We start from the raw sequence: 112813 nt of genomic DNA on the forward strand, positions 1-112813 counted from the left end.
TGGTCGGCGGCTCGGGCTGCGGCAAATCGACGCTGCTGAACATGATTGCCGGGCTGGAAACGGTGTCCGAAGGACAGATCATGATCGGCGACCGCTGCGTCAATGATGTAGCGCCAAAAGAGCGCGACATCGCCATGGTGTTCCAGTCCTACGCCCTGTATCCGACCATGACGGTGCGCGAGAACATTTCGTTCGGCCTGGGCATCCGCAAGGTACCGAAAGCGGAACAGAAACAGATCGTCGACCGCGTCGCCACCACCCTGCAGATCACCCACCTGCTGGACCGCAAGCCGGCCCTGCTGTCAGGCGGACAACGGCAGCGCGTCGCCATGGGCCGCGCCATCGCACGCGATCCGTCGCTGTTCCTGTTCGACGAACCGCTGTCCAACCTGGACGCCAAGCTGCGGGTGAGCACCCGATCGCAGATCGCGGCGCTGCAAAAGCGGCTCGGGACGACCACGGTATATGTCACCCATGACCAGGTCGAGGCAATGACCATGGGCCATCGGGTAGCGGTGCTCAAGGATGGCAAGTTGCAGCAGATCGCGGCTCCGCGTGAGCTTTACGACGATCCGGTGAATACATTTGTCGCCGGGTTCATCGGGTCGCCCGGGATGAATTTGCTCACCGCACCGGTGCGGGACGGGGCTGCCGAGTTGAACGATTTGCGGATTCCGGTGCCACACAGTGTGTCCGGCGATCAGGTTGTGGTGGGGATTCGCCCGGAATCGTGGGAAGTGACTACGGATCCGGAGAATTCGCTGGCCGTCGAAGTGGAGCTGCTCGAGGAGTTGGGGTCGGAATCATTCCTCTACTCGCACGGCGTGGATGACGAATGGTCCAGCCGCACCGGGAGAATCGTCGCTCGGGTGGATCGACGGTTTCAGGTTGCGCTGGGGGATAGGTTGCGACTTGCACCCAAGCAAGAAGAGGTGTTCTTTTTCGATGCGGTCAGCGAGCTTCGAGTTTGGTAAGGAATAGGAACAAATCGAGAATCTGAATATTGTTATATCACAACAGTATTCGCCTTTCCGGGTCTGTTCTCCGGCGGTAGAATAGAAGCATGAATCCGGGGGGAGAGACCACAATAGTATCGAGTGCACACGCACTCGATACGGCGGTGGAGTCCCTTCTGGACGCCTCCCTCCTGCCGTTGCTCGATGACGAATTCATCGCGGTGATGCGGGACGTCGAGACGAGTATGCGGAAGCTCGAAGCGGTCAAGCACCGCTTCGTCACCGAAACCTGCACCCGCTCTTTGCCCGCCCGCGCCGGATCAGCGTCACCGGTCAAGTTCCTGGAACAAACCCTGCGGTTGAGCCACGCCGATGCCGCCTCCCGGGTGAACGCCGCCAAGCAATTGAGCCCGCAACCCGCCCCCGGTGGGGAGCTGGACCCGGAGTTGGCGTATGTCGCGCAAGCCCAACGCGACGGGGACATTTCGGTTGATCACGTACGCCGGATCGCGCAGATCCTCAAGCGCATCCCCTGCGCCGCCGACCCGGGCCAGAAAGACCTGGCGCAGGACGTGCTGACCACCTACGCGCGCACCGGGAGCCCGGACAAGATCCTCGACCTCGGGGAAACCATCCTGGCGCACATCGATCCGGACGGCACCCTCACTCAGGACAAAGACCGTGAGCGCATGCGCGGGCTCACCCTCGGACGTAAAAGCGCCGATGGCATGTCCCCGTTGATCGGGGAATCACCCCACCGCCGCGGGAGGTGCTGGAGCCGTTGTTCGCGAAGTTCGCCCGCCCCGGCATGTGCAACCCCGACGACCCACACAGCCCGAAAGTCGCCGACCGCACCCTCGATGTGAAGAAACTGCACGCCGCCGCCGAACGCGACACCCGCACGGCCGCGCAACGCAATCATGATGCGCTGCTGGCACTGCGTTTCGAGATCGACCGCACCAAGCTCGGCTCGCACCGGGGGTTGCCTATCGAGGCGATCATCACCCTGCGCCTCGAGGACGTCGAACGCGGCACCGGCCACTACGAGCGGTCGCTCGGGCCGACCACGGAGGTCGCCTACAACGCCCTGCACTTTCGCCTCGGCCCTGCTATGCCCGAGACCGAACGGCTTACCGCGCAGCTCCGCCCGGAGGGCGCCGACATGTTCAGCCTCTGGGAGACGCTGACGCATGCCGACAATCCCCATTCGGGAAGTACCCCTCTAGGGCAGTGGCTGTGCTTGCTCCAGGATTGCATCCACCGTCTGTTCGACGGTGAGATCCGCACTGTCGAGCCACAATCCGATGCGCGGCGTGGTGGTGCGTAGTCCGGTGTCCAGGTCCGTGACGGTGAACGGCCCGTACGCCTTCTTGTCCCGGCCGGCTTCTCGCGCGGCGACCGCGTCGGGGCGCGGGGCCAGGACCACCACATACCTTGGGCGCGTGCGGATCCGGTCGACGAAGTACGGCAGGAAATCGCCCAGCACCACGTCCTGCACGACAGCGGTGAAGCCCTCGGCGGCGTAGGCGTCGGCAGTCTGCGCGGCCAGCCGGTGGCGCAGGCGCAACTGTTCGAGCGCCTGCTCCGGTGGCTCCGGGCGCATGTCCTCGCGGCCGTTCACCACAAAACGGCGGAAGGCGTCACCGCGCACATGCGCTGAGCGGGGCAGTCGCTCCGCCAGCGCCTGTGCGACAGTCGATTTCCCGGCGGCCTGGATGCCGGTGATCAGGTAGACGGCTGCGGTCACCAGATCTTCACGCGCTCTGCGGGATCCAGGTAGAGCTCGTCACCCGGCTTCACGTCGAAGGCCTCGTGGAAGCTGTCGAGGTTGCGGACGACGCCATTGCAGCGGAACTCCGGCGGGGAGTGCGGGTCGACGGCCAGGCGGCGGATGGCCTCCTCCTGGCGGGCCTTGGTGCGCCAGACCTGCGCCCAGCCGAAGAAGACGCGCTGCAAACCGGTGAGACCGTCGAGGGTGGGAGCTTCCTTGTCCTCCAGGGAGATCCGGTACGCCTCCAGGGCAATGGTCAGGCCGCCCAGGTCGCCGATGTTCTCGCCGATGGTGAACTCGCCGTTGACCTTGTGATCATCGGAGAGGTCCTTGGGGGAGAACTGGTTGTACTGATCGATGAGAGCCTTTGTGCGCTTACCGAATTCGCTGCGATCGGATTCGGTCCACCAGTCGATCATATTGCCGTCGCCGTCGTACTTCGAACCCTGATCGTCGAAGCCGTGACCGATCTCGTGGCCGATGACCGCACCGATACCACCGTAATTGGCGGCATCGTCCGCATTCATATCGAAGAACGGGGGCTGCAGAATGGCTGCGGGGAAGACGATTTCGTTCATGCCGGGGTTGTAGTAGGCATTGACCGTCTGCGGGGTCATGAACCATTCGGCGCGATCCACCGGGCCGCCGAGCTTGTCCAGGTCGCGGTCGTTCTCCGCGGCGTAACCCTGGCGGTAGTTGCCCACCAGATCGGCCGGGTCGACAACGATCGCCGAGTAGTCGCGCCACTCGTCCGGGTAGCCGATCTTCGGGGTGAACTTCTCCAGCTTGGTGAGTGCGGCCTGCCGGGTGTCGGCGCCCATCCACTCCAGATCGGAGATATTGCGGCGGTACGCCTCCTGCAGATTCTCCACCAGTTCGACCATGCGGGCCTTCGCGGCCGGCGGGAAGTGGCGCTCCACATACAGTTTGCCGACGGCCTCGCCCAGCAGTTCCTGCACCAGGGACACGCCGCGCTTCCAGCGCTCACGGTTCTCCGGGGCGCCGGTGAGGGTGCGGCCGTAGAAGTCGAAGCTCGCTTCGACCAGATCGTCGGTCAGGTAGGAGGCGCGGGCCTTCACCACCCGCCAGGCCGCCCACGCCTTCCAATCCTCCAGGGACTCCAGCGCCCAGGCCTGCGCGAAGGTGCGCAGGTAGTCCGGCTGGCGCACCACCAATTCGGCGAAGAGTTCACTACCCGAACGGTCGACGCCCTCGGCGAGGGCGGAAGTCCAGGCGGTCCAGTCGAATTCGGGGTGCTCGGCGGCGAGCGCGTCGAAAGTGGTGAGGTTGTAGCTCTTTTCGGCGTCGCGGCGGCGCACCACGTCCCAGTGCCCGGCGGCCAGCTTCTTCTCCAGCTCGAAGACGCGCTGCGCGTCGTAGTCCACACCGGCCAGCTCGAACATGCGGCGGATGTGCGCGACGTACTTGTCGCGGATCTCCGCGTACTCGTCCTTGTGGTAGTACGACTCGTCCGGCAGGCCGATGCCGGACTGGCTGGTGTGCACCAGGTAGCGGTTCGAATCCTTGTCGTCGGTGTCGACGTAGAAGGCGATCGGGCCACCGACGCCGTGGCGCTGCAGACGGCCGATGAGGGCGGCGAATTCGCTAGGATCGCTGACCTGGGCGACTGCGGCCAGCTCGTCCGCGATCGGGGTCAGACCGGCGGCCGCGATGGCGGCCTCGTCCATATAGCTGTTGTACAGGTCGCCGACCTTGCGGCCCTCGCTGCCGGGCGCGGCATCGGAGGCAGCCGCCTCCTGGATGATCTGCTGCACGTCCAGCTCCGCCTGGTCGTAGAGCTTGCGGAACGCACCGTCCACGGCCCTGTCCGACGGTATGTCGTATTTATCCAGCCATTCGCCATTGACGTGCGCGAACAGGTCGTCCTGCACCCGCACGCCCTCGTTACGGAAGGTCAGGTCGATACCGGAGGAGTTGTTCAGCTGCGAAGTCACGATGCTGAGTTTAATTGCCTCCGCTTCGCTCCGGCGGGTTCGCGGCCCTGTCACCCGGTTCTTCCCTCCTCCGCTCCTCCGCTTCGCTCCCCCGCTCCAAGGCACAGGCCTATGGAGCCGCAGTCCAGAACCGGGCGGGCCACGAACTTGGGGCGGGGGGTTACCCGGATTCACGCATTCAGCGCGATCCGGTCGAACTCGCCGTCGCGGACGCCGGCTACGAAGGCGGCCCATTCTCCAGGGGTGTAGACGAGGGAGATTTCACCGTGACGGAGGATGGCGCCGCCGTCGAGGGACGGGTGCGCGGTGAGGGGGGAGGGGTCGGTGGGATGGGACTGCACGGTGGCGAGGAAGGACATCCAGTCGGCGGCGGTGACGGTGATCACGGGCTCGGGTCGGCCGCAATGCGCCGGGTTTCGCCGGAACTTGCTGTCGCGGATGAGCACCGCATCACCATCGAAACGGACCTCTACACACTGATTTCCATTATTGGTTCGGGTAGAGGTGAACCAGTCGGTCGAATCCGGCCGAAACTGCGCGGTATTTAACATGGGCTGCATTTTACCGTCTCGCATGTGTCTCCTACCCTTGCGAATAACTCTTGATCATGTCCAAAGATTCTGCACGACTGAGAGATTGGTCGAGTGCACGCACAAATGCGAAACCCAGATCGCGAATCTGATCCGGATCCTCCACCGGCCCACCGAAAACCGCACTCTCGGCCCAGCCGAAGGTGGGCAGCGATTCCGAAGTGAAATCCAGCAGATGGAAACTGGCGCCGCCGAGCATGGCGCCCCGCGGGGCGGCGAACGGAATCACCCGCACCGTCAGCGAATCCAGGTCGTCGAGCAGCATGGCCAGGTGCTCGAGTTGCCCGCGCAGGACTTTCGGGCCGCCGATCTGCTGCAGCAGGGAGGCCTCGCCGATGACGGCGGTGAGCTCCAGGCGATCGGCGTCGCGCAGCCGCTCCTGCCGTCGCATGCGCACGGCCACAAGCTGTTCCACCTGCACGGGACGGATCATGACATCGGCGCTGATGAGCGCCCGGGTGTACTCCTCGATCTGCAGCAGGCCGGGGACCACGAGACTGTCGTAACTGCGGATGCTGTCGGCACCGAATTCCATACCGTAGTAGCGCTGCAACTCGGGGCCGATGAGCGCGGAAGCCTTTGCCCACCAGCCGCGTTCCTTGCTGGCGGCCAGCAGTTCGAGCAACTCCGCGTGCTCTTCGCCGTCCACCTCGAGCAGTGCCAGCACCGGTTCGATGGTGCTGGCGGTGAGGACCCTGCGGCCCTTTTCCACATGCGACCAATTGGCCGGCGTGAAGCCGACCCGCTTGGCGAAGGTCGCCGAATCGAAGCCGCGCTGCTCACGCAGCTCCCGTAGGCGGAGAACCAGCTCCCACCGAGCGACGGTGGGCGAGACGGGTGCCATGCCTGCTGATGCTACGCCTGAAACACACCGGCGTGTGACTATTGTCATACCGATTGCGGGAGAATAGGGTCGGTAGCAGGAGGTTCGCCATGAGCGCGCTGGACCCGTCCTCGTACACCGCCACCCAGGAGGCGCTGGCCCGTTGCCGGTGCTACCGCAAGGAGCACGGCCTCTACGGGATCGTCGATTCGGCGCTGGGCCGGATCATGCTCGAAATCGGTTCGGTCGGGGCCGTCACCATGCCTGCCGACTTCGGCGCGCAGGTGCGCGACCACCTGCGGGCCCGCCACCGCTGCGGGCCTGTCATCGGGCATCCGCGGTCCGGGCGGTGGACCTTTCTGACCGGGCCGACCGACGACTCCTACCTCGATATAGCCCTGTTCTCGGACCTGTTCCGGGACTGCGCGGCCGTCGCGCTGCCCGGTAGCCACATCGTGCTGCCGTCACCGACGGACGAGCACACCGGCTACCGATCCTGGGTTTGCCCGCCGGACAGCGACTTTCGGCCGGAGCTCGCGGAAGTCGTCGCCGCTACCCGCGAGTGCCGGCCCGTCCAGCACTGAGAACGGGCCTGATTCCAGGACCGAGCCCCGCCGCGATCAGTTCGTGGGAGCCGGAACGGGTGTCAGCGTGACGCTGTACTTGTCCTCGATCTTCTGATTCCAGTCCTGCTGGCACTGATCGATCTTGGACTGGTCGTTCTTCGCATCCCTGACGCAGGTGAGGAAGTCGCTGCCGCCGTTGTCCTTGAAGAAGTTCCAGCCGATCACCCCGACCACAATGGCGATGATGAGGCCGAGTAGGCCGAGGATGACACCGGTGAGGGCCATTCCACCGCCGCCGCTGGAACCATTGCGCGACTTCACCATGGCGATCACGCCGAGAATGAGAGCGAACAAGCCGAACCCGATGCCGCCGAGCACTGTCCACGAGCTGAGCAGCGCGAGAATGCCGAGGATCAGCGCGGTGATCGCCAGGCCCTTGCTCTTCGGGGACTCCTGCCAATACTGCGGGCCACCGGGCGGCGGATAACCGCCGGGCGGCTGGCCGGGGTACTGGCCGTAATTGCCGGGGGGCGGGTTATTGCCCGGAGGCGGGTACTGCGACATGGGCGGGCCCTTTCGTCGGTGCTGCTCCCGGTATCGCCGACAGGAGAACCGGCAAGGCGCGGGGAGGCGGAGCCGTAACGTGCCCGGTTCGCCGGAATTTAGTCTGTCAGGAGATGCTATTGCCCGCCCAGACGCGCGTGCATCTCCCACACCAAAATTTCCGACGGCAGGCTCGCGGTCACCCGCTGACCACCGCTGCGTGCCAGCCGCACCGCGTCACCCTCGTACAGGGTGCCGACACCCTCCACCTCGACCTCACCGCGCGCAATGAATACGTGCAGGTAAGGGGCTTCCGGCAACCGCACCTCCGGCGCCTCGCCAGGACCGGGCATCCGGGCCACGTGCAGCGCCGAATGACTGCTGCCGATACCGATGGCCGTCCGATCGCGATAACGCGGCAGGCCCGAGGCCACCGTCACCAGCGAGCCGCCGGACAGCTCGTCGTCGATCTCCAGCTGCTGATAGCCGGGATCCAGGCCGGGCTCGTCCGGAACCACCCACATCTGAACGAAATGCACCGGCTCGTCATGCTCGGGGCCGGCGCTGAATCGCCACGAATCGTTCTTCTCCGAATGCAGGATGCCCGCACCCGCACTCATCCGCTGCGCCAGACCGGGATAGATCACCCCGTTGTGCCCGAGCGAATCCTGATGCACCAGGCTGCCGCTCAGTACCCAGGTGATGATCTCCATATCGCGATGCGGATGCGTTTCGAATCCTTCACCGGGCAGCACGATGTCTTCGTTGTTCACGAGCAATAAGCCGTGATGGGTGTTGTCGGGATCGTAATGTTCCCCGAACGAGAACGAATGCTTCGAATCCAGCCACGCCACACGCGTTTTCATGCGGTCACCGCCACGATGGACATGGATCTGTGGTGTCGTGAGCGTGGACACCGCCGAACTCCTCTCACCGGCGAGCACCGATCGGAATCCAGAGTAGAGGCACATTCCGTGACCCAACCTGAACTCCCGGTAAATATTCTAACGTGAGAGCAACGCCGCTCTGCACGCCACCGACCAGGCACTTCGCTTATGCGAGATATCGAGCACCCCGCCGACGGGGTTCGATCGGCGACCGTATCATGATGTGCCGCAGCGAAACCGGAGGGAGACCAGGGGGATGCGACCCGACGTACTCGCGGGCATCGAACGCGAACTCCGACAACAGGCCAATGCCGAGGGGATCACCCACTTCGTGGTGGGCGTGGCCGTGTTCCGGAATGGAAAACTACTGGTCGTGCGGCGTGTCGCGGACGATTATCACGGCGGCATGTACGAACTCCCGGGTGGCGGCGTCGAATCCGGGGAGAGCTTCGCTGAATGCGTCGAACGAGAACTCTTCGAGGAGACAGGCCTGCGTATCCAGCGCATCACGGACGTACTCGGCGGATTCGACTACGCCACCCGCACCAAATCCCGAGTACGGAAATACAGCTTCGTAGTCGAGACCGAAGCCGGGGACGTGTTGCTCTCGCCCGGTGAACACGATCAATTCCAGTGGATCGACGCCGACAGTCTGGACAACCTGCCCATGGCGGACGATATGCGCGCCGCCGTTTTCGCGCTCGTCACCACGCACCCCGCCAGGTGAGCGAACCCGAGACTCGACACGCACAAGACAACACACCGGCGGAGACCCCGCGCCCCGCAGCCACACCCGGCCTTGCCGCCACCCCGCGCAAGGGCGTGCGCACCGCGCTGGCGTCCGCACGTGGCGCCCTGCGCGAGAGCCCGGGCGTGCTCCGGCTGAGCGCCGTGCGGCTCAGCGGGCAGTTCGGCGACGGCATGTTCCAGGCGGCGCTGTCCGGCGCGATTCTGTTCAATCCCGAGCGGGAGACGGATCCGCTGGCTATCGCGGGCGGATTCGCGGCGCTGCTGCTGCCGTATTCGATCATCGGGCCGTACGCGGGGGCGCTGCTCGACCGCTGGGATCGGCGCACGGTGCTGCTCATCGCCAATGTGCTGCGCGGAGTGCTCATCGCGCTCGCCGCGATCAGCCTGCTGAGCGGGATGCCGGATACGCCGATCCTGCTGCTCGCGCTGTCCGTGGTCGGGGTGTCGCGATTCGTCGGGGCGGGCGTGTCGGCATCCCTGCCGCGGGTGCTCGCACAGCAGCGGCTCGTGGCCATGAACTCGATCCTCGCGACGGTCGCCTCCGGCTGCGCCATTCTCGGAGCGGGAGTGGCCTTCGGGCTCATCACGGTGATCGGGGCGGGGGACTTCGCGTCCGCGGTGGCGGTCGCACTCAGTGCCTGTGGATCGATCGTCGGGGCGTGTGCCGCGGCCGGATTCCGGCGGCACGCACTCGGGCCCGATCCCGGCGCAGGCAGTGCTGAACCGAGCCGGGAGAGCTCGCTGCGGGCCATTGCGGCGGGTTTGCGATCCGGGGCCACCGCGGCCTGGCGGTCGCGGGAAGTCACCACGGCCATGATCGGCATCGGCGCGCACCGCATGGTGTTCGGCGCCGACACGCTGCTGATGGTGCTGGTGCTCAGGCGCGGCGCGGGGACCGGGCATCACATTGCGAAATTCAGTGCGGCCATCACCGCGACCGGGGCCGGCATGCTGGTCGCAGCTGTGGTTGCGCCGGTGCTCATTCCGCGGCTCGGGCGGGCGCGCACGATCGTGGCGGGGCTGCTCACCGCCATTGTCGTGCAGCTCACGCTGGTCACCCCCATCACCCTCGCGACCGGGACGGATGAGCGGCGGGCCGAACTGCTGCTGCTGGCGGCGGCGTTCCTGCTCGGACTCGCGGGGCAGACCATCAAACTCACCGGCGACGCGGCCATGCAGATCGAGATCGACGATCTGCACCGCGGGCAGGTATTCGCCTTGCAGGACACAATCTTCAATATCACCTATGTGGTGGCATTGGCGGGCACCGCGCTGTGGATTCCGGCGGACGGCCGGTCACCGGCCGTAGTGATCGCCGCGGCCGGGGTGTACTGCTGTGGGATTGCCGCCATAGCGCTAATATCGGCTCGATCACAACCGGCCGACAACCGGTTTCGCTGAGCTCGGGCCATGGCCCGGCGGGTTACGGTGGGGGCCATTCGATCTCGCCCGGCCCGGACGAGGAGACACACACCGCATGGGATTCCGTCCGACCGATGTCCTGATCCTGTCCGGTGCGCTGACCGTGGGTGCGATCCTGCTCCCCGCCGCGCCCGCCGGTGCGACGGAGCCATGGGCGCCGCCGCCCATGAACATCTGCGGGGAAACAGGATTCGACCCACTGGCGCGGGAGTCCAAACCGGATACCGCACAGCCGCAACCCGATCCGACCATTCGCATCCAGGTGCCGGTACCGCAGCTCACCACGGTGCCGGTGCCCGGGCCCAAGCCGGACAAAACCCGGATCGACCCGGTCGCGCTGCCGGAGGATCCGTGCGCCGCGCCCTGCCCGGATATTCGCAGCAGCCCCAAGCCGGCGGAAACCACACCGCCGGAGGGCAATCCGACCGGTGAGCCCGCCACCCCCGGCGGGCCCGACGCCTCCAGCAGCGCACCGCCGACCACTCCGAACGCCGGCGGCGACGGACCGCGCCCGGCGCCACAGATCGAACTGCAGCCGGACACCGAACCCATCCCGATTCCGGTACCGGGTGGCGAACCGCCCGAACCGCAGGCCCCGCCGGCCGTGGATGTGCAGCCGCCCGCCGCCGCACCCGTGGCCGCGGCGGTCACCCCGCGCGATGTGAAATCGGTGCAGCTGGTCAATCAGATCACCGGGCACGGTTCGGTCAACCGCACCGATACCCGCTGGTCGGTGGACGGCACCGACCTCGGCCTGATCTGGGAGAACAAGCCCGGCCAGGTGGCGGTCGTCTTCGGAGACACCTTCGGCAAGGGCTGGAGCCCCATCGGCGCGGGCACCGGCGACCAGGACTGGCGCAGCAACACCATCGCCTACAGCAGCAATCACGATCTCGCAGGCGGGCTGATCCTCGATAATTTCGCCCAGGACAGCCGCTGCCACGCCGCCGAGATCCTGGACAGCCGCAAGATCAAGAACTTCGAGATCACCACCATTCCGACCTCCGGCTTCGCCGTCGGCGACCGGCAGTACATGACCTATATGTCGGTCAATCGGTGGAGCAAGATCCCGGGCATGTGGTGGACCAACAACGGCGGCATCGCCTGGTCCGACGACAATGGCAGCACCTGGACCAAATCCCAATGGGCCCGCTGGGACAACCTGTTCGGGCTCGGGCGCTTCCAGGTCGCGACCATGGTGCCGCACGGCGACTACGTCTACATGTTCGGAACACCCAACGGGCGCATGGGCGTCATCGGCCTCGCCCGCGTGCCCGCGACGCAGGTGCTGAACAAGACCGCCTACCAGTACTGGGTCGACGGGAACTGGGTCGCCGCCGACGGGGCCAACGAATTGCTCGCCACCCCAATTGTTTCCGGCACCGCCAGCGAACTGTCGCTGCGCTACGACCAGGACACCGGGCAGTGGCAGATGGTGTACCTGGACCTGCAGCGGCATCAGATCGTGCTGCGGACCGCCGCGGAACCGCAAGGGACATGGACGGATCCGGTCAAGCTCATCGATATCGACGACTATCCGACGGCGTACGGCGGCTTCATGCATCCGTGGTCGACCGGTAAGGATCTGTACTTCACCATGTCGGCCTGGAACAGCTACAACGTGTACCTCATGCACGCGTCACTGAAGTGATCCGGCGGAAGCGCAGCGCCTGACCGGGCCGGGCCTGTGCCACCGCGTCCACATCGGCGTCGACCACCACGCCGATCACCGGATAGCCGCCGGTGATCGGATGATCGGCCAGGAAAACCACCGGCTGGCCGCTCGGCGGGACCTGGATCGAACCCAGAGCCATACCCTCCGTGGGTAATTCGCCGGAATTGGCGCGTTGTAAGACAGGACCCGTACGGCGGTCCAGGCGGGTGCCCACGCGGTCGGTATCGGAGGATACGGTCCATTCGCCTTCGAACAGTGCGGGCACATTCGCGAACCAGTCGTCACGCGGGCCGGGCAGCACCCGGATCGTCAACCGGCCCGCGCGCGGGGGCACTACCGGAGCCACATCCACGATCGGATGGACACGTGGCGGGATGCCCACGGGCAGTTGATCTCCCGGCCGCAGGGGCTCGGGGCCGATACCCGACAGGGTGTCCCGGCTTCGCGAACCGAGCACGAGTGGGACGTCGATGCCGCCGCGCACTGCCACGTAGCTGCGCAGGCCCGACAATGCCCAGCCCAGCCGAAGCCGCTGCCCCTCTTCGATTTCCAGCACACTCGCCGCACCCATCGGACGGCCGTCCACAGTCGCCGGCGCGGACGCACCGGTCACCGCCACCGTGAGATGGCGTTGCGCGAGCAACTCCAGACCACCGAACAATGCCTCGATTCCGGCTGCGCCCTCCGGATTTCCGACCAGTCGGTTCGCCAACCGCAGGGAGGCGCGATCCGCCGCGCCCGCGATACCGACACCGGAATCGAACCAGCCGGGACGACCCAGATCCTGGATGGTCGCCAGCGGGCCGACCCGCTCGACCCGGATCACGGAAGATCACCACTACCAGCAGGATTCGAGCGCCGGTGTGCACTACGGAGCAGCACGCCGCTACACATGGACACCGGGTCCCGGCGAAACTCGCAGACAGACAGGCCGATCCACATCCTCATCCACGCTCCTCGACGTCCACGAACTGCACTCGGGCGCCGGCACGGACTACCGCGGGCGGATCACGATCTACATCCCACATCGACAGGTCCGTCGTGCCGATGAGCTGCCAGCCGCCGGGACTGCGGCGCGGGTACACCGCCGAATAGCCGCCCGCCAATGCGACCGCACCGCGCGGAATGGCGGTGCGGGACTGGGTGCGGCGGGGGACCGTCAGGCGGCCGTCGGGGGATTCGAGGTAGCCGAAGCCGGGGGCGAATCCCACGAAGGCGCAACGCCATACGATGCCGGTGTGCTCGGCGATCACCTCGGCCGGAGTCAGACCCAGCAGGCGCGCGACATCGGGCAGATCCGCACCGTCGTAGCGGACGGGAATCTCGACAGGTTCATCCCGGAAGCCATCACCACCCACCGCATCGTCCGGACGATCCGCAGCATCCGGCAACCAGCCGGGAAGCCGGCGCGCGCCCGCCGCCACCCGCGCCTCGGATTCCAGGCGTGTCAGCAGCGAATTCAACTGCTGCCGCACCGCTTCCGCAGCGGCGGGAGAGGACAGCGTCACCAGTACGGTCGCCGCGGCGGGCAGCACATCCACCACACCCGCAGGCCGCGCGCGCAGGGCCACCACCAGTTCCGCAATCATGCCGTGCTGTGGCGGAATCACCAGCAGCGCACAATCACCCGCCGAGCGAACCTCACCGGAGAGCGACACGGACTCCGAATCAGTCATGACGGGCCTCTCGCGCGAAGTCCTCCACTGTAATACCGTCTGCGTCCACAGCAGCCCGAATGCGCGGGCCGTCTCCATGACGACGAGCAGTCGCCGTGCATGTAGCAGGCCACCGGTCGGGGTCGGCAGTAGTCATCACATGACCCTCACGCAAGGGCCTGCAAAGGAATGCCGCTTTCGTCACGAGCAGCGCGGATGCGACGGACCGGACTTTTTCCGTCCTCGAGAAGTCGACCCGTGCGTAGCAGGCAACAAGTTGGTTCGGGTCGGCAGTGGTCATGGCCGGCCTCTCATGCGAAGGCCTGCAAGGGAATGCCGTCCTCGTCGAAAGCAGCGCGGATGCGGCGGGCCATTTCTACGGCGGCGGGGGAGTCGCCGTGGACGCAGATGCTGGCGGCGGAGACGGGCACGGTGCTGCCGTCCACGGTGCGGGCCTTGCCGGTGCGGGCAATCGAAAGGGCCTGGGCGACTGCCTCGTCCGCGTGCAGGACGGCGCCGGGGAGGCCGCGGGGGGCGAGCAGGCCGTCGGGGGTGTAGGCGCGGTCGGCGAAACCCTCACCGGAGAAGGGGGTTCCGGCTGCTTGCGCGGCCTGCTCCATTTCGGTGCCTGCCGGGCCCAATAGGGCCAGGCGGGAATCGAATTCGCGCATAGCCGCGACGATCGCGTCCGCCAGGGCACGGTCCACGGCGGCGGCGTGGTAGAGCGCGCCGTGCGGTTTCACATAGCGGACCCGGTCACCGGCGGCGCGGGCGAAAGCGTCGAGACTGCCTATTTGGTAGAGGGTTTCGTCGCGCAGCGCGGCGGCGGGGACGGCGAGGGCGCGGCGGCCGAAACCCGCAAGGTCCCGGTAGCCGACGTGTGCGCCGATGCGGACACCCCCCTCGACGGCGAGCGCACAGGTGCGGCGCATGATCGACGGGTCGCCGGCGTGGAAGCCACACGCGATATTGGCGCTGGTGACCACCTCGAGCATGGCGGCGTCGTCACCCATGCGGTACGCGCCGAAACCCTCGCCCAGATCGCTGTTCAGGTCCACCGTCATGGGTCCGATTGTAGAAGTGACTCGAGTCACTTCGGAGAATCCGGAGATGTCACCACCGGCCAGTACGCTCGAAAAATCATGGCCACCTATTTCGATCCGAAGGCCTGGTCACCTTTGCGGGCGGTGGACCTGGGCATGGACCTGGGGAAACGCCTGTTCGACCAGACCTGGGTCGATCAGTGGGCGAGCTTTACCACCGCCTGGATCGAACCTGTCACCGACTTCGGGGTCGGGACCGTCACCGCGCTCATGCCCGATGTGCTCATGACACTGCTGTCCGAAGGCATTCTCAGCCAGTTCGGCGGGCAGGAGGTGAGCGCCACCTTCCTCGGGCACGATCTGCGGGCCACGCTGCACACGCTCAAGGTGCGGCGGCGCGGCGCGAATTTCCAGACCAAAACCGTTCTCACCGGGCTTTATTGGAATCAGCATCCGGTCGAGGAACTGACCGTCATCGCACACGGGGTGCGGCTGGTGCCGGGGGTGCCGACCAAACTGCGGGCGCAGCAGCTCGACGTCACCGGGGTGATTTCCCTTGCGGCGCTGCTGGAATGGTTGAACAGCTGGCAGCGGGACTGGGAATTGTCGCCCGCGCCTGACGGGCTCATTCTGGCGCGGCATCGGCGCAGGCGGGTACGCGCGCTCGTCGATGCGGATATCACCGACAATGTTCTGACGATCGCCGTGCAGAGCGCGCATTGGCGTGGGATGCGCGCGCCGCGGCGGATGACGATGCTGAAGCCGATTCCGCTGTCGGACTTGCCTAGTAAGGCGCGGATCGTCAGCACGCAGCGGGTGGGGGAGCACGTCTGCTTCGCCGCCGACCTACCCGGATTGACGGGGTCGTTCGACCTGGCACAGATCCGGTCGGCGATTGTCGCCGGGACCACGCTGATCATCTTCTGACCGCATAACGAGGGCCTTCGGCCGAGCCGGGCGTTCAGGACTGCGTCTGCCACCATTCGACCAGCGCCGCCTCGGCGTCCTCACGGGGGAGGGGGCCGCGGTCCAGGCGGAGTTCCTTGAGGAACTTCCAGGCCTTGCCGACGTCGGGGCCGGGCTGGATGCCGAGCAACTCCATGATGGCGTTGCCGTCCAGGTCGGGGCGGACACGGTCGAGATCCTCCTGCTCCTGGAGGACGACGATGCGGGCTTCCAGGTCGTCGTAGGTGGAGCGGAGCAGAGCGGCTCGGCGCTTGTTGCGGGTCGTGCAGTCGGCGCGAACCAGTTTGTGCAGGCGGGGGAGCAGTTCGGCGCCGTCGGTGACGTAGCGGCGCACCGCCGAATCGGTCCACTGGCCCTTGCCGTAACCGTGGAAGCGCAGGTGCAGGTAGACCAGGCGCGCGACATCCTCGGTGAACTGCTTCGGATACTTCAAGGCGCGCATGCGCTTTCGCACCATTTTCGCGCCCACCACCTCGTGGTGGTGGAAGCTCACGCCGCCGCCCGCCTCGTTCTTCTTGGTGGGCGGCTTGCCGATGTCGTGCAGCAGCGCGGCCCAGCGCAGCACCAGGTCCGGATCGCCCTGCTCCTGGTCGATGGCCTGGCGCAGCACGGTCAGCGAATGCTCGTAGACGTCCTTGTGCTGGTGGTGCTCGTCGATCTCCAGCTTCATGGCGGGCAGTTCGGGCAGCACCCGCTCCGCCAGACCGGTCTCGACCATGATGTCGATGCCCTCGGTCGGATGATCGCCGCCGATCAGCTTGTCCAGCTCGGTGTGCACCCGCTCGGCGGTGATGCGGTCGATCTCCGGGGCCATCTCGACAATGGCGTCCCGCACGCGCGGCGCCAGCCGGAAACCCAGCTGCGAGACGAACCGGGCGCCCCGCAGCATGCGCAGCGGATCGTCCTGGAACGAATCCTGCGGCAGCGCAGGCGTATCGAGCACACCCTCGAGCAGATCCGCCATACCGTTCAGCGGATCCACGAACTCCAGCTCACCGAGTTCGCCGATGCGCACGGCCATGGCATTCACCCGGAAATCACGGCGCACCAGATCGGCCTCGAGCGTATCGCCGAAGGTCACCTCCGGATTGCGCGAGACCCGGTCGTAGTTGTCGGCGCGGAACGTGGTGATCTCCAGCTGCTGCCCGGACTTGGACGCACTCACCGTGCCGAACGCCAGCCCGCCGGTATCCCACAGGTGGTCGGCCCAGCCGCGCATCAACTCCTGCACCACGTCGGGCCGGGCATCGGTGGTGAAATCCAGATCGGTCCCCAACCGGCCCAGCACGGCGTCACGCACCGTGCCACCCACCAGATACAGCTCATGACCGTGCTGGGCGAACAACTCACCCAGCGGGGTCAGAACCTCCGACAGCCGTCCCACGGTGATCGCCGCCGAGGCCAGCAATCGGGTACGACGATCCACGCTGCTTGCTTCCTCGGACTTCGGCGAAACCACGAAATCCGAGCTTAGTGGACTAAGCAAGTCCTTATTATCCCGGCGCTGCTGCGAATCCTGCGGCCCGTATCAAAGGTAACGACTGATTTCGTACCGTCGGGGTAACTCACCGGGTACGGGCTAACGCAACCAACTATCTCACCGCCAGCCCGCGACGCTAGGTGCGCGGCACCTGGCAACCGGCAGAAGTCTCGGGGAGGCGGGATATGCTGGCGCGGTGTCTCCGGCCGATCGCGCGAACAGTCGACGCCGCCAGCCCCGGCGCCGTGGTTCGGCCGGTAGTGCGGCGAAACCTCGCATGCGCACGGTTCGGGAGACCTCCGCCGGTGGACTCGTCGTCGACGGGTTGGACGGTCCCAGCGAGAAGCGCTGTGCCGCACTGATCGGTCGCACCGATCGGCGCGGGAGATTGCTGTGGTCGCTACCCAAGGGACACATCGAAGAGGGCGAAACCGCCGAACAGACTGCGATCCGCGAGGTCGCCGAGGAGACCGGCATCAATGGCAGCGTGGTCGCCGAACTGGGCAGCATCGACTACTGGTTCGTCACCGAGGGCCGGCGGGTACACAAGACCGTGCACCACTATCTGATGCGATTTCTCGACGGCGAACTGTCCGATGCCGACGTGGAGGTCACCAAGGTGGCCTGGGTTCCCTTGAGCGAACTCGATTCCCGGCTCGCCTACGCTGACGAACGGAGGCTGGCGGAGGTCGCGAACCGGCTGATCGACCGGATGGAGAACGGCAGACAATGACGCGTGCGGGGTCTGGGCGTCCTGGGCAAGACACCGCGGCGCTGCACCGCTGGATCCTGTCGTTCGTCGCGGTGGTGGTTGCCGTGCTGACGGTATGTCCGTCCGCTGCGACGGCACAGCCGTCCGGCAGCGGCTCCGGTGCGGCGCCGACCGGACCGAAATTCCTGAAACTGTCCCTTGATTCGGTGACGCCGACGGCGATCACCGCCAGTAGCGACCCCTATTTCGTGGTGTCCGGCACCATCACCAATATCGGTGACCGGCCGGTCGACGATGTCAGCGTGCGGATTCAGCGCGCCGCCGCCGTCACCAACCCGAGTGGGTTGCGGTCGACGCTGCGCCTGGACCAGAACAGCTATGACGTCGCGGGCGAATTCCAGGATGTCGCAGACCGTTTGGACACCGGACAGCGAAAGCAGTTCAGCCTCACCGTCGCCCTGCACTCGGCGGCCGAATTACCCAGCGGGATCTCCTCGATCGATATCAGCGCGCCCGGCATCTATCCGCTGCTGCTGAACGTCAACGGCGCACCCAGCTACGGCGGTCAGGCGCGACTCGACGACGCCCGCTTCCTGCTGCCCGTGCTCGGCGTGCCCATCGCCACCCCCGACCCGATGAAACGCACTGTCACACCGACCGTTCCGGCCGTCCCGGACGCGCCGCCGGTCGCCACCACCATGCTGTGGCCGCTGGCCGACCGGCCTCGCCTGGTCGCCGGCGCGACGGGCTCCGTACAGGGCGAAGCCCTGCTCACCGATGACGATCTGGCGTCCTCGCTCGCCAGCGGCGGGCGACTCGACCAATTGCTGTCCGCGCTGGAAACCGCGCTCAAACCCGATGGCGGGCACGACCACAAACTCACCAGCGCACTGTGCCTGGCCATCGATCCGGACCTGCTGCTCACCGTCTCCGATATGACGGACGACTACCGGGTGCTGGCCAGTCCCTCCGATCCGGACGGCACCACCCGGGCCGGCACCGGCGCGCACGCCGCCAAGGCCTGGCTGGACCGGCTGCGCACGCTCGCACCCTCGATGTGCGTGGTGGCGCTGCCGTTCGCGCAGGTCGACCCCACCGCGCTGGCTCAGGTCGGGGACGAGACCCTCTCGGATCGGGCCCTCAACGCACCTGCCGACCTGGTGGATTCGCTGCTGTCGGTGAAATCCGTACGCGGCGTGGCCCTGCCGGATTCCGGAACCCTCGACGCCGACGGCGCGGGCCTGCTCGCACACCACGGCTACACCACCGCCGTGCTCGCCGACAATGCCGTGGCGGCCTCCGACGGGCGCAGCAATATCTCCAGCGCCAAAAGCCCGAGCGGCGCAATCGAATCGGTGAATCCGGACATGGTGCGGCTGTCGGGGATCACCCTGCCCACCGCCGGCGATGTGCCCAACGGCCCCGAACTGCATGCCGCCACCTTCGATATCTGGTCGGCCACCGCACTCGCCGCCATCGGCTCGCATCCGCCGACACCGCCGTTCACCCCGGACCGGGTCCGCTACGACGTCACCAACGACTCCCGCGCCGCCCGGCTGCAGGACGCACTCGGCGCGGTCTCCTGGACGGCGCTGAACCCGCAGGCCGGACGGCCACGGTCCGCGGTGCTCATGCCGCCGCAGCAGTGGGGCGCGAACCGGGACGAGGCCACCGCGCTGCTCGGACAGCTCGACCTGCTCTTCCGCAACAATCTGGCCGCACCGCGCTCGTTCGCCGAACTGCTGGCGCAGCAACCGGATCCGCAGCCGTACGACCTCGACTACCTGCCCGCCGCCGCGGACGAGGCCGTGCCCGACCACTTCGCCGAACCGGTCCGGCAGCAGGCGCACAACATCACCGAGCTCATGGGCGCCCTGGTCGACCAGCCGCAGCAGGAACTCACCCCGCGCACCTTCCTCACCCCGCTGCGTGACGACCTCATCCGGGTGCTGACCACCTCCGACCGGCGCGCCGGCGCCGCCGCGGCCGACACCACCGCACAGCGCCGCCTCGACCAGACCGCGCGCACCATCGACGACCTGTTCCATTCGGTGACCGTGCTGCCACCCGGCGGCGTCTACACCCTCGCCTCCGAACAGAGCCCGCTGCTGCTGGTCGCCCGCAACGATCTGCCGGTCGCCATCCGCATCAAATTCCGCATCGACGCACCCACCGAGACAAATATCAAAGACATCGGCGAACAACAGCTCCCGGCCAAGGGCACCCGGTCCTTCCAGATCCCGACCGAAGTGTCCGACAGCCGAAACCTGGTGATACCCATCGCGCTTACCACACCCGACGGGACCCCGCTCGGCAATGCCGTATCGGTATCCGTGCGGTCCAACGCCTACGGTCGAGTGTTGGCGATAATTACCGCGTGCGCCGGAGCACTGCTGCTCCTGCTGGCAGGTCGCCGGCTCTGGCACCGCTTCCGCGGGCAGTCGGATCCGGCGGACGAAGGCTTCGATCCGGAGAGACGACGCCGGGTGAACAAGTACCTGCGCGCGCGGAAACGCAAGCTGCGAGACGAGAACCAGGAGGCACGGTGAGCGAGTACGGCGGACCGCGCTCGACCGGCCGACCCGACGGCAGTGACGGCCCGCCCGCGCGCCGGGCACCGTCGGCGCCCTGGGAGCGTGGTGCGCCCGCACCGCAGCGCCCGGCACCGCAGGGTCCGCATCCGGCACCGCAGGGTCCGCGTCCGGTACCACAGGGACCGCGCAGTGGCGGCTTTCCGCCGGTGCCACAGGGAAATCCGCCGGGGGCACCCCGTCGTCCGCTACCCGGTCAACCGTCCGGTCCGCTGCCGGTGCGGGGACCGCGCCCGGGCGAATCCGGGCCCATCATGCAGCGGCCACCCGCACCCGGACAGCCGCCGCGACAGCCGCAACCGCCGCGCCCGGCGGGGCCCCCGCGCGGAAACGCCTACGTTCCCGAAGAAGACCGATACCACTGGGGACACGGCAACCCGGCCGATCCCAATCGGGCTCCCGGAATCGGGCCACGGCCCACCCCGCGCGACGGAATGCGCTACCCGGAGTCGAATCCGGTGCCGCGGCACTCGCAACCTGTGCCCCTGCAGTCGCGCGGCGGGCCGACGACGCGGGAACAGCAGCAGGTCGAGAAGGCCGAGAACTCGAACGCCCGATTGGTCCGGGACTCCGGATCCATCGCCATCGCGACCCTGGTCAGCCGCATCACCGGCTTCGGCAAACAGCTGCTGCTGCTGACCGTGCTCGGGCCGGCCATCGCCAGCGCCTTCACCGTCGCCAGCACCATCCCGACCATGATCTCCGAACTGCTGCTCGGCGCGGTCCTCACCGCCATCGTGGTGCCCACCCTGGTGCGCGCCGAGAAAGAGGACCCCGACGGCGGCAGCGCCTTCGTCCGGCGGCTGTTCACCGCCGCAATGACCGTGCTGGGTATCGGCACCACTCTGGCCCTCGTACTCGCACCCGTACTGACCACCCACGTCTTTCTCTCGAACGACGGCAAGGTCAATACCGCGCTCACCACCGCACTGACCTTCCTGCTGCTGCCCGCCGTGTTCTTCTACGGCACCTCGGCGCTGATGATGGCCATCCTGAATACCCACGGTGTGTTCAAACCCGGTGCGTGGGCGCCGGTATTGAACAACCTCGTGGTCCTCACGGTTCTCATCGCCTACCGGCTCACACCCGGTGAGATCAGCCTGAATCCCGTCCGCATGGGCGATACGAAACTGCTGGTCCTCGGCATCGGCGTGACCGTCGGCGTCGCGGTCCAGGTGATCAGCCTGATGCCCGCCATCCGCCGCGAAGGCATCGACCTGCGACCGCTGTGGGGCGTGGACGCCCGGCTCAGGCAGTTCGGCGGCATGGCCGGGGCGATCATGCTGTACGTGCTGATCAGCCAGATCGGCTGGACCTTCGCGACCCGCGTCTCCTCACACGTCGATGTCGCCGGTCCCGCCATCTACCAAAATGCCTGGCTGCTCCTGCAATTGCCGTACGGCGTACTCGGCGTGACGCTGCTGACCGCGATCATGCCGCGGTTGAGCCGCAATGCCGCCGCCGACGACACACCCGCCGTGGTCGACGATCTCGGCACCGCCACCCGGCTCACCATGATCGCGCTCATCCCGGTCGTCACCTTCCTGACCTTCGCCGGACCGCAGATCGGCCGCGCCCTCTACGGCTACGGGCACTTCGGGCCCGGCCAGGCCGGACGCCTCGGCGAGGCCGTCTCCTGGTCCGCGTTCACGCTGATCCCGTACGCGCTGGTACTGATCCACCTGCGCGTGTTCTACGCCCGCGAGCAGGCCTGGACGCCGACCTGGATCATCCTCGGCATCACCAGCGTGAAGATCGCGCTGTCGGCGCTCGCGCCGGTCGTCGTCGACGAACGCCACGTGGTGATCGCGCTCGGTGTCGCCAACGGCCTCGGCTTCGTCTCCGGCGCCGTCATCGGTGGCTGGCTGCTGCACCGCAGCCTCGGCGATCTGCGCATGGCCAATGTCGGGCACACCATCACCCGGGTGGTGGGGGCCTCGCTGGCCGGTGGTGTGGTCATGTGGACCGCCGACAAAGTCATAGGACTGCACCGGCTTTCGGAGTCGTTCGGCGGCATCGGATCACTCGTCCGCGTCGCGCTCACGGCAATCATCATGTTCGGCGTCGCCTTCGGCCTCATGCGGCTGGCCGGGATCCCCGAAATCGTCGCCATCACGGTGGCGATCTCGCGGCGCCTCGGCTTCACCCCGCCCGCGCCGGACATGGATCTCGACGGCGGGCCGATCGACGGCATCCACGCAACAACGCTGCTCCCGAAGCCGGATCTGCGCGCCGCGCCGTACTACTACCGGTTCGACCCATACCTCGACGCGCAGACGATGGTGCTGCCCGTTATCCGACCCGATGCGGTTGACATCACCGGCAAGGGTGAGTTCCCGTACCCTGTTCGGCAGAGAAGCGCAAGCGCCGCATCCGGTGTTCCAGACGACTATGAGAGGCCGGATGAGGGCTCTCGCGCGGCCTCGGACGACGGCGTCTACCAGGCACCGGGTTCGGCCCAGACACATCGGTCTCCGACATACCAGGGCGAAGGAGGAACCAGGGTGAGCGACGACGCGGTGAGCGGCGTCCCGGCCGCCGAATCCGCAGCGGCCGCGGGCGGTGGGCTCTCCACGGATGCGCCCCCGACTCCGGACAAGAAGATCGGAAAGCAGAGCGGCAAAGCCGATTCCGCCGACCGATCTTCCGGACGCGGCGACCGAGGCGAACCGGACGACCTACCGGACGAAGGTGGCGCAGGCCCCGAAACCGGTGTCTACGAGGCGATCTCTCCTCAGATGCCGCCCATGCGGGTGGAGGCGACCAAGCGTATTCAGCGCGGTCCCAAACTGCTGCCCGGCGCCTCCGTCGCGGGCGGCCGCTACCGGTTGCTCGCCGGCCACGGCGGTGCGCGCGGCCTGAAGTTCTGGCAGGCACTGGATGTGAAGCTCGACCGCGAGGTCGCGCTCACCTTCGTCGACGCCGACCAGCAGGCCGCCGAGAATTCCGGACACGATGGGCCGCAGGCGATCCTGTCCCGCACCCTGAGACTCGGGCGCATCAACTCGCCCGGCCTCGCCCGCGTGCTCGACGTGGTCCGCGGCTCCTCCGGCGGCATCGTCGTCGCCGAATGGACGCCCGGCCGCTCGCTCAAGGAGATGGCGGACACCGTGCCGTCCCCGATAGGAGCGGCGCGCGCCATCCGGGCGCTCGCGGCGGCAGCCGAACTCGCACACCGCGGCGGCGGCTCGCTGTCCATCGATCACCCGGATCGGGTGCGCATCAGCGCTTCCGGTGACGCGGTGCTCGCCTTCCCCGGCACCCTCGGTGATTCCGACGCGCAATCGGACGTCCGCGGGCTCGGGGCCATGCTGTACGCGCTCATCACGGCGCACTGGCCGATTCGCGTCGGCGGCGTCACCGGCACCGCGGCGACCATCGGCGGACTGCCGCTGGCCGATTTCGGGCCGGACGGAACTCCGGTGGAGCCCAGGACCATTCGGCCCGAGGTGCCCTTCGAGATCTCCGCGGTCGCGGTGCGCTCGCTGGAATCCAATAAGGGTGTACGCACCGCCGCCACCGTCCAGCACGTGCTGGAGCAGGCGTCGGTCGTCGACCAGAAGACCGACCTCATCCCGGTGCTGCGCCTGGGCCAGCGGCCGCCCTCGGCACCGGACGAGACCCTGGCCGATCCGGAACTGCTCGCCGCCGAGAAGGAACGCTCGCAGCGGATGATGTGGATCCTGGTCGGACTCGGCGTGCTGGCCTCGCTGGTGGTCGGCGTCATCATCTGGTGGCTGCTGAGCGTGTTCGCGCCCGGCAGTTCCGAAGCGCCGCTGAACGAACAGCGCAATATCGGTCTCACCACGTCCAGCCCGATACCCACCTCACCGGGTGCTCCCGCGCCGACCGGCGCTGCGGCGCAGGGTGTTCCGGTACCGGTCACCGGCGCCATGGTGTTCTCGCCCGAGGGCACCCCGGACGGTGTGGGCAGCATCGGGGCCGTGCTGGACAACAACCCCGTCACCGTGTGGCGGACCGACGCGTACTTCCAGCAGTTCCCCGCCCTCAAGAAGGGGGTGGGGATCATGACGACGCTCGGCAGCCCCAGCAAGCTCACCAAGGTGATCATCGATTCGCCGACACCGGGAACCGTGGTCGAGATCCGCACCTCGCCCACGGCCGCGCCGACCCTCGATCAGACCCAGCTCATCGGGTCGGCGACGCTCGGCAACGGGACCACCGAGATCGCGGTGCAGGCCGACCAGCCCGCCCGCTACGTGCTGGTGTGGATCACCGCGCTCGCTCAGAACGGTGGGCAATACCAGACGTCCATCGGTGAAGTGCGCTACGAGGCCGCGCCCTAGTTCCGAGGCCGTGCCGTGACCTCCGGCCTCGGAACCAGCGTGTCCGGTTCGCCCGAAAAAGCCCGCTAGCTGCGCTTTTATTGCCCAAACCATTGCTACCGAATCGTTATCTTCGATATGATCTTGCGTACTCTCTGCAGGTTTCAGGAGTTGCAGGTTCAGGAGTTGCATTGTCAACTGCGAAGCAATACGAGGTAGCGACCGAGCCGACCACTCGGTCCACAGCGACGGCTGTCCGGACCCGGCTGCCAAGAGTCGCCGAGGCCACCGATCGCGCTCTCCTAGCCGCCCACGCCACCGGCGAGCGGCACGCCTTCGCCGAACTATTACGGCGCCATCGCGATCACCTCTGGCAGACCGCCATGCGCGCCTCCTACACGCCCGAGGACGCCGCCGACTCGCTGCAGGACGCCCTGCTCTCCGCCCACCGCGGCGCCGGCGCCTTCCGCGGCGACGCCGAGGTACGCAGCTGGTTGCACCGCATCGTGGTGAACGCCTGCCTCGATCGCATCCGTCGCAACAAACTGCGGCGCACGGTACCGTTATCGGACGAGTCGTTGCTCGAACCCCTTTATGCCCGCGACGATTTCGCGAGCCTGGAGGCCGGACTTGTCATCGACGCAGCATTGTTCACGCTGCCCGCCGAACAGCGCACCGCGCTCGTCGCCGTGGAGCTCGAAGAACTGTCGATCGCGGAAGCCGCAGCGCTGCTCGGAGTTCCGGCCGGAACCATCAAGAGCCGGTGCGCCCGCGGCCGGCGACGACTCGAAGAACATCTGCACTCGATGAACACCTGAATCCGCTGCGAAGCAAGCAGGATAGCGGGAACCGGATTGCACTCCGGTGCGTCAAAAACTAAGACAGGTCTGCGAATTCCCATATCGGGTCCGATCTGGAGGGGCGATGAACGAGGACTACGCAGGAGGACCAGTGGCAGCAGGGACGATTCCCCGGCCGCCGTACTCCTCCGAGCTGCTCGCCGATCTGCACGCCGGGAACGTCCCGGCAGACCTGTCCGCCCAGCTGTGGACGCAGGTCCGCCGCGATCCGGACGCCATGCACTACCTGCGCTCCCTGGACCAGGTGAACACCCGCCTGCGCGACCTCGGCCGCGACGAGCACATCGCACACCCCATGCCCATCGCCATCACCGCACGCCTGGAACTAATGATCGACAATCTCGCCGCCACCGACCTGGACGCCAGCGATCGAGTGGCCACCGTGCACCGCCTCCCGGTGCCCCGCCAATCCACCCATCCCGCACCGCCTTCCACCGCACCCATGCCGGTGCTGAACGGTTCGGCCATCTTCGATACCGGGCGGCTGGACCCCCGCGATCTCGACGACCTCGTCCCCGAGGAGTCCGAGCCGGAGTTCGATCTCACGCCCGGGCCCGCCCCGGCGACCGAGCGGTTCTCCAATCGGCTCCGCTGGCTCACCGCGGCCGCGGCCACCGCAGCCATCACCGCGGGAGCCGTGGTGGCCGTGGATGCCGTACAGACCCGCACCGGGGCGCCCACTGCCGCGCAGCCCACCGCCGATATACCGCTGGCGGCGGACCTTCCTCCCACTGTGGTGCTCGCCGCCATGGGCCACCATGACATCAGCGGGCCACTCGCAAGCGGCACCGCGCTATCGAGCTGCTTGCAGGCCGCCGGCCTCGAGCGCTCGGTACTCGGGTCGCGTAGCGTCGTCTACGGCGGCAAGCAGGCCGTTCTCGTGCTGCTCGCGGGCCCGCACGCGCCGCAGATCACAGCCGCCGTGCTCGACAACGGCTGCGGACCGGGGAACCCGCAGGTACTGGCCAGCGCCGATATCGGCTGACGGCCGGCCGTTGCTCCCATCCACCGGTGTGGATGGGAGCGCCACCGCCTACCCCGGGCCCCCTGGGAACAACAGCGTTTACGCTGTGGTTGACCGACATGCCTGTTTCACAACTGCCTCGGAGGACCCTTTGAGTACCGCTGTTCGCGACCTGATCATCGTCGGTTCCGGACCGGCCGGATACACGGCGGCTGTGTACGCGGCGCGTGCGGAACTCCAGCCGATCCTCTTCGAAGGCACCCAGTTCGGTGGCGCCCTCATGACCACCACCGAGGTCGAGAACTTCCCCGGCTTCCGCGGCGGCATCATGGGCCCGGATCTGATGGAGGAGATGCGCGAGCAGGCCAAGCGATTCGGCGCGGATATCCGCACCGAGGACGTGGACGAGCTCGACCTCTCCGGTCCGATCAAGAAGGTCACCGTCGGCGATGAGGTATTCGAGGCGTACGCCGTGATCCTCGCCATGGGTTCGGCGGCCCGCTACCTGAACATCCCCGGTGAGCAGGAACTGCTCGGCCGCGGTGTCAGCGCCTGCGCCACCTGCGACGGCTTCTTCTTCAAGGGCCAGGACATCGTGGTGGTCGGCGGCGGCGACTCGGCCATGGAGGAGGCCACCTTCCTCACCAAGTTCGCCTCCAGCGTCACCATCATCCACCGCCGCGAGGAATTCCGGGCCTCCCGCATCATGCTGGAGCGCGCCAAGGCCAACGACAAGATCCGTTTCCTGCTGAACACCGAAGTGACTGCGGTGCACGGTGATTCGGCTGTCACCAACCTGAGCATTCGCGACACCCGCACCGGCGAGACCTCGCAGCTGCCGGCCACCGGCCTGTTCGTCGCCATCGGCCACGACCCGCGCAGCGAACTGGTGCGCGGCCAGGTCGAGTTGGACGGCGAGGGCTACGTCCAGGTCGACGGCCAGTCCACCTACACCTCGCTGCCGGGCGTCTTCGCCGCCGGCGACCTCGTCGACCACACCTACCGGCAGGCCATCACCGCGGCCGGGACCGGCTGCCGCTCGGCCATCGACGCCGAACGCTGGCTCGCCGACCAGGGCGACATCACCAGCAACACACTCGATCACGCCGGTCACTCGGTGGAATCGAACACTGCGGTAATCAGTAACTAGAAGGAGTCACCATGTCGGACGCCAAGACCACCGCCACGAAGACCGTCACCGACGCCACCTTCGCCCAGGACGTGCTGGCCAGCGAGAAGCCCGTCCTGGTCGACTTCTGGGCCTCCTGGTGCGGCCCGTGCAAGATGGTCGCCCCGGTGCTCGAAGAGATCGCCGCCACCCACTCCGACAGCCTGACCATCGCCAAGGTCGACGCGGACGCGAATCCGGAGGCCTCGAAGGACTACGGCATTCTGTCGTTGCCTACCATGGTGCTGTTCCAAGGGGGCAAGGAGATCAAGCGGATCGTCGGCGCAAAGGGCAAAGCGGCCCTTCTGCGCGAACTCGAGGGTGTTATCTGACGACGCGCCGTACGATGCCTGCACTCGACAGTTGCCGAAATCTGGTCCGGGTCTGAGAGAATCGACCAGCGCTCCGGTCATGCGAAGGTGTGAACTTTTGCATGAGTGGGTACCCGGGTTGGCGGAAGGAAAGGGCTCTTACGCATGCACCGACTTCGTCACGGCGATACTGGACCAGCCGTAGCTGAGATTCGGAGCACCCTCGCAAGTCTCGGATTCCTGCACTCTCACCCGAATGCCGAGCCCGGCAACGGTAGTGGCGAGTACTGGAAGAACGTAGAAGCCACCTTCGACCACGACCTCGACTCCGCGGTCCGCGCGTTTCAGCAGCATCGCGGCCTGCTCGTCGACGGCGTGGTCGGTCCGGCGACGTACCGGGCCCTCAAGGAAGCCTCCTATCGACTCGGCGCCCGCACGCTCATCTATCAGCTGTCGGCGCCGCTGTACGGCGATGATGTCGCCACCCTGCAGCGCCGCCTGCAGGATCTCGGTTTCTACGTGGGCCGGGTGGACGGGTTCTTCGGACCGCACACCCACGAGGGGCTCACCTCGTTCCAGCGCGAGATCGGCCTGGCCGGCGACGGCATCTGTGGTCCGGACACGCTCCGGTCCCTGGAACTGCTGGGAGCCCGTGTCACCGGCGGTAATCCGCATCGCATCGCCGAGGAAGAAGTGGTGCACCGGGCCGGGCCGCAGCTCACCGGCAAGCGCATCGTCATCGATCCGGGCCTGGGCGGTCCCGACAAGGGCGCACCGGTGCCCAGCGAATTCGGTGACGTGTACGAATCGGAGATCCTCTGGGATCTGGCCAGCCGGCTCGAGGGCCGTATGGCCGCCACCGGTATGGAGACGTTCCTGTCCCGGCCGTGGGGTGCGAATCCCTCCGATGCCGAAAGAGCCGAGACGTCAAATACTTTCGACGCGGATCTGATGATCTCGCTGCGCTGCGCGGGCAACCCGAGCACCTCGGCGAGCGGGGTGGCGAGCTTCCACTTCGGCAATTCGCACGGGTCCACCTCGATGATCGGGCAGGTGCTGGCCGGTTTCATCCAGCGTGAGATCGTGGCGCGGACCTCATTGCAGGACTGCCGGACCCACGCCCGCACCTGGGATCTGCTGCGCCTCACGAAGATGCCGACCGTACAGGTAGATATCGGCTACCTGACAAGCGATTACGACTCGACGGTGCTCACCAATCCGCGCATGCGGGACGTGATCGCCGAAGCCATCCTCATCTCGGTGAAGCGGCTGTACCTGCTCGGCCAGGACGATCAGCCGACCGGTACGTACACCTTCGCCGAACTGCTCGCCGAGGAAATGGCCGCGGCCGAGCGCATCTGAGTCGCCCTTCGAACCGAAAAACCCCGTCCTCCCGAATACCTCGGGACGACGGGGTTTTCTACTGTCCGGACCCGATCAGAGGGTGATCAGGCGGTTCGGCATGGTCATCGCCGCGGTCGCGAGCAGCTGATCCAGCGCGCGCTCCACGTCTTCCTTCCAGAGGTGGTCGCTGTCCAGTTCCAAGCGCAGGCGCGGGAAACGGTGATGCGGGGCAACCACTTTGAAACCGACCTCCTCCAGGAAATCGGCATCGATCATGCAGGTCTCCGGCGTGCACACGGACGCAGGCGACGGCTTGGAGGACGTACGCGGGGAAGCGGGCGCGATCCGCTCCATGAACATCATGGACCCGAGATCCGCCATCGAGGTGGACGACGGATCCGAGCGAATCCCGAAGGACTCGATGGCTCGCACACCACGACGCACCAGATCGCCCACCACGGCCTGAATCAGCTGCTGGGCTACATCATTTGTCTGATACGGAAATTCGGCCCCCAGCGTGGTCAGCAGGACCGCATCCGGGCTCACCGGGGAGGTGGGGAACAGTCCGGCGCGCGGTGACGAGCTCGGCGGCGAATACAGCGCGCAGCCGGCCGGCTGACCGTCGATCAGCGCGATCTGCCCACACGAGCCCCACTCCAGGAGCACGGTGGACAGCCAGGCCTCCTTTTCGAAGACCGGGTCACTGAATTCACGGGAGTCCGCAGCCACCGCCGGATCGAGCTCCCAGAACACGCACCGCCGGGCATGTGCCGGAAGTTTGTCGAGTCCGCCGAGGGTTAGTGCGGTAACGCTGGTCGACACCGCTCTGCTCAGCCTCCAGCTGTCCGATTCATCCACACTCACGCCGCATCAATATCTGCTCGCCAGCAAGAATAAGCGATCAAAGCAACACGCCTCTCCGGGCCTAGAAAACTCCGGCGTCACTGTGACGTTTCAGCCCCAACCCTCGGGTAGGGGCCCCGAACCTCGGAAATTCTGCTCCGAGAGCTCGGGGGTGGGGGTAGGGCCCCGATTTCGCTCTAAGGCTTGGACTGCTCCATCATGCTGACGATCCGCTCCAGATCATCGATGGAACCGAACTCGACCGTGATCTTGCCCTTGCGTTTGCCGAGCGCCACCGTGACGCGAGTGTCGAAGGATTCCGACAGTCGCTCTGCCACATCCTGCAGCCCCGGCATCTGAATCGGTTTGCGCTTGGCCGCCGGGGGAGTGGCCGCGGCATCCGGGTTCCGATTGGCCAGAGTGACAGCCTCTTCGGTGGCCCGGACCGACATACCCTCGGCCACGATCCGTGCGGCCAGCGCTTCCTGTGCTTCGGCTCCGGCCTCCAGCGCGAGCACCGCGCGGGCATGCCCGGCGGAAAGTACGCCGGCCGCCACCCGCCGCTGCACCGGAATCGGAAGTTTCAGCAGGCGAATCATATTCGTCACGACCGGTCGGGAACGGCCGATTCGCGAAGCCAGTTCCTCGTGGGTGACGCCGAACTCCTCCAGCAATTGCTGATAGGCGGCCGCCTCTTCGAGAGGATTCAACTGCACGCGATGGATGTTCTCCAGCAACGCATCCCGCAGCAGCGACTCGTCCGCGGTCTCTCGGACGATGGCCGGGATGGCGGGCAGGCCCGCCTCCTGGCTTGCACGCCAACGCCGCTCGCCCATGATGAGCTGATACTTCGGGGTCGGCAGGCTCTCCACCTGACGCACCACGATCGGCTGCATGAGGCCGAACTCCTTGATGGAGTGCACCAGTTCGGCGAGCGCCTCGTCCTCGAAAACCTGACGCGGCTGCTTCGGATTCGGCACGATCTGGTCGTGCGGAATCTCCCGGTACACCGCACCCGCATCGGCCGCGTCGGCGCCGTCGACCGGATCCGGAACCCGGTGCAGGAAGGCCGAAGCCGGCTGCGGTCCGATCGGGTCCACGCCGATGACGACATTGGCGGCAGCGCTGCCGAGTCCGCCCGGTGTGGCTGCGGGCCCGGTAGGGATCAGCGCGGCCAGACCGCGTCCCAGTCCACCCTTCTTCGCCTGACTCATCGGTCTACTGACCCCTCTCGTTGTTCACCGCAGCCGAAATTGTCATTACACACCCGATCCCGTATCGGGTAGCAATGCGGGCTCCTGACGCGCCGAGCGGGAAGCCATCTCACGTCCCGCGTCCAGGTAACTCATGGCGCCACGTGAACCCGGGTCGTAGTCGAGCACGGTCATGCCGTAACCCGGGGCCTCGGAAACCTTCACACTGCGGGGGATCACGGCCTTCAGCACGGTGTCACCGAAGTGGTTGCGCACCTCCTCCGCCACCTGATCGGCGAGCTTGGTGCGGCCGTCGTACATGGTGAGAACAACGGTGGAGACATGCAATTCAGGGTTGAGATGTGACTGCACCAGACCGATATTGCGCATCAGCTGACCCACGCCCTCCAGCGCGTAGTACTCACACTGAATGGGGATCAGCACCTCCTTCGCCGCGACGAGCGCATTGACGGTGAGCAATCCGAGCGACGGCGGGCAGTCGATCATGACGTAGTCGATGTCGTATCCGGCGAGATTGGCTTCCTGAATGGCCGTCTTCAACCGGCCCTCGCGGGCGACCATCGAGACGAGTTCGATCTCCGCGCCGGCCAGATCAATGGTGGCGGGGATGCACATGAGGCGCTCATTGTGCGGGCTCTGCTGGATGGCGTCCCGCACCGTGCACTCACCGATGAGCAGTTCGTAGCTCGACGGAATACCGGAGTGGTGGGGGATACCCAGCGCGGTGCTGGCATTGCCCTGCGGATCGAGATCGACGACCAGCACCCGCATACCCTGAATCGCCAGTGCGGCGGCCAGATTCACGGTCGTGGTGGTTTTGCCGACGCCGCCCTTCTGGTTGGCGATGGTGATGACCCGCTGCTCCTTGGGGCGCTGCACCTCCGAGTTCTTGCTGGGATGCAAGACCTGGCTGGCGCGCTGCGCTTCGGCGGCAATGGGCGTCTCGGTGGGGGAGATGTTCCCGAACGGGGTGCGGCTGAACTCCTCCGCGTCGAAGGTCCCGGTATCGAGCATGCCGGGCACTCGGGACGTTGTTTCCCGTGAAACATTCGCCGGACCGTTGGACATACAGGCTCCTAACCCCGAGAACTCAAAGACACGTGGCCGAGCGTGGCAGCAGGATCGACAGCAGGCCGACCGCGCCACACTGCGTTGTCACCGAGATGGTGCGAGGTACGAGATCGATACCCATTCGAAGCCGTTCCCGACTGCCGGGCAGTCGATTTGGAGCCGCTGCCGGGCACCGCGGTCTGCGCTCACACTCGACGTTCACTAGCTTGCCAGTACGGGACACAATACGGAAGTTGAACGGCAATGAACTCCATCCGACACGCTGAAACCGCCGGGCAATCAGCAGATTTCGCACTCGGCCGCACCGGGCGGGGCTGGGCGCATGTTTCCCGTGAAACAACACGGCGCAGCCGGGGACGGAAAGCACGAAGCGGGCGAGACGGCGGGGCTGCCGTCTCGCCCGCTTCGACTCGGGGCGGGGGTGCGACTACTGCGCCGAGAGACTGCCGAGCAGACCGCTGAGGGGGTTGCTCCCGGAGAAACCGGTGCCACCTGGAGTAGTGGGCTGGTTCGTCACTGTGACGGCAATTTTGAACGATCTATATTTCAATTATTCCGGGCGCGCGATTTACGGCGTTCGCTCCGGGGGAGACGCTCGGCGCTGATCACCATCGTGGGGGTCTCCAGGACACCGACTCCGCATTCGAGGACCTCGGCATGGCCCGCGCCCGCCTTGGTGAGATCGGCGCGATCGCGTTCCAATTCCTCGATCGCGCTGATGCCCTTGAGCGCCAGCATTCGCCCGTGATCGTGGATCAGCGGCATGGACCAACCGGCCAGCCGCGCCAGGGGAGCGACCGCGCGGGAGGTGACCACATCCGCGCCGCCCGCTTCCTTCTTCACGCCCGCCTGTTCGGCCCGGCCGCGGACGACGGTGATATCGAGTCCGGCGGCTTCGATGAACTCGGCCAGGAAAACGGTGCGGCGAAGCAGCGGCTCCACCAAGGTGATTCGAAGATCCGGGCGGGCGATGGCGAGGGGGATGCCGGGCAGGCCCGCACCGCTGCCGACATCGACCACGGTCGCGCCCTGGGGGATGAGCTCACCGATCACCGCGCAATTGAGGATGTGCCGATCCCACAGCCGGGGCACCTCACGCGGACCGATCAGGCCGCGCTCCACACCCGCGCCCGCGAGGGCGGTGTAGTAGCGGCGGGCCAGCTCCAGCCGGTTCCCGAAGACCACCGTCGCAGCGGCGGGCGGTTCCGGCTCAGTTGGCATTGCTGCCTGATCGGTCATCTCGGTGCCAGGTTCCACGTGAAACATCCTTCCGAACTGATGACGAACAATCGGGCCGTCTTACAAATGACAAGGGTAGGGCCCCCGGTCTGATCGACGCGGGGGCCCTGCCTCAACAGTGTGCGTGTCACGCGGGGAGAACGACGACCCGTCGGCTCGGCTCCACGCCTTCGCTCTCGCTGATGACGCCGTCGACGGCGGCCACCGCGTCGTGCACGATCTTGCGCTCGAACGGAGTCATGGGGGTGAGCGCCTCACGCTCCCCGGACTCCAGCACCCGCTTGGCCGCCTCGGTGCCGAGCGCACTCAGCTCCTCGCGACGGCCGGCCCGCCAGCCCGCGACATCCAGCATGAGACGGCTGCGCACGCCGGTCGACTGCTGCACGGCCAGCCGGGTCAGCTCCTGTAGCGCGTCCAGCACCTCGCCGCGACGGCCCACCAGTTTGTCCAGATCCTTGCCACCGTCGATGCTCACGATGGCGCGATCGCCGTCGACGTCGAGATCGATATCGCCGTCGAAGTCGAGGACATCGAGCAACTGCTCCAGGTAGTCGCCCGCGATCTCACCCTCTTCGATGAGTGCTTCTTCGGCATCCACCACGGTCTCGGTCGATGCCTCCGCCGCTGCCTCATCAACAGATCCAGCCGGTGCCGCCGTCGCAGCAGTCACAGTGGGGTCCCCTCCGTCTGTTTCAACAGTCATTGTTGTTCCTTCATCTGGAGTTGTCGGCGCAGGGCGCCACGAGAAGATCAGCGGCGCCGCTTCTGGTTGGCGCGACCACGGTTGCCGGACCGCTTCTTGGCCTGATTCGAGTTCGGCTTCGACTGATTCGAGTTCGGCTTGGAGCCGTTCTGCGCGGACTGCGGCGCATCGGACTTCGCCATATCGACCCCGTTGGAGTCGACCACGGGCGCGTCCTCGACAGCCGTCTTCTTACGCGTATCGACCGGCCTGGCACCCGGCTTCGGCGCATTCTGCGCGCGACGCTCCAGGGCAATGTTCTTCTTCTCGTCGTCTTCCTTCTCCATACGACCGAAGACGAGATGCTGCTGCGCGTAGGTCCAGATGTTGTTGGAGACCCAGTAGAGCAGGATGGCGATCGGCAGGAACGGACCACCGACGATGACGCCCAGCGGGAACACGTACAGCGCCAGCTTGTTCATCATGGCGGCCTGCGGGTTGGCGGCGGCCGCCTCGCTCTGCCGCTGCACCGAGGCGCGCGCGTTGAAGTGCGTCGCCAGTCCGGCGATGATCATCAGCGGGATGGAGACGGCCGCGATGGCCACCTTGCTGGGCACGCCGCCGTACTGGGCGAACGACTCCAGCACATTCGCCTTCTCGGTCATGAAGCCCGAGAGGGGAGCGCCGAAAAGCCGTGCCGTAAGGAAGGATTGAACGTCGCCCGCGCTGAAGATGTAGTTCGCGGTGTGCGCATTCTGCTCCGGCGTCATGCCGATCTGACCGATACCGGTACCGGTGCGGTTGAACGAGCGCAGCACATGGAACAGGCCGAGGAAGACCGGCACCTGCAGCAGCACGGGCAGGCAGCCCATGAGCGGGTTGAAGCCGTGATCCTTCTGCAGCTTCTGCATCTCGACCGTCATCTGCTGACGGTCGTTCTTGTACTTCTTCTGCAGTTCCTTGATCTGCGGCTGCAGCTCCTGCATCTGCTTCGTGGTGCGGACCTGCTTGACGAACGGCTTGTACAGCACCAACCGCAGCGTGAATACGAGGAACACCACCGACAGCGCCCAGGCGAACCCGCTGTCCTTGCCGAGCACGAACCCGAAGGCTTGGTGCCAGAACCACAGAATGGCCGACACCGGGTAGTAGATGAAATCGAGCACGGCGTTATGTACTCCCGTCGTTCGTATCGCCGGTCACCGCGGACGATGACCCTTCATAGGCTGCTGCCGCGTGCCGGTGTCGTGAAGCACGTTCCGGTACGGGGTCCCACCCACCAGGGTGCCAGGGCGCGCATTTCGCAAGACGCACGGCTGCCAGTCCGAGTCCGACGAACAGACCGCGCGTGCGCAGTGCGGTGACCGCGTACTCGCTACACGTGGGAGTGAAGCGACATGTCGGCATGCGGGTGGGGGAGATGTAGGTCCGATACAGCTCGATGAGGAATATCAGAGCTTTGGCCGGTAAGCGGGCCGCCGCGCGCAGCGCGTTCATGACTCGCTTGATTCACTGGAAGCCACAGAATCGGCCAGGGTGCCGAGTTTGCGCAGCCCACCACGAATCTGCCGTTCGAGCTCGGCGGAGGAGGCGGCCGCGGCGCCCGGCAGGGCGCGCAGCACGATATCCGTGCAGTCGGGCAGTTCCGCCGCGACGCCTGCACAGATATGACGCAGGCGGCGGGCCACCCGGTGGCGAACCACCGCGTTACCCACCGCCTTGCTGACGATCAAGCCGAAACGCGGACCGCCCACCCGTATGGATGGTTGCGGCCCGCTGGACTGATCGTCGTGTAGCAGTACGTGCACAACGAGATCCCGCTTCCCGATCCGCCGGCCCTGGCGCACCGTCCGGGAAAAGTCGGTACGCCGGTGCAGCCGATACGGCTCAGGCAGCACCGATGCGTCCGGCGCAGTGCGGGTGGAGAAGAGAACGGAAGTCGTTCATAGAGCCGTGCATGGGACCCCACGGCGAGCCGTGCTTACGCCGCCACGGCGAGCCGTGAACAAGCCGCCGCATCCGGGGTTCCGAATCAGGCAGTCAGCTTGTCGCGGCCCTTGCCACGACGCGCCGACACGATGGCGCGACCCGCACGGGTACGCATCCGGAGACGGAAGCCGTGGACGCGCGCCCGACGACGGTTGTTCGGCTGGAACGTCCGCTTGCCCTTGGCCACGGTCAACACTCCTCATAGGTGGGGGCGTCGGTTGACGCCCGAAGTTTTTCGGTGAAACGGTGTTGCAACGCGACGAATCAGATCCATCGGTGCAAATACCCTTGTCGGCACGGGCAGCACACAGCCGCCACCGCACCATAGGGTGACTGTAGAAGGGTACTGATCTGCTGGACGAGGGTCAAACTCGGGGGTAGGGACCGGACAACTGATCTCGTAAGGTCCGGGTAACTCCCGGGGTACCCCCAAAATCGGTTCGGCTCCCACCCGGCGGCACGCGTGCCCAGGTGTCAACGGCTCCCCAGCTGTGCGCCAAAGTTCCGGGGAGGCGGAATGGTGTACGGTCCTTGGCAGACGTCACCCGACCTAGCGTGTAGTTGCCAGCTGATTGCTGAAGAACCGCAGGTCTACGTCCGTTTGGGGGGATTCGACGGGATGCGACACGCATCCCCAGGTTGTCCACATCTGTGGATAATTGTGTGGAAACACCCTTGGAGTGGCATATTCGTGTGGCTGACGGTCCTCGTCGTCGCCCGGTTACCTGGGGGAATCGAGCAGTCGCCGCCCGTCTGCTCCAATCGACATTGCTCCGGGGAGGACTACGTTCGTGGACGACGAGCAGAATGTGCTGACAGCTGTCTGGCCCGAGGTGATCGCCGAACTCGCGAGCGGCTCGGCCGACGGCGAGATCCAGCCGGTCAGCAAGGCGCACAAAGCATGGCTCGGCATCATCGAACCGATCACCTTCGCACAGGGATTCGCCCTGCTCTCGGTACCCGGAACCATGGCGCAGGAGGTGGTGGAACGCGATCTGCGCGAGCCCATTCTGCGGTCCCTGGCCCGCCGTGGACTCCAGGTGGAGGGCCTCGGTGTCCGGATCAGGGCACAGCAGAATTCCCCGGTCGACCGGTCGCCGAACGCACCCCGCCATGCCCGCATGACCTCCCGCCCGGAACGCCCGCGCGAGCCCGATCGGGCGCAGCTGGGCTACCAGCCCGCACCCCCCGCGCAGCCGCCGGCCGAGCGTCCACAGCAGCACTACCAGGAGCGGCCCGAGTATTCACAGCCGCGCTACGCACCCGCGCAGGACTACCCCTCGGAGTACACCGAGCGCGATGCTTATCCACCTGTGGAATTCGGACAGCCACAGATGGCCGAACAGTTGCCGGCACCGCAGCCGGAGCCGCAGCAGCCTCCTCGCCGGCGCGAGAACCACCGGCCACCGGCCATGCCGCCCGGGCAGGAATCGCTGTTCTCGCCGGAGCCCACCCCGCAATTCCAGGAACCACAGCCCACTCCGCAGTTCCAGGAGCAGCAGCAGTTCCAGGAACCGCAGCCCGAGCCCATGCCGGCGCAGCCCACCCGCCGGCCGGTGGACGAGGACCGGGATCGGGACGACGAGCCGGTGGTCAATGCTCGCAACTCGTGGCCGACGTATTTCAACAAGTCGCCCGAGCGGGAGGCGCCGCAGCCGTCCTCGGCCAACAGCCTGAACGCCAAGTACACCTTCGAGACCTTCGTCATCGGCGCCTCGAACCGGTTCGCGCATGCGGCCGCGGTCGCCATCGCGGAGGCTCCGGCCCGCGCTTACAACCCGCTGTTCGTTTGGGGCGCTTCAGGTTTGGGCAAAACGCACCTGCTGCACGCGGCCGGTCACTATGCCCAGCGGCTGTTCCCCGGCATGCGGGTGAAGTACGTATCCACCGAGGAATTCACCAACGACTTCATCAACTCGCTGCGCGACGACCGGAAGGTGGCGTTCAAGCGCCGCTACCGGGAGACCGACATCCTGCTGGTGGACGACATCCAGTTCATCGAGGGTAAGGAAGGTATCCAGGAGGAGTTCTTCCACACCTTCAACACCCTGCACAACGCCAACAAGCAAATCGTGGTGTCCTCGGACCGGCCGCCCAAGCAGCTGGCCACCCTGGAGGAGCGGCTGCGCACCCGCTTCGAATGGGGCCTCATCACCGATGTGCAGCCGCCCGAGCTGGAGACGCGGATCGCGATTCTGCGTAAGAAGGCCCGGATGGATCGCCTGGATGTGCCGCACGACGTCATGGAGCTCATCGCCACGCGGGTGGAGCGCAATATCCGCGAGCTGGAGGGTGCGCTCATCCGGGTGACGGCGTTCGCCTCGCTCAACGGGCAGCCGCTGGACCTGTCGCTGGCCGAGGTGGTGCTGCGGGATCTCATGCCCGACGCCGCCACCATGGAGATCACGGCGTCCACGATCATGGCCGTGACCGCGGAGTACTTCAACACCACGCTCGAGGAACTGACCGGTCCCGGTAAGGCCCGGCCGCTGGCGCAGGCCCGGCAGATCGCCATGTACCTGTGCCGCGAACTGACCGACCTATCCCTGCCCAAGATCGGCCAGGCCTTCGGCCGTGACCACACGACGGTCATGTACGCCGACAAGAAGGTGCGCAAGGAGATGACCGAGCGCCGGCGGGTGTACGACCAGGTTCAGGAACTCACAGCCCGAATTAAACAGCGCTCGCGCTGATCCACAACTAACAGACCCCCACGTCTCCTGACGTGGGGGTCTGCTGTTTTCGGGGCTGTGGATTCCTCGAGTAAACGTTGTGGAATCCTCGAGGAAACTCCTAGTTGTCCACCGGTTCGCTCACAGGGCTCTACTAACAGGGGTGCACAACTAGTAGTGCACAGTTCCCACAGGTTGATTCATCCTCGAGGTCTGACCTGCGCGGATGGGAGTTGTGCCCTGTGGATTCCTCGAGGAGTCCCATGGGAGTCCTCGAGGAAACTGGCAGTTGTCCACCGTTTTGCCCCCATGTGCGCAGGTGCCCCGGAAACCGTGGAGCAACTCGAGGATGACTCGAGGATGAATGTGGAAACTGGCAGTGACTCCACAGCCATCGGCTGTTCATCCTCGAGACACCCTCGAGACATCCACACGCCGCCACACCCTCCGAGCTGCAGAAAGGGGGGAAGTCCACAGATTCCACACCGCCTACTACTACTTCATTTCTCTCTAATTAGAATTCTCTTTTAAAACAGGTGTGTGGAAAGTCGGGTGGGGAGCGAACAGATCGCTGGGATCGCTCCCCGGCTTCATGAACAAGCTAGAGACGCCTGGACGACAAGGGCCGAGCCGCGAACCGGGAAGTCCCGAGTCCTGAGCCGCGACGGGCTGTCCTACGAAATCGGACAGTCGGACCCTCCGACCCGGCGCGCGCAGATCGCGGGTACGGTTTGATGTCGGCCCCCTGTGCGAGACTGCATGGGTTCCAGGGGGAAGTAGCCCCTGAAGAATTCAGTTCACTTACTGCTGGGAGAGGACAGACCGGGCGATGGAGCTTGCAAGCATGAAGTTTCGAGTCGCTCGCGAGGACTTCGCCGAATCCGTAGCTTGGGTGGCCCGCAGCCTGCCGTCGCGGCCTCCGGTGCCTGTGCTCGGCGGTGTGCTCCTCGTGGCCGATGAAGATGGTCTTACCGTGTCCGGCTTCGACTACGAGGTCTCCGCGCAGATGCGGGTGGCCGCCGAGGTCGCCGGACCCGGGCAGGTGCTGGTCTCGGGCCGCCTCCTGGCCGATATCACCAAATCACTGCCCAACAAGCCGGTCGATGTTTCGGTGGACGGCACGCGGGTGCTGATCGCCTGTGGCAGTGCGAAGTTCTCGCTGCCGACCATGCCGGTCGAGGATTATCCCCAGCTTCCCGAACTTCCTCCCCAGACCGGTGAGCTCTCCGTGGATCTGTTCTCCGAGGCTGTCGGTCAGGTCGCCGTGGCCGCGGGTCGCGATGACACGCTGCCCATGCTCACCGGCATCCGGGTCGAGATCGAGGGCCCGAAGGTGGTGCTCGCCGCGACCGACCGTTTCCGGCTGGCCGTACGTGAGCTGGAGTGGAATCCGGGTCGTGCGGATGTGGAGACCGCGGTACTGGTCCCGGCTCGCACCCTGTCCGAGGCGGGTAAGACGCTCGGCTCCTCCGACAAGCCGGTGCAGCTGGCGTTCGGTACCGGTTCCGACGGCCTGCTGGGCATTGTGAACGGCGGTCGCCGAACCACCACGCGCCTGCTCGATGCCGAATTCCCCAAGTTCCGGCAATTGCTCCCCAAGGAGCACACCTCCATCGCGACGCTCTCGGTGAGCCAGCTGGTCGAGGCCATCAAGCGTGTGGCCCTGGTGGCCGAGCGCGGCGCCCAGGTGCGAATGGAGTTCTCCGAGGAGGGCCTGCTGCTCTCCGCCGGCGGTGACGATGCCGGTCGCGCCGAGGAGTGGCTGGAGGCCGACTTCCGCGGTGAATCGCTGACCATCGCCTTCAACCCGGGTTACCTGGTGGACGGTCTGGGCGCGCTGCGCACCGATAAGGTCACCTTCGGTTTCACCACCCCCAGCCGTCCGGCCGTATTCGTGCCGACGCCGGAAGAGGATCCGGCGCAGCTGGATTCGGGTGCCTTCGCGGCGCTGGCCAGTAATTACATCTACCTGTTGATGCCGGTGCGGTTGCCGGGCTGATTCCAGCGCGGGTCGGCGGAGCACTGTGCACAGTGTTGGCAAACCTGTGAAAAACTCGGCACACGTAGAGGGTTCGCCTCTCGGTGCCGGGTTTTTTGCACTGCACGGGGGAGTTGTCCCCAGGTCGAAGGGAACGGTGGACTGACCGGATGTACGTGCGGACCCTGTCGCTGCGCGATTTCCGGTCCTGGGAGGCCGCCGAGCTCGAATTACCACCGGGTCGAACGGTTTTCCTGGGTTCCAACGGCAACGGCAAGACGAATCTGATCGAGGCCGTCGGCTATCTGTCCACACTCGGTTCCCACCGGGTGTCGGCCGATGCCCCGCTCATCCGGCTGGGTGCGCAGCGCGCCCGGATCGGCGCGACCGTGGTGAATACCGGTCGTGAGTTGCGGGTGGATATGGAGCTCAATCAGGGCTCCGCGAATCGTGCGCAGATCAATCGTTCGCCGGTGCGGCGGCCACGCGAGATTCTGGGGATTCTGCAGACGGTGTTGTTCGCGCCGGAGGATCTGGCGCTGGTGCGCGGCGACCCGTCCGAGCGCCGTCGGTTCCTGGACGAGCTGGCCACCGCGCAATTGCCGCGGCTGGCCGGTGTGCGCGCGGATTACGACAAGGTGCTGCGGCAGCGTTCAGCGCTGTTGAAAACCGCTGGGCGGCATGCGCGTTCCGGGTCGCGCGGTGCGGAGTTGAGCACCCTCGATGTGTGGGACGGGCATCTCGCGGCGCACGGCGCGGTGCTGCTGGCGCATCGGCTGCAATTGGTCCACGAACTTTATCCACATCTTGCACAGGCCTATGGATCGATTGCGCCGGAGTCGCGACCTGCGTCGATCGCCTACCGAAGTGGTTATCTGCCTGTGGAATTCCAGGATCCGGCGCGGACACCGGAGCCCGGTGACGACGAGGCGCTGGAAGCGATTCTGCTGCGCGAGTTGGGGAATGCGCGCCAGAAGGAATTGGAACGCGGGGTGTGTCTGGTCGGTCCGCATCGTGACGATCTGGAACTGATGCTGGGCTCCGCCCCCGCCAAGGGTTTCTCCAGTCACGGCGAGTCCTGGTCGTTCGCACTGGCTTTGCGTCTCGGCGCGTTCGAGCTGCTGCGGACGGCGGGCACCGATCCGGTGCTGATTCTCGATGATGTGTTCGCTGAACTGGATCGCCGTCGCCGTGCCGCGCTGGCGGCCGTGGCCGCCGGGGCCGAGCAGGTATTGATCACGGCCGCGGTGGCGGAGGACGTGCCGGCGGAGCTGGCGGCGACGCCGCTGCGGGTAGAGACCACCGGCGAGGCCGATCAGCGGGTGTCCCGAATCGCGGAGTAGCCGATCGGCTGGTGGCGCGAGTGCGACATCACGGCCTCGCCGAGCGTGTCTGTCGGCAGGATGCGGCAGAATCGCCGGGAACGAACCGATGATCTCCACAGCAGGTGATTTCCGAGTGGACCACCGCGCCGACGAAGGGATGAGTGCATGGCCGATCAGTCGCCAGCCGCCGATCCCGGCCGTCCGGCCGCAGCCGTGCCCGGTGCGCCCGGCGCCGCCGGTCCCGAATCCGAGCTGCGCGGTGTGGATCTGGCCCGTCGAGCGCTGGAGGAGGCGCGCGCCGCCGCTCGTGCCGCCGGTAAGTCCGTCGGCCAGGGTCGTGCGTCACCGCGTACCGGCGGGGTGCGGGCACTCCGGGGCCGCCGCCGCGGCTGGTCCGGTTCGGGGCCCGACGAGCGTGATCCGCAATTGCTCGGCGCACTGACCGGAAAGCTGGCCAAGGGGCGCGGCTGGTCCGGCAAGGTCGCCGAGGGCATGGTGTTCGGCCAGTGGGCCAAGGTGGTGGGGGAGGACATCGCCTCCCATGCGCAGCCGGTGTCGCTGGAGAACAATGTGCTGAGCATCCAGGCGGAGTCGACCGCGTGGGCGACGCAGCTGCGGATGTTCCAGTCGCAGATTCTGGCCAAGATCGCCGCTGCGGTGGGGCACGGGATCGTCACGCAGTTGCGTATCAACGGCCCGATCGCGCCGAGTTGGCGCAAGGGTGAGCGTCACGTGAAGGGACGCGGTCCGCGCGACACGTACGGGTAACCGCTCGGAATCGCTTGTGCGGCAACCCCGCTGTCCTGGTCAGCTGACCGTTTCACGTGGAACATCGCCGAAAACGGCGGGCCCGGCAAACTGTGCGCGACGTCTCCGCAACTCGATCTTCGCGCACTTCGTCGCTAACTCGTCGTTCGGCCCGCTCGATAGCCCGCTGAAGCTCTCCGGACCCCCGTCACCCATGACCGGACATATTGCTGGTCGATTTCACGCACCTACGGCGCACACAGGGGTGTCATAGGTGCATTCTGTGTCGGTCGTACCAGTAGGATGTAGGAGTAACTAGCGGCGATACCTCCCGGCGCGTTCGGCGACAGCTCGCGCGTGGACCCGTAACCCTCGAGCAGACATGCCCCGGGGCCCCACGCGTGCTCACCGTTCAGCGCTCGGAGGATCAGCAAGTAAGGAGAGCTACCGACCAGTGGCTGCCATGGACTCCAACGCAGACGGCTCGACCAAACCCAAGTCGGGCACCTACGGTGCCGACTCCATCACTGTCCTCGAGGGCCTCGAAGCCGTTCGTAAACGGCCGGGTATGTACATCGGCTCCACGGGTGAGCGCGGTCTGCACCACCTGATCTGGGAGGTTGTCGACAACTCGGTCGACGAGGCGATGGCGGGTCACGCCACGCGCGTCGATGTCACCATGCTGGCCGACGGCGGTGTCGAGGTCGTGGACGACGGCCGCGGTATTCCGGTCGCCATGCACGCGCAGGGGGTGCCCACCATCGAGGTGGTCATGACGCAGCTGCACGCGGGCGGCAAGTTCGACTCCGACTCCTATGCGATCTCCGGTGGTCTGCACGGCGTCGGCATCTCGGTGGTGAACGCGCTGTCCAGTCGCTTGGAAGCGGACGTCGATGTCGACGGCTATCACTGGACCCAGGAATACAAGGATTCCAAGCCGGGCAAGCTGGTGCAGGGTGACGCCACCAGGCGCACCGGTACCACCATCCGGTTCTGGGCCGATCCGAATATCTTCGAGACCACCGTCTACAACTTCGAGACGGTCGCGCGCCGGCTGCAGGAGATGGCGTTCCTGAACAAGGGTCTCACCATCACCCTGACCGATCAGCGGGTGGCCGAGAGCGATGTCACCGACGAGGTGGTGAGCGATACCGCCGAGGCGCCCAAGCATCTCGACGAGAACGCCCCGGTCGCGACGCCGAAGGTGAAGACGCGGACCTACCACTACCCCGGTGGGCTCGAGGATTACGTCAAGCACATCAACCGCACCAAGACGCCGATCCACAATTCGATCGTGGCGTTCACGGGCAAGGGCACCGGCCACGAGCTCGAGATCGCGATGCAGTGGAATTCGGGCTACTCCGAGTCCGTGCACACCTTCGCGAACACCATCAATACGCACGAGGGTGGCACGCACGAGGAGGGCTTCCGCTCGGCGCTCACCACTGTGGTGAACAAGTACGCGAAGGACAAGAAGCTTCTCAAGGAGAAGGACGACAACCTCACCGGTGACGATATCCGTGAGGGCTTGGCCGCCATTGTCTCCGTGAAGGTTTCCGAGCCGCAGTTCGAGGGCCAGACCAAGACCAAGCTCGGCAATACCGAGGTGAAGTCGTTCGTGCAGCGCGCCTGCAACGAGCATCTGGCGCACTGGTTCGAGGCCAATCCGGCCGATGCGAAGACGATTGTCAGCAAGGCTGTTTCGTCGGCGCAGGCGCGGGTCGCCGCGCGTAAGGCGCGAGAGCTGGTGCGCCGCAAGTCCGCCACCGATCTGGGCGGTCTGCCCGGCAAGCTGGCCGACTGCCGCTCCAAGGATCCGGTGAAGTCCGAGATCTACATCGTGGAGGGCGACTCCGCCGGTGGTTCGGCGAAGTCCGGCCGTGACTCGATGTACCAGGCGATCCTGCCGCTGCGCGGCAAGATCATCAATGTCGAGAAGTCCCGTATCGACAAGGTGCTCAAGAACAACGAGGTCCAGGCGATCATCACCGCCTTCGGCACCGGTATCCACGACGAGTTCGATATCGCCAAGCTGCGCTATCACAAGATCGTGCTGATGGCCGACGCCGACGTGGACGGCCAGCACATCTCGACGCTGCTGCTGACCCTGCTGTTCCGCTTCATGCGCCCGCTGGTCGAGCAGGGGCACGTGTATCTCGCGCAGCCGCCGCTGTACAAGCTCAAGTGGCAGCGCACCGAGCCGGAGTTCGCGTACTCCGACCGGGAGCGCGACGGTCTGCTCGAGGCCGGCCAGGCCGCGGGCAAGCGAATCAACAAGGACGACGGCATCCAGCGCTACAAAGGTCTGGGCGAGATGAACCCGAAGGAGCTGTGGGAGACCACCATGGATCCTTCGGTGCGCGTGCTGCGCCTCGTCACGCTCGACGATGCCGCCGCTGCCGACGAGCTGTTCTCCATCCTCATGGGTGAGGACGTGGAAGCGCGTCGCAGCTTCATCACTCGCAATGCCAAGGACGTTCGGTTCCTCGACGTTTAGCGGAGCCAGGGGTTAGGGGTTCGATTCCCCTGACCCCCACCTGCGTCGAGTACCTCCCCAAAAGACTTCCTACGGAGACCAATTCATGACTGAGACTTCGCTTCCGCCTTCGGGCGGCGACCGTATCGAGCCGGTCGATATCCAGCAGGAGATGCAGAACTCCTACATCGACTACGCCATGAGCGTGATCGTCGGGCGCGCGCTGCCCGAGGTGCGCGACGGTATGAAGCCGGTGCACCGCCGGATTCTCTACGCGATGTACGACAACGGGTACCGCCCCGATCGCAGCTATGTGAAGTCCGCGCGCCCGGTCGCCGACACCATGGGCAACTACCACCCGCACGGTGATACGGCCATCTACGACACCTTGACGCGTATGGCCCAGCCGTGGTCGCTGCGCTACCCGCTGATCGACGGCCAGGGCAACTTCGGTTCCCGCGGCAACGACGGCGCGGCCGCCATGCGTTATACCGAGTGCCGCCTGACTCCGCTGGCCATGGAGATGCTGCGCGAGATCGACCACGAGACGGTCGATTTCACCCCGAACTACGACGGTAAGACCCAGGAGCCGACGGTGCTCCCGGCGCGGGTGCCGGCGCTGCTGATGAACGGCTCCAACGGTATCGCCGTCGGTATGGCCACCAATATCCCGCCGCACAACCTCACCGAGCTGGCCGAGGCTATCTTCTGGGCGCTGGAAAATCACCAGGCGGACGAGGAAACCACCCTCGAGGCGTGCATCGAGCGGGTGAAGGGTCCGGACTTCCCGACCTATGGCCTGATCGTCGGCACCCAGGGCATCAATGACGCGTACCGGACCGGTCGCGGCTCGGTCAAGATGCGCGGTGTGGTCGAGATCGAGGAGGACGCCCGCGGGCGCACCACGATCGTCATCACCGAACTGCCGTACCAGGTCAATACCGACAATTTCATCAATGCCATTGCGGAGCAGGTGAAGGACGGCAAGATCGCGGGTGTCTCCGACATCCACGACGAGTCCTCGGACCGTGTCGGCATGCGCATCGTGGTCACCGTCAAGCGGGACGCGATCGCGAAGGTGGTGCTGAACAACCTCTACAAGCACACCCAGCTGCAGACGTCGTTCGGCGCGAACATGCTGTCGATCGTGGACGGGGTGCCGCGCACGCTGCGCCTGGATCAGATGATCCGGCTGTATGTGAACCACCAGTTGGAAGTCATCATCCGGCGCACCAAGTACCTGCTGCGCAAGGCCGAGGAGCGGGCCCACATCCTGCGCGGCTTGGTGAAGGCGCTCGATCAGCTCGATGCCGTGATCGCCCTGATCCGTCGTTCGGCCGATACCGATACCGCGCGCACCGGCCTGATGCAGTTGCTGGAGATCGACGAGATCCAGGCGACCGCCATCCTGGATATGCAGCTGCGCCGCCTGTCCGCCCTGGAGCGGCAGAAGCTGGTCGACGAATTGGCGAAGATCGAGCTCGAGATCGCTGATCTGCTGGACATTCTGGCGAAGCCGGAGCGGCAGCGCGCCATCGTGCGCGACGAGCTGACGGAGATTGTCGACAAGTACGGCGACGATCGCCGCACCAAGATCATCGCGTCGGACGGTGAGGTGACCGACGAGGACCTCATCGCCCGCGAGGATGTCGTCGTCACCATCACCGAGACCGGTTACGCCAAGCGCACCAAGACCGACCTGTACCGCTCGCAGAAGCGCGGCGGCAAGGGCGTGCAGGGCGCGGGTCTCAAGCAGGACGATCTGGTCCGGCACTTCTTCATCACCTCCACGCACGACTGGCTGCTGTTCTTCACGAACAAGGGCCGGGTCTACCGCGCCAAGGCGTACGAGCTGCCCGAGGCCAGCCGTACCGCCCGCGGTCAGCACGTGGCGAACCTGCTGGCCTTCCAGCCGGACGAGAAGATCGCCCAGGTCATTCAGCTGACCACCTACGAGGACGCCCCGCACCTGGTGCTGGCGACTCGCAACGGCCTGGTCAAGAAGTCCCGTCTGACCGACTTCGACTCCAACCGCACCGGCGGCATCGTCGCGGTCAATCTGCGCGATGGTGACGAATTGGTCGGCGCGGCACTGTGTTCGGCCGACGATGATCTGCTGCTGGTGTCGGCGCACGGCCAGTCGATCCGTTTCTCCGCCAATGACGAGGTGCTGCGCCCGATGGGCCGTGCCACCTCCGGCGTGCAGGGCATGCGTTTCAATCAGGCCGATGAACTGTTGTCGCTCAACGTGGTTCGCGAGGGCGACCAGAACTACCTGCTTGTCGCGACGGCCGGTGGGTACTCCAAACGCACGGCGATCGAGGAGTACACCGCGCAGGGTCGTGGTGGAAAGGGCGTATTGACCATTCAATACGACGAGAAACGTGGCAGTCTGGTCGGTGCGCTCATCGTCGACGACGAGGATGAGCTGTACGCCATTACATCCGGCGGCGGTGTTATCCGGACTGTGGCCAAGCAGGTTCGCAAGGCTGGACGCCAGACCAAGGGTGTGCGATTGATGAACCTCGGCGAGGGCGATACCTTGCTTGCGATCGCGCGTAACGCGGACGAGCCCGACCAGGTTGCCGAAGATGACACCAGCGGTTCGGCGAAGCAGTAGTTTCACCCCAGCAGCGGCGGCACAACGGATCGAAGGATTCACCATTGACCAATCAGCCGAATGACCAGCGTGGTCATGCCAATGGCGTGACCGAGAGAATCGCTCCGTCTCCGATTCCGCCGCGGCCTATTCCGCGACCGGGTTCGGGAAACGAGGGCGGTGTGCCGCAATCCAACGAGATGCCGGACAACTCCGGCGATTTCGCGCCGGAGGCCACCGGGCGAATGAGCGATCCGACGGAGGTGACCGCCCCCGAAGGCGTGGACGGTCAGTCCGGTGGCTCGCCCTACCAGGACGGCGGGTGGTCGCAGCTGCCGCAGCGGGAACCGCAGTCCAACCTGTACCGGCCGGGTCAGGCCCCCACCACCGGCAGGCCCGGCAGTGTGGGCCTGAACGCCGGTGTCTCCAATGCGCGCACCACCGCCGATCTGGCGGCCAAGGCGGCACGCAAGGAGGCCGCCATGGTGAAGTCCGTCGGCATCGACGGACCCACCCGCAGCATCGCCCGGCCGGAACTGGTGAAGGATCTGCCGGATCTGTCGGAGATGCGGCACCCGCTGCCCCCGCCGGAGCCCATTCCGCCGTCCGGTCCGGTATCGCCGTCCGCTCCGGCGGCGGTGGCCGCCGCGGCCGCCAGCGGTGAGCCGCTGCGGGCGACCGTGCAGGTGCGCCATATCGACCCGTGGTCCACGTTGAAGGTGTCGCTGGTCATCAGCGTCGCCCTGTTCTTCGTGTGGATGCTGGCGGTCGGCCTGCTGTACCTGGTGCTCGAGGGCATGGGTGTGTGGGGCCGGCTCAACAGCACCTTCACCGACATGGTGTCGGACAGCTCCTCCTCGGGGCTGATCGATGCCGGCACGGTGTTCGGCTACGCGAGTGTCATCGGTCTCATCAATGTGGTGTTGCTGACAGCACTTTCGACGGTCGGCGTGTTCGTCTACAACCAGTGCACCGATCTGGTCGGCGGCATTCAGGTGACCCTGTCGGACCCCGACTAGAGGTTCTTCGAAACGGCTGGTCCCGCCTGTGATTTCAGGACGGTGACCAGCCGTTTTGCGTATCCGCGCTTCCTTCGGGTAATCTTCAGCCTCGGTTCGGGTGACACATTCGGACCAGGATGAGGGCCTATAGCTCAGGCGGTTAGAGCGCTTCGCTGATAACGAAGAGGTCGGAGGTTCAAGTCCTCCTAGGCCCACTCCCGAACATCACAGTAGGGTGGGATTCATGCTGAAACTTCTCCTGACTATCGGCTTTGCCGCCGCGGTGATCTTCGGAATCAGCAAGCTGCGCCAGCGAAGCGATGCGGACCTCTGGCACGAGGTCACCACTCGCTGATCCTCTCCGGGATCCTGTGGAGACACAGACATCCCGGCCGGGGGCCTTAGCTCAATTGGCAGAGCACTGCCTTTGCAAGGCAGGGGTTAGGGGTTCGATTCCCCTAGGCTCCACAACTTCCGGCGCAGGTCAGAGAGTGTTTCTCGCTCTCCGGCCTGTTCCTATCCACATCCTCTATCCACATACGTGGACAGAGGGGCAGCGGTCCACAGTGAATCTGAGGGGATTCGACGCAGACCTAAGAGGTTTTCGTCATGTCGGCACCCACCGCCACCACTCCCAAGCGCACCCGTAAGCGCAAGGCCCCAACCGCCCGCGTCTATGTCCGCAGCGACAAGACGATCGGTTACCAGATCCGCTACCGCATCGAGCGCGACGGCAAGGTGACTGAAGCATCTCAGATGTTCGACGACCTCCCCGCGGCTACCCGATGGGCGAAGCTGCTCGCCGAGGTCGGCCCGGCGTCGGCTGAGAAGATCCTCGCTGCTCAACTCCAAATCGCTGCGACACCGACGATCACGATCGGCGATTACCTCCGGCAGCGCGTCGGTACGTTGACCGGCATCGAGAAGGCCACCGGCCGAAAGTACCTGCGGTACATAGCGAACGATATCGACGGATTCCTTGTCGACGGCGAAACGTCGATGGGTAGCCTGCCTCTCGACGCCTACGACGAAGACCTCGATGCCGCGTGGGTGATGTATCTGCAATTCGAGGCGTGCAACAAGCCCGGTCGGCGACCAGGCAACTCGCCCAAGACAATCCGCAATAAGCATGGCTTTGTAAGCGAAGCCCTGGCCGCGGCGGCGCGGCGTCGGCCGAACCCGCTCGTGCCGTACAACCCCTGCGCGTACACGCGCCTGCCTAAGGTTTATCCGAAGGAACTCGACTACTTCACCTCGGCTGAGTACGAACTATTCGAGGCGCTGCTCGCTCCACAGTGGCGGGTACTGCTCGAATTCGCCGTGATGTCCATGGCCAGGCCTGGCGAGATCTACGCCCTGACGGTCGGCGACGTGAACCGCGAGACCGGCGCAGTCAGAATTACAAAGGCATGGAAGTACGACGACGGCAGACTCTTGCTCGGCGCACCGAAATCCCTGCGTGGCGTGCGGACCGTGTATGTACCGCTGGAGACGATCGCGCGCCTCGACCTCGACCGCCCCGCTGACAAGCTTCTGTTCTCCACAGGCAAGGGCACCCCGCTCTCGGTGCACGACGTCGCTAAGCGCATGTGGGGACCGGCATTACGCCGTCTGGAAGCGCTCACACGCGACGGAAAGAATCCCGGCGGCATCTACCTGTTCGGCAACCTCGCGCATTGGGAGGGCGAGAGCCCAGCCCAATTGCTCGCCCGGTTCGGCACGGACGTTGTCGAGAAGCTGCTCGCGAAGACGATCACGCCGTACACAACCCGCCACACCGGAATCAGCTGGAGATTGCAAGACGGAACACCGATTTGGGTCGTGAGCCGCGACGCCGGCCACGAATCCCAAGCCACCACAGACAAGCGATACGGCCATATCGACAGCAGCGCATCGGTCGCCGCCGCGCAGACCGCCGCCGAACGCCTGCCCAGCCTGCGGCGAGGCGTAGTCGACCTCGACCTCGCGCGCCGCCGCCGCGAGGTGCGTGCCGGGCGGCTCGGCGAAATCGACGCCGTCGCTGACGGATTCGAGGCGGTCTGGATGTCCGCCGAGGGTCGCATCGAATCCGAAGTGTTCGACGACTACGAGGTCGCCGTCGACCATGTCGCTCGGCACGAGACGGGCGAGGCGCTCGCCGCATGATTCCCGCCGCCGGGGTCCGAACCACTCGGACCCCGGCGGCGCTTTCTATTTCATTACCTGCTCACACCTGAAATGAAATCAAAATGTCTGCTGGTAGCACCTGCATTTTCCCGGTTGGCGCCGATGTCTGTGGCGTTCCGGTTACCCCGCGCCCCGGCCCTGGCCGTCCCCGAACCTATTGCGACAACCCGCAACACACCGCGCTTGGCAAGCACCGTTACGAGCAGCGCGTCGCGAAGGCCCGCGCCGCGGCCGAGCAGCCGCCCGCCACGGTCGCAGAACGTGTAGCCGTACTCGGCGCCGCGGTCGCTCGAATCGAACGACTCAAGGGTGAACTCGTCGCCGAGCTCGCCGACGCCGAGGAGCTCGTCGCCGACCTCGCAGACAGTGAACAGAATCTCGCGGACCTGGACCGTGTCGAAACCATCGCCCTTGCTCGCGTGCGCCAAGCAGAGGCCGCGCGGCAGGCATCAGACGTCATAGCTGAGATTGCCCGCGAGGATGCCGCACAGGCCCAGCGGAACACAGCCGAGGTTCGAAACGAGGCCTCCGACGCCGTCTCTCGGATGCGAACGGACTGCGATCGTGAAGTCGCACGGGTGCTCGCAGTCGCCGATGCCGAGATCACCCGAGCCACGACGGCCCAAGTCCTCGCCAAAGATCGTCCGCGGCGGCGGATCTCAGCGGTTTAGTCGACGTCCTCGCGGCGGCCGGCGGCGGTGACGAGGCCGACCCCCGCGAGCAGCAGCAGACCGGGCACACCCCAAACGAGCATGACAGTCGGGAAGTACGCCTCAAGAGCGTCACTGTCCGTGAGGAGAAATGCGGCGCCAGTGACCGAGATTCCGATGCCGACAATACCGATGCCTAACAGCCCTGCCGTGGTGAGGCGTGGCGATTCGGGATCGCGCAGGCTGACCAGAGCCGCCGTGAAGACAATCACGCCACCTACGAAAGGCCAAGCCAGGTACAGCCAGGTCAAGGCCTCCGATCCCGGATCGTGCAGGTCCATCATGTCGTCGACCTCGACTCGCGACACATCACCGAGCAGCCACACCAACCACGCTGCTGTTCCCATGGCGAGGTTGACGGCCGCCCACAAATTCGCTGCGGCGACTTCGACCGAACGGCTAGCGGATACGAACCGCACTGCGGTGCGCGCCTGCCGGTGTGTGTCGAGTGCACGCTGAATCCGTTCGCGGACCCGTCGGTCTTGGAAGATCACCGGCAGGCATATTTTACCGAGCGTCCACCACGCGGCACCGGCGAGCAGGACATGCCATAGATCGGTCACGTTGGCGACGGTGGACACACGAGGATCTATCGCCTCGTCAACGATGTTGAGGCGCACAACGAACGCCACCGCTATTGCACACAGACCGATAGTCAGTACAGGTGCGCGGCGACCACGAACGCTAATCAGGCGGCCAAGGACGACCGCCACCAGAGGAACCAAACCCACGAACATGACCGGATGTTACGAGTACCCACCGACATTCGTGATGAAACTGGTTGATGCATCACATACCGAGCTGTCTGCGTAGCTCTCGACCGGGGGAGGGTTGCGGGTAGTCACCGGTTGCCAAGCGGCGCAGAACCTCATCGAGAAGCTCGCCAGGCGGGATGTTTAGTGCCGTAGACGCCTCGATCAGATCTGCGATCGAGGCCTCACGCAAGCCGTCCTCTGTCCGCTGGTACGTGTTGCGGCCCCAGCCCAATCTTGCCCAAAATTGGGCTCTGGACAACTCGGCCGCCTCCCGGCGGACGCTGAGCGCCTTCCCAAAAGCCCTGTTTACGTTGCCCCGATCCATGAGATCAGGCTATCTCATGGGTTGATCTTGCCGCGCCCAGATCTGGGCCGTAAGGTTTGCGGTGCGTTGACTCGGCGGGGTGAAGGGCAGCACGCAGGGTTCGGCGACTCCATCGGGAACGGAGCCGCAGCGCGGTAACTCAGGTGGAGGACCAGTGAAATACGCGATGCCGGAAGATGATTCAGCCGATGACGATCTGCGCCCAATGGGGCGGGGGCTGTTCCGATCTTCGGGGCGCGCAATTTGGCAAGCGCGAAGCGATCAACGTACCGAGGAACTGACCGACCTGCTGGCGAGCGTGATCCGGATGCCGGCCTCGCGGTTCATCCTTGAGGTTCAGGCCCGAGGGCACGACCCGGTGCGAGTGCTGAACGAACTAACCCCCGAGTTCCAGCGCCTTTTTCAGTAGTTCTCCAAGCTCGACCCCCAATGCGGTGCTGATCCGCAGCATCTGCGGCATTCGCATGGATGACTGCCCGGTCTCGAACCGGCCGATGGTCTTCTTGCTGATACCTGTTCGCTCTGCGAGTTCGTCTTGCGTCATCTTGTTTCGCTCGGCTCGCATGACCATGATCGCCTTGCCTAACGCCAGATCTAGCTTGCGCGCGGCCTCATCCATGTCGTCGTCCCGGTCGCCGGGGTCGGCGGCTGATGTTTTCATGTGTCCATTTAAGGGCCAAATCTGACCATTGCACAAGTGTGGCCGTCAGGACACTCTTTTGTCCTGCTGGTTGCCGGGAGGTCTCTGGGCAGTCCTTCTATGGGACATCTTCGGCTTGCAAAGGGACAATTCTGTCCCTAATGTGGTCAACATGTTCCCTATCAACACGGCTACCGCGGCAACCGTTCGCGACGCCATCGCGCAGGCCGAGCGGACCGAGGTATCCGTCGCCAAGGGCGCACATATCACCCCGTCGACATGGCAGCGGCGTATCCATGGCAGAACCTCCTTTACCGTGAACGACCTGAGCCGGATCTCTGCCGACCTCGGTGTGAAGATCGGCGACTTGGTCGACACCATCGCGGACAAGCTGCGATGACCTCCACCGATGAGCTGCGGCTCTACACCCTGAGTGAGACCGCCGAACGTCTTCACGTCACCGTGGATTGGCTTACGAAGCGTGTTCGCGCTCGGCGTCTGCCCGCGCGCAAAAGCGGGCGTGACTGGACATTCTCGGCAGCCGATATCCGGGCCGCGATCGAGGCCATGGCGGTACCCGCGACATACGAAACCCTCACCGAGGCAACGGAAGTTAGCCGAGGGGGTGCCGACCGATGATCGCCCCTACTGCTGAGTACGAAACGTTCTCACTCGAAGAGGCTTGTGCGCTCACGGGCGCGCCATCGCCCGATTGGATGTCTCGCTTGCTCAACGCTGGTGAGCTGACGGGAATCCTTTCGGGCACGTCGTGGCGGATGACGCATAGCGACATGGCTCAGGTTGTTGCCCACATGCGCGGAGTCGCTGAACGGCATGTCGCCGAACGCGCAGCCAGACGCGCAATCCAACACCCAGAACCCGCGCAGAACATGCCGCCTAACGCCGCCGGACTGTCAGCACGCAGCGCGTCCCGCCTTCGCCGCCGCGCCGCCACCCCCTGATTTTCCGCGGTGCGGCGCGCGTCGATGTCGCACAGCGGATCGCGTGACCGGCTGGAGGGACCGCCGGGCGACCCCCTCACGCCCAGCTCCACCGATCACGCACCACATCAAAACGCACGAAGCCGATTGGAGGACAACACATGATCACCGTGCTCGCCGTTGCCGCGCTGTGGTCGCTCGTCTCAGTGGCCGTACTTCCCGCGCTGTTGCTCGCCTTCTTCCGGCCGGCACCCGAAGCGTCGCGAAACCTTCGCAGCATGTCGGCCGTTTCGACCAGCCTGCTCGCCCTCGTCGTCCTGACGCTCGGCGCGCTCTGGGTGGTCTGGCCATGACCGCAAACGCAGCGACGCCCGGCGCGAACCATTCCGCGCCGGGCGCCATCCAAACCGCTACCTCAACTCCGCGCGCCGAGGTGCAACTCGTCGCGCACGAAGCAACGAACGGAATCCTACCTATGACAAGCACACTCGCCGCCGCTATGGCGGCCGAGATGCACGACGCCGCCGTAATTCGGCTGCGCGAGGAGTCATCCGCCGCCCTGTTCCGTGGCGATCTCGACATCGCGGCCGGCCTTGAGAAGGCCGCCGACGATCTCGACGCCGCCCAGGACCAGATCGGCGGTACCCCATGAGCGAGACAGCCGAGGTAATCGCTGACCTCTGCGACCGGGTGCACACGTTGTACGCCGAGCTGGATATCGCACACGCGAAAGCTGCGGCCGAGTCCGGAGCGGTACTGGATTTCGCGGACGAGCTCGCTGCCGCTGACAACACCGAATTCTCACCTGCGGTGGCCGCTGGTCGACTGCGCTGCCTCGTCCGGGGGCAGTGGTGACCATGTCCGCAGTGGTGCTGATCAGCGCCAGCCTCCTAATACTCGCCCTCGCCGTCGCCGCGCTCGTGGACCTGCTGATGAATACACCTCTGCCGGTGTGGATCTCGTGCCCGAACTGCGACGGGCGCGGCGTGATGGACCGCGACATCAGCGACCCGCACACCTGCAGCGCATGTCAGGGCTGGGGGCGGGTGCAGGACGTCGACACGGCGCATGACCTGGCCGAGGAACCTGCGCAACTGTTCCCGTCGCGACTACGGCGCCAGGTGTGCCGCGCGTGTAGCGCTCTGCGCACCCTGACGAGAGGCAACCAGTGATGTTCCATCATATGACCGCAGCCGATTTCGACCAGATGCACGCCGGCACCCGCGACACTGTCGACGACCTGATCAAGAACCTGATTTTGGTTGGTAAGCGCTGCTCGTGCGGCGAGCCGATCGACTCGCAACGCCACATGACCACCATCGTGGGCTACCTCGGCAGTCAGTACAACGCGGCTGATTTAGCGCTGTTGCTCGCCGAAGCCCTGACGCGTCTCGCCCTCGCGCAGGGGGCGCTATGAGGTGGGAGGACCGCGCTGCGTGCGCCGGATTCCCAACCGAGTGCTTCTTTGTGGACGGCCGAAATAGCGACCCCGAACGTCAGGCATCGGTGCGGGTCGCGGTGCGCGTGTGCGTCAACTGCGACGTGCGCAAAGAATGCGCACGTCTCGCGCAGAGCATCGCTGCGCGACAAGGTGTTTGGGGCGGAGTCGACCTCGGCGGCGGGCAGCGCGTCCCGCCGAACTCACTGAAGCTATTGGACCTTGTGGCCGGGGTGGAGGCCGCCGCGTGACCGCGCCGACTGTGCCCGGCGTGTATGCCGGTGTGCCCGAGCACGTTTACCACGGCGATCTCGGGTCGCTGTCCTCGAGCGGCGCCCGCCGCCTGCTCGAACTCGCCCCCAAGGAGTGGCTGTACGAGCGTGACCACCCGGAAACGCGCGAGCCCACACCCGAGATGGAAATGGGTACCGACGTTCACACCGACGTTCTGGGCGTCGGCCCCCGTCGAGTCGAGATCAAGGCACCAGACTTCAAGAAACCTGCAGATCAGAAGCGCCGCAAGGAAATCCGGGCCCGCGGGGAAATCCCGCTACTCACACGCCAGATCGCCACTGTCGAGGCTATGGCCGAAGCAGTGCTCACCGACGCCGACGCCGGTCCGTTGCTGGCGTCCGGAGTTCCCGAACTCAGCGCGTACGGCCGCGATCCGATCACCGGCGTAATGATGCGCGCCCGGACCGATTGGGTCCACGAGCGCAGCGGCGGCCGGATCGGAATCGACCTCAAGACGTGCGACTCGTCGAGCCCGGCCGATTTCGCCGCCGAGGTGCGCCGCTGGTCGTACCACGTTCAACAGGCCTGGTATGAGCAGGTTTTCGCCGAGGCCGGCCAACCGCTCGACGCGTTCGTGTTCGTCGCCGTCGCCAAACGCCGCCCGCACCTGGTAGCCGTGCACGAGCTCAAGCCGCGCGTCGTCGACCTCGGTCGCGACATCGCCCGCCGTGCCCTCGACAAGTACGCGCGATGCATCGAGCACAACGAATGGCCCGGCCACGGCCGCGGCTTCCATCAAATCGACCTCCCTGATTGGGAATTCAAGAAGGAGCTGTACCGATCGTGACTACCGCAATCGCTATCGCCGAACCTGTCGACGCCGCCTACGTTCCGGCCACACTGGACCCGCTCGATGCCCTGGTGCGCTACACGCAGATGCTCGCCGTTGCGAAGGAATTCGCCGAGTACATCTGCATGACGCCGATGGTCCCGGCCATCTACCAGGGCAAGCCCAAGCACGCGACCGTCGCAATCCTGCACGGTGCCGAACTCGGATTGAACCCGCTGCAATCGCTGCAACAGATCTTCACAGTCCATGGGATGCCCGCGATCTACGCGCGGACCATGGTCGCTCTGCTCAAGGCAAAGGGCCACCGATTCAAGACGGTCGAGGCCGGACCCGACCGGGTCATCATCACCGGCACCTCGCGCGACGGCCGCGACACCGAAACGAGCGAGTGGACGATCGAGCGCGCCGACCGGGCGGGCTATATCCCGAAGCTCGACCCCGAGACCGGCGAGTACGTCAAGAACAGCAACGGCAAGCAGGCCGGGAATACCAAGTACCTCACCGAGCCCGAAAACATGCTGTGGGCCAAGGCTGCGGCGACTGTGTGCCGTCGCCTCGCGCCTGACGTGCTGCTCGGGATCTCGCGCACCGTCGAGGACCTCGAAAGCGAGCCCGAGCCGATCCATGTGCAGTCCGAGCGAGTATTGCCCGCCGAGGTGCTCGCCGCGAGTGCGCCGGCCGATCCTGTCGCGGCGGTGCAGACCTGGACGCCGCCCGCTGAGCCCGCAGAATCGAGCGTGAAACCGGAATCCGAGCAGGTCACGGACTCGGCTAAGGCCTCTCCCGAGGTGCCCACCGAGAAGCCGTCTACCCGCATCCAGCAGCGGAAGATCGCGCGCCTGTTCAACGAGCGGGGCGTCGAGGACGACGCCGTGAAGCTGGTCGCCGCCGGCACTTTCCTCGGCCGCGAGATCACCTCGGCGGACGCCATCACCTTCGACGAGGCGATTCGGCTGCTCGCTCACCTTGAGGAGCTGCCGATCGCGCTCGACAGCGTTGCCGAAGCAACGGGCGACTGGGCCAGCGATCGAGCCGACCTCGAGGGCGGTGAACAGCAGTGAGCGCGCAGATTCCGCCGATGAGCGACGACGAGGCGCGCGCACCGGCGAGCCTCTGGGAAGTCGGTTTCGAGTACCTCGTCGATTCCATGCGCACCCAGGCCACGTACACCGACCGTGCGCACGCGGCGCAAACGGCGCTCATGTTCTTCACTGCTGCGCAATCGCGCGCCCTGCTGGACCTCGGCGCGCTCGTTGCCGAGCAGCGCAAAGCGAATGTGATCGCAGCGTTCGAGGCTCGAGTCATCAAGGACGACGCCGAGTACATCCAAGCCCGCGAAACCGTGCGTGCGGTTCTCGGCCTCGATACCAATTCGACAGGACGGCCCGAATGAATACGACCATCACCGTCGGTACCGCCGACTTGCGCCAGGCCCTCGTTGCCGTCCGGCCGCATGCGTGCAGTGACAAGGACTTTCCGGAGATCAACCGCATTCGGCTGACCGTCGGCACCGGGCACGTCACGGTGTCCGCGACCGACCGATTTACTGCGGCGCTCGCGGATGTGTCCGTGTGGGATCACGACGGCGAGCCCGTCGAAATCGTCGAGCTGCTGCGCGATGACGTGGCGAAGCTCCTGTCGATCTTCGGTGCCCCCGGCAAGGATTCCAGCGACGAAGGTCCGCAATACCTGCTGCGACTCAAGATCGGCGTCGACCAGGTGGAGGCCGTCGACTGCTCGGGGCTCGATGTCGGCGTCGGCCGCGAGTACCTGTTTCCGCGCCTCGCCACCGAGGATGCGCTCAACGTGGTGCCCCAGCTGATCGAGCGCGCCCATTTCGGTCAGCTCGTCATGGTCAACGACATCACAGATCTGACTGTCAGCGGCGACCACCTCGCCCGCTGGAAGGACGCCGCGAAAGCGTACGGCGAGCGGCTCACTGTCGAGACTCGCCAGGGCCTCTCGACGCGCTCGACAACGGTATTCATCCGGTGCGGCGAGTCGTTCCTCGGCGCGATGGTTTCGCAGCCGCTGCTCGATGAGGACAAGGACAAGGCCCGCGGGTACGCCGATCGCTGGAGCGCACGCCTGCCCGAGATCGCCGCCGCCGCACCAGTTTCCAGCACCTAGGCCCTCGACCGTGATTCGCGCCGGACGTTCAGCGTGAGCGTCCGGCGGCGACCCGAACTCGGGATTGCCTCAATACGAAAGGAGGACGGCAGATGGCACGTATCCGGACTATTAAGCCCGAGTTCTGGGACTCGCCCGGCATCGAAACCATGCATCCGTTCTCGCGGTTGCTGTTCGTCGCCATGTGGAACTGGGCCGACGACTGCGGCCGAGGCAAGGCCGAGGCCCGCGAACTCATGGGTTTCGCATTCCCTCGCGACGAAGACATGACGCTCGCGGTGTTTCGTGGGTACCTCGGCGAAGTCCGCCGAGTCTTCGGAGTGCATTTCTACAAGGTCGCCGGACGCTCGTATTACGCCATCCCGTCCTGGGACAACCACCAGAAGATCGACAAGCGCTCTGGTGCACGGTGGCCCGGGCCCGAGGAGGGCGACGAGTACGAACCGGCTACGAACCGCCCAAGCAGCTCAGAATCTGCGCAGGTGGAGGTCGATTCGGAGAGTCTCGCCGAGCCCTCGGCGGAACCCGCCGAGTCTGCGCCGAGCCCTCGGCGGATGCCGGGCGCTGGAACAGGGGAACAGGGGAACAGGGGAACAGATAAAGAACAGCCCCCCTCACCCCCCGCGGCCACCTCACTTGCGCTCGTGCCCGCGAAACCGAGCGGGGGCAAACAGATCGCGCAGCGGCTCAACGCAACCGCGCGCAGCGCACCAGCGCATCAGATCGCGGTCGCGTTCAACGACAGCCTCGATACGCCGATCGAATCGGGCCTACTCGCGAAGGTCGGCATCGAAATCGACAACTGCCTCCGCGCCGGGATACCGCCGCTCGCCATCGCGGCCGGCCTCAAAGCCTGGACTGCCTCGGACTCGTGGAGTCCCACGCAGATACCGAATTTCGTGCACAAGGCCACCAACGCACGAGGCCGGCCCGGTCGATCCAAACCCACCGAAAGGGCAGTCGACGCCATGACCGCCGCCGAGGAACTTCTACGGGAGGTGACAACCCATGGACATCGCAGCCAGTGAGGCCGCCATCCGCGCCGCCGCCGCGGCCTGGTCCCGCGCCCGCATCTACGACGACAAGCTCGGCGACGCCGACAAGGCCAGACTCGCCGCATGGGCCGAGAGCATTGAGCGCTGGGAGCTGGACGCGCCGGACCTGGTCGAGGGCGTTATGCGCTACTACGAGAGCAACACCGAGGGCCGCACGATGGGCATCGGCGATCTGCTGCACCATGCGCGCGAGCACCGGCGCCAGCGGGCCGAGCGCGAAAAGGCCGCCCAGAGCGGCGATGCCACCTCGCTGCCCGCTGGGACCGGTCAATATGCGGGACTGCCGATCAGCGCAACTGGCGCGCCCGTCAGGGCTGCCTACGACGTTGCGGGCGCCGTGGACCGCCAATGCCCGAATTGCGATGCCGCAATAGGCGACCCGTGCACCTCGGCGGCCGGCCTCGGGCAACGCATTCCGTGCCTGGCCCGCATAACCGGTCGCTCGGCCGCTGTGCACGTCGTAGGACACCGATCATGACCGCCGCCATCCTCGAACTGCCCTGGACAGCACCGCCGCTCACGCTCAACCAGCGGCGCGCGACGAAGGGCGCGATGTTCGCGCACGCCCGGACGGTGGCTGAGGTCCGCGGTACGGTTCACCGCCTCGCACAGGGCGCCCAGCTGCCGCGCGATCTCGCACACGTCACGGTGCAGCTGCACTATCGGCCGCGCGACAACCGCCGACGCGATACCGACAACCTTGTTGCCACCCTCAAACCGGCCTGCGATGGGCTCGCCGCCGGTACGGCGAAGTATCCCGGGTATGGCCTTGTCGCAGACGACATCCCGCGATTCATGGCGAAGCCGGAGCCGATCATTCACCCCGCAGAGCGCGGCAAGGTCGGCGCGCTGTGGCTTGAGATCACCTGGGATACCGAGGAGGCGTGATCATGGCCGACACCGACCACTTGTTTCTCAATCGCGCCGACATCAGCGCGCTTCAGGAGTTGCTCCGCCGAATACCGGCGCTCGCCGAGGATTTGGCCGTGACCGAGACCAAGCAGGGCCGCGTGAGCAAGTCCGGACTCGGCTCGGTACGTCGCGGCCGGCACCGCACCGCCCTGCCGATGCACCTCGGCGCGTACGAGGCCGCGGAGTTCCTGCGGAACTCGCTCGGGACGTGGATACGCCTGGTGTGCGAGCAGCGGGCCGTCGAACTGCCCGCGGTCGACAACCTGATCGGCGCCGCGCGGTGGCTGAACCGGCACGTCTACTCGCTCGCGATGACACCCGGCGCCGAGGCCGCGCTCGACGATATCGAGGCCGCCGTCGCGGAATGCAAGTACATGATCGACCTGCCGCCCGAGGACTCGATCGTTATTGACCCAGCGCGGCTCGCCGCGGCCAACTCGAGCATTCTCACGGCCTACCAGGTCGAGAAGATCGCGACCCAGCTCGGCGAGATCGGCAAGGGCTTGAACCGAGATCGCGTGCGATATCTGGCCAAGCACGGCCTGAAGGACTGTGGGCGAGACGGAGATACGCGGTTCTACAGGTTGGGCGACGTGCTCGTCTCGCACGTACAGCACAAGGTCAGAGGGAAGGGGACCGCATGACCGAGAACCGGCCACCCATCGCAAGCGAGCACTACCTACGCCTGCGGATTCTCGCGAAGCTGGGTTGCACCGGCCTGGCCCCGACGATCACCCTTGAGGACGCTGTCGCGCTGCAGGCCCTGCTGAATGCGTGGCTGTGGGCGGACCCAGTTCAAGCGCGCGAGTGCTACGTAACCGTATCCGGGCCGATGGTGCGGACGCTGTGGACGGGCGTGCAGTACGGCGTGAACCGCCTCGCGATCCCACTGGACATGCCCCCGGACGATGCGGAAAAGATGTCCGACATGCTCGGCGAGGCGGCCGAATTCGCGAGGATGACGAACAGGCCGGACGGAATGGGAGAATCGGCCATATGAGGATCTGGGACCAGGTGCGTGCGTATCTGCCTGCGCGACTTCGCGCGTCCCAGATCGAGCCGCAGGTAGATTCCAACCGCATCGACTTCATCGAGGCCCACCTCGATGAGGACTCGATGGCTCTGTTTGGGCAGCGGCGCTGGCCCGAGGAGGGAATTGCGCACCCAAGAACAGGCGAACGCATCTACCAAGATGTCAGTTCTACCGCGCCCAACGAGGCCTCCATCCGTGTCCGTCTGGGCAATGGAGGAGTCGAAACAATCACCGAGGCCGACGATCCGGAGACGTACCTGGAGATCGTCAACGCCCTGCCGTTCGCGGACGGAGTCGAGCGCGAACTCCGGCACTACGTTGCTTTTCGTTGCGTGCTCGACTACGTGCGTGCGCCGGAGAACGCTAAGAACCGCGCGGTGATGGAGGACCAGTTGCTGCGCCCGATCGCCTACATCTGGCGCTAACCGAGCGCAATAACAGCCTCGACAGCGCGCCCTGCTTGACAACCGTTGTCCCTGCATGTGTTCTTAGTCTGAGCAAGGAGTGCACCCAAGATCGGGTAGCACTCCTTTTTCGTTCCCATAGGCCTGCAGCGCGTTCACACCCGCCGCGCCCCTTGTCCCTCGTAGTCCAGCGGCCGAAGACGGCGCGCGTGTCCGGTGCGAGGCCGGCCTGCCCATGGGTTGGGGCAGGCGAATAGTCCCCATCGCGCAGGCACGGGTTCGAATCCCGTCGAGGGCAACCCATCTCGCCATCTGATGAAGGAGCACCATGGTTACTACTCTGTCCGCTGCTGCCCATTCCGTTGACTGGTCGCTCATCGGCCGCGCTGTGCTCAACCTCGGCGCTGCGCTGCTCGGCGCGATCCTGTGACGCTGCATCACCCGATTCTCGTTCTGCCGCTCTGGTGGCCGAACGTGCTGGACTGCTGGACCTTCGGGCCTCGGTACTGACCCAATGAGTCGGGCACGCCTGCGCGTCTGCTGCGTCGCGGGCTGCCCGCAGCTACAGGCCGCGCCACGATGCGGCAGCCACCAGGCCGCCGAGGAGCGACACCGGCAGCTGACCACACCCACGAAGGTGACCCGCGACCACGCCGAGCGACAGCGACGCGCGGCCGCGGTGCGAGATCATCGCGAGCGGCATGGCGATTGGTGTCCCGGCTGGCAACGGCCGGGGCACACGTCGACGGACCTCACGGCCGACCACCGGCGGGCAATCGCCGCCGGCGGGCGACCCGACGGTCCACTCGGCGTACTGTGCCGAAAATGTAACTCGCGCAAGCATATTCGATGAACGCAGTCAAGTGTTTGCTGAAGGAATGCCGAAAACTAGCGAAGTCCGACATCGCTTCCCTTCGGCTACGCGAACTACCCAGGGGGGGTACCCCTTTGGGCCCCAGACCGCCACCTACGGGGAGGGCACTCGGGGGTTTGGAGGGTTCAAAGGCTCCGGACCGAGCGGTCCAGTCCGGCGGCCGAACCATAGCGAAGTCAGACTTCGCTATCGCGCAACCATCCGGTTAACCTTGGTGCTCAACGGATCTCGCCCTCGTCCATGCCGAACGGTTACCCCTCACCCTCGGACCCGGTAGCCTCAGGCATTGCCTGAACGAGGGGGATGCCTTGGGTGCATCGAAACAGCCGCGGATGATCATCGCCGTGGCCGCGGCCGTCGTAGTGGCTGCCGGCCTAGCGGCCTGGCTGCTCATCGGCCGCTCACCGTCCGCCGATAGCCGCGACGACAAGATGGTCTCAGCCTGCCAGCAGAGCGCGTCTGTCCAGCTGGCCTCGCCCGACAGCGCGAATTTCGGCCCCATGGCGGTCGAGCCTCTCACCGCGCCGGGGGAGTACACACACAAAATTTCCAGCTGGGTTGAATCCAAGAACGGCCTCGGCGCGACGCTGCGGTCGACAGTGGCCTGTCACCTACGGGTCGACGATGGCGGCAACGTCCAAGTCGTCTCGAATGTGACCAGCGGCTAGGCATTCGGTTCACCAGCACTTATACAGGCGGTATCGCGACGATGCCGCCTGCTGTCCTGCCGTGCCGTAGCGCGACGCTGCGGAGGAGGTGCGTAATGCGTGGTGGTGCGCGCAATCGTTCAGGCCCGCAACCCGATCCCCGATCCGGGCGTTCGGATCGCCGCGGCCTGAACTTCATGAACTTGCCCAGCGAGGGCTACTCGGGCGGTGTCCCGGAGTTTCCTCTTCCGCGACCGAAGGCCCGAGAAAAGGCTCTCTGGCGGCTGATTTGGACGTACCCGCAGGCTGTTGCCTGGGCGCGCGAACCATGGCGGTGGGAGACCGTCGCTATGTACGTGCGGTGGAAGGTGCGCGCCGAGCTCGCCGACGCGACCGCGGCCGACGCTACTGCGATGCGCCAGCTCGGCGACCAGGTCGGGCTGACGCCGGCCGGGCTGAAAGAGAACGGCTGGTGCATCGCCGTCGACGAGGTGGGCCAGGCCCGCACCGTCGCCGCTGAGAAGGTCGCGCCCGCGCCACCTTCGGCGCCGGTCCGCCGCCTGCGGTCAATGCCCGGTGGCGGAGCCTGACGGCTGGCGCGTCGAGTGGCCGACCCTCGGCGACATCGGCGAGGCCTGGGTACGCCAGCACTGCCGAATCCCGGACGGATACCGCCGCGGCGCCGAATTCGCCTGGTCCGACTGGCAATTCTGGTGCGCGGCAAACTACGGCCGGATCCGCGACGGCGCTGCGTGGCCGGCGCCCGAGCAACCGCTGTACAACCAGGCGTTCGTGTACCGGCGCGCCCAGGTCGTCGCTCCGCAGAAGACGGGCAAAGGCCCATGGGCGGCGTCAATGGCGTGTCTGGAAGCCGTTGGGCCGAGCCAGTTCCTAGGCTGGGCAAGCGCCGGCGACGGGTGGGCGTGCGCCGACTGGGGTTGCGGCTGCGGCTGGGAGTACGAATATCTCCCGGGCGAGCCGATGGCCATGCGCCACCCGTCGCCGGTGCTGCAGTTGACGGCCACCAACGAGGACCAGGTCGGGAACGTCTATCGGCCGCTGACCGCGATGATCAACCTCGGCCCGCTGTCGGACCTGATGGCAGTGCGAGAGAGCTTCATTCGCATTCTGGGCGACGTCGGCGGGGAAGACTTCGACCGCATCGACGCCGTCACCTCCAGCGCCAACGGGCGAGTCGGTAACCCGATCTCCTGGGCGCTGCAGGACGAGAGCGGCCTCTACACGAAGCGGAACAAAATGGTCGCCATCGCCGAGCACCAGCGCCGCGGCGCAGCCGGTATGGGCGGGCGAACGATCGAGACCACCAACGCATGGGATCCAGCGGAAAACTCGACGGCGCAACGGACTTGGGAGTCCAAGGCGCCGGACGTTTTCAAGTTCTTCCGGATGCCGCCGGCCGGTCTGTCCTGGGGTAACAAACGCGAGCGGCGCAAGATCCTGCGCCACGTCTACGCGGGTAGCCCGTGGGTGAATCTGGACTCAGTCGAGGCTGAGGCTGTCGAGCTCAACGAGTCCGACCCGGCGCAGGCCGAACGATTCTTCGGCAACCGCCTGGTCGCTCGCACGGGTTCCTGGCTACCGCAAGGACTGTGGGAGAACTGTTATGCAGCAAAGGATCTGGCTACCTAATCCGCCACCCGGAACGCCAATCTGCATAGGGTTCGACGGTTCGGAAAACAACGACTGGACCGCGCTGCGCGCCGAGACCCGTGACGGTCTGCAGTTCACCCCGCGTTACGGGCCCGACCGCCGGCCGACGATCTGGGCGCCGGAGCAATGGGGCGGCCGGATCCCACGCAGCGAGGTTCACGCCGCGGTCGACGAGGTGTACACCACGTGGGCCGTCGCGCGTGGCTACTTCGACCCGCACGACTGGCGCAGTGAGATCGGCGATTGGTCGCTGAAGTACGGCGAAGAGCACGTAATCGAGTGGGCGACCAACCGGGTCTCGCCCATGTACGACGCCATTCGCCGGTACGAGACCGACCTACAAACCGGGCGCATCCGCCAAGACGGCTGCTCGATCGCCGCGACCCATGTCGGCAATGCCCGCAAAGTGCCGAAGCCGGGCAACAAGTACGTGCTCGGCAAACCTACCGACCACCAAAAGATCGACGTCGCGATTACTTCGATCCTGGCGCACGAAGCGGCGTCGGACGCCCGGGAATCCGGGTGGGAAGACGTCGACGGCCGCATGTTCTGTTTCAGCTGAATTGGGAGGTGAGCGCGAATGGTCGAGCTTCGAACAAGCCTCACCGATGACGAGCGCGACATGCTTGGCAAGCTCAACGCCAAGCATCACAAGACCGCCGCCCGCGACCGAATGCTCGACGCCTATTTCGAAGGCGCACAACGGCTCAAGCACATCGGGCTGGCTGTGCCCGAGGAACTGCGGATGTTCGAGCTGGTTGCCAACTGGCCGGGCATGTACGTGCGCGAGCTGGCACGCCGGGGGAAGATCAAGGCAATCTACCGGCCGGGCCGCGATATGTCCGACACCGAGATGCAAGAGGCATTCACGTCGAACAATCTGGCGGCCCAGGTGTCCCTGCTCACGCAGGAGGCCCGAATATTCGGCCGCTGCTTCGGTGTGGTGGGCACCAACGACGAGGACGCCGAACGGCCGCTGATCACCATCGAAGCGGCACAACAGATTTCGGTACTGGTGGACCGCGGCCGCCGGCGCCTGGCCGCTGGATTCCGGCAGTTCCGCGACGACAACGGCGAGCGCGTCGGCACTCTGCTGCTGCCCGACAAGACAATTCAGGTAGTCGCCGGCCGTGGTGGTTGGGCTATCGACAGCGTCGGCAGCGACGACGGACTCGACGAGCACGGCCTCGGCCGCGTGCCGATGGTGATGTTCCTGAACCGTCAACGGCTCGGGAAATGGCACGGCGGATCGGAGATGACCGACCTCATGGGCATCACCGACGCGTGCGCGCGGACCCTGACCAACATGGCGGTCGGTGTGGAAACACACGCGGTCCCGCCGCGGTGGGCGCTCGGCATGAGCAAGGGCGATTTCGTCGACAAAGACGGTAAGCCGCTGCCCGTGTGGCAGTCGTACTACCAGTCGATCTGGGCAAGCCAGAAGGGCCCGAAAGACGCCGCCCTTGGCCAGTTCACCGCGACGGACCTGCGCAACTTTCACGACACCGTGAAGCTGTACGCCGAGCTCGCCTCGAGCGTGACCGGGCTGCCGTTCCGGTACTTCGGTGCCAACAGCGCCAACCCTGCGGCCGAGGGCGCGATCCGCGCCGACGAATCGCGCATCGTGTCCAACGTCGAGGACTTCAACACACAGATTGGTGTCGGTCTGTCCTGGGTCATGGCGCTGTACGAGCGATTCCGTACCGGCGAGTGGCCAACCCCGGGCGAGCCGATCTCAATTCAATGGCGCGATCCGGCGACGCCGACGCGCGCCGAGGAAGCCGACTCGATCCAGAAGCTCAACGGCGGCAATCCCGTGCTGTCCCGCGAAGGCTCATGGGACGAGATGGGTTGGGATGAGGAGCGCAAGGCCCGCGAGCGCAGCTACTTCGAGGAGGAGGGCATAGACCCCGAGGTCTCCCGATTCCAACGGGAACTCGACGCCAAACGCACTGCGACCGAGCAGGCCAGCACTGGTGAGCTGACCGGCGATAATGCTGCAGTCCTCAACTGAATTCGATGCTGCGCAGCGCAAGCTGTCCGTCGAGGCGATCGACGAGATCGCGCAGCAGTGGGCGCGCACCCCGCCCCGCGATTTCGACGCCTGGTTCGCCCGCCACGCCGATCGGCTGACGAAGATCGTGACCGCCGGCCAGATGGCCGCAGTCGCCGGCGCCAACCAGTACGTCGCGGATGCCTTGGACGAGCAGGGCATTCGTGCCGCCCAGGTCGCCACACCGAACCCCGCCCGGCTGGTCGGCGTGACCGCGGACGGCCGCACCATCGACGGGCTGCTCGCTCAGTCCGTGATCGGCGCCCGGGCGCGCATGGCGCAGGGGATGCCCGCCTATCAAGCCTGGCAAGACGCAGGCCTCGAGGTGCGCCGCGTGATCAGCAACGAATTCGCTGACTCCGGCCGCGCCGCCACCGGTATCGGCATCGTGTCCCGACTCGGCGTCGGGTACGTGCGGATGCTGACACCGCCGAGCTGCTCGCGGTGCGTGGTCCTGGCCGGCAAGTACTACCACTGGTCGGCTGGATTCAAGCGGCATCCGGGCTGCAACTGTCGTCATATCCCCAGCAGGGAAGACCACGCCGACGACATCCGGACCGACCCCGAAAAGTACTTCGAGTCGCTGACCGAAACTGAGCAGGCGAAGGCCTTCGGCAAGGCCGGCGCGCAAGCCATCCGCGACGGCGCCGACATGGGACAGATCGTCAACGCGCGCCGCGGCCTCACCATCATCGGCGGCCGCGCCCAACGCACCGACGTCTACGGGCGGCAACTACTGACCACCAGCGAGGGCACAACGCGCCGCGGTGTGGCCGGCCGGGCAATCCGCGCCCGCGGCCGCAACTCACGCACCACGCCGCGGCTCATGCCCGAAGCGATCTACGAGCTCGCCGAGACCCACGAGGAAGCCATCGAGCTGCTGCGTAAGAACGGCTACCTGCTCGACGGGGCCAGGAAACGCACCGCGGCCGCGCCGAAACCTGCAGCGCCGAAACTGGAACCCGAGCCGCCCGCACCCGCGGAGACCGCGCCACCAGCCGAACCGGCGAAGGCGGCCGAACCGGCGAAGGCAGCGAAGAAGGTGGCCGAGCCCGCCGCCCCGCCGCCCGCCCCTGTGAAACCGGAAGCGCCGACCACCGAGCCGAAAGCGGCCGTGCCGAAGAAGGCTCGCAAGACGTCCCCGTACGCCGGTAAGTCGATGACTGAACTTGAGGCGCGCCTCAACGCATTGGTCGAGGCGGGCGATATCGGCGATGAGTTCGACGCAGTCGGAGCAGAGATCGACAAGCGCGACCAACGGGCCAAAGTCGAGCGTGATCGCCGCGCCGCGAAACGCGATACGAAGGCCCGGACCGCTGACGACACATACGAGCGGCTCATGCGTGAAGGCGTCGACGACGAGGAAGCGATCGAGAAGGCCTACGGCGTCGCTGTTCCCGAGCAGCGCCGCCGCAACGCACGTAGCTACTTGTCCGGCCTGGGCTACGACGGCAAGAGTCTCGACGAACAGGTACGCAACTGGCACCGCGACGAGGCGCACCAGGCCTGGCTGAACGCCGAGAACGCCACGAACGGATACATGCTGTCGAAGGCGGGCGAAAAGGCTGGCGTCGATCCGCGGCAACTGTGGTCGATGTCCGAGGACCGGGCCCGAAAATACGCCTCCGAGGAACTGCGCGGGTGGTGGGATGAGAACAGCCGCACCACCGCGGCCGAGCTCAAGGCCCAATTGATCGACCCGACCGAGCTTGCTCGGATGCATTCGCGCGGAAGGGATTACCTGCAGTGAGCAGCGACTATCGCAACGCACTCGCCGCCGGCCGCACCGCCTACGACCGCGGCGAACCGAGCACCGCCAACCCGTACGCGACCGCCGCCCGTGAGGGCATGAGCGTGCGCGACATCGTCGTCGACGAGCTGGCCCCGAACGAGGTCAACCCGAAGGCCGCCGCACTGGCGCGGCTCTGGCTGACCGGATGGCAGTCCGGCCGCGACGCTGCCGAATCCTCCCGCTAGCAGCGGGATTACCGCCGACGCCTGGCACATAGGGCGTATCTGTCCCGACCGGCGCGAGGCCGGCCGGAATTTCTTCCGCGATGGAGGAGCCCCACCCGATGAGTACACACCTGCCTGTGCATCCGATTTTCGGAGCCGCAATCGGTCTGCGCCGCAACGGCACACCGATCTGGACGATCCGCGGCGGATCCGAAGACACCGACCCGACCGGCGCGACGCCGACCGACCCGGGCACCCTGCTGCCCCCAACCGCCGACGAGGACGACCTCGGCGAGGGTGGCGAGAAGGCGCTCAAGTCCGAGCGGGCAGCTCGCCGTGCAGCAGAGAAGACCGCGCGCGAAAACGCTACTCAGGCGCAGGAACTCGCCAAGCGATTGCAGGCAATCGAGGACGCCAACAAGACCGACACCGAGAAGCAATCCGAACGGATCGCAGTCCTCAAGAAGGACGCCGCGAAGGCGATCCGTTACGAGGCTGCCGAGAAGACCGGACTGTCACTGTCTCTGGCACAGCGGCTCAAAGGCGGCACCCTCGACGAAATGATCGCTGACGCTGAGGAACTCAAAGGCCTCATCGGATCTAGCGCGTCGCAGCAGACGACCCCGCCCGCTGCACCTGGCACCCCCAAATCTGACCGACGCCAAGGCGGCGGCGGGGGAGAGACGACCGGGAGTATGGCCGCCGGCCGCGCGGCCTACGAAGCGCGCAAGAACCGCAAGTAAACCGATCCCCAGAAAAGGAGGGACGCAATGGATCTCAAGATCAATGTCGACACGTTCGGGCAGGACAGCCAGGACTGGCTGGCATCGGCCGAAGGTACCGACCGGGCCCGCACTATCACCCTGGACCTGACCACCTTCACTGCCGGCACGCACTACCCCAACGGCTATCTCAAGAGCGGCTACGCGCTCAAGAAGCTCGGCACCGGTAAGTACGGGCTGTTCAGCGTGGGCGACGAATCGGCTGCGACTATCGCCGGCCACCTGCTGACCCCGGTGCGGGTACCGACCGGCGCGACCAGGGTGGCCGGTGCCCTTCACTGGCACGGCAGCGTGCTCGCCGCGAAGTGCCCCCACACCGTCAACGCTGCAGGGCAGGCCACTGCCAAGCAGATCACCTACTTCTGAGAGGAGGCGTAACCGATGGCACTCGTGCTCAATTCCGATTACGTCACTCCGGCCGAGCTGACCGGCTACGTCCGTGAGGCACTGGCCGACCAGCCGATCAACGACCTCACGATCATCGACGACCTGCTGCCCGACACCCTCGTCGACGACGTCGAGTTCCGGGCCAACATCACCCAGCGTGGTCTGCGCAAGGCCGGCCAGTTCCGATCGTGGGACACCGAGGCCCGCATCAGCGGCCGCAAGGGAATCGTGCGGATCAGCGGCGAACTGCCGCCCCTGTCGGAGAAGCGGCGGCTCGGCGAATACGACCGGCTGCGACTGCGCAAGGCGGACACAGCAATCCGTGACACCATTTTCAACGACGCTGTCGAGCTCGCTCAGGCGATCCGCACCCGCGCCATCATGGCCAAGGCGCAAGCACTGGTGTATGGGAAGGTGACGCTCACCGAGAACGGCCTCGACCTCGAGGCCGATTTTCAGCGATTGGCCGGCCACACCATCACCGCGGCCACCTTGTGGAGCGTCACCGGTGCTGGCGCAGCCGACCCGGTCATCGACCAGGAATCCTGGTTCAGCACGTTCCGGGTCAGCAACTCCGCGAACCCGATTCGCGCGATCACCAGCCAGCGAGTCGTGTCGACGCTCATGCGCCAGGACAAGATCCGTGCCGCGTGCCTGCCGCCCGGTTCGACCAGCGGCATCGTGACCCGCGACCAGCTCAATGCGTACGTCACCTCATTCGGTCATCCGCCGTTCGAGATCTTCGATGCCCAGGTCGAAGACGCTGACGGCAACACGCAGCGACTCATCCCCGACGACCGGATCGCCTATATCGGCGGGAACGGCAAGCTCGGCGAAACCGCTTGGGGCACTACTGCGGAAGCGATCGAACCCGAGTACGGCATCGACGCGACCGAGGCGCCCGGCATCGTGGTCGGTTCCTACATGGACAACGACCCGGTCGCCCGCTGGACAAAGGCGTCCGGCATCGTGCTGCCGCTGCTGCTCAACGCGAACGCGACCATGATGGTCAAGGTGCTGTGATGGCCGCACATCTCGCCACCTATGTGCACGTCCACACCCCGCACGGCACCCGCGTGTTCGGACCCGGTGACGTCGTACCCACCGAGGTAGCTGCCCTCATCACCAACCCGGAAGTGTGGGCCGATCAGCCGGAACCCGAACCGGTGCAGCATGTTCCGGACCAGGAACCCGGCGACTCGTGGACGCTCCCGCAGCTGCGCGAATACGCCGCCCGCGAGCACATCGACCTGGACGCCGCGACCAAGAAGGCTGATGTGCTGGCCGTGATCCTGGCCGCCCGCACTACCGACGACAGCGGGGCACATGCCGACCCCGCTGTTTGAGCTGGTCGACGTTGCGGAGATCTCCGGCGAGGTATTCGCCGAACCGGAGATCACCCAGATCAACCGGTACATCACGATCGCCAGCGCGCGAATGCGAGCCAAGGTGTCCGGTCTCGACGCCCGCATCGCCGCTGGCAAGCTCGACCAGGACATCGTGACCGGTATCGGCGTCGACATGGTCATGCGTGCGCTGGCCACCGTGCGGCGCGGCATCGGCGTTAAGCGCACCGAGTACCCGGAGATCATGACCGAGTACAGCGATGGCGCCGAGCACGGCCTCATCTACCTCACCGACGCCGAGCTCGCCGAGCTGCTCGACACCCCCGACGAGGGCGGCGCGTTCACCATCGTTCCGGGCGGGCGACCGTGAGGAGTCTTCCCGAACGGTGGACGTTGTTGCGTTCGGGGCCACCGCAATTCGATCCGGTCACCGGCAACCGGCAACCGAGTCCGCCCGACGAGCTCCCCTGGCGTGGCCTGCTGCAGGTCCGTGTACTCACCGACGACACCGTCCTCGAGGAGTTCGACAACGGGCATGTCGCACAGCGGTTCACACTTCTGCTGAATCCGGGGCTGCCCGGCGGTACCGACCGCCGCGATATGTGGCGATTCGATGGGCCGGCCGAAGTGTCGGACCTGATCAAGGTCGGCGACGTCGTGACCGTGCAAGGCATTCCGCGAGTTCGTCGCCCCGCCAGAGGATCTCGCCGCGCGGCCTATATCGCCGCGGTGGTGCGGCATTCCACCGACCTACAGGAGGAACCATGAGCATCGTGTCGTGGACCGACTCGACGGGCGCGACCCGCTGGGCAGACGACCAGAGCAAGGCCTACCGCGACCGCGATGTCCCCCAGGCCCCCGAGGCGCCGGTCGCCGAACCGGCCGCGGCCGCCGCGCCGCTTCCGCCGAGTGAGCCCGCGGGGGAACCGAAGCCACGCCGGGCGCGCGCGGACTGATGTCCGACAACGTCATTGACGGCGGCCGCGTACGGCTGACGATCTTCGAGGCTCAGGTTCGTGACGAGGCCAAGAAGGCATCGCTGCCTGACCGTGAAGAGCTCGCCTACGAGGTGGCACTCAAGGCGATCGAACTGGCGCCCGTCGTGTCCGGCGCCTATCAGGACGGTATCGACGTCGTAGTCGAGGACGGCGACGTCTACGTCGTCGACAACGACCCCATCGCATTCATGAAGGAATTCGGGACCGTCGACACCCCGGCGCACCTGATTCTTACCGAGGCGGCGGCCGACCTCGCGCAGTACAACGACAAGGGTGCGTTCCGCAAGGCCATGGCCAAACGATGACCCCGCCCATCCCGTACGCGCCCGGCGCGCTGCGCGTATTCCTGGTCGCCCAAGAGGATCTCACCGCGCTCGTGCCCGCGGCATCAGTCACCACCCGCGATGTGCCCGACCCAATTCGCGGGCCGTTCGTCACGCTGCGTGGTGTGGGCGGATCCGGTGATGACCCACTCCTACGCACCCCGACCGTTCAAGTGGATGCGTGGGCACCGTCGCTGGAGATCCTCGGCGGCACAACCGATCCCGAAGAGGTCGCATGGGACATTGCGGCCATGGCCGGCCAACTCATCGGCCGCGCCCGCAATATCTCGTTCCGCGGCTCGGCGTGGTCGGGCCACTGGCGGACCGGCATCGTCACCGCGATCGACAAGACCCGCGGGCCTGACCAACCGATCTACCGGGCGACCATCCGTGTCGACTTGAAGATGCGCGCTGCGCGCACCTGAATTCGAAACCCTTGCCTGCCCACGCTATCCGGCGTGGGCACTCGCATTTCCAAGGAGGACCCATGTCCACACATGCCGATCCCGACAAGGCATTCGTCTGGCTCGACGGCGACGGCTACCGTGCGCCCGCTGGCACCGTCCGGCCTGTCGCCCCGTTCGTAGACAACCCCGTATCCGGTGCGATTCCGTGGCTGTCGTTCGGTGGTATCGAGGCCGGTTTCGAGGTGAACCCGACCCGAGACGTCTCCCCCAAGAAGGTATGGAACCGGCGCCTCGCCCCGTACAAGGTGGTCAAGGCGCCGACGGAGGAGCGTGCCAAGTTGCGGCCCGTCGACTACAGCGCCGCGACCGTGCTCACCGCGCTGCAGGGCGGCTCGATTGTCGAGGCCCCACCCGCCTCCGGTGTGTTCGAATGGCATCCGGGCGACGACGAAGATTTCGCGCTGCTGCTCGTGGTGCGCGACGACGGCAACGCCGCCGGTTTTTACTCCCCGCGAGTCACCCTCACCACCCCGCCGCCGCGGACCTTCGGTAAGGAAGATCTCGACGGATTCGAGTTCGAGCTCTTGGCCCTGGAGCCGTTCACTCCCATCACGAGTTTCAACCCGCTGCGCTCGCAGTTCACCGTGACTATCGGAGGCACGCCGACCGGCGGCACTTTCCCGTTGACGTTCAACGGGCAGACCGCAACGGGCATCGCCTACAACGCCGCGGCGTCCGCGGTGCAGACGGCACTGGAAGCGCTCTCGACGATCGGGACCGGAAACGTCACCGTGACCGGCAGCGCCGGCGGCCCGTACACGGTCGCCATCAACAGGGTTGGTGTGCTCACCAGCAGCGGCGCCAGCCTCACCCCGTCCGGCACTGTCACCGTGGCGTGAGGTACTGACCAGTGACAACGAAGAACACTGCGAAGAAAGCCGCACCGCGGCGCCGCCCGGCGCGACCGACCACCTCGGTCGCGCCGGCGGTACCCGCCTCCGACCGCGTCGACATCCTGGACGATCTCGGCACAAGCGCCGAACCGCCCGTGCCGATCACGCTGCTCGGAGTCGAGGCCGACGTACGCCGCAGTTTCAGCGGCGCCGAGGCAGTCAAGTTCTACCAGCTCATCTCGACTACTGAGCTCGAGGCGATGCTCTCGCTGATCACCAGCGACGGGCCCGGACTGTGGGCGAAGATCTCCGAATTCACCCCGGCGCACGCCACTACAGCGCTGAATCGAATCATCAACCTGAGTGGCTTGCACTCGGGGGAACTGCTCGCGCCCCTGCCCTTGTCGGGCTACATGGTCCCGACCGCTGGGGCGCAGCCTTCGCCCGATGCCACCGCTGGTACGGCCTGAACCTGCGCACCGCGCTGGCCGAGCTCCCTTACCGGGACGTCGCTGCGCTGCTGGACGATTCGGCAGCACAAGACGCACAGCGGGCACGGGACTCGGAGAACCTGGCCATGCTCGTCGACCGCCACGACTTCGGTCTCAATTTTGAGTACGTCTCGGGCACAACCGATCCCGAAGACCCGGAGGTCAAACGCGAACGGGCACAGCGGGCCAAGCGCGGCATCAAACCGCCGCCGCTTCCTATCCTCGCCCCGATCGCGCACCGCGACCCTGTGATCACCGCCGAGCTGGTCGAGCAGTACCGGCAGGCACAACAGCCGTACCGCATCCCGGAACCACCGAAAAGCAAGCTCGAGCAGCTACTCGCTGCGCGCCGAGGGGAGGTGTAGGCCATGGCCGGCGGCCGCATAGATATCCTGCTGCACCCCGATACGCGGGACTTCGCCAACCGCATGCGGTCGGGGCTCTCACCTGCCCTCGGCATGGCGGCCGGCATCGGTGCGTCCCTCGGCCTGGCGATCGGCGGCGGCGCCGCAGCCGCGTTCGGCAAAGTCATCAGCATCGGCAACGACTTCACGACGTCGCTGAACACACTGAAGGCAGTAGCCGGCGCGACCGCAGATCAGATGGCCGCGGTATCGGCGAAGTCCAAGGAGTTGGGCAACGACATCACGCTGCCCGGCACCTCGGCCAACGACGCTGCCGCGGCCATGACTGAACTTGCTAAGGGTGGCTTCACTGTCCAGCAATCCATGGATGCTGCGAAGGGCTCGCTGCAGCTGGCTGCTGCCGCGCAGATCGACGCCGCCCAGGCCGCGACTATTCAATCCGCTGCGCTACAGGCATTCGGTCTGTCCGCGGGTGACGCAACCCGCGTGGCTGACGTACTCGCCAACACAGCGAACGCCTCAAGCGCTGAAATCACTGATGTCGCACAGGGCTTGCAGGCCGCTGGCGCTGTCGCGCACCAGTTCGGGCTGTCGGTCGAGGACACTGCTACCGCGTTGGGCATGTTCGCCAATTCCGGTATCAAAGGCAGCGACGCCGGAACCCTGCTGAAGTCCGCGCTGCTCGCGCTCACTGACCAGGGCAAGCCTGCACAGGAGGCGATCAAAGAACTCGGCCTCACCGTCTACGACGGACAAGGCAAGTTCGCTGGCCTGCGAAACATGTTCGTGCAGCTGCAGACTGCTTCGCAGCACATGACGCCGGAGATGTACCAGGCTGCGACCGCGACCCTGTTCGGTTCGGACGCAATGCGCTTGGCGGGCATCGCTGCAGAAAAGGGCGTAAGCGGCTACGACTCCATGTACGCGGCTATGTCGCGGCAGGGCTCCGCCGCTGATGTGGCGGCCGCCAAGATGCAAGGCCTGCCCGGCGCGATGGAGATGGCGCAGAACGCTGCCGAAGGCCTCGCCCTCGAGATCTATGACTTGGTGAAAGGCCCACTTGAGCAGTTCACGAAGAACGTCGCTGGCTTCATCACCGACGAAACGCCTCGCCTGGTCAGCGGTCTACACGAGGGCGCGGGTGCGATCATCGGCATCGGCCAGGCTGCGGCGCCGGTAGCGAAGGCATTCCTCGGATTGCCTACACCGATCCTGGCTGCGGTCGGTGCCTTGGTGCTGTTGCGCACCACCAGCATCGGTACCGCGGTGGCCACGGCTGCGACCGCTACGGCTGGCGCGCTGCGCAGCACCGCGACCGCGGCCATCGCTGTCGCGACCGCGACATCCGGTGTCGCCCGCGTCGCGGGTGTGGGGGCGGTCGGCCTCGGCCGATTCGGAAGCGCTGTGCAAACGCTCGGCACACATCTGCCGATTGTCGGCCGCATGCAGACCTCGTTCTTGAGCGCGGCGGCCGGCGCCTCGACGTTGGCCCGAACCCAGGGCACGCTGGCCGCGGCCGCGACCGGCCTGCGCGGTGGGCTCAGCAGCGTCGTGAGTTTCCTCGGCGGCCCTTGGGTCGTTGGTATCGCACTGGCGGCCGGTGCGCTGGTGAAGTTCTACACCGACGCCAAGGAATCTGAGCGGCGTGTGCAAGCAGTGCGTTCGGCGATGCGTGATCTGGCTGTCACGAAGTCCGACCTCACCAAGATTTTCGACACCAACGGCGGTGCGCTCGACAGCACCGCTGTATCGAACATGACCGAGCAGGTCCGCAATCTCTACGACGCGCGGAAGAAGGCTGCCGAGGATCGCCCGACCTTCAGCGATACATGGCTCGGCACGGTGCAAGGCAAGGACGGCGAGAACGAGAACCGCAAGAGCATCGCGAACCAATGGCAGGGCGCGACCGACGCCATCGACAAGCTGAACATATCTTTCGAGACCCTCGGCTCGGCGATGACCGATGACGCACAATTCGCGGCGATCGAAGCACGACTACGCGCGATGGGCAAGGCCGGCAACCTCGCAGCCGATGATCTGAAGTCGTTGCGCGAGAACATCCAGCGAGCGCAGCAGACAGCCGCGGCGACTACTCCCGGGTTCGCGACGCTGACCCAAGCGGTCAAGGTGCTCTCTGATCAGTCGGCCACGGCCGCCGATCGCGTCGACGCAATGAAGACCGCGCTCGACATCCTGTCAGGCAAGCCGGTCGACGCACAGGCAGCGCTGGCCAAGTACAACCAGACGGTTCGCGAGACTGCGGCCGCCTCTGCTGAAGTGTGGGACAAGACAGCAGGATTCGGCGATCAGCTCATCGGCAAGGGCGGCGCGGTCGATACCGCGACCGCCAATGGCGACAAGCTGTATCAGTCCTTGCTGAAGATCAAAGACGCGACCGTGACCGCGGCCGAGGCCGGCGTCCCACTCGGGCAGGTCTTCGCGCAGAACGACACTCAGTTCGCTGATCTCGCGCACGCCGCCGGGCTCACCACCGATCAGATTGCGCAGATGGCTGCCCAGCTCGGGTACCTGCCGCACGATATCGAGATCCTGGCCGACCTCAAGGGCGCCGACTCGGTTGAGCAGAAGCTCGTAGTCATTGACGGTTTGCTCCGCAATACCGGCGGGACCGTCGAGATTCCGCTCGATATGAAGGGCGATGCCGACCTCATCGCCAAGCTGCGCGAGGCGGGCGCCCAGGTCGACGAGATCAACGGCAAGCCGGGCGTCGTCAACATCACCGCGCCGGACTTGCAAGCCGTGCTCGACAAACTTGCTGGGCTGATCAACACCAATCTGCCGGACAAGACGCAGAAGGTTAAGGTCCAGTTCGACGAGTCGCAGCTCAACCTTCCTGCCCGGCAACCACTTAACCCGGGCAGCGGCGACAACAAGACCATCACCGGCGGCAACGTCGGTGGCCGGGCCGACGGCGGAATCGACGGCGCGCTCCCCGGTCAGGCAACGATCAAGTCGGCGCGCCCGAACCTGATCCAGTGGGCCGAACCGGAAACCGCAGGCGAGGCATTCATCCCGCTCGCCAGCTCCAAGAGGGAGCGCTCGACCAACATCCTCGGCACCGTCGCGGGCATGTTCGGATTCCAGCTCACCCCGATGGCCAACGGCGGTATCGCCGTACCTCACGCGCTGAGTTTCTTGCAGGGTGAGTCCGGCAAGCCGTATCAGTATGCGGGCGTGGGTAATCCGTCGTGGGACTGCTCCGCGTTCATCTCCGCGGCTTACGCGCTGCTGAAAGGACTGGACCCGTATACGCGCTGGTTCACCACCGAATCGAACTTCGCTTCGCTGGGCTTCCTCAACGGCACTGACCCGACCGGCAAGGGCCTCACGATTGCCGTGTTCAACGGTGGCGGGGGCCAGTACTCGCACATGGTCGGCGACCTCGCCGGTAACCCGCTCGAGTCCGGTAGCAACGGTGTGCGCGTCGGGGCCGGCGCAACCTCGGTGCTGGACAGCCAGTTTCAGAGCCGCTGGTACTTGCCGACCAGCGCGTTCTACGACGCCGGCACCAATAAGAACCGCACGGGCGGCAAGAACGGCAAGGCGCAAGAGACCTGGGACGCCAGCGACGAACTGGAATTGCGGTCCGCGAACATCGCTGTGACGCAGGCGATCGAGGCTCGAGACAAAGAGATCGCAGACCCGAACTCCAAACAGTCCGAGACGGATTCCGCGCAGGTTCGAGTCGAGCAAGCCCAGCTACGCGTGAAAGAGCTGGAGACCAAGCGTGATCAGGCGCAGAGCAGCAAGGATGTCCCGTCTGCGCCCGAGCTGACAGGCTCGATGACCTCCGACCAGATCAGCCTGGCCGATCTGCAAGACGCGCTCGACACGGCGGAAGCCGACCGCGACGACGTCTACAACGATGCCACGGCGACAGACACCGACCGCGCGGCCGCCGATCGCGCCGTCTACAAGGCGCGCAACGCCATCGTCGCCGAGCAGAAGAAACAGAGCGAGGCGACAAGCAGCTCGTCGACCGACAGCAGCAGTGTCGTCGGCCTGATTGGTGACGTCGCGAAGACCGCTGTCACGGGCCAGCTCTCAGACCTCCTCACCGTGATCGGCCTCAACGGAGACATCGGGGGAGCGGTCGGCGCGTCGATCACCGAGGGCAAGAAGTACTACGACAAGACGCAATCGACGGCAGCCGAAACGTCAGCACAGCAACAGTTCTCGAAGCCCTCGATCAGTCAGGGTGACGTCGACAAGCAGGGCCCGGTAACCCCGGGCACGCCGGGCTGGTTCGAGCAGCTGCTCAAGACGTTCACCGTTCCGACCGTGCTACGCGATCAGGGTGGACCCTTGCCGCACGGCGTCGCCGCGCTGAACCTGTCGGGGCAACAGGAGTGGGTGCTCACCGGCGACCAGGTCGCCCAGGCCCGAAGCCTCGCCGCCAACCAGGTCAGCGGCGGGGCGAGCAGCGTCGACAACTCCGTGACGATCCAGAACCTCAGCACCGGCATGAGCGCGGGTGAGTTCCAGCGGGAATGGAAGATGATGCAACTCGACCAGCAGCAGCGCGCGAAACGGCTGGTGTCACGGTGAATCCACCCGAGGACACCCTCGTCGAGATCGAGGGCTGCAACGGCAAATGGATCACGGTGTCCGGGCCCGGGCAGTGGGAGCAGGGCATCGCCCTGGCTGACGAGGATTCGGGTACCGACTTCGACGGCATGTTCGAGGCGCCGTTCACCGCGATATACAACGCAACCGCGTTCAGCATCGGCGCCGATTTCGGCGGATACCGAGAGGACAAGTACGACTTCATTCTTGCGTTCCACATCATCGGCACACCCGAGATGTCCTGGCGGGTCGCCGATTCGGAGTTCCGCAAGATGTTCTCGGTCAGGCGGGACAGCAAGATCTGGGTCGAGGTGGGCGGGTCGCGGCGCAGCCTCACCGTTCGGCTGGGTGCGAAACCGAAGATCAAAGCAATCAACGACCCGAACAGCGAGGGCTACGCGCTGGCATTGCTGCCGCTGGTCGGGCCGTACCCGCGGTGGGTGCAGAAGGATTTCGAGACCCGCTACATCACCACTACCGACACCACCGGCGGCGGCACCGAAACCGGATACGTCACCGCGTGGAACCCACTGCCCGAGGACTATCCGAGCTGGCCGCAATGGGATGTCCAGGGCAGCGCCGGCATCGTCTGGACGATCCCTGATTTCTCTTGGGGCAGCGATGAATTCGAACGAGCTACCGAGGATGCGCTCCGCAAGGTAGTCATGCCTCCGCTCATCGCTGGCGAACACCTGTGGATCGACACCGACAAGATGGCGCGCAATGGCCAGGTCAACAGCTCGCTCGACACCCAGGTCTATCTGCGGATGGCTGGCAGGAAATTCATGTACTCGCAGCCTGGGCGCCTGAAGAAGACACAGATACCCGTCACCGTCACCGGCGCGCCCATCGGCGCCGGGATCCGGCTGCGCTGCCCACTCCACTGGCCTAGACCCTGGGGGCTCGAATGACAGCAACCACAACAACAATCGACTTCGACGCAGTATTCGCGGACATCGCCGCACGGCTCAAGCGCGAAGACGATCGCCGCGTCGAGCGGCCAACCATTCGGCTATGGGATGGGGACTGGAACTACCGCGGCGAAGTCTGGCGCGAGAACTCCGCGAAATTCCAACTGCTCGAGAACGAAACAGGCACCGGGACAATCGAACTTCCGGCGACCTACTACCTGTCGCGATGGCTCACCGACCACAAGAACCGGCCGACCGACAACGTACATATCACCGTCGACCACCTTGGAACTCGCTGGTCCGGGATGCTCGACGAGGTCGAACTCGCCAAGGGCGACGACGGCCAGCGCGTCGTGCGCGCCACCTTCCGCCACGATTTCGAGCACCTCAAGAACATTATTGCGTACGCCAACCCCTTTGCCTGCCCCCCTGCCTTCGGGTAGGGGGGCAGGCAAAGGCCTGAATTCTTACCACCGGAATGCCAGTTCCCGCGCGTCTGGATCCTGTTCGGGCCCGCGATCTGGGCTCTCAAGCTCACCCTCTTCGTAAACCTGTTTCGCCTGCAGGCCGGCCTTCCCTGGGAGCTTCCGGCCGACCCGATGAATTCGGCCGGCTGGTCGGGGCTGGATCAGTCGAACTGGCAGCAGGTCGTCAAGCCCACCGCGATCGGCGAAGACACCAGCCAGAACGCGATCATTCACAGCCGCTTTACGTACATGTACGACGTGCAGAAGTCGGTTGCTGCCGACGCACAGATCACATGGTTGCCGCGCCGCTACCTCGAAGGCGACCCGCCCCCGTGGCCAGGCGCGAACCTGCGCCCCGGCACGCTCGTATGGGACCTCATCGACTCGTCGTCGTGGGACACCGAAACCAGTTTCGGCGGAGACGTTTTCAACGGTCTCACCCGGGCCCGCACGGTCATCAACAGCGACGGATTCAACTCCGGCGAGGAACCGATCGTCGACCCGACGTTCCCGCCCGAGTACAGCCAGCCCGGCTACCGCGGCACTGACCCGCGTGCGCCCGGCATCATCCTGCGTGACGGCGACCGCACCGGCATCAAAACGTCCAGCTTCAAATGGAAGCCGGCCACCGCCGTCGGATTCGTAGCCGGAGGCCACTCCGCTTACGGCGTGAACGAGGCCATATCCGCGGCGATCAACATGGCCGGTGACCTGGTCGCCGCAGCCTTGTTCGTACCGCCGGTGGGCGGCGCGATCGACGCAATCCTCAAGCCGCTCTACACCGACACGCTGTTCGCGTACATGAAGCACCACGACCGCGACCGCGCAGCGCGGGCGGGCTGGAGCCATCTGCACGAAACGGTATGTGACGGCGCAGACCGCGGCTATACCCTCTCGGCCCTGCTCGCACTCAGGGCGGGCTGGTGGAGGACCCGCGAGCAGACCACGCACCAGATCACCGTGGTCGACGGATACGAGGGTCTGCGGATCGGCCAGTACGGACACGGCAACGCCTACCTCGGTACTCGCATCGGCACCACGGTCAAGGACTGGGGAACCCCCGGCGTCATCTACGTCGACCGGATCACCGAGATCACGATCTCGTGGGACCGCCAGACCACGCCCATGTTTGCCCTCACTGTCGGCCACCGAGACGAGGAAGACCCCATCGTGAAAGGTCTGGAAATGATCCAAGAAGTCGCGGCACTCGCGCGAGAACTGGGGATGTTGTGAGTCGGATATGGCGGCTCGAGGACATCGACGCCGACGACCCTGAAGAGCGGTTTTTGCCTGTGCTGCAGTGCATCCCGATCGGTGGGGGGCAGCCGATGATTCTCGTCGAACCGATCGCTCGCGCGATCTCACGGCACCTCACCGAGGCCGGCTGCCCACCCATCGACCCGGCGGCAGCGACCAAGAAGTACGCCCGCCCATACCGCGGCGAACAGACCCCGCTGAACGGGTCGGCGCAATGGGTTTCCCTCGATACTCCCGAGGCCGATCCGATCGTCATCCAGGACCCTGCCGAGATGACCATGCGCGAGCGTGAGGCTCAAGTCGAACGGCTGCGGTTCCTGGGCTACCGAATCAACGAACCAGAACCGGCGCCGCCGCGCGCCACCGAGGTCGACGCCATCGACACCCCACCACGGTTCGACCCCGGTCCGCGCTCGGTCACCGAGGTTTGCGTCTACCTGCGCGGCCTCGACGGCGACCCGGTCGAACTCGCCCGCGTGATCTACGCCGAGCGCCATGGCAAGGCACGCAACGGAATCCTCAAGCGCTTCGCCGCACCGGACCATAGAAGGGATGGCCGCCATGGCTGAACATGTTTTGCCGCACCAGTATTCGCCTCAGGAAACTGGATATTGGTGCGGCCCGGCATCGACACAGATTGCCTTGACCTGCCGCGGTATTCAGGTGACCGAGGCCGAGCTCGCGGACGAGATCGGCACCGGCACAGACGGAACCGATTGGATCGGTCAGATCACCGCGGTTCTGGCGCACCGCACCGGACAGGCCTACGTCACGCGCGATATCCCGAACGACCCGCCGACACAGCCGCAGCGCGAACAGCTCTGGTCCGACGTCGTCGCGTCGATCGACGCCGGCGCCGCGCTGGTGGTGAACATCGTTGCCGTACCGGGCAACCGGCCACCCGGCTACCCGGCACAGACGATCTATCACTATGTCTGTGTCGTCGGCTACGACGACCACGCGCACACGGTCTACGTCGCCGACCCTGCCCGGTTCAGCGGGATCGAGCACTACTGGCTGAGTCTCGACCAGCTCGCCACGCTCATCGCACCGAAGGGCTACGCCGCGGCCCCGACCGCCGCGCCGCTGCCGCCACCAGCAGCGGTCACATTCGGAATCGACATCTCGAATCATCAGGACGGATTCGACCTGGGGCAGGCCTTCGCCGAAGGATTCGAGTACGTGATCGCCAAGGTCAGCGAGGGCGACGACTACCAGGATCCGACCTGGCCGGCCTTCCGCGACACCACCCTCGCCGCTGGTCGAATCATCGTGGGCTACCACTACGTTCGTGCCGACGCCGATATCGAGGGCCAGGCGGCCGGGTTTGTCGAGCACCTCGGCGACACGAGCATTCCCGCGATGCTGGACCACGAACAGAACTCCGGCGACCTCGACACGTTCCACGCGGTCCGTGCCGCGATCGAGGCGCGCGGCGTGCGCGTGGCCCTGTCGTACCTGCCGGGCTGGTACTGGGAGCAGATCGGCAGCCCGGACCTCACCGGCATTCCACCGCTGATGACGTCGAACTATGGGCCGCGCCGCGCGGGCTACGCCTCGGCGATATACCCCGGACACGAAGACATCGGCTGGCAGCCGTACGGCGGCGGACAACCGGCGATTTTCCAATTCAGCGACCGCGGCCGTGTCGCCGGCCGCGACATCGACGTCGACGCATTCCGCGGCACCCCCGACGAACTCCGCGACCTACTCACAGGAGATGACATGGCATTCACAGAAACCGATCGGCAGATGCTTCGCGAAGTGTGGGAACAGCTCCGCGGCCCGGGCGGCGAGGGCTGGCCGCAGCTCGGCCAGAACGCCGAGGGCAAGAGCCTGACCGTGGTCGACAAGCTCGCCGAGCTCGGCGCGGACACAGCCGAGATCCGCACCGCGGTCACGGAGAAGTGATGGCGCAACACGAACTTGCCACCGGCGAACCGAGCCAGGTACAGCATCCGTGGCGCGCCATGACGCGCACGATCTTTCAGCTCGTCGTCGGCCTGGCCGCCGCGCTGCCGATGATCGTCGCCTCGACCGGGCTGCCCACAACCACAGTGGGTATCGGTGCAGCGCTGGCGATCTCGGCCGTTGTTACCCGCATCATGGCCTTGCCCGCGGTCAATGCCGCGCTCGCCACGTGGGTGCCATGGTTAGCGGCCGAGCCGCGAGCAGGTGGCGACCTATGAGCCCAGAGCAAATCACCGCGGTGTGCGGTGGCCTGGTCGCGGTGCTCGGCGCGATCCTCGGGTATCTCTCGGCGCGCCAGGGCCGCCGGATGGCCGAGCTCGAGGCGCGTGTCGGACACCTCGAGGACGAGCTCGCGCAGTCGAAATCCTCGTTCCGCGAAGCGGTCCGGTTCATTCGCACGCTGCTATCACACATCGTGGATCTCGGTATCGCGCACCGGCTCGGCACCACCGAGCCAGCCGCCCCGCCAATTCCTGAGCGGCTGCGCGAGGAGGTCTGAGGAGTGACCACTCCCGGCATACCGGCGCCCGACGGCGCATTCGTGGTCGGTGGCACGTTCGGCTCGGACCTCAACACAGACACCACAAAACAGCAATTGGCGGCCGGCACGATCGCCGCATATACCCGCACACAGAACGCCGCGGGTACACAGATCCGCCAACCCATCGCGCAGGTGCAAGGCGTCGCGGGCCAAGCGGTCACGACCGCGCAGGCTGCGGCCAACGACGCCGCCAGTGCGAGCGAGAAAGCGGACATCGCTTACGACACAGCGAGTTACTGGTCTCTCGAGTTCATCGTCGCCAGCGCTGAGGTACTGCTCGGCGTCAACGAGCTGCTGCTCGGACCCGTGTTGAACGTGCCCGACAACCGGACCGCGCTGCTCACCGATATTCATATGGGTCTGCTCAACCAGCCTGGTGGCATGAGCGTGGAAACACGTAAGTGGAATCCGACCGGCACCAGCTACACCACCATCCACACGGGCACGCTGGATCCGAACGTCAACCGCAAGAACTTCAACGCCTTGACTGTTCCCGTGCTCGACAAAGAGCGGTTCTTTCCATACGTCACGGGCGTAGTCGGCACCGTCGCACCGGCCGTTCTGCAGGTCTGCGTTGCTGGCGTATTTATCTGAGAGGCAAAAGCATTGGACGCATTCGAGTGCATCGCCGAGGGCGGCACCTATCACTCAACGTTCGCAGTGCAGCCGAATCGTATCGCGCTGTGGTCGGCCGCATTCGGGCTCGACTCGTTGGCCGGTCTCTTCGACATGACCCCGGCCGAGATCGCGATCCCGAAGATCGACGCCGCGGTCGGCCGCTTCGAGACCGACCCGGAAACGCTGCGTCCGCTGGTCGCCAGCGACGATCCGATCGGCCTGTTCGGCAACAGGAAAGTGCTGCTCAAACTGCGCGGATTCCTGGCCACGAACGGCGGCACAATCTCTGGCATCGTCGACCAGGATGAGGGCAACGGCGCGTGAGTTTTCTTCTGCGCCGCTGTGTCCCGTGGGCGCGCGCAGGTTGGCGAGACCTCGACGCTCTGCACAGCAGGGCTGATGAGGACCCGATTCGGGCACCGTGGAAGCGGGTCAACTCCGCCCGTACGGTGTGGCTGGAATCGAACGTGCTCAAGATCAAGGATGCGTTCGAAACTCCGCTGCAGCTCGGCGGAGTGAGCTACGAGCAGCAGCCATTCACCACCAACTGGGGCACCGAGATGGAGCTCAACATCGACGGTGCTGTCCTCGTCCAGGAACAATTTTTCGGCGCGGCGATCACCAACGGCTGGAACAGCGTTGGCTTCAGCGACCTTGCGCATGTGCCGCTGTTCGTCATTCACCGTTCAGTCGGATCGACAACCAACGAGCTACGCGTCGAAACCTATGACGACATCAACAACTACAGCGTGCAGTTGGAGATCGGTCCGGTCGACGGACTCATGAACCGCACGTGGTGCTGGCTACGCTTCCACGTAGAGCGAGACCGGTTGGTGCGCATGTACATCAACGATGTGCTGCTCTTGGAGTACTGGCTACCCACCGTGAACAAGGCCGGCCCGAACAAGAGGGCTCTACAGTTCCTCAACCAGACGACGGCCGAGGCGTGGATCAGGAACTTCTCAGTGTTCGACCGAGGCAGCGACTTCCCTACGGTCGCGCCCTGGTCCTCGCTGTTCTATGACGATTTCAACCGGTCGGGCGCGGTCGGCAACGGGTGGACACAATTCGGTACGAACGCCGCCCTCGTCAATAACTCGTGGTCGACCACCGGCACGACCGACGGCAGCCGCGGGTTGCTGCGCGACACCGGCGTGACGACAGGAGTGCAGCGGATCGAGGCGGTTGTCGGCGGCAACCTACCGCCGAACGCATCGGCAGACTGCAGCCTGATCCTGCGTGCGAACTCCGCTGGCAGCGAGGGCCTTGCCGCGAACTTCTATGCGAACACGATCTTTCTCTCACGGCTTTCTGGCAGCCTGACGAGTCCCACGTTCAACGACTTCGTGCGTACTGACGATGTCGCGATCCCGAACGGCGCGCTGCTCGCATTCTGCTGTTCCGATCAGGCCGCGTGGGTGGAGGTCAACGGACAAGTCGTGCTCATGGCAGACGTGATCAGCCGAGTGACCACCGCGAACTCATGGGCGGGCCTGCGGGTGGAGCGCTCGAGCGGCGCTAACAGCGCGTCATGGAACGACGCGCGGATACTCACCCGCCCGTGACCTCCACCCGAATTCCCCTCGGCAGCAATGAAAGGAGTAGCCATGGCCACCATCGGCGACAAGCTTGCAATGGACACGTTGGTACTCACCACCGGGCGTGACTTCGAATGGTCCTTCCAGAACGTCGATATCAACGACCAGCCGGTCGACTTCCCCACGGGCTCACTGTTCTTCGCGCTCAACACGGTGCCAACGAAAACCCTGTGGACGTTCACGATCAGCGGCGCGGTGGCGGACCTGAAAATCGAGTCGGTCCCCGCGGACGCCATCGACGACGGAACTACTTGGCAACTGGTGTTCCTCCCGCAGGGAGAGACCTCCGGCGGTAGGCCGCTGGCCCTCGGCCGGATTGTGAGACAAGGCGAATGAGACTGCGCGGCTACCCATCGAACGGCACACCCGCGCTGTCCTACCTCGGCACGCCGTCCGGATCCATCATCGGCAGCACACCGCGGCCGGTCGCCAAGATTCTCTCGCTGGCCGGACCGCCCGGACCCACCGGGCCGAAGGGCAACACCGGAGACATCGGGCCGCAAGGGATCCCGGGCCCGCAGGGTACGAAGGGCGACACCGGGACTACCGGTAACACCGGCCTGACCGGGCCCATCGGCGAGGGATTGCACGTCGACGGACAAGTCGCTACGTACGCCGAGCTCCCCAGCTCGCCATCCTCCGGCGCGGTATGGATGGCCGCGGGCAAGATCTACCGATGGTCGGGCGCATGGCCCGCCGAGTCCGCCGGCGCACCGTTCCAAGGGCCCACCGGTCCGACCGGATTACAGGGCGTGCCCGGGATACAGGGCGAGCTGGGCCCGCGCGGAGTGCCAGGCGTGGGCGTCGGTATCCCGGTCACGGATTACGGAGCGGTGGGCGACGGCGTCGCCGACGACACAGCGGCCGTCGCGGCGGCCGCCACCGCAGCAGCGGGCAAGGTGCTGCACTTCCCGCCCGGTATCTATCGAGTCACGTCGCTGCCCGCGCTGCCGAGCGGCGCCCGGGTCACCGGCGCTGGCTACGGATCCGAGATCGTCTACGCCGGTACCGGCACGCTGCTCACGCTGACCGGCCGCCAGGACATCACGATCGAGAGTCTCTCGATCCACATCACGGGCGCCGGCGCGACCGCGCTCGACTTGTCCGGCTGCTTCCAGATCTCGCTGTCCGGCATCAGGATCCGAGGCGATCACACCGCGGCGACGGGCACGACCTATCACGGGCAGCGCGGAATTGTCCTGCGCGACAACACCGGCAACACCCGAATTCATGGCACCGTGCTGGCCAACCTGGGCACCGCGCTGGAGACGTCCTGTATTCAGAACGAGCTGACGCTCTGCAAGATCGTCAGCTGCCGCACGGGCGTGCGAGGCGTAGGCGGTACCGCGAACGCCGGCCTCGTTGTCGTCGCAACGGAGTTCATCGGCGAGACCAACCCGGCGACCGTCGGCGCGCATGTCGATATCACGGGCTCGGCGAACACCTGGGTATTCGAGAGTTGTTGGTTTGAAGGCAGTGACTACAGCGTGATCGTTGGCGCGTTCGGCGCCGGCGGGCCGAGCTCGTTCACGATGATCGGCTGCAAGATCGCCGCCCGTGTGGTCGGCCTGCAGATCAACGCGTGTCGACAGCCGAGCTTGATCGCGTGTGAGTTCAATGCCGACGCCGGCGGGACCATGAGCGAAATCGTTTTCGGCGGAACGCCACCCGGCGATCAGGCGATTGAGGGCCTGGCCCTGAACTTGGTGACCACCCTGCGCGGCGACTTCTCGGGTAGTGATTTCCCGCAGTACTGGATTGTGGCGCTCAGGGGGAAACTGCGGGTACCCAATCTCAAGAGCACATCGGACGCCGATGTCGATGGCACCACTGCCACCGGAAATCTGAAGGTCCGCAACGGTGCCAGCGCGGGGAAGGTTCTCACCAGCGACGCTGACGGCAACGCCACTTGGCAGGCCGCGGCCCTGGCGGCCGCGGCGATCACGGACTCGACGGCTGTCGGTCGCTCGGTTCTCACCGCAGCGACGGCGGCGGCCGCGCGCAGCGCGATCGGTGTCGGGACGGTCAACGCTGCAGCGATCACGGACTCGACGGCTGTCGGTCGGTCCGTGCTGACCGCCGCCGACGCCGCGACTGCGCGCAGTGCGATCGGTGCTGTCACGTTGGCCGAAGCGCAGAACGGGATTCAGCCGAGCGTGACCCGCACCCTGTCGTACAGCAATGGGGGATTGGGCGGCTTGGCCGTCACCGTGTCGACGGCAGCCGCATCGTTCCGGTTCATCGTGAAATTGCCTGTCGCCTCGACACGTTGGCGGATCCGCTTGCGGAACTACGACACGTTCAACATGGCCACGAAGACCGTGCTCACCGGCAAGAAGATCCTGCACGGCGATCACGCGCGGTCGGTCTCGACCACCACGCCGGAGACCGGCAACTTTGTCGGCAACGCTGCAACCACGATCGTCGGCAGCGACTTCACCATCCCGGCAGATGGATCCTGGTATACGGGCCCATGGATAGCTGCGGCCGGCGACCAGTTCGACGCCGGCGTCGAACACCTCGTCGCGGTCGCCTGGACCGCAGCAAGCTCGATCACGATGCAGACCAGCATGGGCCGCGCCTGGTACTGGTCGAACTCGACATCGGGTGTCGACCCCACGATCGCCGGATCCGCCGCCGCCACTCCGCAGCAGTTCATCCCGATCGACTGGGTCATCGAATACGAATCGACGTCCAGTCGGACAGCGTGGCTGTGCATCGGGGATTCGATCATGGAAGGACTCACCGGAGACAAAGGCGCAACCGCAGCCGCGGCATCGCTGTACCGCGCTGCCTACCCGCGGCAGTGGGAACAGACCGCGCCCGTGCTGGTGCAGAGTCACGCGCTCGCGACCATCCCCGCATCGACCTGGGCGAATACCTCACACGCGTTGTGGACTCGACAGGACACCAGCCAGGGGAGTTTCGCCGGCGCGATTGTCGGCCTGGGCAGCAACGACATCGCCAACAGTCGCACCCAGGCACAGCTGCAAGCGGACCTGCTGACAATCATCGCCAACGCGCAATCCATCGTCGGCGCCGGTAAACCGGTCTTTGTCGTGAACATCATGCCGCGCAACTGGCAGGGCGTGACCGCGCCTATGGAGACGATTCGCCTGGCCATCAACAACTGGCTGTCGACCCTCCCCGGCGGGATAGTTGGCGTAATCGACTCCGACATCCCCATGCGGACGGTGACGTCCTACGCAGTCGATGCCGCGCTCGTGTGCTCGGACAACACTCACCCGTCCACACAGGGTGTGGGCGTGCTCGCGCGCACCATCCGCGCGTACGTATCCGCGTGACCGGCGCGCCGCGGCGAATGTTCGAACAGCTCAACTGACCACGAAAAAGCGCCCCGGCCTTCATTGCCGGGGCACTTTTTCGTGTCTTGAACAGGGCTCCAGTGGGTTACGGCGCCACCCACTTCCAGGGGCGCGGACCGCGCTGTCCGCGCAGGCAAGCGAGTCGATGGTCTGCCTGATTACGAGCATGGGAGCTCACAGCAGCGTGACGCAGCGCGAATAGGCACAGCTCGAATGAGCGGACATCCCGGATCACGGCGTACCCATCCCACTCCGTGACGTCAGCACCATAGGCTTCGCTGAACTCCTCCCACCGCGACGGCGGGTCCGAAAGAGTGTCGGACTGGAATGCCACCGTGGCTTGATCCCACTCGGCAGGCCCGATGCAGCACCGCTCGAGATCGACGACATGCCCGCCAGATGCCGAGTCCATGGTGTTGGCCGGGCTGGGATCTCCGTGGATCACGCACCACAGTCCAGGCCATTCGATTGAGTCCCAGCGGGATTGAAGCTCGCGCGCCTGACGAGTCAGCCATAGCTTGGCTTCGTCGTCGGTGAGGCATTCTCCGATTCGACCGGCGAAGTTGGGGAGTCTGAATTCTGTCAAACCGAGGTGCGAGGGCACACGCAGCTCGTGCAGCGTCCGCAACATGACACCTGTTTCCCGCGCGTCGGCCGGACCGCCCGATCCGAGATCTTCCCAGAACGTCACTGGCCGGCCTCCGACGACGACGGGATCGGGCACCAGGGGCTCAGGTGCTAGGACATGGTGCGAGCGTAGCCAATCCGCCGCGCGGAGCTCGCGCACTGCGGTCGTGAGCTGTCCGCGCTGATGCACGCGAATAACGGTGGGTCCGCCCGTTCCGTTCGTGCGGAGCATTGCGTTGTCCCGCAGCCGGATCGGGGTGATTTCTTCTGCGGGTACGTGAGCATCGGCGCAGGCCTGTCGGGCAAGGGTGACGATGTCGTTGCTGTTCATGGTCGTTCTTCTTCAGTTAGATGCTGGCGAGCGTGGCGGCGGTTTCGAACAAGGCCGCAGAGTTGGCGCCCTTGAACAGAACGACATCTCGGCCGCACATGGTGCGGGCCAGGACCGGCAAAAGGTGGTCCTTCTTGGCGACATGCGCGACGTGCAAAAGAGCAGCTGAGTTGCTGGCGCGAGCCGCTTCGGCCATCACCACAGCGTTTGGTCCGCCCACCGTGATCAACTGGCCGATACCGAGTGTGGCGACCTGGCGGCCGATCTCTGCGTGTACCTCTGCGGCTGTGTCGCCGAGCTCGCGCATCTCGCCGAGCACGGCAATCGACGGGCGGTCGGCGGCGGCGAGGACAACCAACGACCGCAATGCGGCGGACACCGATTCGGGGCTCGCGTTGAATGCGTCATTGATAACCGTGACACCGTCGGCACGGTCGGTGACTTCCATGCGACTGCCCGACAGCAGCCGCGCGGCCTTGAGGCCGTCGACGACCACCGAGAACGGCACCCCCACACTCAGCGCCAGCGCGGCCGCGGCGAGTGCATTGGTGAGGTGATGTTCCCCCACAACGCGCAAATGCACAGGCGCGCTGTAGTTCTCGTAGCTCAGGATGAAACGGGCGCGCGCGTGCTCATCCAAGGTGACGGCGCTCGCCCGCACGTCGGCGTCCTCAGTCGTGCCGAACCACAGGATTGATGCCGCAGTCGACTCGGCCATCGCCCGCACGAACGGATCATCGCCATTCAGTACGGCCGTGCCGGACGCATCGAGGGCCTCGACCAGTTCCCGTTTCGCGTCCGCGATGGCCTGCTTGGTACCGAATTCGCCCAAATGTGCTGTGCCTACGCCGAGGACGGCACCGACCGAGGGGCGGGCGATTTGCGCGAGATGGCTGATGTGCCCTTTGCCGCGGGCGCCCATCTCAAGAACCAGAATGTCGGTGTCAGTGCGGACCCGCAAAACTGTTGTCGGAAAACCTAATTCATTATTGAACGAACGCGCGGTCGCGACCACCGAGCGATCCTCCTCGAGAATCTGAACCAGCAAATCCTTTGTGCTTGTCTTGCCGGCCGAGCCCGTGATCGCGAGCACCGTACCGGTATATCGAGTGGCGACCGCCCGCGCGAGATCGCCCAGGGCAACGATGACGTTGTCCACGAGGACAGCAGGCACGCCGGTCGGGCGGGTGGCCAGTACAGCGACCACACCGGCCTCGATAGCCTGATCGGCGTAGTCGTGTCCGTCGGCGCGAGCACCCGCGAGGCAAGCGAACAGGCCACCAGCTTCCACAGTTCGGGAGTCAAATGCTGTTGGAGCCGTGACTATTTGCGCCGGATCCGCGCCGCCGCTGAGTTGGCCGCCAGTAGCGAGGGCGACATCGGCGAGCGTCATGGGAATCATCGGAGTGGTTTCCTTCCGGTCGAACGGTAAGGGGTGTGACTGGAGTCGGTTGGTGCGGTCACCGCGCCCACCTCGAGCCCATATCGGCCGGAGCGTCGGGCGGGATAATCCATCGGGCATACGTGCGCTCCGGCGTCACCGTGATCACGTCCGCCACGCGAACGAGCACGTCAGGCACCTGGCCGCCGAGGTGGTCGAGGCTGGGAACGAACACAGCCTCGGCGCTGGTGTTCTGAACGACGTCGATCAGGCGTTGTAGCGGCTTGTCGGTTCGCTCGCTGAACACAATCGTTTTGAGCAGACGGTAGCCGAGCCGCTTGGCCAAGCTTCGCATCTGGTTCTCCTCCCACTGCTGGCGCGCGCCGGATACGTCCCGTCGTAGGTAGCCGATAGCTGCCGGGGGAGACATGTCACCACCCCCGGCGGATCGGTACATATGCGCGTGGCGGCTCGGCGGCGATCCGTGCCTGAATATCGGTGACGGTCAACCGTTTCGGCTGGTCGTGGCGGCCGGAGCTCGGCAGCGCGACTCTTGCGATGCCGAGCAGTACTAGCGCAGTGATGGTGATAGCAACGATGATTTCCATGTCGGGTGTTCTCCGTGTCCCTGGAACGGCTGGAGGGCACCCGGCACCAGGGCGTTTGATGGGCCGCGCCTGGTGCCGCGTGCTTACTTGAGCCTCGCGCAAGGCGCATCCCGTTCCCAGCCACGAAACCGCACGCTAGTAATACGCTTCTGACACAGGCCATTGCGTGGATCGGCAAGGGGCGGCGATGATCGTCGGCAAGTGGACGCGTGCAGAAGTTCTCGCGCTACGTAAATTCGCACTGCGCATGTCACAGGAAGAACTCGCCGGCGCAACCGGATTCAAGCCCTCGACCGTACGGAAGTGGGAGAGGGCCACTGCGGAAAGACCGGTCCGCGGCGACTCTGCTGCAGCTCTCGATACCGTGCTCGCGCGGCTCGACGACGATCAGCGCGCCCGTTTCCGCGAAGCGCTGGCCACTGCGCCGATTGCGTCGACCCCAACAACCTCAGCCGGTTTTGCTTCCGAGGAGCGAGATAGCCTGGCAATCAAGGGCCCGGATGGGAGCGAGGTCGACGACGAAGTGAAGCGGCGCGAGTTCGGAATACTGCTGGGTGCAACGTTGCTGGCGACCGGCAGCCAATCCATGGGCGTCGCCGACGCACAGCGGGTTTCGCGCGCCGTCGCTGAGTTCGCCGCGCAGGATCAGCGGGTCGGCGGCGCGGCTCTGGTCGACACCGCGGTCCGCGAGCTCGAGATCGCCAAGGAACTCAACGAAACCTGTTCGTTCAGTGACTCCGCGGGCAAGGCATTCGCCAGCGCCGCGGGCAATCTGGCCACCATCGCGGCATGGCTCGCCTACGACGCCGATCAACACCAGCTCGCGCGCCGCTGCTACACCGACGCCTTCTCTCTGGCCAACCAGGCAGGCGACGATGAACTCACCGCCCATGTCTGCCTCGGCGCGGCGCACCAGGCAATCACATTGGCGCGCCAAGGCCTCGGCAATCCGCACCGTGGACTGACCCTGATCAGCCGCGCACGTGAGCTGACCCACGGGCTTCCACCCGGCCGGATCCATGCACTGATCGCCACGCGGGCCGCGCAGGCTTACGGCGTCCTCGGCGACCGGATCAATTTCGGCCGTGCGATCTCTACGGCCTGGCGAGAACTCGATTTCGCACTCGAACACGAGCCGCTCGCCGAGTGCGCCACATGGCTGCATTTCGTCACTTCCACCGAGGTCCGCTGCCACGAGGCACGCGCCCACCGCGATATGGGGAACGGAGCCAAGGCGGCCGAACTATACGGTGAGCTCGCACTCGGGCAGGCCGGCGCACGAAATGCCGCCAACTACCGCGCCGGATGGGCAGCGGCGTTGGCAGACGTAGGCGATATTCAGGGCGCGGTATCGGTCGGCCTCCCCGCACTGAACCAACTGCAGGCGGTTTCCTCCACACGCACGCTGCGCGTGCTCGAGCCTGTCCGATCGACAGTTCAAACCGACAGCGAATTCGCAAGACACTTCGACGATTTGGTGAGTAAGGCGGCGAGATCATGACCAGCCAGCAACGGGCAGCAATCCCCGGTCTGCAATTCGAGCACCTGAGCGCAGCGGCCGCGCGAGCGCGCCGCGACACCGTCGAGGACATCTACCGAGGGGCATACGTCGAGGCGATCCAATCCGCCGCACCGTTCGCTGACCCGGCAGCGTTCATGACCCGTTTCGACGCCTACACAGAACCAGGCCGACCGAGCGGCTTCACGCTGACCCTGGCCGTCGTCGACGACCAGCCGATCGGCCAAGCGTGGGGATGGCCGCTGCACGCGGATACCGCATGGTGGGGCGGCCTTCAGCTCGACGGGTCGGGCGATATCGACGAGTTCATTACCGAGGACGGAACCCGAACCTTCGCTTTGAGCGAGATCATGGTTCGGTCCGAGTTGACCAGTCGCGGAGTTGCTCGGGCGCTACACGACGAACTACTCAGCTCTCGGACGGAGCAGCGCGCGACGCTGTTGGTCCGGCCGGCCAACGCGCGCGCTTATCAGACCTATCTGCGTTGGGGCTGGTACCGCGTTGGCACGCTTCGCCCGAGTTGGCCGGACGCACCGCAGTTCGATGTGTTGATTCACGATCTGCACAGGCGCTGACTCAATATCGGTCATCGGTCGGGTACGGCTCAAGATCCTCGCCCTCGGCTGCCGCCTCAAGGAGATCGAGAATCCGGCCTATCACCGCCTCGACTCGGTCACCGGGCTGGTACCGCACCACTTCCAGATCGAGGATCCGCCGCGCCGCGGCGACATCCTCACGCGCTGGCGGCGGGTCGAGCGTGGCGCACACAGCATCGTAGATATCCGTTGCGTCCCGCTCTATTGCACCGATCACGGCCCGAAGGACATCGCGCTGTCTCGGCGTCATCAGTTTGTCGTCATCCATCCAAATCACCTTCGGCGGCGCGACCGTCGAACACGAACGGTCGGCAATGCGGACTGGGCTCAGGTTGGAAAACCTCGCTACCGCACGCGCCGCAGGTGTGTACGAGGTGGCCGTGACACTCCGAGACATGGCACGCCGTCCAGCCGACGACCGAGCCGTTCGCGTTCTTGAGTACGTGGCGCGGCTGACCTGAGCAGAAGACCGGCGGCGGCAACACGACACCGTTCTCGGTCTCGATCAGCTCGTCGCTGGCGATCGCGTGGCCGTCCGGATGCCAGTACCAGACACGCCGCTGACGGTTCGAACCCATGTGCGAAGAATAGTCCGAGCGGTCGCTTACTATCGGCGCGTGGCGGACGAAGAGAAGATGTGTCGGATCTGCGATGAACGACCGGTTGGCGACGGCTACATGTCCATGATGTGCCCGCAGTGCCGCGAGAGAATCGAGCACCAGAACCGGACTCGGCCGTACCCGCTGCTGCCACCGCCCGGCGAGGGCTAGCCGCGCCACCGCCCGAGCTCCCATGCGTGCTGTAGCCGCGCTGGTCGTCGCGAATCCCAATCCCACTGCACCGCCGTATAGTCGGCGACGTCGTCGTCCTCGACAAAGACGCGGAGATTCACGCCGAGCTGCTCAAGGTCCGGGTCGGGTCTCATATCCTCATTGACGCGCCGCTCCGGCGACCGGTTCCGGGCGCCGCGGGATTGGCTCCCCGTTGTGTGGATGCCATCCACATAAGCGCGCTATGCTGTCCCGGATCATTCCAGTCGTAATTCCGAATGCTTCACTGTTGTCCCTGGATAACAACGCAGCCGGGTAGATCAGCGCAGGTCGCAGGTGGATAGCCTTGGGGTTCGATTCCCCTAGGCTCCACTCATTAATTATCACAGCCCTTCGTGGCTGTCTTATTTCCGAGCACATGCGCCCCGTAAGGTGGCGGCATGGCTTCCCCGGAGATCTCCAAGCTGGTCCAATCGGTGGTGGAGCCGTTTCTGCTGAACGGGCAGCGCAAATACAATCGGCGCGAGGTCACCGCGCTCACCAAGGTGCCCTCCTCGCTGACGCGGCGCCTATGGGTTTCCCTCGGTTTTCCGGCCGATCCGGATGATTCGGCCGTCGAGTACACCGATGCCGATATCGATGCGGCCAAGACCTTCAGCAAGCTGAATGTGCTTGCCTCCGCGGACATTCACCGGCAGACGACCGCCGCGCGCACCCTGGGCCGCTCCATGGCCCGGCTGGCCGAATGGCAGGTCGATCTGGTGACCGAGGAGATCCTGGATCGCATCGCGAAGAACACCGCCGAGGATCCGGCGGCCGATCACGAGCAGGTGGCGCGCGCCGCGACCGAAGAGGTGGTGGCCGAGCTCGAGGCGCTCATGTCCTACGCCTGGCGGCGGCATCTGGATGCGGCGCTGTCGCGGTCGCTGGAGGAGGGCGCGGTCGCGGGGGACACCATGCGGGTGCTGGCGGTCGGCTTCGCCGATATGGTCGGCTACACCCGCCTGACCCGGCACCTGGATCCCGAGGAGCTCTCGTCCCTGCTGGAGGCGTTCGAGACGGCCACCAGCAATGCCATTACGGCGCATGGTGGTTGGGTCATCAAGAACGTCGGCGACGAAGTCATGTTCGCGACCAATACCGCGAAGGACGGCGCCCGCATCGCCCTGGCCATCCAGGAGGCCGCCACAGCCTCGCACGGCGTCACCCAGGAGTTGCGGGTCGGTCTGGCCTACGGCGAAGTGCTGCAGCGCTTCGGCGACCTCTACGGCTCGGTCGTGAATGTGGCCGCCCGCCTCACCGGCGTGGCCCGCCCGGGCACAGTGCTCATCGATGACAGTGCGGCACAGGCGATTGTCGGCGACCCGCAATTCGATCTCCGCCACCTGCGCACGGTCCGCGTCAAGGGAATCAACCGCCTGCACGGTCATGTCTTGCGCCGCAACGAAATTCGTCAATCCCGCCCCTCCGAGACTTTTGGCCAGACTTAGGACCCGCAGCAGTGACGTTGGCGACCGGCGGTCAGCTCGTTGCTCGGTCAGCCGGTACCCGATGAGTTACCCCGACCGGAACCAGATCAGTTGTCGCCCATGCGAACGGCGCGATTACCTACCCCAGGCATGGGGGCGGGCCTCGGCGAAGGGGGGGAGTTAGCCGAGGCCCGCGTAAGGTCGGCCCGGGGGGGAGGGGCCGACGCGATCGATCCTACGCGACACCGGCTGATTACGTGGAAATCGGGGCATCGCGTTCGAAGATTTTTTGCGGGAAGAAGTGTCGTACCCGCGTGCGAACATATGTTCGCACGGGAGCTGCCGGTCTCGGACCCCCGGCGGAATGCGGTCGTTAATGTGTGGCCTCCGCCGATCCGCCGGGGCATACTTGCCCTGAATGTCCGGTCTTGTTCAGCAGTATCCGTGCAGCTCAGAGCCCCTGTGGCTGCCAACTTGCGAGACATCAGGAGAATCATGCCCGACGCAATAGTCGCCGAGGGTCTGGTCAAGAAATACGGCAAACTGGTCGCACTTGACGGACTCGATCTTGTTGTGCCGGAAGGCACCGTCACCGCGCTGCTCGGCCCCAACGGCGCGGGCAAGACCACCACCGTGCGCGTACTCACCACGCTGCTGGTTCCGGATGCGGGACGGGCCACCGTCGCCGGCGTGGATGTGCTGCAGGAGCCGCAACGGCTGCGAGCGCGCATCGGCGCGTCCGGTCAATACGCGGCCGTGGACGAATACCTCACGGGCTTCGAGAATCTCGAAATGGTCGGCCGTCTCTATCACATGGGCGTGCAGCGCAGTAAGGAGCGAGCGCGGGAGCTGCTGGATCGTTTCCGGCTCACCGAGGCCGCCGATCGTCCGGTGAAGGGTTATTCGGGCGGTATGCGCAGACGTCTCGATCTGGCGGGTGCGCTGGTGGCGAATCCGCCGGTGCTGTTCCTGGACGAACCGACCACCGGCCTGGATCCCCGTGCGCGCCTGGATCTCTGGGATGTCATCGACGAATTGGTCGCCGCCGGCACCACCCTGCTGCTCACTACCCAGTACATGGAGGAGGCGGACAGGCTGGCCGATTCCATCGCGGTCATCGACCACGGCAAGGTCATCGCCGAGGGCACCTCCGATGAGCTGAAGGCGCTCGTGGGCGGCGATCGCATCGAACTCGTTGTCGACCATGCGGACAATCTGGGCATTGCCCAGCGGGCGCTGGAAGGCTTGGCGCAGGGGGAGATTCGGCTCGAGCCCAGTATGCGGCGCATCATCGTGCCGGTGAACGACGGCTCGCAGGCGCTGGTGGATGCGATCGGATTACTCGCCAAACATGAAGTGGTCATTCATGATGTCGGTTTGCGCAGGCCCTCGCTCGACGATGTGTTCCTGTCGCTGACGGGGCACGAGGCCGACGATCTGATCAATGGCGCCAAGTCCGCCGAGTCGGCCACCGGCGGTGCGCGATGAGCGCCGCACTGCTCACCACCGTCGACAATCCCTCGCCCGCAGCGCGTTTGGCGATGGTGTTCACCGACAGCGTCACCATCACCAAACGCAATGTCATCAAGATTCGGCGTGTGCCCGATGTGCTGATCTTCTCGACGCTGTCGCCGATCATGTTCGTGCTGTTGTTCGCGTACGTCTTCGGTTCGGCAATTCAGTTGCAGGGCACGTCATATCGCGAATTCCTGATCGCCGGCATCTTCGCGCAGACCGTGGTCTTCGGTGCGACCTTCACCGGGCTGAGCCTCGCCGAGGATATGCAGAAGGGCATTATCGACCGCTTCCGGTCGCTGCCCATGGCGCCCTCGGCGGTGCTCATCGGGCGCACGATCGCCGATGTGTGCATCAATCTGGTGAGCCTGGTGGTCATGTCGCTGACCGGTCTCGCGGTGGGCTGGCGCATTCGCGGTTCGTTCCTGGACGCCGTGCTCGCCTACGTGCTGCTCCTGCTGTTCGCCTACGCCGTCTCGTGGATCATGGCGGTGGTCGGCCTGCTGGTGCGGGCGCCGGAGGTCTACAACAACGCCAGCTTCATGGTGATCTTCCCGCTCACCTTCATTGCCAATACCTTCGTACCGACCGCGACGCTGCCCACCGTGCTGAAGGTGATCGCGGAGTGGAATCCGGTATCGGCGGTGACACAGGCGAGCCGGGATCTGTTCGGCAATACCAGCCCGATGGGGCCGAGCACCGATGTGTGGCCGATGCAGCATCCGGTGGCGACGACATTGATGTGGGTCGTCGTGATTCTCGCCGTATTCGTGCCGCTGGCGCTGGCGCAGTACAAGCGCTCCGTGAGTCGCTGACTCGGGAGCACGTCGAATTACCTTCTCAGCGCGTGGATTCCGCGATTGCCGAGGGGGTGGAGCCGTTGCGGGAGTATCCGAGCCGCGGCGGCTCCGGGGCGGGGGCCGGCGGCTGGGGACGCCGGCTCACGAAAAACGCGATGGCACCGCCCGCGACAGCGAGCACCGCCGCCACGATGATTCGATTGCGACGGAAAATTCGAGAAGAACGCCCCAGCTCCATCCGACCACTTTGACACAGCAATGGATTTCGCGCACCCAAGAGTGCGTTCGAGGGTTACTCGACGGTAACGCTCTTGGCCAGGTTGCGGGGCTTGTCCACATCCCGGTCCAGGGCGACGGCCATGTGATAGGCCAGCAGCTGGAGCGGGATGGTCAGGATGATGGGGTCGAGTTCCCGCGCGACCGCGGGGACCCGGATGACCGCATCGGCCAGGCCGGCGGGCAGATCGGTATTGGTGATGGCAATCACCGGTCCGCCGCGGGCCTTGATCTGCTCGATGGTGGTGATGTTCTTGGCGAGCAGTTCGTCACCGGGGATGAGGACCACGCTGGGCATGTCCGGGTCGATGAGGGCGAGCGGGCCGTGCTTGAGTTCGGAGCCCTGGTACGCCTCGGCGTGGATGTAGGAGATCTCCTTGAGCTTCTGCGCGCCCTCGCGGGCCACCGGCCAGCCGCGCACCCGGCCGACGAAGAACATGCTGCGCGCCTTGGCGTAGCGGTTCGCGATCTCGGCGATCTCGGCATCCTGGTCGAGCACCGATTCGATGGCGTCGGGCAGGGCGCGCAACCCGGTCACGATGCGCTCGCCCGCGGCGGCCGACAGGTCGCGTACGCGGCCCAGTAGCAGTGCCAGCATGGCGAAGGAGACGGTCATATTGGTGAGCGCCTTGGTGGAGGCCACCGAGACCTCCGGCCCGGCGTGCAGGAACATACCGGCCCCGCATTCGCGGGCAATGGCGCTGCCCACGGCATTGACCGCGCCGATGACCCGGCCGCCCTTGCGCTGCAATTCCTGCACCGCGGCGAGGGTGTCCAGGGTCTCGCCGGACTGGCTGATGGCGATGTACAGCGCGTCCGGGTCCACCACGGGATTGCGGTACCGGAATTCGGAGGCGGGTTCGGCGGTGGCGGGGATGCGCGCCAGTTCCTCGATCAGCTGTGCACCGAGCTGCCCCGCGTAATAGGCGGAGCCGCACCCGAGGAATACGACCTTGCGAATGCTGCGCAGTTCCCGTGCGTCCATGTTCAGCCCGCCGAGAATCGCGGTGGCGAAACGTTCGTCGAGCCGGCCGCGCAACGCCCGGCGGACCGCGTCGGGCTGTTCGGCCATCTCCTTGCGCATGAAGTCCGGGTAGCCGCCGAGCGCGTAGTCCTCGGCCGCCATATCGATGGTGGTGGGTGTTTTGTCGGTGCGGCTGGCGTCCAGTCCGAGTGTGCTGGTGCGGAATTCGCCCGCGCGCACGGTGGCCAGTTCGCCGTCGTCGAGGAAGACCACACGCTGGGTGTGGTGCACCAGCGCCGCCACATCGGAGGCGACGAACATTTCACCGTCGCCGACGCCGAGCACGATGGGGGAGCCGTTGCGGGCGACCACCAGTTCGTCGGGGCGGCGCGAATCCAGCACCAGCAGACCGAAAGTGCCTTCGACACTGTGCAGTGCGGTGCGCACGGCGTCCTCGAGCGACTCCGCGTCGTCGAGGCAGGCGGCAATGAGGTGTGCGATGGCCTCGGTATCGGTGTCGGAGAGGAATTCGACGCCGTCGGCGGTCAGCGCGGCGCGCAGTTGTTCGGCGTTCTCCACGATGCCGTTGTGCACCACGGCGATCCGCCCACTGCCGTCGGTGTGCGGGTGCGCATTGGCGTCACTGGGCTCGCCGTGGGTGGCCCAGCGGGTGTGCGCGATGCCGACGGTGCCGCGCAAGCGCGCGCCTTCCGCATCCACCCGATTGCGCAGATCCTGTACGCGGCCCTGGGTTTTGGTGATTCGCAGCCGGCCGCGGTGCGGCACAGCCAATCCGGCGGAGTCGTAGCCCCGGTATTCGAGGCGGTGCAGGCCCTCCAGCAGGACCGGCACGGACTCACGGTGCCCGATGTATCCGACGATTCCACACATTGCGCGAAGCTCTCCTCTATCCGTAGACGATGCGGCGCAGCTGCCGTTCGCTGAATTCGGGAGCGGCCACCCGGTGCTGCGCCAGTTCGCTCGCGATGCGCTGCCAGATTTCGGCATTGCGCACCTGGCGGCGTTGCAGTTCGGCGTGTCTGCGGCGCACGAACTGCTCGGCCGTCTCATCGAAATAACCGACGACATCGGCGACCACCCGGGCCGCGATGGTTTCGGGCAGCCCCGTGGAGGCCGCCACATAGCGCACCAGGTCGACCGGAACCCCGTCAGTCACGCCCTGAGCCTGCCCCATACATTGTTGTTTTGCCAACATTTGTGCCCGAATTCGGGCATAGAAGCGTGGCATTCGCGACAAGTGATCTAGTGCCGGTAGGGGTAACTCGCCGGGCACGGGCAAACTCACTCACCACATTGCCGCCTGCCGCCTACGTAACCTTCGGGGCACTCGAGTCTGGCTGGAAATTTCGGAGTGGCGGAACAGCCTGCCGCTGGGCTCCGGAGGCGGGGGCACCCCTAGGCTGGCCGGGTGACCTCACCGAATCAGACTGCTGTTGCGACGCTGCACACCAATCAGGGCGACATCAAGATCGCGCTCTTCGGTAACCACGCCCCCGCGACGGTCCGCAATTTCACCGGCCTGGCCGATGGCACCGCGCCCTACAAGACCAAGAATTCCTCCGGCACCACCGAGGGCCCGTTCTACGACGGCTCGGTCTTCCACCGCATCATCGACGGTTTCATGATCCAGGGCGGCGACCCGACCGGCACCGGCCGCGGCGGTCCGGGCTACGAATTCAAGGACGAGTTCCACCCGGACCTGCGTTTCGATCGCGGCTACCTGCTGGCCATGGCCAATGCCGGACCGGCGACCAACGGCTCGCAGTTCTTCATCACGGTCGGCCCGCAGCCGCACCTGAACCGCAAGCACACGATTTTCGGCGAGGTGGTGGACCCGGATTCGCGCAAGATCGTCGATGCGATCGCGAATGCCGCCACCGACCGCAATGATCGGCCCAAGGACGAGATCACGATCTCCGGGATCACCCTCTCCTGAATCCGGCCTACCCCGAAGAGAATTCGCCATGAATCCGCAGCAGCCCGCACCGACCTGCTACCGCCATCCCGACCGCCCCACCGGTCTGGCCTGCACCAGGTGCGGGCGCCCGTCCTGCGCGGAGTGCCTGACCCCCGCCGCGGTCGGGCAGCACTGCGTGGAATGTGTGCGGCAGGGCCGCCAGGATGTGCGGCCGGTCCGCAATCAGGCCGGATCGGTGCAGTCCAAGCGCCCGGAACCGTATGTCACCTGGTCGCTCATCGCGGTGAATGTGCTGGTCTTCGCGATCACCGCGTTCCAGGCGCACAGCGTGATGGACAACCGGCGCTCCGATCTGTTCCTGGACTGGACGCTGGTGCCGGCGCTGGTCGGGCACGGTCAATGGGTGCGGGTGATCGGCTCCGCCTTCCTGCACTACGGCCCGATCCACCTGCTGGCGAATATGTTCGCGCTGTACGTGCTCGGCCCCTACTGCGAAATCGCGCTGGGCCGGGCCCGGTATCTGTCGGTGTACGCGGTATCGCTGCTGGGCGGTTCGGCAGCGGTGACCGTGCTGTCGGACCCGCTGACCGCCTCGGCGGGCGCCTCGGGCGCGATCTTCGGGATCTTCGGCGCGGTGGCCGTGGTGATGCTGCGGACGCGGCAGAACCTCACCCAGATCCTGGTGCTGCTGGTGATCAACCTGATCATCACCTTCTCGGTGCCCGGCATCTCGATCTGGGCGCATTTGGGCGGTCTGCTGGCCGGTACCGTCGCGGCCGGCGGAATCCTGTATCTGCCGCGCTGGTTGCGCGCGAGTACACCCGCCCTGGCCATGCGGATCGGCTGGATCGCGGTGGCGGTGGTGGGTGTGATCGCGGTGGCTGTCACCGTGCTGGGCGCGCCGACGCTGTACTGATGACGTGCGGCGCGCGGGGTGACCGGCGTGCGGTGATCCGCTACGGGTTCACGAGGTAGCCGCGCAGCGTGTCGAGCACGTTCTCGGGCCGGGTGCCGAGGTCCCAGCGCCCGAAGATGAGCAGCTTCTCCTCGCCCTGGTGATCCACATCCATTTCCAGCATGGGCATGCGGCGGCCGAGGCGGCGATAGCTCACCACGCGGGCGCGCAGCACCTGCTCGGGTGTGTAGTACTGCGGCCCGGTGAGGCCGCGTACCACGATGTGCGGCACCGGGCCGGGCTCCACGGACAGGCGTGGGCGCTGCCGGAATCCCATCCCGGCCAGGAAGAGCAGACCGAGCGCGGCCAAGCCGATGAGCAGCCGGCCCGGACCGTCGTTCGAGACGACGACGGCCACGGCGAGCACAATGCCGCCGATGCCGCAAACGGCCAGCGCAGCGGGGGGTGTGGACCAGGAGAGCTGGGGCTCAGCAGTCACTTTCCCCACTTTCTCCTCGAGTTGTCCACAAGGTCATCCACAGGTGTGCATGAATAACAGCGGTGTAAGGAACTCATCGCCAGCGCATGGTCATGATCAGGCCGACGACCATGAGGCCGAACCCGATCAGGAAGTTCCACGCACCCAGATCGCTCATCCAGGCGATGTGCTCGGCTGCCAGGTAATAGACCAGCAACCACACCAGACCCGCGAGCATGAAGCCCAGCATGATGGCGACGTACCAGACCGGCGACGGGCCGGTCGACTTCACCCGCACAGGCGTGCGGCTGGCCGGGTTGATCGTGTAGTCGGTCTTTTTCCGGACCTTCGACTTGGGCATGACGTCCTCAGTTTCGGCGTGCGAGTCGGGGTTAGGTTATCCCAGGTCATTTGTGGCTCGGGAACGCGACGACTGATTTCGCACGGTCGGGGTAACTCCCCGGGTACCCCCAAAATAGTCTCGGCACCCAACCGCTGCACGCGTCCCCGACAGTCGACGGCACTATAGCCGTGCGCTGAAGTTCCGGGGAGGCGACATTGCCACTAGTCTCGAATCATGCGTGTATTGGTCGTCGACAACTACGACAGCTTCGTGTTCAACCTGGTCCAGTATCTAGGACAGCTGGGCGCCGAGGCCGTGGTCTGGCGCAATGACGACCCGCAGCTGGCCGATCTGGATGCGGTTGTGCAGGAGTTCGACGGGATTCTGATCAGCCCCGGCCCGGGCACGCCGGAGCGTGCGGGTGTCAGCATCGAACTCGTCAAGGCGTGCGCCCGGCACGAGAAGCCGTTGCTCGGCGTCTGCCTGGGTCATCAGGCGATCGGCGTGGCGTTCGGCGCCACCGTGACCCGCGCCCCGGAGCTGCTGCACGGCAAGACCAGTGAGGTCTTCCACATCGGTGCGGGTGTGCTGGCCGGCCTGCCGGATCCGTTCACGGCCACCCGCTATCACTCGCTGACCGTGCTCGAGGAGACCATGCCGCCGGAGCTGGAGGTGCTGGGCCGTACCGATTCCGGCATCGTCATGGCCATGCGGCATCGCACCCTGCCGATCCAGGGGGTGCAGTTCCATCCCGAATCGGTGCTCACCCAGGGCGGCCATCGCATGCTGGCGAACTGGCTGGGCGTATGTGGCGAACGTCCCGCCGAGGGGCTCGTGGAGACCCTCGAGGCGGAGGTCGCGGCCCTGGTATGACCGCATACCGAAGGGGCGCGGCATGACGACCGGTCGAGGGCGACCGCACGTGCTGCTGTCGGTGGCGGTCAGCATCGACGGATATATCGATGATGCGGGACCGGATCGGCTGCTGCTGTCCAATGCGGCCGATTTCGACCGGGTGGATGCGCTGCGGGCCGCCTCCGACGCGATTCTGATCGGCGCGCAGACGCTGCGCAGCGACAATCCGCGGCTGCTGGTCAACGATCCGGACCGGCGTTTGCAGCGGCTCGCGGCCGGGCAGCCCGAATATCCGCTGCGGGTGATCGTCACCGCGGCCGGGGATCTCGATCCGGCGCTGCGGTTCTGGCACCACGGCGGCGACCGGGTCGTCTACACCACCGATTCCGGTGCGGCGCGGATCGGTGACCGCCTGGACGGTCTCGCAGAGGTCGTATCCCTGGGTGCGGCAGTCGATTTCGCGGCACTGCTGGACGATCTCGGCACCCGGGACATCGCGCGTCTGATGGTGGAGGGCGGCGGCGCGATCCACACCGCGTTCCTGGCGGCCGGGCTGGTCGACGAGATCCGCATGGCGATCGCGCCGCTCGTGATCGGCGATCCGGCCGCCCCGCGCTTCCTGGGGACAATTGTGGATAGTTCGCAACACCGTATGCGGCTGGCCGAGGTCGGCCGGATCGGTGATATCGCCCTGCTGCGTTATCTGCCCAAGGAGGATTCGAGTGCCGGATGAAACACGGTCGGATCGGGGCTGGATGCGGCATGCCATCGGATTGGCGCGCCTGTGCCCGCCCAGCGATACCGCCTTCTCCGTCGGCGCGGTGATCGTCGGCCCGGACGGTGTCGAGATCATGCACGGCTGGTCCCGGGAGACCGACGAGAAGGTGCACGCCGAGGAGTCCGCGCTGGACAAACTGGGCCCCGAGGACACCCGCCTGCGGTCCGCCACCCTCTACAGCACCCTGGAGCCCTGTTCCCAGCGTGGCAGCAAGGATCGCGCACCGTGCACGGATCGCATTCTGGCGGCGGGCGTTCGGCGCGTGGTCATCGCCTGGCGTGAGCCCGGCACCTTTGTGGATAACTGTCAGGGTGTGGAGAAACTCCGCGAACACGGCATCGAGGTCGTCGAACTGTCCGACCTCGCCGATGAGGCCATGTCCATGAACCGGCACCTGCAGCTATGAAAAAGGGGTGTGCGGCTGAGCCGCACACCCCCAATGTTTTTCAACTCACGGCGGGCCGAGCAGTGAGGCGCCGACCGTGATGGTCACCGTCTGATTCTTGGCGATGGACGATCCGGCGGACGGTTGCTGGGCGATGATGCGGCCGACCCCGCTGGGATCCAGGGTGCTCTGTGTGTTCTGGCTGATCTGCCCGTTCCAGCCGCGCTGCCGCAATGCGTCGGCCGCCTGCCCGGGGGAGAGGCCGATGAGGCTGGGCATGGGGATCTGATCACCTGAGGCGACCTGCACGATCACCGTCGAACCCTTGTCGGCCTGGGTGCCGGCGGCCGGGTCGGTGCTGATCACGGTGCCCTTGGCCTGGTTGCTCGGCACTTCCTGAATGGTGACCTTGAAGCCCGAACTGTCGGTCAGATTGGGTTGCGCCACATCGATGGACTGGCCGACCACGTCCGGGACGCGGACCTTGTCCGGGCCGGAGCCGAGGCTGATGGTGACCTGCCCGCCGGTGTCGATCTTCTGCGCCTCGACCGGATTCTGGCTGGTGACCTTGTCCTTCTCGTCGACGCTGGACGCTTCCCGGCGCACATCCGGATTGAGCCGCAGCCCTACGGAATTGAGCTGCTGTTCGGCCTGCTGCTGGGTCAATCCGGCCAGGCGCGGCACCGCCACCTGCGACGGTCCGCTGGAGACCTGCAGGGTGATGGTGCTGCCCTTGTCGATGCGGGAGCCGCCCAGGGGCTGGGTGGCGATCACATTGTCCTGCGCGACCTTCGCGTCCGGTTTGTTCTGGATGGCGACGCTGAAGCCGAGCTTCTCCAGATCCCGCTGTGCGAGTTGGTAATTCTGGTTCGAGAGCTCGGGCACCGCCACCTGGTCGGCATGGCTGCCGGGTCCGAGGAACGCCCAGAACAGTGCGGCGCCGACGGCGAGCACGGCGATGACCACGCCCGCGACGAGCCAGTTCCGGCGTCCGCCACCGCCATTCCCGCCGCGTCCGGCCTCGACGAGTTCCTGTTCGGTGGTGTCGTCGCGGCGCTCCACCGTCCGGTAGCTGCGCGGCGGCGGCAGATCGTCGTCGAGGAAGTTGTTGCGATCCTCGTCGTTCATGACCATGGGCGCGGTGGGCTTCTGCCCGCCCAGCACCCGGATCAGGTCGGCGCGCATTTCGGCGGCGGTCTGGTACCGGTTGGCCGGGTTCTTGCTCATTGCCTTGAGCACGACGGAGTCGAGTTCGCGCGGCACTCCGGGGTGCACGTGCGAGGGCAGCCGGGGGTCCTCGCGCACGTGCTGGTAGGCGACGGCGACGGGCGAATCCCCGGTGAAAGGCGGTTCGCCGGTGAGGATTTCGAAGAGCACACAGCCGACGGAGTACACGTCCGAGCGCGCGTCGACCTGTTCGCCGCGGGCCTGCTCGGGGGAGAGGTACTGGGCGGTGCCGATGACGGCGGCGGTCTGCGTCATGGGGTTGGAGCTGTCGGCCAGCGCGCGTGCGATGCCGAAGTCCATCACCTTCACCGCGCCCGCGCGGTTGATCATGATGTTGGCGGGCTTCATATCCCGGTGCACGATGCCGTTGCGGTGCGAGAAGTCCAGCGCCGCACACACATCCGCGATGACTTCCATGGCACGGCGCGGTGCCATCGGGCCCTTGCCGCGCACGATGTCGCGCAGCGTATCGCCGTCGACGTACTCCATCACGATGTACGGCAGTGGGCCGCCGTCGATCTCGGCCTCACCGGTGTCGTAGACGGCGACGATGGCGGGATGGTTCAGGGCCGCCGCATTCTGCGCCTCACGCTTGAAACGCAGATAGAAGGTGGGGTCGCGGGCCAGATCGGCGCGCAACACCTTGATCGCCACATCACGGCCGAGGCGCAGATCGCGGGCCTTGTGCACCTCGGACATGCCACCGAAGCCGATGATCTCGCCCAGCTCGTAGCGGGACGAGAGATTCTTCGGGGTCGTCATGACTGTCCTTGAGGGATGACTGGAGCACTGTCCGAGGTTCCTGCATATCCACCGGGAACCGACTGCCCGTACTGATCGTGGCCGTCACCGTATCCCTGATCGTATCCGTCACCATATCCACGGGCGCCGGGAACCGCTGGCCATGATGGTATGTCCCAGGTGGGGCGTGCGGACCGGGTGGTGGTAGCCCATGGTGGACGCGTGGTCGTGTTCTGCGGTGTCGTCGTCTGCGGTGTGGTCGTGGTTTGCGGTGTCGTCGTCGGCGCCGGTGTGGTTGTCGGCGCGTCCGTCGTGGTCGGCGGATCGTAGGTCGTCACCACCGGCGGCGGTACCGGCCGCTCCCGGGTGGTGGTCGGCGGCACGGTCGTCGTGGTGATGACGGGCGGCGGCGGTGCGACCACCACGCTGGTGCGGGTATTCGGCGTCGACTCCGGCGGCGATCCGCTGAGCAGCACGAAAGCGGCTGCGGCGCCGAGGATCAGCGCACCCACGCCGAGTCCGGCCATGGCCTTCTGACTGTTGGTGAACCGGCCGCCGCCCTCGCCGCCGACCGCTGCCGGCGGGGTGGTGACCGGTCCGGCGGGCGGGCGCGGGCCCGACATCATGACGGTCGCGCCGTCGCCGGGATGCTGCTGCCGCATCTGCTGCGACGGTGTGGAGTAGCGCATGGTGGCCTGGTCGCCGCGGCCACCGGGAATCATGACGGTCGGTCCGTCGGGGGGCATGATGCGGGCGGCCCCGCTGGTCATGGCGGTGGTCGCCATGCCGCCGGTGGGCGGGGGCCGTCTACCGGCCCGAACGGCGGCCACGGCGTCGGCGAATTCGCCGCCGGTGGCGAACCGCTGCTGCGGGTCCTTGGCCATGGTGACTTCGATGAGTTCGCGCACGTTCGGCGGCAGATCCGCCGGCAGCGGCGGCGGTGTTTCGCGCACGTGCTTCATGGCGACGGTGAGCGCGCCGTCACCGGTGAACGGCCGCTCCCCGGCGAGCGCCTCGTATCCGACCACGCCGAGCGCGTACACGTCGGAGGCGGAGGTGGCGTCTTCGCCGGTGGCCTGTTCCGGCGCGATGTACTGGGCGGTGCCCATGACCATGCCGGTCTTGGTGACCGGCGAGGCATCCACGACCTTGGCGATGCCGAAGTCGGTGATCTTCACCTGACCGGTCGGCGTCACAAGAATGTTGCCGGGCTTCACATCTCGGTGCACCACGCCCGCGGCGTGTGCGACCTGCAGTGCGCGCCCGGTCTGCTCGAGCATGTCCAGACCCTGCTGGACCGACAGCCGGCCGAGCCGGCTGAGCACCGCATTGAGCGGTTCGCCCTGGACGAGTTCCATGACCAGATAGGCAGTTTCACCGCCCGAGGGATCCAGGGTCTCGCCGTAGTCGTAGATTCCGGCGATGCCGGGGTGATTGAGCTGCGCGGTCGTCCGGGCCTCGGTGCGGAAGCGATGCCGGAAGGTGGGGTCGGCGGAGAACTCCGCCTTGAGTACCTTCACCGCGACCCGGCGATCCAGTCGCGTGTCGAGAGCTTCCCAGACCTGGCCCATTCCACCGGTGGCGATCAGCCGATGCAGCCGGTAGCGGTCCGCGATCAATGCACCGTTGTTCAGCATTTCCGACCCTGTCTACCTTGCGCGTTCATGTCGTTCAGCTCCCCAGCCCGGCGTTCAGCACCGCGCGGGCGACCGGCGCGGCCACGGATCCGCCGGTGGCGGCCAGTGCCCGGTCGCCGCCGTTCTCGACGATCACCGCGATCGCGATCTTCGGGTTCTGCGCCGGTGCGAAGGCGATGTACCAGGCGTGCGGAGGGGTATTGCGCGGATCGGTGCCGTGTTCGGCGGTGCCCGTCTTGGACGCGATCGTGTACGCGCTCTGTCCCCCTCCCGTGGTGTTCTTCTCTGATTCGATCATCATGTTGGTGAGCTGGGTGGCCACCGGTGCGCTGATCGCCTGCCCGACCGACATCGGTTTGATGGTCTCCAATGTGCTCAGATCGGGGGCTTGCAGCTGGTCCACCAGATGCGGCTGCATCCGTACGCCGCCATTGGCGACGGTCGCCGCGATGACCGCATTGTCGAGCGGGGTGAGCGCCACATCGCGCTGCCCGATACTGCTCTGGGCGAGCGCCGGTGCGTCGGGAATGGTGCCGACGGTGCTGTCCGCCCACGGCATCGGAATATTGGGGTGCTGGCCGACGCCGAAGGCCGCGGCCTCGTCCTTGAGTTTCGCGGCCCCCACCTTCATACCGACCTCTGCGAAAGCGGTGTTACACGAAAGCTTGAACGCGTCGGCCATGGATACGGTGGCCGCGTCGCCCGGACCGCAGTGCGAGCCGTTGTAGTTCTCCAGCGTGGTCGTGGTGTCCGGCAGGGTGATTCGCGGCGCCGCAGTGAACTGGTCGGTCGTCTGCGCGACATTGCCGGACAGTGCGGCCGCGGCGGTGATCACCTTGAAGGTGGAGCCCGGCGGATACGTCTGCGAGACAGCACGATTCAGCATGGGCTGGCGCGGATCCTGCTGCAGCGTCTCCCACGCCTGCGAGGATGCGGCCCCGTCGTGCCCGGAGAGCAGGTTGGGATCGTAGGACGGTGTGGACACCATGGTCAGAATGCGCCCGGTGCTCGGCTCGATCGCCACCACGGATCCGGTGTAGCCCTTGGCCGTCAGCTGGTCGTAGGCGACCTTCTGCATGGCCGGGTTCAGGGTGGTGATCACATTGCCGCCGCGCGGATCCCGCCCGGAGATCATATCGATGAGCCGCCGCCCGAACAGCTGGTTGTCGGAGCCGTTGAGCACCGAATCCTCGGCGTGCTCGAGTCCGGTGCTGCCGTACTGCATGGAGTAGAAACCGGTCGCCGGCGCATAGGCCAGCGGATCGGTCGGGTAGGTGCGCAGGTACTTGTAGCGATCGTCGGTGGAGACCGAGCTCGCGAGCACCGTGCCCTGCGCGGAGATCTGGCCGCGCTGACGCGCGTACTCGTCCAGCAGCACCCGCACATTGCGCGGATCGTTGCGCAGACTGTCGGCCTTGATCACCTGCACATAGGTGGCATTGGCCAGCAGAGCCACGATCATC

At 65.9% G+C, this 112813-nt stretch carries 120 protein-coding genes, 3 tRNA genes and 2 pseudogenes (1 of these 125 cut by a window edge); 88 read left to right on the plus strand and 37 right to left on the minus strand.

The annotated features are described in order from the left end of the window. Window positions 1-974 (plus strand): ABC transporter ATP-binding protein (locus JWN03_RS05565; RefSeq protein WP_297610672.1); only part of this gene is annotated, 974 nt, incomplete at its 5' end. Between the two features lie 227 nt (window positions 975-1201). Continuing rightward, a pseudogene (locus tag JWN03_RS05570) lies at window positions 1202-2283 on the plus strand (DUF222 domain-containing protein). Here the strand turns inward: JWN03_RS05570 and JWN03_RS05575 are convergent. From JWN03_RS05575 to JWN03_RS05590, 4 genes are all read right to left on the minus strand, one after another. Continuing rightward, window positions 2179-2703 carry an AAA family ATPase gene (locus tag JWN03_RS05575; RefSeq protein ID WP_297610675.1) on the minus strand — a complete coding sequence of 175 codons (525 nt, stop codon included), beginning with the start codon at window positions 2701-2703 and terminating at the stop codon, window positions 2179-2181. The pseudogene JWN03_RS05570 and the gene JWN03_RS05575 overlap by 105 nt on opposite strands. After that, on the minus strand, window positions 2700-4682 hold the full coding sequence (locus JWN03_RS05580) for a M13 family metallopeptidase (protein ID WP_297610678.1): 1983 nt from the start codon (window positions 4680-4682) through the stop codon (window positions 2700-2702). Before JWN03_RS05580 ends, JWN03_RS05575 begins: the two co-directional genes overlap by 4 nt. 170 nt (window positions 4683-4852) lie before the next feature. Continuing rightward, a complete protein-coding gene (locus JWN03_RS05585; RefSeq protein ID WP_297610681.1) occupies window positions 4853-5257 on the minus strand; it encodes a DUF397 domain-containing protein in 405 nt (134 codons plus the stop codon). Window positions 5258-5264: 7 nt separating this feature from the next. Beyond that, the gene (locus tag JWN03_RS05590) at window positions 5265-6116 is read right to left on the minus strand and encodes a Scr1 family TA system antitoxin-like transcriptional regulator (RefSeq protein ID WP_297610685.1); all 852 of its coding nucleotides are present in this window, start codon (window positions 6114-6116) and stop codon (window positions 5265-5267) included. A gap of 89 nt (window positions 6117-6205) precedes the next feature. On the opposite strand from JWN03_RS05590, the gene JWN03_RS05595 reads away from it, so the two are divergent. Next, window positions 6206-6679, plus strand: a complete 474-nt coding sequence (locus JWN03_RS05595; protein ID WP_297610687.1) for a hypothetical protein — start codon at window positions 6206-6208, stop codon at window positions 6677-6679. Between the two features lie 36 nt (window positions 6680-6715). Here JWN03_RS05595 and JWN03_RS05600 read toward each other — a convergent pair whose 3' ends face one another. Together JWN03_RS05600 and JWN03_RS05605 are read right to left on the minus strand one after the other, a co-directional pair. Continuing rightward, the gene (locus JWN03_RS05600; RefSeq protein WP_297610690.1) at window positions 6716-7225 is read right to left on the minus strand and encodes a DUF4190 domain-containing protein; all 510 of its coding nucleotides are present in this window, start codon (window positions 7223-7225) and stop codon (window positions 6716-6718) included. 116 nt (window positions 7226-7341) lie between these two features. Further along, window positions 7342-8121 (minus strand): pirin family protein, encoded by a 780-nt coding sequence (locus JWN03_RS05605; protein WP_297610692.1) that lies wholly within the window; start codon window positions 8119-8121, stop codon window positions 7342-7344. A gap of 226 nt (window positions 8122-8347) precedes the next feature. Between JWN03_RS05605 and JWN03_RS05610 the strand changes: the two genes are divergently transcribed. From JWN03_RS05610 to JWN03_RS05620, 3 genes are all read left to right on the plus strand, one after another. After that, window positions 8348-8818, plus strand: coding sequence for an NUDIX hydrolase (locus tag JWN03_RS05610; protein WP_297610695.1), 471 nt, complete (start codon window positions 8348-8350; stop codon window positions 8816-8818). Between the two features lie 95 nt (window positions 8819-8913). Continuing rightward, window positions 8914-10242, plus strand: a complete 1329-nt coding sequence (locus JWN03_RS05615) for an MFS transporter (RefSeq protein ID WP_297611115.1) — start codon at window positions 8914-8916, stop codon at window positions 10240-10242. Between the two features lie 76 nt (window positions 10243-10318). Next, complete coding sequence (locus JWN03_RS05620; protein WP_297610698.1) at window positions 10319-11914, plus strand: DUF4185 domain-containing protein; 1596 nt, start codon at window positions 10319-10321, stop codon at window positions 11912-11914. Here the strand turns inward: JWN03_RS05620 and JWN03_RS05625 are convergent. The 3 genes from JWN03_RS05625 to JWN03_RS05635 form a co-directional block, all read right to left on the minus strand. Continuing rightward, window positions 11892-12764: a biotin-dependent carboxyltransferase family protein gene (locus JWN03_RS05625; RefSeq protein WP_297610700.1), complete on the minus strand. Its 873-nt coding sequence runs from the start codon at window positions 12762-12764 to the stop codon at window positions 11892-11894. The genes JWN03_RS05620 and JWN03_RS05625 overlap by 23 nt on opposite strands. 118 nt (window positions 12765-12882) lie before the next feature. After that, the gene (locus JWN03_RS05630; RefSeq protein ID WP_297610702.1) at window positions 12883-13614 is read right to left on the minus strand and encodes a 5-oxoprolinase subunit B family protein; all 732 of its coding nucleotides are present in this window, start codon (window positions 13612-13614) and stop codon (window positions 12883-12885) included. A gap of 290 nt (window positions 13615-13904) precedes the next feature. Further along, the gene (locus tag JWN03_RS05635) at window positions 13905-14657 is read right to left on the minus strand and encodes a LamB/YcsF family protein (protein ID WP_297610705.1); all 753 of its coding nucleotides are present in this window, start codon (window positions 14655-14657) and stop codon (window positions 13905-13907) included. Window positions 14658-14735: 78 nt separating this feature from the next. Between JWN03_RS05635 and JWN03_RS05640 the strand changes: the two genes are divergently transcribed. After that, window positions 14736-15563 carry a hypothetical protein gene (locus JWN03_RS05640; protein ID WP_297610708.1) on the plus strand — a complete coding sequence of 276 codons (828 nt, stop codon included), beginning with the start codon at window positions 14736-14738 and terminating at the stop codon, window positions 15561-15563. Window positions 15564-15597: 34 nt separating this feature from the next. Here JWN03_RS05640 and JWN03_RS05645 read toward each other — a convergent pair whose 3' ends face one another. Further along, window positions 15598-17061 (minus strand): CCA tRNA nucleotidyltransferase, encoded by a 1464-nt coding sequence (locus tag JWN03_RS05645; protein ID WP_297610711.1) that lies wholly within the window; start codon window positions 17059-17061, stop codon window positions 15598-15600. Window positions 17062-17278: 217 nt separating this feature from the next. On the opposite strand from JWN03_RS05645, the gene JWN03_RS05650 reads away from it, so the two are divergent. The 8 genes from JWN03_RS05650 (at window position 17279) to JWN03_RS05685 (ending at window position 29336) form a co-directional block, all read left to right on the plus strand. After that, a complete protein-coding gene (locus JWN03_RS05650; protein WP_366914366.1) occupies window positions 17279-17815 on the plus strand; it encodes an NUDIX hydrolase in 537 nt (178 codons plus the stop codon). Further along, a complete protein-coding gene (locus tag JWN03_RS05655; protein ID WP_297610714.1) occupies window positions 17812-20343 on the plus strand; it encodes a DUF6049 family protein in 2532 nt (843 codons plus the stop codon). The genes JWN03_RS05650 and JWN03_RS05655 overlap by 4 nt, the downstream gene beginning before the upstream one ends. Window positions 20344-20819: 476 nt before the next feature. Continuing rightward, window positions 20820-24692: a murein biosynthesis integral membrane protein MurJ gene (gene murJ, locus JWN03_RS05660; RefSeq protein ID WP_297611118.1), complete on the plus strand. Its 3873-nt coding sequence runs from the start codon at window positions 20820-20822 to the stop codon at window positions 24690-24692. Window positions 24693-24937: 245 nt separating this feature from the next. Then, window positions 24938-25489: an RNA polymerase sigma factor SigM gene (gene sigM, locus JWN03_RS05665; protein WP_297611120.1), complete on the plus strand. Its 552-nt coding sequence runs from the start codon at window positions 24938-24940 to the stop codon at window positions 25487-25489. Between the two features lie 133 nt (window positions 25490-25622). Continuing rightward, window positions 25623-26516, plus strand: coding sequence for a hypothetical protein (locus JWN03_RS05670; protein WP_297610717.1), 894 nt, complete (start codon window positions 25623-25625; stop codon window positions 26514-26516). Between the two features lie 130 nt (window positions 26517-26646). Further along, window positions 26647-27645, plus strand: coding sequence for a thioredoxin-disulfide reductase (trxB, locus tag JWN03_RS05675; protein WP_297610720.1), 999 nt, complete (start codon window positions 26647-26649; stop codon window positions 27643-27645). A gap of 11 nt (window positions 27646-27656) precedes the next feature. After that, window positions 27657-27995 (plus strand): thioredoxin, encoded by a 339-nt coding sequence (gene trxA, locus JWN03_RS05680; protein ID WP_297610723.1) that lies wholly within the window; start codon window positions 27657-27659, stop codon window positions 27993-27995. Window positions 27996-28139: 144 nt separating this feature from the next. Next, on the plus strand, window positions 28140-29336 hold the full coding sequence (locus JWN03_RS05685; RefSeq protein WP_297610726.1) for an N-acetylmuramoyl-L-alanine amidase: 1197 nt from the start codon (window positions 28140-28142) through the stop codon (window positions 29334-29336). A gap of 75 nt (window positions 29337-29411) precedes the next feature. Here the strand turns inward: JWN03_RS05685 and JWN03_RS05690 are convergent, their stop codons facing one another. From JWN03_RS05690 to rpmH, 9 genes are all read right to left on the minus strand, one after another. After that, a complete protein-coding gene (locus JWN03_RS05690; RefSeq protein WP_297610729.1) occupies window positions 29412-30140 on the minus strand; it encodes a GNAT family N-acetyltransferase in 729 nt (242 codons plus the stop codon). Window positions 30141-30358: 218 nt separating this feature from the next. Continuing rightward, window positions 30359-31375: a ParB/RepB/Spo0J family partition protein gene (locus JWN03_RS05695; protein ID WP_297610731.1), complete on the minus strand. Its 1017-nt coding sequence runs from the start codon at window positions 31373-31375 to the stop codon at window positions 30359-30361. A 45-nt stretch (window positions 31376-31420) separates the two neighbouring features. Beyond that, the gene (locus JWN03_RS05700; protein WP_441342942.1) at window positions 31421-32389 is read right to left on the minus strand and encodes a ParA family protein; all 969 of its coding nucleotides are present in this window, start codon (window positions 32387-32389) and stop codon (window positions 31421-31423) included. Window positions 32390-32992: 603 nt separating this feature from the next. Further along, entirely contained in the window at window positions 32993-33712 is a 720-nt protein-coding gene (gene rsmG / locus JWN03_RS05705) for a 16S rRNA (guanine(527)-N(7))-methyltransferase RsmG (RefSeq protein ID WP_441342938.1), read from the minus strand. A gap of 100 nt (window positions 33713-33812) precedes the next feature. Further along, window positions 33813-34388, minus strand: coding sequence for a Jag family protein (locus JWN03_RS05710; RefSeq protein ID WP_297610737.1), 576 nt, complete (start codon window positions 34386-34388; stop codon window positions 33813-33815). A 47-nt stretch (window positions 34389-34435) separates the two neighbouring features. Next, window positions 34436-35533 (minus strand): membrane protein insertase YidC, encoded by a 1098-nt coding sequence (gene yidC / locus JWN03_RS05715; protein WP_297610740.1) that lies wholly within the window; start codon window positions 35531-35533, stop codon window positions 34436-34438. A gap of 4 nt (window positions 35534-35537) precedes the next feature. Next, complete coding sequence (gene yidD, locus JWN03_RS05720; protein ID WP_297610742.1) at window positions 35538-35864, minus strand: membrane protein insertion efficiency factor YidD; 327 nt, start codon at window positions 35862-35864, stop codon at window positions 35538-35540. After that, window positions 35861-36265 carry a ribonuclease P protein component gene (gene rnpA, locus JWN03_RS05725; RefSeq protein WP_297610745.1) on the minus strand — a complete coding sequence of 135 codons (405 nt, stop codon included), beginning with the start codon at window positions 36263-36265 and terminating at the stop codon, window positions 35861-35863. The genes yidD and rnpA overlap by 4 nt, the downstream gene beginning before the upstream one ends. Before the next feature lie 134 nt (window positions 36266-36399). Continuing rightward, window positions 36400-36543 carry a 50S ribosomal protein L34 gene (rpmH, locus tag JWN03_RS05730; RefSeq protein ID WP_297610748.1) on the minus strand — a complete coding sequence of 48 codons (144 nt, stop codon included), beginning with the start codon at window positions 36541-36543 and terminating at the stop codon, window positions 36400-36402. Window positions 36544-37147: 604 nt separating this feature from the next. On the opposite strand from rpmH, the gene dnaA reads away from it, so the two are divergent. The 12 genes from dnaA (at window position 37148) to JWN03_RS05790 (ending at window position 51991) form a co-directional block, all read left to right on the plus strand. Then, the gene (gene dnaA / locus JWN03_RS05735) at window positions 37148-39049 is read left to right on the plus strand and encodes a chromosomal replication initiator protein DnaA (protein WP_297610751.1); all 1902 of its coding nucleotides are present in this window, start codon (window positions 37148-37150) and stop codon (window positions 39047-39049) included. Window positions 39050-39857: 808 nt separating this feature from the next. Then, on the plus strand, window positions 39858-41027 hold the full coding sequence (gene dnaN, locus JWN03_RS05740) for a DNA polymerase III subunit beta (RefSeq protein ID WP_297610753.1): 1170 nt from the start codon (window positions 39858-39860) through the stop codon (window positions 41025-41027). A 149-nt stretch (window positions 41028-41176) separates the two neighbouring features. Further along, window positions 41177-42349, plus strand: a complete 1173-nt coding sequence (gene recF / locus JWN03_RS05745; RefSeq protein ID WP_297610756.1) for a DNA replication/repair protein RecF — start codon at window positions 41177-41179, stop codon at window positions 42347-42349. Between the two features lie 147 nt (window positions 42350-42496). Then, on the plus strand, window positions 42497-43099 hold the full coding sequence (locus JWN03_RS05750) for a DUF721 family protein (RefSeq protein WP_297610759.1): 603 nt from the start codon (window positions 42497-42499) through the stop codon (window positions 43097-43099). Window positions 43100-43541: 442 nt separating this feature from the next. Further along, entirely contained in the window at window positions 43542-45575 is a 2034-nt protein-coding gene (gene gyrB, locus JWN03_RS05755) for a DNA topoisomerase (ATP-hydrolyzing) subunit B (RefSeq protein WP_297610762.1), read from the plus strand. 85 nt (window positions 45576-45660) lie between these two features. Next, window positions 45661-48174, plus strand: coding sequence for a DNA gyrase subunit A (gene gyrA, locus JWN03_RS05760; protein WP_297610765.1), 2514 nt, complete (start codon window positions 45661-45663; stop codon window positions 48172-48174). 161 nt (window positions 48175-48335) lie between these two features. Continuing rightward, a complete protein-coding gene (locus tag JWN03_RS05765) occupies window positions 48336-49172 on the plus strand; it encodes a DUF3566 domain-containing protein (RefSeq protein ID WP_297610768.1) in 837 nt (278 codons plus the stop codon). Between the two features lie 123 nt (window positions 49173-49295). Beyond that, window positions 49296-49369 (plus strand) — tRNA-Ile (locus tag JWN03_RS05770). A gap of 29 nt (window positions 49370-49398) precedes the next feature. Further along, window positions 49399-49509: a DLW-39 family protein gene (locus tag JWN03_RS05775; RefSeq protein ID WP_297610770.1), complete on the plus strand. Its 111-nt coding sequence runs from the start codon at window positions 49399-49401 to the stop codon at window positions 49507-49509. Window positions 49510-49549: 40 nt separating this feature from the next. Next, window positions 49550-49622, plus strand: a tRNA-Ala gene (locus JWN03_RS05780). Window positions 49623-49763: 141 nt separating this feature from the next. Next, window positions 49764-51299, plus strand: coding sequence for a site-specific integrase (locus JWN03_RS05785; protein ID WP_297610773.1), 1536 nt, complete (start codon window positions 49764-49766; stop codon window positions 51297-51299). Window positions 51300-51382: 83 nt separating this feature from the next. Then, a complete protein-coding gene (locus JWN03_RS05790) occupies window positions 51383-51991 on the plus strand; it encodes a hypothetical protein (protein WP_297610776.1) in 609 nt (202 codons plus the stop codon). Here JWN03_RS05790 and JWN03_RS05795 read toward each other — a convergent pair. Further along, window positions 51988-52767, minus strand: a complete 780-nt coding sequence (locus JWN03_RS05795; RefSeq protein ID WP_297610779.1) for a hypothetical protein — start codon at window positions 52765-52767, stop codon at window positions 51988-51990. The genes JWN03_RS05790 and JWN03_RS05795 overlap by 4 nt on opposite strands. 52 nt (window positions 52768-52819) lie before the next feature. After that, entirely contained in the window at window positions 52820-53110 is a 291-nt protein-coding gene (locus JWN03_RS45420) for a helix-turn-helix domain-containing protein (RefSeq protein ID WP_366914367.1), read from the minus strand. 154 nt (window positions 53111-53264) lie between these two features. On the opposite strand from JWN03_RS45420, the gene JWN03_RS05800 reads away from it, so the two are divergent. Next, entirely contained in the window at window positions 53265-53519 is a 255-nt protein-coding gene (locus tag JWN03_RS05800; protein ID WP_297610782.1) for a hypothetical protein, read from the plus strand. Here JWN03_RS05800 and JWN03_RS05805 read toward each other — a convergent pair. Further along, window positions 53487-53771 (minus strand): helix-turn-helix domain-containing protein, encoded by a 285-nt coding sequence (locus tag JWN03_RS05805; RefSeq protein ID WP_297610785.1) that lies wholly within the window; start codon window positions 53769-53771, stop codon window positions 53487-53489. The genes JWN03_RS05800 and JWN03_RS05805 overlap by 33 nt on opposite strands. A 151-nt stretch (window positions 53772-53922) precedes the next feature. Here JWN03_RS05805 and JWN03_RS05810 point away from each other — a divergent pair, with 151 nt between their 5' ends. The 19 genes from JWN03_RS05810 to JWN03_RS05895 all read left to right on the plus strand — a co-directional run bounded on the left by JWN03_RS05810 (window position 53923) and on the right by JWN03_RS05895 (window position 63045). Then, on the plus strand, window positions 53923-54150 hold the full coding sequence (locus tag JWN03_RS05810; RefSeq protein WP_297610787.1) for a helix-turn-helix domain-containing protein: 228 nt from the start codon (window positions 53923-53925) through the stop codon (window positions 54148-54150). Next, window positions 54147-54389, plus strand: coding sequence for a helix-turn-helix domain-containing protein (locus tag JWN03_RS05815; RefSeq protein ID WP_297610789.1), 243 nt, complete (start codon window positions 54147-54149; stop codon window positions 54387-54389). Before JWN03_RS05810 ends, JWN03_RS05815 begins: the two co-directional genes overlap by 4 nt. Before the next feature lie 463 nt (window positions 54390-54852). Further along, window positions 54853-55044 carry a hypothetical protein gene (locus JWN03_RS05820; RefSeq protein ID WP_297610791.1) on the plus strand — a complete coding sequence of 64 codons (192 nt, stop codon included), beginning with the start codon at window positions 54853-54855 and terminating at the stop codon, window positions 55042-55044. A 122-nt stretch (window positions 55045-55166) separates the two neighbouring features. Next, window positions 55167-55343 (plus strand): hypothetical protein, encoded by a 177-nt coding sequence (locus tag JWN03_RS05825; RefSeq protein WP_297610793.1) that lies wholly within the window; start codon window positions 55167-55169, stop codon window positions 55341-55343. Continuing rightward, window positions 55340-55546, plus strand: a complete 207-nt coding sequence (locus JWN03_RS05830; RefSeq protein ID WP_297610795.1) for a hypothetical protein — start codon at window positions 55340-55342, stop codon at window positions 55544-55546. Before JWN03_RS05825 ends, JWN03_RS05830 begins: the two co-directional genes overlap by 4 nt. Before the next feature lie 11 nt (window positions 55547-55557). Further along, a complete protein-coding gene (locus JWN03_RS05835) occupies window positions 55558-55863 on the plus strand; it encodes a hypothetical protein (protein ID WP_297610797.1) in 306 nt (101 codons plus the stop codon). A gap of 11 nt (window positions 55864-55874) precedes the next feature. After that, window positions 55875-56108, plus strand: a complete 234-nt coding sequence (locus JWN03_RS05840; protein WP_297610799.1) for a hypothetical protein — start codon at window positions 55875-55877, stop codon at window positions 56106-56108. Beyond that, window positions 56105-56380 (plus strand): WhiB family transcriptional regulator, encoded by a 276-nt coding sequence (locus JWN03_RS45425; protein ID WP_366914368.1) that lies wholly within the window; start codon window positions 56105-56107, stop codon window positions 56378-56380. The genes JWN03_RS05840 and JWN03_RS45425 overlap by 4 nt, the downstream gene beginning before the upstream one ends. After that, window positions 56377-57210 (plus strand): PD-(D/E)XK nuclease-like domain-containing protein, encoded by an 834-nt coding sequence (locus JWN03_RS05845; protein WP_297610801.1) that lies wholly within the window; start codon window positions 56377-56379, stop codon window positions 57208-57210. The genes JWN03_RS45425 and JWN03_RS05845 overlap by 4 nt, the downstream gene beginning before the upstream one ends. Next, on the plus strand, window positions 57207-58274 hold the full coding sequence (locus JWN03_RS05850) for a hypothetical protein (RefSeq protein WP_297610803.1): 1068 nt from the start codon (window positions 57207-57209) through the stop codon (window positions 58272-58274). Before JWN03_RS05845 ends, JWN03_RS05850 begins: the two co-directional genes overlap by 4 nt. 17 nt (window positions 58275-58291) lie before the next feature. Continuing rightward, window positions 58292-58606, plus strand: a complete 315-nt coding sequence (locus JWN03_RS05855; RefSeq protein ID WP_297610805.1) for a hypothetical protein — start codon at window positions 58292-58294, stop codon at window positions 58604-58606. Then, window positions 58603-59343 (plus strand): hypothetical protein, encoded by a 741-nt coding sequence (locus JWN03_RS05860; RefSeq protein WP_297610807.1) that lies wholly within the window; start codon window positions 58603-58605, stop codon window positions 59341-59343. The genes JWN03_RS05855 and JWN03_RS05860 overlap by 4 nt, the downstream gene beginning before the upstream one ends. Before the next feature lie 92 nt (window positions 59344-59435). After that, the gene (locus JWN03_RS05865; RefSeq protein WP_297610809.1) at window positions 59436-60371 is read left to right on the plus strand and encodes a hypothetical protein; all 936 of its coding nucleotides are present in this window, start codon (window positions 59436-59438) and stop codon (window positions 60369-60371) included. Further along, window positions 60352-60876 carry a hypothetical protein gene (locus JWN03_RS05870; protein WP_297610810.1) on the plus strand — a complete coding sequence of 175 codons (525 nt, stop codon included), beginning with the start codon at window positions 60352-60354 and terminating at the stop codon, window positions 60874-60876. The genes JWN03_RS05865 and JWN03_RS05870 overlap by 20 nt, the downstream gene beginning before the upstream one ends. Beyond that, a complete protein-coding gene (locus JWN03_RS05875) occupies window positions 60873-61286 on the plus strand; it encodes a hypothetical protein (protein ID WP_297610812.1) in 414 nt (137 codons plus the stop codon). The genes JWN03_RS05870 and JWN03_RS05875 overlap by 4 nt, the downstream gene beginning before the upstream one ends. A gap of 2 nt (window positions 61287-61288) precedes the next feature. Further along, the gene (locus JWN03_RS05880) at window positions 61289-61954 is read left to right on the plus strand and encodes a hypothetical protein (RefSeq protein WP_297610815.1); all 666 of its coding nucleotides are present in this window, start codon (window positions 61289-61291) and stop codon (window positions 61952-61954) included. Beyond that, window positions 61951-62310, plus strand: a complete 360-nt coding sequence (locus JWN03_RS05885; RefSeq protein ID WP_297610818.1) for a hypothetical protein — start codon at window positions 61951-61953, stop codon at window positions 62308-62310. Before JWN03_RS05880 ends, JWN03_RS05885 begins: the two co-directional genes overlap by 4 nt. Beyond that, window positions 62307-62768, plus strand: a complete 462-nt coding sequence (locus JWN03_RS05890) for a hypothetical protein (RefSeq protein WP_297610821.1) — start codon at window positions 62307-62309, stop codon at window positions 62766-62768. The genes JWN03_RS05885 and JWN03_RS05890 overlap by 4 nt, the downstream gene beginning before the upstream one ends. Before the next feature lie 156 nt (window positions 62769-62924). After that, a tRNA-OTHER gene (locus JWN03_RS05895) sits at window positions 62925-63045 on the plus strand. Window positions 63046-63309: 264 nt separating this feature from the next. Here the strand turns inward: JWN03_RS05895 and JWN03_RS05900 are convergent. Further along, complete coding sequence (locus JWN03_RS05900) at window positions 63310-63438, minus strand: hypothetical protein (protein WP_297610825.1); 129 nt, start codon at window positions 63436-63438, stop codon at window positions 63310-63312. Between the two features lie 491 nt (window positions 63439-63929). Here JWN03_RS05900 and JWN03_RS05905 point away from each other — a divergent pair, with 491 nt between their 5' ends. The 31 genes and pseudogenes from JWN03_RS05905 (at window position 63930) to JWN03_RS06060 (ending at window position 91195) form a co-directional block, all read left to right on the plus strand. Beyond that, window positions 63930-64289, plus strand: a complete 360-nt coding sequence (locus tag JWN03_RS05905; RefSeq protein WP_297610828.1) for a hypothetical protein — start codon at window positions 63930-63932, stop codon at window positions 64287-64289. A gap of 176 nt (window positions 64290-64465) precedes the next feature. Further along, window positions 64466-64858 carry a hypothetical protein gene (locus JWN03_RS05910; RefSeq protein ID WP_297610831.1) on the plus strand — a complete coding sequence of 131 codons (393 nt, stop codon included), beginning with the start codon at window positions 64466-64468 and terminating at the stop codon, window positions 64856-64858. Next, window positions 64845-65918, plus strand: a complete 1074-nt coding sequence (locus JWN03_RS05915) for a terminase (RefSeq protein WP_297610834.1) — start codon at window positions 64845-64847, stop codon at window positions 65916-65918. Before JWN03_RS05910 ends, JWN03_RS05915 begins: the two co-directional genes overlap by 14 nt. Beyond that, window positions 65893-66501 (plus strand): terminase, encoded by a 609-nt coding sequence (locus tag JWN03_RS05920; RefSeq protein ID WP_297610836.1) that lies wholly within the window; start codon window positions 65893-65895, stop codon window positions 66499-66501. Before JWN03_RS05915 ends, JWN03_RS05920 begins: the two co-directional genes overlap by 26 nt. A gap of 18 nt (window positions 66502-66519) precedes the next feature. After that, window positions 66520-67953: a phage portal protein gene (locus JWN03_RS05925; RefSeq protein ID WP_297610839.1), complete on the plus strand. Its 1434-nt coding sequence runs from the start codon at window positions 66520-66522 to the stop codon at window positions 67951-67953. Beyond that, entirely contained in the window at window positions 67934-69742 is a 1809-nt protein-coding gene (locus JWN03_RS05930) for a VG15 protein (RefSeq protein WP_297610842.1), read from the plus strand. Before JWN03_RS05925 ends, JWN03_RS05930 begins: the two co-directional genes overlap by 20 nt. Beyond that, a complete protein-coding gene (locus JWN03_RS05935) occupies window positions 69739-69969 on the plus strand; it encodes a hypothetical protein (RefSeq protein WP_297610844.1) in 231 nt (76 codons plus the stop codon). Before JWN03_RS05930 ends, JWN03_RS05935 begins: the two co-directional genes overlap by 4 nt. A 98-nt stretch (window positions 69970-70067) precedes the next feature. Next, window positions 70068-70691 (plus strand): hypothetical protein, encoded by a 624-nt coding sequence (locus JWN03_RS05940; protein ID WP_297610847.1) that lies wholly within the window; start codon window positions 70068-70070, stop codon window positions 70689-70691. A gap of 27 nt (window positions 70692-70718) precedes the next feature. Next, on the plus strand, window positions 70719-71096 hold the full coding sequence (locus JWN03_RS05945) for a hypothetical protein (protein WP_297610849.1): 378 nt from the start codon (window positions 70719-70721) through the stop codon (window positions 71094-71096). A gap of 15 nt (window positions 71097-71111) precedes the next feature. Then, window positions 71112-72140, plus strand: a complete 1029-nt coding sequence (locus JWN03_RS05950; protein ID WP_297610851.1) for a major capsid protein — start codon at window positions 71112-71114, stop codon at window positions 72138-72140. Further along, entirely contained in the window at window positions 72140-72463 is a 324-nt protein-coding gene (locus JWN03_RS05955) for a hypothetical protein (protein ID WP_297610852.1), read from the plus strand. The genes JWN03_RS05950 and JWN03_RS05955 overlap by 1 nt, the downstream gene beginning before the upstream one ends. Beyond that, complete coding sequence (locus tag JWN03_RS05960) at window positions 72444-72833, plus strand: hypothetical protein (protein ID WP_297610855.1); 390 nt, start codon at window positions 72444-72446, stop codon at window positions 72831-72833. Before JWN03_RS05955 ends, JWN03_RS05960 begins: the two co-directional genes overlap by 20 nt. Further along, window positions 72830-73231 (plus strand): hypothetical protein, encoded by a 402-nt coding sequence (locus JWN03_RS05965; RefSeq protein WP_297610857.1) that lies wholly within the window; start codon window positions 72830-72832, stop codon window positions 73229-73231. Before JWN03_RS05960 ends, JWN03_RS05965 begins: the two co-directional genes overlap by 4 nt. Continuing rightward, entirely contained in the window at window positions 73228-73419 is a 192-nt protein-coding gene (locus tag JWN03_RS05970; protein WP_297610859.1) for a hypothetical protein, read from the plus strand. Before JWN03_RS05965 ends, JWN03_RS05970 begins: the two co-directional genes overlap by 4 nt. Then, a complete protein-coding gene (locus JWN03_RS05975; RefSeq protein WP_297610861.1) occupies window positions 73419-73766 on the plus strand; it encodes an HK97 gp10 family phage protein in 348 nt (115 codons plus the stop codon). Before JWN03_RS05970 ends, JWN03_RS05975 begins: the two co-directional genes overlap by 1 nt. Further along, window positions 73763-74209, plus strand: coding sequence for a hypothetical protein (locus tag JWN03_RS05980; RefSeq protein ID WP_297610864.1), 447 nt, complete (start codon window positions 73763-73765; stop codon window positions 74207-74209). The genes JWN03_RS05975 and JWN03_RS05980 overlap by 4 nt, the downstream gene beginning before the upstream one ends. Window positions 74210-74271: 62 nt before the next feature. Next, window positions 74272-75090, plus strand: a complete 819-nt coding sequence (locus tag JWN03_RS05985; protein ID WP_297610867.1) for a hypothetical protein — start codon at window positions 74272-74274, stop codon at window positions 75088-75090. A gap of 11 nt (window positions 75091-75101) precedes the next feature. Then, window positions 75102-75554, plus strand: a complete 453-nt coding sequence (locus tag JWN03_RS05990; RefSeq protein WP_297610870.1) for a hypothetical protein — start codon at window positions 75102-75104, stop codon at window positions 75552-75554. A gap of 107 nt (window positions 75555-75661) precedes the next feature. After that, window positions 75662-75940 (plus strand): hypothetical protein, encoded by a 279-nt coding sequence (locus JWN03_RS05995; protein ID WP_297610873.1) that lies wholly within the window; start codon window positions 75662-75664, stop codon window positions 75938-75940. A gap of 3 nt (window positions 75941-75943) precedes the next feature. Next, entirely contained in the window at window positions 75944-80509 is a 4566-nt protein-coding gene (locus tag JWN03_RS06000; RefSeq protein WP_297610876.1) for a phage tail tape measure protein, read from the plus strand. Continuing rightward, complete coding sequence (locus JWN03_RS06005; protein ID WP_297610878.1) at window positions 80506-81438, plus strand: phage tail protein; 933 nt, start codon at window positions 80506-80508, stop codon at window positions 81436-81438. The genes JWN03_RS06000 and JWN03_RS06005 overlap by 4 nt, the downstream gene beginning before the upstream one ends. Further along, a pseudogene (locus JWN03_RS45755) lies at window positions 81435-83138 on the plus strand (Gp37-like protein). Before JWN03_RS06005 ends, JWN03_RS45755 begins: the two are co-directional and overlap by 4 nt. Further along, a complete protein-coding gene (locus JWN03_RS06020; protein WP_297610884.1) occupies window positions 83135-83731 on the plus strand; it encodes a phage gene 29 protein family protein in 597 nt (198 codons plus the stop codon). The pseudogene JWN03_RS45755 and the gene JWN03_RS06020 overlap by 4 nt, the downstream one beginning before the upstream one ends. After that, entirely contained in the window at window positions 83724-85073 is a 1350-nt protein-coding gene (locus tag JWN03_RS06025; protein ID WP_297610886.1) for a C39 family peptidase, read from the plus strand. The genes JWN03_RS06020 and JWN03_RS06025 overlap by 8 nt, the downstream gene beginning before the upstream one ends. Continuing rightward, the gene (locus JWN03_RS06030; protein ID WP_297610889.1) at window positions 85073-85351 is read left to right on the plus strand and encodes a hypothetical protein; all 279 of its coding nucleotides are present in this window, start codon (window positions 85073-85075) and stop codon (window positions 85349-85351) included. Before JWN03_RS06025 ends, JWN03_RS06030 begins: the two co-directional genes overlap by 1 nt. Next, window positions 85348-85632, plus strand: coding sequence for a hypothetical protein (locus JWN03_RS06035; protein WP_297610892.1), 285 nt, complete (start codon window positions 85348-85350; stop codon window positions 85630-85632). Before JWN03_RS06030 ends, JWN03_RS06035 begins: the two co-directional genes overlap by 4 nt. Before the next feature lie 3 nt (window positions 85633-85635). Further along, window positions 85636-86268: a hypothetical protein gene (locus JWN03_RS06040; RefSeq protein WP_297610894.1), complete on the plus strand. Its 633-nt coding sequence runs from the start codon at window positions 85636-85638 to the stop codon at window positions 86266-86268. A 12-nt stretch (window positions 86269-86280) separates the two neighbouring features. Next, a complete protein-coding gene (locus JWN03_RS06045) occupies window positions 86281-86616 on the plus strand; it encodes a hypothetical protein (RefSeq protein ID WP_297610895.1) in 336 nt (111 codons plus the stop codon). Continuing rightward, window positions 86613-87857: a hypothetical protein gene (locus JWN03_RS06050; RefSeq protein ID WP_297610897.1), complete on the plus strand. Its 1245-nt coding sequence runs from the start codon at window positions 86613-86615 to the stop codon at window positions 87855-87857. Before JWN03_RS06045 ends, JWN03_RS06050 begins: the two co-directional genes overlap by 4 nt. Before the next feature lie 42 nt (window positions 87858-87899). Then, on the plus strand, window positions 87900-88226 hold the full coding sequence (locus JWN03_RS06055) for an LtfC-like domain-containing protein (protein ID WP_297610900.1): 327 nt from the start codon (window positions 87900-87902) through the stop codon (window positions 88224-88226). Then, complete coding sequence (locus JWN03_RS06060; RefSeq protein WP_297610903.1) at window positions 88223-91195, plus strand: GDSL-type esterase/lipase family protein; 2973 nt, start codon at window positions 88223-88225, stop codon at window positions 91193-91195. Before JWN03_RS06055 ends, JWN03_RS06060 begins: the two co-directional genes overlap by 4 nt. 106 nt (window positions 91196-91301) lie before the next feature. Here JWN03_RS06060 and JWN03_RS06065 read toward each other — a convergent pair whose 3' ends face one another. From JWN03_RS06065 to JWN03_RS06080, 4 genes are all read right to left on the minus strand, one after another. Further along, window positions 91302-92174: a phosphotransferase gene (locus JWN03_RS06065; protein WP_297610906.1), complete on the minus strand. Its 873-nt coding sequence runs from the start codon at window positions 92172-92174 to the stop codon at window positions 91302-91304. Window positions 92175-92190: 16 nt separating this feature from the next. Continuing rightward, window positions 92191-93567, minus strand: coding sequence for a UDP-N-acetylmuramoyl-tripeptide--D-alanyl-D-alanine ligase (locus JWN03_RS06070; protein WP_297610909.1), 1377 nt, complete (start codon window positions 93565-93567; stop codon window positions 92191-92193). Between the two features lie 67 nt (window positions 93568-93634). Beyond that, complete coding sequence (locus JWN03_RS06075) at window positions 93635-93985, minus strand: recombinase family protein (RefSeq protein WP_297610912.1); 351 nt, start codon at window positions 93983-93985, stop codon at window positions 93635-93637. A gap of 1 nt (window position 93986) precedes the next feature. Next, window positions 93987-94163: a hypothetical protein gene (locus tag JWN03_RS06080; RefSeq protein ID WP_297610915.1), complete on the minus strand. Its 177-nt coding sequence runs from the start codon at window positions 94161-94163 to the stop codon at window positions 93987-93989. 187 nt (window positions 94164-94350) lie between these two features. Here JWN03_RS06080 and JWN03_RS06085 point away from each other — a divergent pair, with 187 nt between their 5' ends. Together JWN03_RS06085 and JWN03_RS06090 are read left to right on the plus strand one after the other, a co-directional pair. Further along, entirely contained in the window at window positions 94351-95664 is a 1314-nt protein-coding gene (locus JWN03_RS06085; RefSeq protein ID WP_297610918.1) for a helix-turn-helix domain-containing protein, read from the plus strand. Next, window positions 95661-96257: a GNAT family N-acetyltransferase gene (locus JWN03_RS06090; protein ID WP_297610921.1), complete on the plus strand. Its 597-nt coding sequence runs from the start codon at window positions 95661-95663 to the stop codon at window positions 96255-96257. The genes JWN03_RS06085 and JWN03_RS06090 overlap by 4 nt, the downstream gene beginning before the upstream one ends. Window position 96258: 1 nt before the next feature. Here the strand turns inward: JWN03_RS06090 and JWN03_RS06095 are convergent, their stop codons facing one another. The 3 genes from JWN03_RS06095 to JWN03_RS06105 form a co-directional block, all read right to left on the minus strand. Further along, a complete protein-coding gene (locus tag JWN03_RS06095) occupies window positions 96259-96546 on the minus strand; it encodes a hypothetical protein (RefSeq protein WP_297610924.1) in 288 nt (95 codons plus the stop codon). Continuing rightward, window positions 96539-96856, minus strand: coding sequence for a hypothetical protein (locus JWN03_RS06100; protein WP_297610927.1), 318 nt, complete (start codon window positions 96854-96856; stop codon window positions 96539-96541). The genes JWN03_RS06095 and JWN03_RS06100 overlap by 8 nt, the downstream gene beginning before the upstream one ends. A 188-nt stretch (window positions 96857-97044) precedes the next feature. Further along, the gene (locus JWN03_RS06105; RefSeq protein WP_297610930.1) at window positions 97045-97203 is read right to left on the minus strand and encodes a hypothetical protein; all 159 of its coding nucleotides are present in this window, start codon (window positions 97201-97203) and stop codon (window positions 97045-97047) included. A gap of 285 nt (window positions 97204-97488) precedes the next feature. Between JWN03_RS06105 and JWN03_RS06110 the strand changes: the two genes are divergently transcribed. From JWN03_RS06110 to JWN03_RS06120, 3 genes are all read left to right on the plus strand, one after another. Next, the gene (locus JWN03_RS06110; RefSeq protein ID WP_297610933.1) at window positions 97489-98538 is read left to right on the plus strand and encodes an adenylate/guanylate cyclase domain-containing protein; all 1050 of its coding nucleotides are present in this window, start codon (window positions 97489-97491) and stop codon (window positions 98536-98538) included. A 474-nt stretch (window positions 98539-99012) separates the two neighbouring features. After that, the gene (locus JWN03_RS06115) at window positions 99013-100005 is read left to right on the plus strand and encodes an ATP-binding cassette domain-containing protein (RefSeq protein WP_297610936.1); all 993 of its coding nucleotides are present in this window, start codon (window positions 99013-99015) and stop codon (window positions 100003-100005) included. Then, entirely contained in the window at window positions 100002-100847 is an 846-nt protein-coding gene (locus tag JWN03_RS06120; protein WP_441342939.1) for an ABC transporter permease, read from the plus strand. The genes JWN03_RS06115 and JWN03_RS06120 overlap by 4 nt, the downstream gene beginning before the upstream one ends. 277 nt (window positions 100848-101124) lie before the next feature. On the opposite strand, the gene glmS is transcribed toward JWN03_RS06120, so the two are convergent. Further along, window positions 101125-102963, minus strand: coding sequence for a glutamine--fructose-6-phosphate transaminase (isomerizing) (gene glmS, locus JWN03_RS06125; protein ID WP_297610939.1), 1839 nt, complete (start codon window positions 102961-102963; stop codon window positions 101125-101127). 16 nt (window positions 102964-102979) lie between these two features. Continuing rightward, window positions 102980-103249, minus strand: coding sequence for a hypothetical protein (locus JWN03_RS06130; protein ID WP_297610942.1), 270 nt, complete (start codon window positions 103247-103249; stop codon window positions 102980-102982). Between the two features lie 252 nt (window positions 103250-103501). Here JWN03_RS06130 and JWN03_RS06135 point away from each other — a divergent pair, with 252 nt between their 5' ends. After that, entirely contained in the window at window positions 103502-104029 is a 528-nt protein-coding gene (locus tag JWN03_RS06135) for a peptidylprolyl isomerase (RefSeq protein ID WP_297610944.1), read from the plus strand. Between the two features lie 28 nt (window positions 104030-104057). Continuing rightward, window positions 104058-104927, plus strand: a complete 870-nt coding sequence (locus JWN03_RS06140) for a rhomboid family intramembrane serine protease (protein WP_297610947.1) — start codon at window positions 104058-104060, stop codon at window positions 104925-104927. Between the two features lie 40 nt (window positions 104928-104967). Here JWN03_RS06140 and JWN03_RS06145 read toward each other — a convergent pair whose 3' ends face one another. Together JWN03_RS06145 and crgA are read right to left on the minus strand one after the other, a co-directional pair. Beyond that, window positions 104968-105405 (minus strand): PH domain-containing protein, encoded by a 438-nt coding sequence (locus JWN03_RS06145; protein WP_297610950.1) that lies wholly within the window; start codon window positions 105403-105405, stop codon window positions 104968-104970. A gap of 73 nt (window positions 105406-105478) precedes the next feature. Then, window positions 105479-105745: a cell division protein CrgA gene (gene crgA, locus JWN03_RS06150; RefSeq protein ID WP_297610952.1), complete on the minus strand. Its 267-nt coding sequence runs from the start codon at window positions 105743-105745 to the stop codon at window positions 105479-105481. A gap of 216 nt (window positions 105746-105961) precedes the next feature. Here crgA and JWN03_RS06155 point away from each other — a divergent pair, with 216 nt between their 5' ends. Genes JWN03_RS06155 through JWN03_RS06165 form a run of 3 tightly spaced genes read left to right on the plus strand, consistent with a single transcriptional unit; the run spans window position 105962 to window position 107766 of the window. Further along, the gene (locus JWN03_RS06155; RefSeq protein ID WP_297610955.1) at window positions 105962-106600 is read left to right on the plus strand and encodes an aminodeoxychorismate/anthranilate synthase component II; all 639 of its coding nucleotides are present in this window, start codon (window positions 105962-105964) and stop codon (window positions 106598-106600) included. Window positions 106601-106622: 22 nt separating this feature from the next. Further along, window positions 106623-107315 (plus strand): RibD family protein, encoded by a 693-nt coding sequence (locus JWN03_RS06160; protein ID WP_297610959.1) that lies wholly within the window; start codon window positions 106623-106625, stop codon window positions 107313-107315. Next, the gene (locus JWN03_RS06165; protein ID WP_297610962.1) at window positions 107305-107766 is read left to right on the plus strand and encodes a dCMP deaminase; all 462 of its coding nucleotides are present in this window, start codon (window positions 107305-107307) and stop codon (window positions 107764-107766) included. The genes JWN03_RS06160 and JWN03_RS06165 overlap by 11 nt, the downstream gene beginning before the upstream one ends. A gap of 45 nt (window positions 107767-107811) precedes the next feature. Here JWN03_RS06165 and pknB read toward each other — a convergent pair whose 3' ends face one another. The 3 genes in view from pknB to JWN03_RS06180 are tightly spaced (at most 34 nt apart) and all read right to left on the minus strand, a layout consistent with a single transcriptional unit that may run on beyond the window. After that, window positions 107812-109734, minus strand: a complete 1923-nt coding sequence (gene pknB / locus JWN03_RS06170) for a Stk1 family PASTA domain-containing Ser/Thr kinase (RefSeq protein WP_297610964.1) — start codon at window positions 109732-109734, stop codon at window positions 107812-107814. Beyond that, window positions 109731-111350: a serine/threonine-protein kinase gene (locus JWN03_RS06175; RefSeq protein ID WP_297610967.1), complete on the minus strand. Its 1620-nt coding sequence runs from the start codon at window positions 111348-111350 to the stop codon at window positions 109731-109733. The genes pknB and JWN03_RS06175 overlap by 4 nt, the downstream gene beginning before the upstream one ends. A gap of 34 nt (window positions 111351-111384) precedes the next feature. Beyond that, window positions 111385-112813, minus strand: the 3' portion of a protein-coding gene (locus JWN03_RS06180) for a peptidoglycan D,D-transpeptidase FtsI family protein (RefSeq protein WP_297610969.1). It continues 41 nt past the right edge of the window; only the last 1429 of its 1470 coding nucleotides appear in the window; its start codon lies beyond the right edge, outside the window — the gene reads right to left on this strand; it ends in the stop codon at window positions 111385-111387.

The organism is Nocardia sp. (assembly GCF_025465275.1).
Lineage (GTDB): Bacteria > Actinomycetota > Actinomycetes > Mycobacteriales > Mycobacteriaceae > Nocardia.

Bases quoted from the DNA above. Each gene is read 5' to 3' on its own strand.
- JWN03_RS05585 (WP_297610681.1), bottom strand. From the start codon at position 5,257: ATGCGAGACGGTAAAATGCAGCCCATGTTAAATACCGCGCAGTTTCGG.
- JWN03_RS05590 (WP_297610685.1), bottom strand. From the start codon at position 6,116: ATGGCACCCGTCTCGCCCACCGTCGCTCGGTGGGAGCTGGTTCTCCGC.
- JWN03_RS05595 (WP_297610687.1), top strand. From the start codon at position 6,206: ATGAGCGCGCTGGACCCGTCCTCGTACACCGCCACCCAGGAGGCGCTG.
- JWN03_RS05600 (WP_297610690.1), bottom strand. From the start codon at position 7,225: ATGTCGCAGTACCCGCCTCCGGGCAATAACCCGCCCCCCGGCAATTAC.
- JWN03_RS05610 (WP_297610695.1), top strand. From the start codon at position 8,348: ATGCGACCCGACGTACTCGCGGGCATCGAACGCGAACTCCGACAACAG.
- JWN03_RS05620 (WP_297610698.1), top strand. From the start codon at position 10,319: ATGGGATTCCGTCCGACCGATGTCCTGATCCTGTCCGGTGCGCTGACC.
- JWN03_RS05630 (WP_297610702.1), bottom strand. From the start codon at position 13,614: ATGACTGATTCGGAGTCCGTGTCGCTCTCCGGTGAGGTTCGCTCGGCG.
- JWN03_RS05635 (WP_297610705.1), bottom strand. From the start codon at position 14,657: ATGACGGTGGACCTGAACAGCGATCTGGGCGAGGGTTTCGGCGCGTAC.
- JWN03_RS05640 (WP_297610708.1), top strand. From the start codon at position 14,736: ATGGCCACCTATTTCGATCCGAAGGCCTGGTCACCTTTGCGGGCGGTG.
- JWN03_RS05655 (WP_297610714.1), top strand. From the start codon at position 17,812: ATGACGCGTGCGGGGTCTGGGCGTCCTGGGCAAGACACCGCGGCGCTG.
- murJ (WP_297611118.1), top strand. From the start codon at position 20,820: ATGCGCTACCCGGAGTCGAATCCGGTGCCGCGGCACTCGCAACCTGTG.
- trxA (WP_297610723.1), top strand. From the start codon at position 27,657: ATGTCGGACGCCAAGACCACCGCCACGAAGACCGTCACCGACGCCACC.
- JWN03_RS05685 (WP_297610726.1), top strand. From the start codon at position 28,140: ATGCACCGACTTCGTCACGGCGATACTGGACCAGCCGTAGCTGAGATT.
- JWN03_RS05695 (WP_297610731.1), bottom strand. From the start codon at position 31,375: ATGAGTCAGGCGAAGAAGGGTGGACTGGGACGCGGTCTGGCCGCGCTG.
- JWN03_RS05700 (WP_441342942.1), bottom strand. From the start codon at position 32,389: ATGCTCGATACCGGGACCTTCGACGCGGAGGAGTTCAGCCGCACCCCG.
- rsmG (WP_441342938.1), bottom strand. From the start codon at position 33,712: ATGTTTCACGTGGAACCTGGCACCGAGATGACCGATCAGGCAGCAATG.
- JWN03_RS05710 (WP_297610737.1), bottom strand. From the start codon at position 34,388: ATGACTGTTGAAACAGACGGAGGGGACCCCACTGTGACTGCTGCGACG.
- yidD (WP_297610742.1), bottom strand. From the start codon at position 35,864: ATGAACGCGCTGCGCGCGGCGGCCCGCTTACCGGCCAAAGCTCTGATA.
- dnaN (WP_297610753.1), top strand. From the start codon at position 39,858: ATGGAGCTTGCAAGCATGAAGTTTCGAGTCGCTCGCGAGGACTTCGCC.
- recF (WP_297610756.1), top strand. From the start codon at position 41,177: ATGTACGTGCGGACCCTGTCGCTGCGCGATTTCCGGTCCTGGGAGGCC.
- JWN03_RS05750 (WP_297610759.1), top strand. From the start codon at position 42,497: ATGGCCGATCAGTCGCCAGCCGCCGATCCCGGCCGTCCGGCCGCAGCC.
- gyrB (WP_297610762.1), top strand. From the start codon at position 43,542: ATGGACTCCAACGCAGACGGCTCGACCAAACCCAAGTCGGGCACCTAC.
- gyrA (WP_297610765.1), top strand. From the start codon at position 45,661: ATGACTGAGACTTCGCTTCCGCCTTCGGGCGGCGACCGTATCGAGCCG.
- JWN03_RS05775 (WP_297610770.1), top strand. From the start codon at position 49,399: ATGCTGAAACTTCTCCTGACTATCGGCTTTGCCGCCGCGGTGATCTTC.
- JWN03_RS05785 (WP_297610773.1), top strand. From the start codon at position 49,764: ATGTCGGCACCCACCGCCACCACTCCCAAGCGCACCCGTAAGCGCAAG.
- JWN03_RS05790 (WP_297610776.1), top strand. From the start codon at position 51,383: ATGTCTGCTGGTAGCACCTGCATTTTCCCGGTTGGCGCCGATGTCTGT.
- JWN03_RS05795 (WP_297610779.1), bottom strand. From the start codon at position 52,767: ATGTTCGTGGGTTTGGTTCCTCTGGTGGCGGTCGTCCTTGGCCGCCTG.
- JWN03_RS45420 (WP_366914367.1), bottom strand. From the start codon at position 53,110: ATGGATCGGGGCAACGTAAACAGGGCTTTTGGGAAGGCGCTCAGCGTC.
- JWN03_RS05805 (WP_297610785.1), bottom strand. From the start codon at position 53,771: ATGAAAACATCAGCCGCCGACCCCGGCGACCGGGACGACGACATGGAT.
- JWN03_RS05810 (WP_297610787.1), top strand. From the start codon at position 53,923: ATGTTCCCTATCAACACGGCTACCGCGGCAACCGTTCGCGACGCCATC.
- JWN03_RS05815 (WP_297610789.1), top strand. From the start codon at position 54,147: ATGACCTCCACCGATGAGCTGCGGCTCTACACCCTGAGTGAGACCGCC.
- JWN03_RS05820 (WP_297610791.1), top strand. From the start codon at position 54,853: ATGATCACCGTGCTCGCCGTTGCCGCGCTGTGGTCGCTCGTCTCAGTG.
- JWN03_RS05825 (WP_297610793.1), top strand. From the start codon at position 55,167: ATGACAAGCACACTCGCCGCCGCTATGGCGGCCGAGATGCACGACGCC.
- JWN03_RS05830 (WP_297610795.1), top strand. From the start codon at position 55,340: ATGAGCGAGACAGCCGAGGTAATCGCTGACCTCTGCGACCGGGTGCAC.
- JWN03_RS05840 (WP_297610799.1), top strand. From the start codon at position 55,875: ATGACCGCAGCCGATTTCGACCAGATGCACGCCGGCACCCGCGACACT.
- JWN03_RS45425 (WP_366914368.1), top strand. From the start codon at position 56,105: ATGAGGTGGGAGGACCGCGCTGCGTGCGCCGGATTCCCAACCGAGTGC.
- JWN03_RS05855 (WP_297610805.1), top strand. From the start codon at position 58,292: ATGAGCGACGACGAGGCGCGCGCACCGGCGAGCCTCTGGGAAGTCGGT.
- JWN03_RS05860 (WP_297610807.1), top strand. From the start codon at position 58,603: ATGAATACGACCATCACCGTCGGTACCGCCGACTTGCGCCAGGCCCTC.
- JWN03_RS05865 (WP_297610809.1), top strand. From the start codon at position 59,436: ATGGCACGTATCCGGACTATTAAGCCCGAGTTCTGGGACTCGCCCGGC.
- JWN03_RS05870 (WP_297610810.1), top strand. From the start codon at position 60,352: ATGGACATCGCAGCCAGTGAGGCCGCCATCCGCGCCGCCGCCGCGGCC.
- JWN03_RS05875 (WP_297610812.1), top strand. From the start codon at position 60,873: ATGACCGCCGCCATCCTCGAACTGCCCTGGACAGCACCGCCGCTCACG.
- JWN03_RS05880 (WP_297610815.1), top strand. From the start codon at position 61,289: ATGGCCGACACCGACCACTTGTTTCTCAATCGCGCCGACATCAGCGCG.
- JWN03_RS05885 (WP_297610818.1), top strand. From the start codon at position 61,951: ATGACCGAGAACCGGCCACCCATCGCAAGCGAGCACTACCTACGCCTG.
- JWN03_RS05890 (WP_297610821.1), top strand. From the start codon at position 62,307: ATGAGGATCTGGGACCAGGTGCGTGCGTATCTGCCTGCGCGACTTCGC.
- JWN03_RS05900 (WP_297610825.1), bottom strand. From the start codon at position 63,438: ATGATCTCGCACCGCGGCCGCGCGTCGCTGTCGCTCGGCGTGGTCGCG.
- JWN03_RS05910 (WP_297610831.1), top strand. From the start codon at position 64,466: ATGAACTTGCCCAGCGAGGGCTACTCGGGCGGTGTCCCGGAGTTTCCT.
- JWN03_RS05920 (WP_297610836.1), top strand. From the start codon at position 65,893: ATGCAGCAAAGGATCTGGCTACCTAATCCGCCACCCGGAACGCCAATC.
- JWN03_RS05925 (WP_297610839.1), top strand. From the start codon at position 66,520: ATGGTCGAGCTTCGAACAAGCCTCACCGATGACGAGCGCGACATGCTT.
- JWN03_RS05930 (WP_297610842.1), top strand. From the start codon at position 67,934: ATGCTGCAGTCCTCAACTGAATTCGATGCTGCGCAGCGCAAGCTGTCC.
- JWN03_RS05940 (WP_297610847.1), top strand. From the start codon at position 70,068: ATGAGTACACACCTGCCTGTGCATCCGATTTTCGGAGCCGCAATCGGT.
- JWN03_RS05945 (WP_297610849.1), top strand. From the start codon at position 70,719: ATGGATCTCAAGATCAATGTCGACACGTTCGGGCAGGACAGCCAGGAC.
- JWN03_RS05950 (WP_297610851.1), top strand. From the start codon at position 71,112: ATGGCACTCGTGCTCAATTCCGATTACGTCACTCCGGCCGAGCTGACC.
- JWN03_RS05955 (WP_297610852.1), top strand. From the start codon at position 72,140: ATGGCCGCACATCTCGCCACCTATGTGCACGTCCACACCCCGCACGGC.
- JWN03_RS05960 (WP_297610855.1), top strand. From the start codon at position 72,444: ATGCCGACCCCGCTGTTTGAGCTGGTCGACGTTGCGGAGATCTCCGGC.
- JWN03_RS05970 (WP_297610859.1), top strand. From the start codon at position 73,228: ATGAGCATCGTGTCGTGGACCGACTCGACGGGCGCGACCCGCTGGGCA.
- JWN03_RS05975 (WP_297610861.1), top strand. From the start codon at position 73,419: ATGTCCGACAACGTCATTGACGGCGGCCGCGTACGGCTGACGATCTTC.
- JWN03_RS05980 (WP_297610864.1), top strand. From the start codon at position 73,763: ATGACCCCGCCCATCCCGTACGCGCCCGGCGCGCTGCGCGTATTCCTG.
- JWN03_RS05985 (WP_297610867.1), top strand. From the start codon at position 74,272: ATGTCCACACATGCCGATCCCGACAAGGCATTCGTCTGGCTCGACGGC.
- JWN03_RS05995 (WP_297610873.1), top strand. From the start codon at position 75,662: ATGCTCGTCGACCGCCACGACTTCGGTCTCAATTTTGAGTACGTCTCG.
- JWN03_RS06000 (WP_297610876.1), top strand. From the start codon at position 75,944: ATGGCCGGCGGCCGCATAGATATCCTGCTGCACCCCGATACGCGGGAC.
- JWN03_RS06025 (WP_297610886.1), top strand. From the start codon at position 83,724: ATGGCTGAACATGTTTTGCCGCACCAGTATTCGCCTCAGGAAACTGGA.
- JWN03_RS06030 (WP_297610889.1), top strand. From the start codon at position 85,073: ATGGCGCAACACGAACTTGCCACCGGCGAACCGAGCCAGGTACAGCAT.
- JWN03_RS06035 (WP_297610892.1), top strand. From the start codon at position 85,348: ATGAGCCCAGAGCAAATCACCGCGGTGTGCGGTGGCCTGGTCGCGGTG.
- JWN03_RS06055 (WP_297610900.1), top strand. From the start codon at position 87,900: ATGGCCACCATCGGCGACAAGCTTGCAATGGACACGTTGGTACTCACC.
- JWN03_RS06060 (WP_297610903.1), top strand. From the start codon at position 88,223: ATGAGACTGCGCGGCTACCCATCGAACGGCACACCCGCGCTGTCCTAC.
- JWN03_RS06065 (WP_297610906.1), bottom strand. From the start codon at position 92,174: ATGAACAGCAACGACATCGTCACCCTTGCCCGACAGGCCTGCGCCGAT.
- JWN03_RS06070 (WP_297610909.1), bottom strand. From the start codon at position 93,567: ATGACGCTCGCCGATGTCGCCCTCGCTACTGGCGGCCAACTCAGCGGC.
- JWN03_RS06075 (WP_297610912.1), bottom strand. From the start codon at position 93,985: ATGTCTCCCCCGGCAGCTATCGGCTACCTACGACGGGACGTATCCGGC.
- JWN03_RS06080 (WP_297610915.1), bottom strand. From the start codon at position 94,163: ATGGAAATCATCGTTGCTATCACCATCACTGCGCTAGTACTGCTCGGC.
- JWN03_RS06085 (WP_297610918.1), top strand. From the start codon at position 94,351: ATGATCGTCGGCAAGTGGACGCGTGCAGAAGTTCTCGCGCTACGTAAA.
- JWN03_RS06090 (WP_297610921.1), top strand. From the start codon at position 95,661: ATGACCAGCCAGCAACGGGCAGCAATCCCCGGTCTGCAATTCGAGCAC.
- JWN03_RS06095 (WP_297610924.1), bottom strand. From the start codon at position 96,546: ATGGATGACGACAAACTGATGACGCCGAGACAGCGCGATGTCCTTCGG.
- JWN03_RS06100 (WP_297610927.1), bottom strand. From the start codon at position 96,856: ATGGGTTCGAACCGTCAGCGGCGTGTCTGGTACTGGCATCCGGACGGC.
- JWN03_RS06105 (WP_297610930.1), bottom strand. From the start codon at position 97,203: ATGAGACCCGACCCGGACCTTGAGCAGCTCGGCGTGAATCTCCGCGTC.
- JWN03_RS06110 (WP_297610933.1), top strand. From the start codon at position 97,489: ATGGCTTCCCCGGAGATCTCCAAGCTGGTCCAATCGGTGGTGGAGCCG.
- JWN03_RS06115 (WP_297610936.1), top strand. From the start codon at position 99,013: ATGCCCGACGCAATAGTCGCCGAGGGTCTGGTCAAGAAATACGGCAAA.
- JWN03_RS06120 (WP_441342939.1), top strand. From the start codon at position 100,002: ATGAGCGCCGCACTGCTCACCACCGTCGACAATCCCTCGCCCGCAGCG.
- glmS (WP_297610939.1), bottom strand. From the start codon at position 102,963: ATGTGTGGAATCGTCGGATACATCGGGCACCGTGAGTCCGTGCCGGTC.
- JWN03_RS06140 (WP_297610947.1), top strand. From the start codon at position 104,058: ATGAATCCGCAGCAGCCCGCACCGACCTGCTACCGCCATCCCGACCGC.
- crgA (WP_297610952.1), bottom strand. From the start codon at position 105,745: ATGCCCAAGTCGAAGGTCCGGAAAAAGACCGACTACACGATCAACCCG.
- JWN03_RS06155 (WP_297610955.1), top strand. From the start codon at position 105,962: ATGCGTGTATTGGTCGTCGACAACTACGACAGCTTCGTGTTCAACCTG.
- JWN03_RS06160 (WP_297610959.1), top strand. From the start codon at position 106,623: ATGACGACCGGTCGAGGGCGACCGCACGTGCTGCTGTCGGTGGCGGTC.
- pknB (WP_297610964.1), bottom strand. From the start codon at position 109,734: ATGACGACCCCGAAGAATCTCTCGTCCCGCTACGAGCTGGGCGAGATC.
- JWN03_RS06175 (WP_297610967.1), bottom strand. From the start codon at position 111,350: ATGCTGAACAACGGTGCATTGATCGCGGACCGCTACCGGCTGCATCGG.